The sequence below is a fragment of the Acetobacterium paludosum genome (assembly GCF_008086595.1).
GTDB lineage: Bacteria > Bacillota > Clostridia > Eubacteriales > Eubacteriaceae > Acetobacterium > Acetobacterium paludosum.
On sequence record NZ_RXYA01000009.1, the window covers coordinates 1 to 115,343 of the forward strand.

94 protein-coding genes, 1 pseudogene and 2 riboswitches (1 of these 97 running past the window's edge) are annotated in these 115,343 nt (G+C 44.5%); of the genes and pseudogenes, 22 read left to right on the forward strand and 73 right to left on the reverse strand.

Annotation, left to right across the window (positions count from 1 at the left end; all coding sequences use genetic code 11):
- Positions 1 to 80: 80 nt before the first annotated feature.
- The 5 genes from FZC41_RS10160 to FZC41_RS10180 form a co-directional block, all read right to left on the reverse strand.
- A complete protein-coding gene (locus tag FZC41_RS10160; RefSeq protein ID WP_148567301.1) occupies positions 81 to 1,178 on the reverse strand; it encodes an ABC transporter ATP-binding protein in 1,098 nt (365 codons plus the stop codon).
- Positions 1,163 to 2,833 (reverse strand): ABC transporter permease, encoded by a 1,671-nt coding sequence (locus FZC41_RS10165; RefSeq protein ID WP_148567302.1) that lies wholly within the window; start codon positions 2,831 to 2,833, stop codon positions 1,163 to 1,165. The genes FZC41_RS10160 and FZC41_RS10165 overlap by 16 nt, the downstream gene beginning before the upstream one ends.
- A 97-nt stretch (positions 2,834 to 2,930) precedes the next feature.
- Entirely contained in the window at positions 2,931 to 4,019 is a 1,089-nt protein-coding gene (locus tag FZC41_RS10170; protein ID WP_148567303.1) for an ABC transporter substrate-binding protein, read from the reverse strand.
- A gap of 39 nt (positions 4,020 to 4,058) precedes the next feature.
- Positions 4,059 to 4,679 carry a PHP-associated domain-containing protein gene (locus FZC41_RS10175; protein WP_148567304.1) on the reverse strand — a complete coding sequence of 207 codons (621 nt, stop codon included), beginning with the start codon at positions 4,677 to 4,679 and terminating at the stop codon, positions 4,059 to 4,061.
- Positions 4,680 to 4,899: 220 nt separating this feature from the next.
- Positions 4,900 to 5,178 (reverse strand): hypothetical protein, encoded by a 279-nt coding sequence (locus tag FZC41_RS10180; RefSeq protein ID WP_148567305.1) that lies wholly within the window; start codon positions 5,176 to 5,178, stop codon positions 4,900 to 4,902.
- A gap of 143 nt (positions 5,179 to 5,321) precedes the next feature.
- On the opposite strand from FZC41_RS10180, the gene FZC41_RS10185 reads away from it, so the two are divergent.
- Both FZC41_RS10185 and FZC41_RS17640 read left to right on the forward strand, forming a co-directional pair.
- On the forward strand, positions 5,322 to 5,915 hold the full coding sequence (locus tag FZC41_RS10185) for a type IV toxin-antitoxin system AbiEi family antitoxin domain-containing protein (RefSeq protein WP_148567306.1): 594 nt from the start codon (positions 5,322 to 5,324) through the stop codon (positions 5,913 to 5,915).
- A 132-nt stretch (positions 5,916 to 6,047) separates the two neighbouring features.
- A complete protein-coding gene (locus FZC41_RS17640; RefSeq protein ID WP_243136693.1) occupies positions 6,048 to 6,224 on the forward strand; it encodes a nucleotidyl transferase AbiEii/AbiGii toxin family protein in 177 nt (58 codons plus the stop codon).
- 207 nt (positions 6,225 to 6,431) lie between these two features.
- Here the strand turns inward: FZC41_RS17640 and FZC41_RS10195 are convergent, their stop codons facing one another.
- Positions 6,432 to 6,614, reverse strand: coding sequence for a hypothetical protein (locus FZC41_RS10195; RefSeq protein ID WP_148567307.1), 183 nt, complete (start codon positions 6,612 to 6,614; stop codon positions 6,432 to 6,434).
- Between the two features lie 509 nt (positions 6,615 to 7,123).
- Here FZC41_RS10195 and FZC41_RS10200 point away from each other — a divergent pair.
- Positions 7,124 to 7,576: a very short patch repair endonuclease gene (locus tag FZC41_RS10200; protein WP_148567308.1), complete on the forward strand. Its 453-nt coding sequence runs from the start codon at positions 7,124 to 7,126 to the stop codon at positions 7,574 to 7,576.
- A gap of 24 nt (positions 7,577 to 7,600) precedes the next feature.
- Here FZC41_RS10200 and FZC41_RS10205 read toward each other — a convergent pair whose 3' ends face one another.
- From FZC41_RS10205 to FZC41_RS10265, 13 genes are all read right to left on the reverse strand, one after another.
- Positions 7,601 to 9,658 carry an ATP-binding protein gene (locus tag FZC41_RS10205; protein ID WP_148567309.1) on the reverse strand — a complete coding sequence of 686 codons (2,058 nt, stop codon included), beginning with the start codon at positions 9,656 to 9,658 and terminating at the stop codon, positions 7,601 to 7,603.
- Between the two features lie 119 nt (positions 9,659 to 9,777).
- The gene (locus tag FZC41_RS10210; protein ID WP_205737070.1) at positions 9,778 to 11,043 is read right to left on the reverse strand and encodes a DNA cytosine methyltransferase; all 1,266 of its coding nucleotides are present in this window, start codon (positions 11,041 to 11,043) and stop codon (positions 9,778 to 9,780) included.
- Between the two features lie 71 nt (positions 11,044 to 11,114).
- Positions 11,115 to 13,193 (reverse strand): AIPR family protein, encoded by a 2,079-nt coding sequence (locus tag FZC41_RS10215; protein WP_148567311.1) that lies wholly within the window; start codon positions 13,191 to 13,193, stop codon positions 11,115 to 11,117.
- Positions 13,171 to 14,133 (reverse strand): PD-(D/E)XK motif protein, encoded by a 963-nt coding sequence (locus tag FZC41_RS10220; protein ID WP_170253944.1) that lies wholly within the window; start codon positions 14,131 to 14,133, stop codon positions 13,171 to 13,173. The genes FZC41_RS10215 and FZC41_RS10220 overlap by 23 nt, the downstream gene beginning before the upstream one ends.
- Positions 14,126 to 16,939 carry a Z1 domain-containing protein gene (locus tag FZC41_RS10225; RefSeq protein WP_148567313.1) on the reverse strand — a complete coding sequence of 938 codons (2,814 nt, stop codon included), beginning with the start codon at positions 16,937 to 16,939 and terminating at the stop codon, positions 14,126 to 14,128. Before FZC41_RS10225 ends, FZC41_RS10220 begins: the two co-directional genes overlap by 8 nt.
- A complete protein-coding gene (locus FZC41_RS10230; protein ID WP_148567314.1) occupies positions 16,932 to 18,398 on the reverse strand; it encodes an ATP-binding protein in 1,467 nt (488 codons plus the stop codon). Before FZC41_RS10230 ends, FZC41_RS10225 begins: the two co-directional genes overlap by 8 nt.
- Positions 18,399 to 18,456: 58 nt before the next feature.
- A complete protein-coding gene (locus FZC41_RS10235; RefSeq protein ID WP_148567315.1) occupies positions 18,457 to 18,801 on the reverse strand; it encodes a hypothetical protein in 345 nt (114 codons plus the stop codon).
- Positions 18,798 to 19,502 (reverse strand): class I SAM-dependent methyltransferase, encoded by a 705-nt coding sequence (locus FZC41_RS10240; protein WP_311135822.1) that lies wholly within the window; start codon positions 19,500 to 19,502, stop codon positions 18,798 to 18,800. Before FZC41_RS10240 ends, FZC41_RS10235 begins: the two co-directional genes overlap by 4 nt.
- Complete coding sequence (locus FZC41_RS10245) at positions 19,503 to 22,037, reverse strand: DEAD/DEAH box helicase family protein (RefSeq protein WP_148567316.1); 2,535 nt, start codon at positions 22,035 to 22,037, stop codon at positions 19,503 to 19,505.
- Positions 22,038 to 22,229: 192 nt separating this feature from the next.
- Positions 22,230 to 22,907: a RadC family protein gene (gene radC / locus FZC41_RS10250; protein ID WP_148567317.1), complete on the reverse strand. Its 678-nt coding sequence runs from the start codon at positions 22,905 to 22,907 to the stop codon at positions 22,230 to 22,232.
- Between the two features lie 266 nt (positions 22,908 to 23,173).
- Positions 23,174 to 24,244: an ABC transporter substrate-binding protein gene (locus tag FZC41_RS10255; protein ID WP_148567318.1), complete on the reverse strand. Its 1,071-nt coding sequence runs from the start codon at positions 24,242 to 24,244 to the stop codon at positions 23,174 to 23,176.
- A gap of 52 nt (positions 24,245 to 24,296) precedes the next feature.
- Positions 24,297 to 25,085, reverse strand: a complete 789-nt coding sequence (locus FZC41_RS10260; RefSeq protein WP_148567319.1) for an ABC transporter ATP-binding protein — start codon at positions 25,083 to 25,085, stop codon at positions 24,297 to 24,299.
- Positions 25,082 to 26,155, reverse strand: coding sequence for a FecCD family ABC transporter permease (locus tag FZC41_RS10265; RefSeq protein WP_243136694.1), 1,074 nt, complete (start codon positions 26,153 to 26,155; stop codon positions 25,082 to 25,084). The genes FZC41_RS10260 and FZC41_RS10265 overlap by 4 nt, the downstream gene beginning before the upstream one ends.
- Positions 26,156 to 26,815: 660 nt before the next feature.
- Here FZC41_RS10265 and FZC41_RS10270 point away from each other — a divergent pair.
- The gene (locus tag FZC41_RS10270; protein ID WP_148567320.1) at positions 26,816 to 27,031 is read left to right on the forward strand and encodes a hypothetical protein; all 216 of its coding nucleotides are present in this window, start codon (positions 26,816 to 26,818) and stop codon (positions 27,029 to 27,031) included.
- Positions 27,021 to 27,215 carry a helix-turn-helix transcriptional regulator gene (locus FZC41_RS10275; protein ID WP_148567321.1) on the forward strand — a complete coding sequence of 65 codons (195 nt, stop codon included), beginning with the start codon at positions 27,021 to 27,023 and terminating at the stop codon, positions 27,213 to 27,215. The genes FZC41_RS10270 and FZC41_RS10275 overlap by 11 nt, the downstream gene beginning before the upstream one ends.
- A 55-nt stretch (positions 27,216 to 27,270) precedes the next feature.
- On the opposite strand, the gene FZC41_RS10280 is transcribed toward FZC41_RS10275, so the two are convergent.
- The 18 genes from FZC41_RS10280 to FZC41_RS17295 all read right to left on the reverse strand — a co-directional run bounded on the left by FZC41_RS10280 (position 27,271) and on the right by FZC41_RS17295 (position 48,116).
- Positions 27,271 to 27,804, reverse strand: a complete 534-nt coding sequence (locus FZC41_RS10280; protein WP_148567322.1) for a nitroreductase family protein — start codon at positions 27,802 to 27,804, stop codon at positions 27,271 to 27,273.
- A 403-nt stretch (positions 27,805 to 28,207) separates the two neighbouring features.
- Positions 28,208 to 30,475: an HD domain-containing phosphohydrolase gene (locus FZC41_RS10285; RefSeq protein WP_148567323.1), complete on the reverse strand. Its 2,268-nt coding sequence runs from the start codon at positions 30,473 to 30,475 to the stop codon at positions 28,208 to 28,210.
- A 44-nt stretch (positions 30,476 to 30,519) separates the two neighbouring features.
- Positions 30,520 to 30,807 carry a hypothetical protein gene (locus FZC41_RS10290; RefSeq protein ID WP_148567324.1) on the reverse strand — a complete coding sequence of 96 codons (288 nt, stop codon included), beginning with the start codon at positions 30,805 to 30,807 and terminating at the stop codon, positions 30,520 to 30,522.
- A 148-nt stretch (positions 30,808 to 30,955) separates the two neighbouring features.
- Entirely contained in the window at positions 30,956 to 34,003 is a 3,048-nt protein-coding gene (locus FZC41_RS10295) for an EAL domain-containing protein (RefSeq protein ID WP_170253946.1), read from the reverse strand.
- Between the two features lie 352 nt (positions 34,004 to 34,355).
- Complete coding sequence (locus FZC41_RS10300; protein ID WP_148567326.1) at positions 34,356 to 34,886, reverse strand: hypothetical protein; 531 nt, start codon at positions 34,884 to 34,886, stop codon at positions 34,356 to 34,358.
- A gap of 77 nt (positions 34,887 to 34,963) precedes the next feature.
- The gene (locus tag FZC41_RS10305) at positions 34,964 to 35,797 is read right to left on the reverse strand and encodes a hypothetical protein (protein WP_148567327.1); all 834 of its coding nucleotides are present in this window, start codon (positions 35,795 to 35,797) and stop codon (positions 34,964 to 34,966) included.
- Positions 35,798 to 35,838: 41 nt separating this feature from the next.
- Positions 35,839 to 37,326 (reverse strand): hypothetical protein, encoded by a 1,488-nt coding sequence (locus FZC41_RS10310; protein WP_148567328.1) that lies wholly within the window; start codon positions 37,324 to 37,326, stop codon positions 35,839 to 35,841.
- Between the two features lie 37 nt (positions 37,327 to 37,363).
- Entirely contained in the window at positions 37,364 to 38,710 is a 1,347-nt protein-coding gene (locus tag FZC41_RS10315; protein ID WP_148567329.1) for an ice-binding family protein, read from the reverse strand.
- Positions 38,711 to 38,834: 124 nt separating this feature from the next.
- Positions 38,835 to 38,918, reverse strand: a riboswitch (cyclic di-GMP riboswitch).
- A gap of 159 nt (positions 38,919 to 39,077) precedes the next feature.
- A riboswitch (cyclic di-GMP riboswitch) is annotated at positions 39,078 to 39,162 on the reverse strand.
- A gap of 157 nt (positions 39,163 to 39,319) precedes the next feature.
- Entirely contained in the window at positions 39,320 to 40,318 is a 999-nt protein-coding gene (locus tag FZC41_RS10320; protein WP_148567330.1) for an ATP-binding cassette domain-containing protein, read from the reverse strand.
- The gene (locus FZC41_RS10325; RefSeq protein WP_148567331.1) at positions 40,311 to 41,000 is read right to left on the reverse strand and encodes a GTP-binding protein; all 690 of its coding nucleotides are present in this window, start codon (positions 40,998 to 41,000) and stop codon (positions 40,311 to 40,313) included. The genes FZC41_RS10320 and FZC41_RS10325 overlap by 8 nt, the downstream gene beginning before the upstream one ends.
- 1 nt (position 41,001) lies before the next feature.
- Positions 41,002 to 41,970, reverse strand: coding sequence for an ABC transporter substrate-binding protein (locus FZC41_RS10330; RefSeq protein WP_148567332.1), 969 nt, complete (start codon positions 41,968 to 41,970; stop codon positions 41,002 to 41,004).
- Positions 41,967 to 43,364, reverse strand: coding sequence for a leucine-rich repeat domain-containing protein (locus tag FZC41_RS10335; RefSeq protein WP_148567333.1), 1,398 nt, complete (start codon positions 43,362 to 43,364; stop codon positions 41,967 to 41,969). The genes FZC41_RS10330 and FZC41_RS10335 overlap by 4 nt, the downstream gene beginning before the upstream one ends.
- Positions 43,365 to 43,386: 22 nt before the next feature.
- Positions 43,387 to 44,130 (reverse strand): hypothetical protein, encoded by a 744-nt coding sequence (locus FZC41_RS10340; RefSeq protein WP_148567334.1) that lies wholly within the window; start codon positions 44,128 to 44,130, stop codon positions 43,387 to 43,389.
- A 19-nt stretch (positions 44,131 to 44,149) separates the two neighbouring features.
- A complete protein-coding gene (locus FZC41_RS10345) occupies positions 44,150 to 45,265 on the reverse strand; it encodes an ABC transporter substrate-binding protein (RefSeq protein ID WP_148567335.1) in 1,116 nt (371 codons plus the stop codon).
- Positions 45,250 to 46,020, reverse strand: coding sequence for an ABC transporter ATP-binding protein (locus FZC41_RS10350; protein WP_148567336.1), 771 nt, complete (start codon positions 46,018 to 46,020; stop codon positions 45,250 to 45,252). Before FZC41_RS10350 ends, FZC41_RS10345 begins: the two co-directional genes overlap by 16 nt.
- Positions 46,021 to 47,079 (reverse strand): FecCD family ABC transporter permease, encoded by a 1,059-nt coding sequence (locus tag FZC41_RS10355; RefSeq protein WP_148567337.1) that lies wholly within the window; start codon positions 47,077 to 47,079, stop codon positions 46,021 to 46,023. It lies immediately after the preceding gene.
- 359 nt (positions 47,080 to 47,438) lie between these two features.
- A complete protein-coding gene (locus tag FZC41_RS10360; protein ID WP_148567338.1) occupies positions 47,439 to 47,801 on the reverse strand; it encodes a DUF6483 family protein in 363 nt (120 codons plus the stop codon).
- 144 nt (positions 47,802 to 47,945) lie between these two features.
- The gene (locus FZC41_RS17295; protein ID WP_170253948.1) at positions 47,946 to 48,116 is read right to left on the reverse strand and encodes a hypothetical protein; all 171 of its coding nucleotides are present in this window, start codon (positions 48,114 to 48,116) and stop codon (positions 47,946 to 47,948) included.
- 111 nt (positions 48,117 to 48,227) lie between these two features.
- Here FZC41_RS17295 and FZC41_RS10365 point away from each other — a divergent pair, with 111 nt between their 5' ends.
- The 3 genes from FZC41_RS10365 (at position 48,228) to FZC41_RS10370 (ending at position 50,132) form a co-directional block, all read left to right on the forward strand.
- Positions 48,228 to 48,464 (forward strand): type II toxin-antitoxin system Phd/YefM family antitoxin, encoded by a 237-nt coding sequence (locus tag FZC41_RS10365; RefSeq protein ID WP_148567339.1) that lies wholly within the window; start codon positions 48,228 to 48,230, stop codon positions 48,462 to 48,464.
- Positions 48,445 to 49,089, forward strand: a complete 645-nt coding sequence (locus FZC41_RS17300; RefSeq protein WP_170253949.1) for a hypothetical protein — start codon at positions 48,445 to 48,447, stop codon at positions 49,087 to 49,089. Before FZC41_RS10365 ends, FZC41_RS17300 begins: the two co-directional genes overlap by 20 nt.
- A 68-nt stretch (positions 49,090 to 49,157) precedes the next feature.
- Positions 49,158 to 50,132 (forward strand): DUF5050 domain-containing protein, encoded by a 975-nt coding sequence (locus tag FZC41_RS10370; RefSeq protein WP_170253950.1) that lies wholly within the window; start codon positions 49,158 to 49,160, stop codon positions 50,130 to 50,132.
- 55 nt (positions 50,133 to 50,187) lie between these two features.
- On the opposite strand, the gene FZC41_RS10375 is transcribed toward FZC41_RS10370, so the two are convergent.
- Positions 50,188 to 51,762, reverse strand: a complete 1,575-nt coding sequence (locus FZC41_RS10375) for a ClC family H(+)/Cl(-) exchange transporter (RefSeq protein WP_338000851.1) — start codon at positions 51,760 to 51,762, stop codon at positions 50,188 to 50,190.
- A gap of 199 nt (positions 51,763 to 51,961) precedes the next feature.
- Here FZC41_RS10375 and FZC41_RS10380 point away from each other — a divergent pair, with 199 nt between their 5' ends.
- Together FZC41_RS10380 and FZC41_RS10385 are read left to right on the forward strand one after the other, a co-directional pair.
- Positions 51,962 to 52,555, forward strand: a complete 594-nt coding sequence (locus FZC41_RS10380; RefSeq protein ID WP_148567341.1) for a CD3073 family putative ECF transporter S component — start codon at positions 51,962 to 51,964, stop codon at positions 52,553 to 52,555.
- The gene (locus FZC41_RS10385) at positions 52,531 to 53,037 is read left to right on the forward strand and encodes a CD3072 family TudS-related putative desulfidase (RefSeq protein WP_148567342.1); all 507 of its coding nucleotides are present in this window, start codon (positions 52,531 to 52,533) and stop codon (positions 53,035 to 53,037) included. Before FZC41_RS10380 ends, FZC41_RS10385 begins: the two co-directional genes overlap by 25 nt.
- On the opposite strand, the gene FZC41_RS10390 is transcribed toward FZC41_RS10385, so the two are convergent.
- The 4 genes from FZC41_RS10390 to FZC41_RS10405 form a co-directional block, all read right to left on the reverse strand.
- The gene (locus FZC41_RS10390) at positions 53,005 to 53,208 is read right to left on the reverse strand and encodes a hypothetical protein (RefSeq protein WP_148567343.1); all 204 of its coding nucleotides are present in this window, start codon (positions 53,206 to 53,208) and stop codon (positions 53,005 to 53,007) included. The two genes, FZC41_RS10385 and FZC41_RS10390, sit on opposite strands and share 33 nt — an antisense overlap.
- Positions 53,209 to 53,407: 199 nt before the next feature.
- Complete coding sequence (locus FZC41_RS10395) at positions 53,408 to 53,719, reverse strand: RloB domain-containing protein (RefSeq protein ID WP_170253951.1); 312 nt, start codon at positions 53,717 to 53,719, stop codon at positions 53,408 to 53,410.
- Positions 53,712 to 54,986, reverse strand: a complete 1,275-nt coding sequence (locus tag FZC41_RS10400; RefSeq protein ID WP_148567345.1) for an AAA family ATPase — start codon at positions 54,984 to 54,986, stop codon at positions 53,712 to 53,714. Before FZC41_RS10400 ends, FZC41_RS10395 begins: the two co-directional genes overlap by 8 nt.
- Positions 54,987 to 55,329: 343 nt before the next feature.
- The gene (locus FZC41_RS10405) at positions 55,330 to 55,821 is read right to left on the reverse strand and encodes a nitroreductase family protein (RefSeq protein ID WP_148567346.1); all 492 of its coding nucleotides are present in this window, start codon (positions 55,819 to 55,821) and stop codon (positions 55,330 to 55,332) included.
- 244 nt (positions 55,822 to 56,065) lie between these two features.
- Between FZC41_RS10405 and FZC41_RS10410 the strand changes: the two genes are divergently transcribed.
- Positions 56,066 to 56,410 (forward strand): winged helix-turn-helix transcriptional regulator, encoded by a 345-nt coding sequence (locus FZC41_RS10410; RefSeq protein WP_148567347.1) that lies wholly within the window; start codon positions 56,066 to 56,068, stop codon positions 56,408 to 56,410.
- On the opposite strand, the gene FZC41_RS10415 is transcribed toward FZC41_RS10410, so the two are convergent.
- From FZC41_RS10415 to FZC41_RS10450, 9 genes are all read right to left on the reverse strand, one after another.
- The gene (locus tag FZC41_RS10415) at positions 56,368 to 56,859 is read right to left on the reverse strand and encodes a hypothetical protein (RefSeq protein ID WP_148567348.1); all 492 of its coding nucleotides are present in this window, start codon (positions 56,857 to 56,859) and stop codon (positions 56,368 to 56,370) included. The two genes, FZC41_RS10410 and FZC41_RS10415, sit on opposite strands and share 43 nt — an antisense overlap.
- On the reverse strand, positions 56,859 to 57,236 hold the full coding sequence (locus FZC41_RS10420) for a 3'-5' exonuclease family protein (RefSeq protein ID WP_148567349.1): 378 nt from the start codon (positions 57,234 to 57,236) through the stop codon (positions 56,859 to 56,861). The genes FZC41_RS10415 and FZC41_RS10420 overlap by 1 nt, the downstream gene beginning before the upstream one ends.
- Before the next feature lie 206 nt (positions 57,237 to 57,442).
- On the reverse strand, positions 57,443 to 57,601 hold the full coding sequence (locus tag FZC41_RS17305) for a hypothetical protein (protein WP_170253952.1): 159 nt from the start codon (positions 57,599 to 57,601) through the stop codon (positions 57,443 to 57,445).
- 333 nt (positions 57,602 to 57,934) lie between these two features.
- A complete protein-coding gene (locus FZC41_RS10425; RefSeq protein ID WP_148567350.1) occupies positions 57,935 to 58,171 on the reverse strand; it encodes a hypothetical protein in 237 nt (78 codons plus the stop codon).
- Positions 58,171 to 58,398 carry a hypothetical protein gene (locus FZC41_RS10430; protein ID WP_148567351.1) on the reverse strand — a complete coding sequence of 76 codons (228 nt, stop codon included), beginning with the start codon at positions 58,396 to 58,398 and terminating at the stop codon, positions 58,171 to 58,173. Before FZC41_RS10430 ends, FZC41_RS10425 begins: the two co-directional genes overlap by 1 nt.
- A gap of 634 nt (positions 58,399 to 59,032) precedes the next feature.
- Positions 59,033 to 60,268 carry a metal-dependent hydrolase family protein gene (locus tag FZC41_RS10435; protein WP_148567352.1) on the reverse strand — a complete coding sequence of 412 codons (1,236 nt, stop codon included), beginning with the start codon at positions 60,266 to 60,268 and terminating at the stop codon, positions 59,033 to 59,035.
- 26 nt (positions 60,269 to 60,294) lie between these two features.
- On the reverse strand, positions 60,295 to 64,677 hold the full coding sequence (locus tag FZC41_RS10440; protein ID WP_170253954.1) for a leucine-rich repeat protein: 4,383 nt from the start codon (positions 64,675 to 64,677) through the stop codon (positions 60,295 to 60,297).
- Between the two features lie 226 nt (positions 64,678 to 64,903).
- Positions 64,904 to 66,013, reverse strand: coding sequence for a GGDEF domain-containing protein (locus tag FZC41_RS10445; protein ID WP_148567354.1), 1,110 nt, complete (start codon positions 66,011 to 66,013; stop codon positions 64,904 to 64,906).
- A gap of 209 nt (positions 66,014 to 66,222) precedes the next feature.
- The gene (locus tag FZC41_RS10450; RefSeq protein WP_148567355.1) at positions 66,223 to 67,425 is read right to left on the reverse strand and encodes an ATP-binding protein; all 1,203 of its coding nucleotides are present in this window, start codon (positions 67,423 to 67,425) and stop codon (positions 66,223 to 66,225) included.
- Positions 67,426 to 67,787: 362 nt separating this feature from the next.
- On the opposite strand from FZC41_RS10450, the gene FZC41_RS10455 reads away from it, so the two are divergent.
- Positions 67,788 to 69,017 (forward strand): DUF3298 domain-containing protein, encoded by a 1,230-nt coding sequence (locus FZC41_RS10455; protein WP_148567356.1) that lies wholly within the window; start codon positions 67,788 to 67,790, stop codon positions 69,015 to 69,017.
- A 348-nt stretch (positions 69,018 to 69,365) separates the two neighbouring features.
- On the opposite strand, the gene FZC41_RS10460 is transcribed toward FZC41_RS10455, so the two are convergent.
- From FZC41_RS10460 to FZC41_RS10470, 3 genes are all read right to left on the reverse strand, one after another.
- The gene (locus FZC41_RS10460) at positions 69,366 to 69,680 is read right to left on the reverse strand and encodes a type II toxin-antitoxin system RelE/ParE family toxin (RefSeq protein WP_148567417.1); all 315 of its coding nucleotides are present in this window, start codon (positions 69,678 to 69,680) and stop codon (positions 69,366 to 69,368) included.
- Entirely contained in the window at positions 69,673 to 69,960 is a 288-nt protein-coding gene (locus FZC41_RS10465) for a type II toxin-antitoxin system Phd/YefM family antitoxin (protein WP_148567357.1), read from the reverse strand. The genes FZC41_RS10460 and FZC41_RS10465 overlap by 8 nt, the downstream gene beginning before the upstream one ends.
- 169 nt (positions 69,961 to 70,129) lie before the next feature.
- On the reverse strand, positions 70,130 to 73,690 hold the full coding sequence (locus FZC41_RS10470) for a leucine-rich repeat protein (RefSeq protein ID WP_148567358.1): 3,561 nt from the start codon (positions 73,688 to 73,690) through the stop codon (positions 70,130 to 70,132).
- Between the two features lie 523 nt (positions 73,691 to 74,213).
- Here FZC41_RS10470 and FZC41_RS10475 point away from each other — a divergent pair.
- Positions 74,214 to 75,347, forward strand: a complete 1,134-nt coding sequence (locus FZC41_RS10475) for a hypothetical protein (RefSeq protein WP_148567359.1) — start codon at positions 74,214 to 74,216, stop codon at positions 75,345 to 75,347.
- A gap of 77 nt (positions 75,348 to 75,424) precedes the next feature.
- On the opposite strand, the gene FZC41_RS10480 is transcribed toward FZC41_RS10475, so the two are convergent.
- Complete coding sequence (locus tag FZC41_RS10480) at positions 75,425 to 78,112, reverse strand: leucine-rich repeat protein (protein ID WP_243136695.1); 2,688 nt, start codon at positions 78,110 to 78,112, stop codon at positions 75,425 to 75,427.
- 352 nt (positions 78,113 to 78,464) lie between these two features.
- On the opposite strand from FZC41_RS10480, the gene FZC41_RS17645 reads away from it, so the two are divergent.
- The gene (locus tag FZC41_RS17645; RefSeq protein WP_243136696.1) at positions 78,465 to 78,608 is read left to right on the forward strand and encodes a hypothetical protein; all 144 of its coding nucleotides are present in this window, start codon (positions 78,465 to 78,467) and stop codon (positions 78,606 to 78,608) included.
- Between the two features lie 215 nt (positions 78,609 to 78,823).
- Here FZC41_RS17645 and FZC41_RS17900 read toward each other — a convergent pair.
- From FZC41_RS17900 to FZC41_RS10520, 9 genes and pseudogenes are all read right to left on the reverse strand, one after another.
- Positions 78,824 to 79,195 (reverse strand): annotated as a pseudogene (locus tag FZC41_RS17900) (hypothetical protein); the annotation flags it as partial.
- Between the two features lie 124 nt (positions 79,196 to 79,319).
- Positions 79,320 to 79,871 carry an Rpn family recombination-promoting nuclease/putative transposase gene (locus FZC41_RS10485; protein WP_243136697.1) on the reverse strand — a complete coding sequence of 184 codons (552 nt, stop codon included), beginning with the start codon at positions 79,869 to 79,871 and terminating at the stop codon, positions 79,320 to 79,322.
- Positions 79,872 to 79,913: 42 nt separating this feature from the next.
- On the reverse strand, positions 79,914 to 85,241 hold the full coding sequence (locus FZC41_RS10490; RefSeq protein ID WP_148567361.1) for a leucine-rich repeat protein: 5,328 nt from the start codon (positions 85,239 to 85,241) through the stop codon (positions 79,914 to 79,916).
- Positions 85,242 to 85,383: 142 nt separating this feature from the next.
- Positions 85,384 to 87,861, reverse strand: coding sequence for a LuxR C-terminal-related transcriptional regulator (locus tag FZC41_RS10495; RefSeq protein ID WP_205737071.1), 2,478 nt, complete (start codon positions 87,859 to 87,861; stop codon positions 85,384 to 85,386).
- Positions 87,862 to 88,246: 385 nt separating this feature from the next.
- Positions 88,247 to 88,588: a hydrogenase maturation nickel metallochaperone HypA/HybF gene (locus tag FZC41_RS10500; protein ID WP_148567418.1), complete on the reverse strand. Its 342-nt coding sequence runs from the start codon at positions 88,586 to 88,588 to the stop codon at positions 88,247 to 88,249.
- A 271-nt stretch (positions 88,589 to 88,859) separates the two neighbouring features.
- Positions 88,860 to 91,544: an FAD-dependent oxidoreductase gene (locus FZC41_RS10505; protein ID WP_148567363.1), complete on the reverse strand. Its 2,685-nt coding sequence runs from the start codon at positions 91,542 to 91,544 to the stop codon at positions 88,860 to 88,862.
- Between the two features lie 219 nt (positions 91,545 to 91,763).
- Entirely contained in the window at positions 91,764 to 92,435 is a 672-nt protein-coding gene (gene hypB / locus FZC41_RS10510) for a hydrogenase nickel incorporation protein HypB (RefSeq protein ID WP_148567364.1), read from the reverse strand.
- A 203-nt stretch (positions 92,436 to 92,638) separates the two neighbouring features.
- Complete coding sequence (locus tag FZC41_RS10515; RefSeq protein WP_148567365.1) at positions 92,639 to 93,619, reverse strand: DUF5692 family protein; 981 nt, start codon at positions 93,617 to 93,619, stop codon at positions 92,639 to 92,641.
- A 341-nt stretch (positions 93,620 to 93,960) separates the two neighbouring features.
- Entirely contained in the window at positions 93,961 to 94,554 is a 594-nt protein-coding gene (locus FZC41_RS10520; RefSeq protein ID WP_243136698.1) for a TetR/AcrR family transcriptional regulator, read from the reverse strand.
- Positions 94,555 to 94,992: 438 nt separating this feature from the next.
- On the opposite strand from FZC41_RS10520, the gene FZC41_RS10525 reads away from it, so the two are divergent.
- The 3 genes from FZC41_RS10525 to FZC41_RS10535 all read left to right on the forward strand — a co-directional run bounded on the left by FZC41_RS10525 (position 94,993) and on the right by FZC41_RS10535 (position 97,048).
- Complete coding sequence (locus FZC41_RS10525; protein WP_279235178.1) at positions 94,993 to 96,018, forward strand: recombinase family protein; 1,026 nt, start codon at positions 94,993 to 94,995, stop codon at positions 96,016 to 96,018.
- Entirely contained in the window at positions 96,018 to 96,449 is a 432-nt protein-coding gene (locus FZC41_RS10530; protein ID WP_148567367.1) for a hypothetical protein, read from the forward strand. The genes FZC41_RS10525 and FZC41_RS10530 overlap by 1 nt, the downstream gene beginning before the upstream one ends.
- Before the next feature lie 287 nt (positions 96,450 to 96,736).
- Positions 96,737 to 97,048, forward strand: coding sequence for a GTP-binding protein (locus FZC41_RS10535; protein ID WP_279235179.1), 312 nt, complete (start codon positions 96,737 to 96,739; stop codon positions 97,046 to 97,048).
- Between the two features lie 17 nt (positions 97,049 to 97,065).
- Here the strand turns inward: FZC41_RS10535 and FZC41_RS10540 are convergent, their stop codons facing one another.
- From FZC41_RS10540 to FZC41_RS10575, 8 genes are all read right to left on the reverse strand, one after another.
- On the reverse strand, positions 97,066 to 97,836 hold the full coding sequence (locus FZC41_RS10540) for an ABC transporter ATP-binding protein (protein WP_148567368.1): 771 nt from the start codon (positions 97,834 to 97,836) through the stop codon (positions 97,066 to 97,068).
- Between the two features lies 1 nt (position 97,837).
- Entirely contained in the window at positions 97,838 to 98,929 is a 1,092-nt protein-coding gene (locus FZC41_RS10545) for a FecCD family ABC transporter permease (RefSeq protein WP_148567369.1), read from the reverse strand.
- A gap of 22 nt (positions 98,930 to 98,951) precedes the next feature.
- Complete coding sequence (locus tag FZC41_RS10550) at positions 98,952 to 100,028, reverse strand: ABC transporter substrate-binding protein (RefSeq protein ID WP_170253956.1); 1,077 nt, start codon at positions 100,026 to 100,028, stop codon at positions 98,952 to 98,954.
- A gap of 16 nt (positions 100,029 to 100,044) precedes the next feature.
- Positions 100,045 to 103,881, reverse strand: coding sequence for a cobaltochelatase subunit CobN (cobN, locus tag FZC41_RS10555; protein WP_148567371.1), 3,837 nt, complete (start codon positions 103,879 to 103,881; stop codon positions 100,045 to 100,047).
- Positions 103,878 to 104,945: a magnesium chelatase ATPase subunit I gene (locus tag FZC41_RS10560; RefSeq protein ID WP_148567372.1), complete on the reverse strand. Its 1,068-nt coding sequence runs from the start codon at positions 104,943 to 104,945 to the stop codon at positions 103,878 to 103,880. Before FZC41_RS10560 ends, cobN begins: the two co-directional genes overlap by 4 nt.
- Positions 104,946 to 104,953: 8 nt before the next feature.
- Positions 104,954 to 106,843, reverse strand: coding sequence for a VWA domain-containing protein (locus FZC41_RS10565; RefSeq protein ID WP_148567373.1), 1,890 nt, complete (start codon positions 106,841 to 106,843; stop codon positions 104,954 to 104,956).
- Positions 106,844 to 107,035: 192 nt separating this feature from the next.
- Complete coding sequence (locus tag FZC41_RS10570; RefSeq protein WP_148567374.1) at positions 107,036 to 107,773, reverse strand: ABC transporter permease; 738 nt, start codon at positions 107,771 to 107,773, stop codon at positions 107,036 to 107,038.
- Positions 107,774 to 107,775: 2 nt separating this feature from the next.
- Positions 107,776 to 108,612, reverse strand: coding sequence for an ABC transporter ATP-binding protein (locus FZC41_RS10575; RefSeq protein WP_148567375.1), 837 nt, complete (start codon positions 108,610 to 108,612; stop codon positions 107,776 to 107,778).
- A gap of 550 nt (positions 108,613 to 109,162) precedes the next feature.
- Here FZC41_RS10575 and FZC41_RS10580 point away from each other — a divergent pair.
- The 5 genes from FZC41_RS10580 (at position 109,163) to FZC41_RS10600 (ending at position 114,270) form a co-directional block, all read left to right on the forward strand.
- Complete coding sequence (locus FZC41_RS10580) at positions 109,163 to 110,101, forward strand: ABC transporter ATP-binding protein (protein WP_148567376.1); 939 nt, start codon at positions 109,163 to 109,165, stop codon at positions 110,099 to 110,101.
- Positions 110,088 to 110,786 (forward strand): ABC transporter ATP-binding protein, encoded by a 699-nt coding sequence (locus tag FZC41_RS10585; RefSeq protein WP_148567377.1) that lies wholly within the window; start codon positions 110,088 to 110,090, stop codon positions 110,784 to 110,786. The genes FZC41_RS10580 and FZC41_RS10585 overlap by 14 nt, the downstream gene beginning before the upstream one ends.
- A gap of 6 nt (positions 110,787 to 110,792) precedes the next feature.
- Positions 110,793 to 112,373, forward strand: coding sequence for an ABC transporter substrate-binding protein (locus FZC41_RS10590; RefSeq protein ID WP_148567378.1), 1,581 nt, complete (start codon positions 110,793 to 110,795; stop codon positions 112,371 to 112,373).
- Positions 112,374 to 112,445: 72 nt separating this feature from the next.
- Positions 112,446 to 113,429 (forward strand): ABC transporter permease, encoded by a 984-nt coding sequence (locus FZC41_RS10595; protein WP_148567379.1) that lies wholly within the window; start codon positions 112,446 to 112,448, stop codon positions 113,427 to 113,429.
- Complete coding sequence (locus FZC41_RS10600) at positions 113,416 to 114,270, forward strand: ABC transporter permease (protein ID WP_148567380.1); 855 nt, start codon at positions 113,416 to 113,418, stop codon at positions 114,268 to 114,270. Before FZC41_RS10595 ends, FZC41_RS10600 begins: the two co-directional genes overlap by 14 nt.
- A 49-nt stretch (positions 114,271 to 114,319) precedes the next feature.
- Here FZC41_RS10600 and FZC41_RS10605 read toward each other — a convergent pair whose 3' ends face one another.
- Positions 114,320 to 115,343, reverse strand: partial view of a radical SAM/SPASM domain-containing protein gene (locus tag FZC41_RS10605; RefSeq protein WP_148567381.1) — the 3' portion only. The gene runs 20 nt beyond the window's last position; only the last 1,024 of its 1,044 coding nucleotides appear in the window; the start codon falls outside the window, past its right edge; it ends in the stop codon at positions 114,320 to 114,322.

Genomic DNA, 115,343 nt, shown 5'->3' on the forward strand with positions numbered 1-115,343 from the left:
TTTTAATCAAAAACACACTGGATGTTTCAATTTCATCCTATAAATATTACACCATTTCTAATTCGTGATTTCCAATTTTTTCAACGATCTGTACAAACTAATATTTTCGACTTTTTCACTGGTCCCGAATCGTCCCTCCGTTTCACGTCTTTTTCAAAAAGTACGATTTTATCTTCCTGAAAGGATATTTTTACAGAATCTCCAATTTGAATATCTTTATGAAGCTGACTTCCCATTTCATCTAAGAAGATATAGCGTTCTTCAATTTTGATTTTATAGCGTGTAATCGCACCAAGGTCTTCCTTCAAGGTGACAATCCCTTGCGTGCCATGATCCGAAATTTTAAAATACTCCGGTCGGATCATGGCCACAGGATTATGGAGTGTATTCGGTTCTAAGGCTATTTTCCTATTCAAAACTTGAATTGTTCTATCTTTATTCAATAAATCTGTTTCAACAATGAAAAAATTTGCCTTTCCAATAAAGTCGGCGGTGAAAAGATTTTTGGGGGTTTCATAAATATTGCGGGGGGTATCACATTGCTGTATTTCACCTTCATTCATGATGGTTATCCGATCCGCAATTGACATGGCTTCTTCTTGATCATGCGTTACATAGATACTCGTAATACCAAAGTTTCTTTGTATTTCTTTGATGTTGGTTCTCATGGTAACCCGCAGGTTTTCATCGAGATTTGACAGGGGCTCATCAAACAGCAGGATATCGGGTTTTATAACCAATGCTCTGGCCAAAGCAACGCGTTGTCGTTGACCTCCTGATAAATCTTGGATCCTCCGATTTTCATAATCTTCCATTTCCACAGCTTTCAAAATATTGCGCACAGAATCTGCTATTTCTTTTTTTGAATATTTCCTGATTTTAAGTCCAAATGCTACATTTTCATGCACCGTCAGATGCGGAAATAAAGCATAATTTTGAAAGACCATTGCCGTATTTCTTTTTTTGGCATGTAAAAGGCTGACATCTTTATCATCGAAGAATATTTTCCCATTTGTCATCGGAATCAAACCTGAAATCATCCGAAGAAGCGTTGTTTTTCCACAGCCAGAAGGGCCTAAAAGTGCCATAATCTCACCGTCATGAACCGAGAGAGAGACATTTTTCACAGCAAAGACATGATCATATTTTTTATCGATGTTCTCTAGTTGGATTTGCATGGTAACCTTCTTTCTATTTCTTCAAGAACACTTCTCCAGTTAATGAGGAGATAGAATACTAACAGCAATGTTAAATTCAAAAGGGAGAGCATCATTGATAATGCTGCTGTAGTGCCGAGGGATTCACTTGTTATGGTTTGAAAAATAATCTGTATAGCAACTTTATTTTTTGGAAGCAGCAGAAAAATGATGGCTCCAAGTGTTGTCATGGTACTCGAAAATATTTTCAAAAACGAATTGAAAAACGAATCTTTCAGCATCGGTATGACTACATGAATAAAAGTATATATTTTCCCGGCTCCTAAATTATAAGCGGCATTCTCAAGATCACTATCCAAATGCTCCAGTGTTGAGTAACCTGTCTTGAGGGGCATATTAATTGATCTTGCAATACAGATACAATAGATTATAACGCCTGTTCCCAATAAAACAACAGAGGGTGCATCCTTAAAGATATATTTTCCAATTCCGAAAAGAGGATATTTAAAAGTGACCAAATAGCCAACTCCAAATAGAACTCCTGGAATTGCCGCGGGGAATACACAGATAAAGTCCACAAATTTTGAACCGATTATTTTTTGTCGGTGTATCAAAAATGCTAATACGGAACCTAAAAGTGAGGCCACAGTCGCGGTAATAAAGGCCAATTGCACACTGTTATAATAAGGCCGTAAATCTTTTGAAAAGGCGATCTGTAAATACTGCAAGGTAAAGGTATAATCATAACCCCAATTTTTAGTAAAGATACCGATGATGATAAAACTAAATTCGATCACAAAAAAGCTGACGGTACCTATCGTACAAATAATCATTAATATTTTAACAAACTTAGACACATATTGATACTCCATGTCCATGGGATTCGATGTTTCAGAGGTGTATTTTCGTTTATTACGAATACGCCTTTCCATGAAAAAGGCAATCAAGCAGGGGATGACCAAAGCGATACCTGAAATCGCAGCTGTCTGCATATTATAAACACCTGTGATTTGAGTGTATATATCCGATGCCAGTGTCCTGAAGCTTCCCCCAATGATTAAAGGGGTTGAAAAATCTGCCATGGATGCCAGGAAAACAAGGAGTGCGGCCGCCGTGATTTCAGGAAGCATCATGGGCAGCGTGACTTTAAAGAGAATGGTCAATTCTGAAGCGCCTAAGTTCCTAGCGGCATTTTCTAACGTGAAATCCACTTTTTCGATAGATGCCGAGATCAAAAGGTAGGCCAGTGTCGTTAATGTGAGAACCTGCAAAATTACGATGCCCTGCCATCCATAGGGACTGATACTCAAATGGAGGAGCCGATAGGTGATAAGGCCTCGCTTCCCAAACAACATAATAAATGCAATACTGCCCACAAAAGTCGGATTCACAAGGGGAAGCAACATCAGGACTTTCAGGATGCCTTTCCCCCAAAATCGAAAGCGCTTTAACGTGAATGTCACAATAAGGCCGAGAATTACTGAAATACAGGTCACGGTAATGGAGACAAATAAACTGTTTTCAAGCAGTTCCCAGACCCGGGTAATCAGATTTTGGTCTATCACCGAAAAATCTGTCAATCCATAAATGAGAACCATGATGATTGGTAAAATACAAAAATAAAACAATACCATAATAAGCGCTGCCTGTGCAAGATATAATAATTTTCTTTTCAATTATTTTGCCTTCCTACTCATATAAAAAAAGAGAAGCTGTGCAGTGTAGTTCCAAAGGAACCACACTGCACAGCTAATAATATGGATCAACGATCAACTATTTTTGTGATACTTTTTCATTCCATTTTGCCAAAATATCGACACGTTGAGTTGCATTGGCTTTGAAATCGGTGGGGAAAAGCTTAATATCTGCTAAAGCCAATAAACCATCTGGTACGGTTACATCGTCACGAACAACTAAAGCTTTTTGTGCTTTTGCAACTTCTTCCAGTCCTCGTTTAGAGAGCAGCCAATCTTCAAAGACTTTCGCTTCGTCAGGGTGTTTGCATCCTGCTAATATTGCAACCGGTTGTGGCCACCAGCCAGTTCCGTCGGTTGGATAAACAATGCTTACTTGAGGATTGTTTACTTCTAAAGATTTATCACCAGTACCGGCGTTGATTCCAATCGCCGCTTCACCAGCGATAACATTGTTGGCTGGATCGCTGCCTCGTGCAGTAAAGTAAGGAACTTGTTGGATAAGTTTATCAAGATAAGCCCAGCCAGTTGCATCCCCTCTGGTTTGTAAAATTGCACTGACTGTATTGTATGCCGTACCTGAGGAAGCAGGATCAGGCATGGATACGAGGCCTGCTAATTGCGGTTGTAACAGATCATCCCATTTTGTCGGCATTTGAATTCCTAATTCAGCAATCATATCTTTATTAACCACCCAGTTTACAATGGTAAGCGATGTGCCATACCAGTATCCATTTGCATCTTTCATTTCACTGGGGATATTTGCATCTTCAACAGAGGTATATTTTTCTAAATAACCACTTTCTGAGGCATTGATAAATGTGTCTGCACCACCGGTAAACCATACATCGGCTACGACGGTACCAGAATCTTTTTCATTTTTGATTCTTTGCAAAATCTCACCATTCTGTAAAGTTAAATTTGCAACTTTTATCCCGGTGTCAGCAGTAAAAGCATCTAATACAGGAATAATTGCATCGGTAACACCATAAAGATTGATGGTTGTGCCTTTCATAGACTCTTTATAGTTCTTTGTCCAAGCCGTATTGGATGTTGTAGATGCATCCGTGGTTTTATTGTTTCCATTGCTGCATGCTGTTACCGTAAACAATAAAAACAATGAAAGCAGTAGCGCTGTTAATTTTGCGAATCTCTTTTTCGTTGTCATCTTTTTCTCCTAATAATTTTTTTATGTGAATCACATCCATTAAATAATTTCTATGATTTCATAACCTTTTAAAACAGCTGGTTTAGGGGTGTGATTTTTGAAGAGCGCAATAAATTCTTTCAAGCTTTTGGCGTGTGTCGGAAGCCAAGTAGCATATCGACCGACTTGAACCACGTGGTGTGCATCGCTGCCGCCAACAGGATGAAGATTTAACTCTTTGCACCATTCCAGCGCTTTTCGATTTTCCGCTATGGTACTGTTTCCATTTAGCACTTCGATTCCGGTTAAACCAGTCACCTTCCCAAGATGTTCTTCCAGTCCTCGCTTGTTATTACGAAATGGATGGGCGGCAAAGCAGATGCCATTTTGATGGGTCACATAATCGATGAAATGCTGGGCGCTCAAATTTGCCACGGGAAGGCTGTCGATACCAAATGCAAGGATATCTCCCTGTAGCGTCAAGTATTCTGTGCCTACAAAAATAGGGAAATCAACTTCTTTTGCATAACGTTCAGCATAGTTTTTTAATCCCATGCTATCATGATCTGTAATACAGATACCGTCTAATCCTGACTGACGAGCTTCAAGTACCATGTCCTCTAATGAAATCTTACTATCGAGTGAATATGTACATTCATGTAAATGCATATCAACAAACATGTCATGATCTCCTCAAAATTGTATTTTGAAATTTTAATACTTGAACTTAAATATTTTGTTGAATGTAATCGTCTTATATTCAATGACATCAATAATATCATAAGTAAATAACAGTTTACAAATAACAAAGTGGAATAACGGAAATATTAATATTACAAAATGGAATACTCCTGATTGAGGATATGGATCGCGGCTTCATTTGTTAAACAGTTACTGCATTTTATTGGTTATAACCTTTCAAAATCGTTATTAAAATGCTTACAGCACCGCCAGTTTGTCCGCAAAGTCCTTGACAAAATAAGGCTTCGCCTTTTGGATCACGGTATGCCCTTCCATTTCCCGCCGGAATTTTTTTCATGATAGCATCATACGCCAGCGGTGGGGCGATGAGCATCTTCGGTCCACCAAAGCGCGCCACTGCTTTGACATCCGTTACCTCAATAATTTTAGGTTGATCCTTGCTGTCGTTTAGTTTTTCATTAAATGATTTCTTAGCCATATCGCTACTGCTCCTTTTATTCTTTATTTTGTTCTTGTGGTGGTCATATGGATTTCAATTTTTTCTTTCGTTTTATTTGTACATTCACACATCATTATGATACAATATAATGTGTGAATGTACAAACATAGGAGGTGTTTCATATGATCTGCAATGAAACCATTCAAGAACTATTAAACAAAAACAATGGATTTATTACCGCCAGTCAAGTTACAGTTGCTAATATTCCACGGCGTTGTCTCACCGAACTGGTTAATGAAAATGACTTGTATAAAATAGGCCGGGGTATCTACGCACGTCCGGATGTTTGGGAAGACGAGATGTACATTCTTCAATACCGCTATAACAAGGGGATTTTCTCACATGAAACAGCCCTATATCTTCATGGGATGAGTGATCGCACCCCCATAAAATTTCAGATGACCTTTCCCCAAGGTTATCATTCGGCCTCGATCAAAAACGAAAATATCATCATAAAAAGAGTAATCCCTGATATTTATAATCTGGGAATCACCGAATTGAAATCTCCCTGGGGCAATATTCTGCGGGTTTATGACATCGAACGCACCTTGTGCGATATCGTCAAAGGTAATAACACAAGTGACATTCAAATTGTGAATCAGGCGATGAAGGCCTATGCCGGTTCCAAAAATAAAAACATCAACAAACTCATGGACGATGCGGAAAAACTCCGAGTAAAACCTAAGATATTAAACTATATGGAGGTACTGTTATGATTACCAATAATCCCATGCAATTAAAAACGTTAATTAAAAATAAAGCAGTTAAAAAAAATATATCCGCACAACTGGTTATGCAGAATTATCTACTGAAACGCATCTCATTATCGCATTTTCATGGGATATAATTTGGAAACCATCCTGGCTGAAAAGCTGGAAACCATATTATCTCGGGGTGTTGCCAACACCCGACCAAGAGATTTTTATGATATCTTTATTCTGTATACCCTGCCAAGGTCTGAAATAAATCTCAATATCCTAAAAAGAGGCTCTGGGAAAAACGGCAACCAAACGAGGCAGTATTGAACTTCTCCCGAGTTATCAGAATATTATTGCCAATGTTCTTGCCAGTCATCAAATGCAGAATTTCTGGAAGAAATACCAGAAAGATTTTGACTATGCCAAAGAGCTAACTTATGAAGCAGCTTGAAGCACCATCACTTCAATAATGGATAAACTTGTATAATCATGTAATTGCTTATACAGCGTCATAAGTGTATGAAGGGAAGGTTCTTACGTGTTCAAATGGAAACTGCACAAAAGAACCGACCCTCTGATCATCGGCCGAATCATCTTGACCTTCTTATTGATGGCATGAAGACTGTTTTTGGACGCAATTAACCCCAATAATTGCTGCGCTGCATCATCAACCAAAAACCCTGCCTCATCCGGATCATTGACCATAATCGATGCCATGAACTTGTTAACCAAAGCAATTTGGCTTTTAAGGCCATGCTCTTTGACCTGATCAAGCTTTTTTCAACGGTCTCGGTCAGGTACTTGATTAATATTTTAGCAGTCTCGGCCTCATCGATGGGACCGATTTCGCTGTGCAATTCCGTATTGGCAGCGAGTTCTTTTTAGATGGTTTGGATGATGACGGTTTCGTATAGGCCTGCTTTTAGCATCGGTTTAGCATGGGTTTCTCCTTGTTGGTTTAGGCTGATTGCAGTTAAATTAAGCAGGGTCTGGAAAACCACTTAACACATAATCTGAAATATTTGAAATAAATCTTCCTTATTTTTTAACTTAAAGAGACGCTAACCTGAATCTTTCAGCAAATTTTATTATAATTTATGTTATTATAGATAAATCCAACGAATTCAAAATTTGATATAAAAGTATTTTGGGTCGAATGCAATGTATAATCCAATGCTTATTAAACGTTTTCATTTAATCTAATTTCAAGGCGGTACCTAAAACAAATGGATAAAATAACAAAAATCCAGCGAAGTGCAAATATGTCAAAAATCAGGTCAAAAGGAACATCACCTGAGATGTTTATTCGTAGAGAACTTCACAAACGCAGTCTGCGATATCGAGTTAATTATTCAAAAATTAAAGGGACTCCTGATCTTTATTTTACGAAAACACACACTGCCGTATTCATCAATGGATGTTTCTGGCATCGGCATGAAAATTGCAATTATACCACTACACCAAACAGCAATGCTGAATTCTGGGAGAATAAATTCTCTAATAACATCCAACGTGATGAACTTATAAAAGTTTCTCTGAAAACATCAAAAATTCGTATCCTGATCATCTGGGAATGCACAATAAAAAAGATGATGAAAAACACAGACTTCTGTGATGAAATGCTGAATGACATCATTCAATTTATAAAAAATACCGATTTTAATTATCTGGAAATATAATCAACGTTATTTCTATCACTCAACTTATATAAGCGTACTAAGCTTATTCTTACACCCCACATTAATACATTCATAAAACACTTTTTCATTTTCAATCATCAACTTCATAGTATTTTTGCATTTATTACATTGTACCTGTGGAGTGTACTTTCGGGTTGGATAAAATATTTCTGGATTATCAATTGCTTTACTGTTGTATTGTGGCAACGTTAACGTTTTCTTAATACTTAGTTCTAATTTGTCTTTATCAACAATAATTCCTAAACCTTTACTAATCATTACATCAAAAAAATCAATTAATCTAAAAATTTGATCTGTATCTTGCAAATTTTTAAATTTAATTCCACTAAGAGCATTATCACTGGGTTTTTCAACATCTCCAAAATCTATATCAATGATAACATTTAAACAATTTTGATTCGTTGCCCATGCGGCACCAACTTCACCTAAACATACATTTGAATCATAAAATGATTTGCTAAAAATAAAGACAACCATTAAGTCTTTTCGAAAACATTCCTTTAAATAATTGAAAATATCTTTCCCCTGTGGTACACCAAATCGAGGATCAGAACTAAATATTACTGATTCTTCAGCATTCACCCCATAGTCTTCCAAAACTGATATGATAAACCGTCCATATAATTGATGGCTCACCTTATGACTGATAAATATCTTCTTTGTAGACCTACTTAACTGAGTTGCTCGAACAAATTGCAAGTTTTCTGATTGTATAATCTCTCTGTCTTGTTCATTCAATTTTTCTTTTAAAATCCTTCCTGTTTCAGTTTCATTGATAAATTTCTCTTCAATTTTTTTTGCCTCTGCCTGCTCATCATCTTGTTTTTTTAACTTCAGGACTTCTGCCTTTTTTGATATAATATAACCTAATAGTTTTTTGGCAATTTTAATTGTTTCTGTATAGCGTGTATCACTTTCTTCATAACCTCTACGATTACTTATGGCCATATCTTTCAATTTTTCATCTTCAAAAACATCTACAAACAACTCACCAATAACATAAGCCTCATAATTCGAATTCGACTTAATCTTGGACAGAATATCATATTCACCAAGTTTTCCTCTTGAATATAAAGAAATCCTGTTATCGTTTATCGTAATTATGTCTTCATCCAAACCATCTACCCCGACAAATTTTTCTTCTAATTTACGCAAACTTGGTAAAGTATCTACAGTACCCATCCAACCATTAAGCGTAAAAGATGTTGTAATATTTTCGCCATTAATATCTTCAACGGTAATGTTATATGGCATTGGCTCAAGTTTTGATCTCGGACGTTCCATAAGGAAATCATTGAAATTTTTAAGAACTTTATATTTCTTTAAAATTGAATTATTATTAATTTTTTCAAGTTTTTCCTTGTGTTCTTCTCCGATAATTATGATTGTATCCATAATAGAAAAATAATCCAACTCTGATCTGGTAAGCGCTTTGTATATTTCATCGTTTTTTCTGATATGAATTTTGAAATCATTATCATTAACATCAAACATTCTAATCAATTTACTCACAATAAATCTATAGCTATATCCGATTTTTTTGCTAATATTATATAATTCTATGCGTGTCCCACTGCCATTTATCGATGTTCTATTTTTAATAAATTTTATTACATTGCTGCTTATTTCCGTTGGTTCTGATGTATCTGTTCCCTTCGACGATTCTTGTGTAATTTTTTTAAAATCTATCGCACATCCACATTTTTTATTATTCTTCACTGACAATACTTTGATATTATTTGTTAGTGAAAAAACAGCTAGTTTTCCAATACCTTTTCTTCCCATTATGAGTCTACCCATATTTGTTTTAACTTGGCCTTCTCTTTTGTTATACCCAATATTCAAGAAAGAATTATTAATATCCTCTACTGTCATACCAATGCCATCATCCTCAACAATAATTGAGTTTTTTTCAGTATCTAACGAAATCCAAACATTTCCAGCATCTGCATCATACGAATTTGCAACTAATTCAGCAATAACACTTGGCGTATCACCGTACAATTGCGATCCCAAAAGTTTGAGAACTTTCCTGTCTAACTTAATCTTATAATCTGCCACTTAGCCCTCCTTGTTCATATGTTTCAAAATTTATATTTTTTTGTTTGCATGTTAGCTTACTAATTTATACTAATCACTATCAGCAAACAAATTCTCATAATTCAAAACAGCAATTGCATTTAATATTTATTTGATTTATTACTATTTAGTTTAATGGCTTTTTTTATAACCATCGCTATTTTTTCACCCATCAGTGGAGGCACTGCATTGCCAATTTGAACGAATGCGGCTGTTCGAGAATCTTCAAAATAATAATCATCCGGAAAAGACTGAATTCTGGCCGCTTCTCGCAGTGAAATAGATCTGTTTTGTTTGATATCCGGATGTATATAATAATGCCCGTCTTTAGAGATATGTGCAACAACGGTATGTGATATTCCATTACCTGGTACGACATTGAATCGATCCAGGAAACTCTTTGTGTTTTTTTGGGTAATTAACTTTTCAGGCAATTCATTATACTTCAGTTTTTTTTGAGAATCATTCCAGTAATTCACACACATTCTATAAATTTCAAGATCAATCTCTCGATTGGGTCTTATTTCCTGTTGCAGTAGATAATTAAAGTCATCATCCTTAATATGCAAATCCTTTAAGCAATCATTGACCAAACCGGATTGTTCGGAAAAACTAACCTTGTCACCTGCCTGCATAATAGGAATATCTTCAAACAGATCCTTAATTGTATATTCAGAATTACAATCTGGAAATTTAGGATACTTAAAATCAATATGCTCCTGCCAACCAATAATTATCACTCGTTTTCTGGATTGCAGAACTCCAAAATCTTTTGCATTCAAAACTTTATGGTCTATTTTATAGCCCAGATCTATCATATCTTTTTTTATCTGTTCAAAAATAGTTCCGTCTTTTGCAGTTTTAATGCCCATCACATTTTCAAAAACAAAGTAGTTTGGTTTATAGTATTTAATAAAGCGTAAATACTGCAAATACAAATAATTTCTCGGATCATTTTCCATACGCTCCGGATCACGGCTCCGACCTGCAATTGAATAGGCTTGACAGGGTGGCCCTCCGATAATTATTTCTATTTTATTATTTTTTTTATTCTTTAATTTTTGATCAATATCATTGAAAATGTTTTTATAGGTTTCATCAGAAATTTCCTCATGAATAACTTTGTTCAGAATTTTTTCCGGTACCATTTCATATAACTCATCTCTCGTAATTTTATTCGAAATATAATTTATATAGTCATTCAGCCTATCTTCTTTTTTTAAATAATAATAAGCTTCTCTGGTCTTTAAAGTCAACGATGCTGCTCTGTCTTTCTCCACATGTGCAACAATATTAAAACCACATCGACGAAAACCTTCAGAAAGACCACCTGCACCTGCAAATAGATCGAGACAATTCAAAAACATCACTTCCTTTCAAATATAACATTATTTAATTATACCAGGTTGACGTCTTTGTGACAAGTTTATTGACTCATTTAGCTATATGTAAAACCTTCGTTTTCACTTTTTCCTTTAATTTCCAACACACTGGCACATTGTTTTTCTGTCGGCAGTTTTATTTCCATCTCGATAGCTGTCTTTAATAGGCTCATTTCTTTGGGCGAAAATAAATTTTTGTCTAAACCCCATGTTGCAATCTTCTTCCAGTAATTAACCCCTAAACCGACCACCTGCTTCTGTGCTTCAATACCATTGACCATTTTTTGAACTTTACGCTCTATTTTCGCAATATCCTTAGCATCACCGATACTAATCAAATAACCTTTAACTGCCTCTTTATCAATTTCAAAGCTTTTCTCTTTTAAACATGTCCAACAGTTTTCTTTTTTGCACCATTCCGTAACATTCAAAACCTCTCTAGCATCGTCGGTAATATAACTGCTGACATATTCAGAAATTTGGAGCAACTGCAATTTTAAAGCATCTGTCAATTCCTGTGTCTTCCAGACTTTCTGCAAATCAAATGTCTTTTGTGGATACTGCTTTTCTACGAGATGTTTAAACCAGGACATCGCATAAGTGACAATGTTGGCTTTATATCCTTTTTCATACCAGACTTGTTTTGCAATATTTTTGTCCAGATAATTAAAAATAATACGTAAAGCTATTGTGTCTTTATAATACAGTTCATTGAAATTATCCTTGTTTTTCATCCATTCAATATCAATATATTCTGCAAAACGCATGCAATTTTTTTGTGCACCCCAAGACACAATATTTGGTAATTCTCTCCAAATATCTCGGAGTTTCGCCATATCCGTTTTATTCAGTCTCTGATCCTTGGGATGTTGTAAGATATATTGTCTTTTCTTTGCTGGTGTCATTTTTCTCTGTTCCTGTTCAAATTGGCCTCTAACGCGCTCAAAAAACCAGATTGTTTCATATTGTGCGCCATCTTTTGCCGGAGCAAATAACCTACGTGAAAGTTTTTCCATTTGAATGTTGAACTCATGATTTGAAAAGAAATCTGCTGAACTGACTTTATTCTGACTATTAGAATATCTGGAAATATTTGGTATTATTTTTTCTGCTGTTTTTTTGTCCGGTATAACTGTCAGTTTCATCTGCACATAGATATTTTCTAATGATGTTTTATCTTTAAAACGTGCGTTTGACAGACTGGCGGTTGTCTGACCGCCATTGACAACTTGCAGATTATTAATCTTTTTTATCAGTATTCCAGTTTCAGTTTTATCGATATCCACTTCGTTGGCTGTTGCCGCAATCCCGTTATTATATGAAAAGAACATATTTTTTTCGTCACTGAGTATTGTTTTTCGAATATCCCGATTGACTGCAACTTTTGTAGATAAAAACGATCTTACATTCCCTTCCAATAATCTGCTGCCGAATTTATCGTAAATATCTGCCAGTAAATCTCCGGATAGCACACACAAATAAAATTTCAACCCATCAACGTTAACATCGCAAGCTTCCAATGTCGGCAGTCCTTTCCCGTACAATTCCAAAAAATCAACTTCAATCGGTTCTCCCTCTTCTCCTTCTGTAAATAACCTTTCAAGTCTCTGAATATCCCAGATATGATATTCAAGAGGTATACCTTTGAATTTAGAATTCGGGAAAATTCCGATTGATTTACTCATGATTTTATCGGTTATGACAAACAGTTTAATTTTATTAAGCTCTTCCTTCTTCCATAAAAACTGAATCTGTTTTGACAGGTCAAAAGCCGGGGTACTGATTTCAATATCCAGTTGTTCATTGATACATTCTTCGAAAAAAGCCAGCGACCATTTGAAAAGCTGGTTTGCTTCTGTTTTTGTCAGTGTTTCTATTTCTTCTTTCTGTGAGTAATTACTGGCAATCAGTACCAAGGTTTTATCAAATTCATTATATGACCAAGCGTCTACTCGGCATTTTTTTCGCCCAGACGCACCTTCAAAATAAGATTGTTCATATTCCTCAAAAACCTGATTTTCCACAAAATTCTCACAAGTTAACTTTGTAAATGAGGGCACATTGCCATCACCCTCAGAGGCAGCAGTAGATTTCACATCTTCATAATATAACTTATGATATTCCTGTAACTCCATAATTATCCTCAACTTTCCATTGTTCAATTGCGGTTAATGAAAGTGTATAGTTTGCTCTGACAATTTCAGATCTTATATTTTCTGGTATTAGTTTTGGAAAAGTTGCATCAACTTTATAATAATTGATCCCATTAAATATAAAATGCATATTGTCATAACTTTCTCTGTAACGGTATCCCAACAGCATCAATTTATCATTAAATAAAAAGAGCATCTTCGGTACTGATTGAAGTTTTAAAATTAAAGTGTTTATTATTTCATTAAAGCTGAAACCAGCAGCATCAGTTTCTGATGTTTTATCCAGATTGATAACAGCCAAGTAACCAATTTTTTCGACATTCAATTGATCCAAAGACGAGATTTCGATCGAATCTTTACCTGTACCAATTGTTTTCACCTCAACCCAAGTCTCACAGAAAACGAAATCTCTGTCATAGCCTTCGGGACCCAACCAAGATTCAATCGCAGTTTCTTTGTCTGTTCTTTTTAAAAGAATTTTGTCAATAAAAAGCAATTCCCCTATAAGGCCTTTTATTTTTGATGCTGACATTTCTTCAAGGCCGGTTTCCATCATTTTCTGCCACTTCAGGAAACGGGTTACAAAGATCTCCATCCCATTCAACTCATTTATACATACTCGACAGGCTTCAATTAAATCCACGCACAGGTGAACAAAAACATCTTCAAATTCATCGTTTTTCAGTTTTATCTTAACTGCCCATCTATCGTCAGTGCTTCGTTTGTTTTTTATAACTGACAGGAATTTGCTGGAAGAAACGTTTGTAGGCTCAAAATTGGTGATTAATGCAAATACCCTTTTACCTTCATCATCTTTACCAATAAAAAAATCCAATGGATGTTCTGCATCAACTCTTTTTAGAACATCTTCTTCGGCATGAGAATTGTCCCATTTTTTCAAAAGTTCCTCAATATCAATCAAATTCGTCACCTTCCTCTTCTGTTAAAGCAGTTTCATAATCCAGCAGAGTGTTCATGGCAACCTTGTTAATCACATATTTGATTTTTTCTGAATTCGTACCCGGTAAACTTTTAGGGAAACCCAAGCTTAAACCTACAAGCGGCGTGTCTCCTATTATTGGTTTCATATCACTTAAAACTTTTGTATTCGGAGCCACAAAGTAAATTAGTAAAATCGGCTTACGTTCCATAATAAGATATGTCTTGTCATCAATCTGTTTTGGTTTACCCTTTTGAGTTTTTAAATTCTGGGAATAGAATTTTTCTTCTGCTTCTCTTTTATCATCTGCACTTAAACCGAGTTTTGTCGCGCCCCTAGTTCCTAACCGTGCACTTTTACCAGATATATTGAGATAACCACCATTTCTGGTGATATTTCGTTCTGACAGTTTGATATTCATGTTTTTTACTTCCTGTGACAGATATCTTACACACTCTTTTTCATTCAACGTGACACCTGATCCACCTATTATTCCAATATCCCAGAAATCCTGTTCTTTGTTATTAAAAATATGCTGACTTAAATCCTTGGGTGAAAAGGGAATATGTACCGGATGTGCTGCAAACTCTTTAATGTACTGTCCAATGATTTCTTTTGGTATATTTTCAAACAATATTCTATTTCCCAACTCTTCATCGGATTGATATGGTAACAATCCTTTGATTAATTGATCTGTTCTAATTAAGTTATCCTTTAACTGTTTCTGATTTGCAATAAGTTTTGGAGTTTCGATCAATTCTCCTGCAATGATAATCCATCGTTCAATATTATCTGAGTTTCTCATTTTATTTCTGGCTGTTACAAATAATGAAGGTATATCTTGTCTTACTTTGAGGCCAAAGTCTCTCGGTGTCATATCCAATCGTCGCATCTCATCAATTTCTTCCCGCAGTTCCTTTGTTGCTAATGTGATGTATTTATACCATCCAATAGTTTCCTCCATCATCCATATTCTAAACAAATGGTCATAACCATCTCTGTAACCAAACCATCTGCCCATCTGCATAAGAGTGTCATACATCTGAGAATTTCGATAAAAATAACTTACACAAAGGCCTTCCAGTGTCAGCCCTCGTGATAAACTGTTCCCGCCGATTGCAATAACTCTTAAACCGGTATCTGAATACAGTCCATAATCCAGTTTCTGTTTACTTTTCTGATTGATAACTTGAATTTCAATGGGTGCCATTGAATCATATAATTTATTCTGAATTTCACTCCAGGCATAACCAGTTTTTTCTGAAAGTTCATATTCTTCCCACAATGAATTAAAAAGGCTCATTGTAGTATTTTTTTTCGCTTTTTCCCACGATTCACTGGCATAAAATAAAATATCCTTTCGGATTTTATCAAAATACAACTTTAATAAATCGAAAACACCTTTCTGAACATTTACATACTGACTCACATTGATCAGCATTGATCTGTGCGTTCTTTCATAATTATCAAGATCTCTGACTGTATTAACCAAACAGAAGTATACAACTGCTTTTTTTAGGCTGAATGGTAATTCCGGTACATCATGATATGATTTATTCTTTGATTTGAAATGATTTTCATCCGGATCAGGACTATCCTGAATAATGTCCGTTATTCCCTCAACAAAATCTCCAAATTCGGCTTCCGCACCAAATATTTTGACGCTGCCGATGTAATTTGTAGGTGGAGAAAGTGCATATATGAAATCACTGGGAAATAAATCAAGCTGTTCAATTTTTTCCTCCTCATCCGGATCGATGAAAATATTTGCAAAAGGTGTCGCGGTAACTCCCAGATAATTCTTACGAGAAAACAGATCCAGAATATTTCGAATCCCATGATTAATTGCTGTAGGATCCTCTTCGGGTTTACGTGTATTAACAGATGCGTTGTCTGCTTCATCATCAATCAGCAACAACGGCAAATCTATTTTTTCGCCTTCGTTGTCTATATTAAAATGAGTAAGCCATGATATAAGATTATCCAGAATTTTTTTGTTCTTTTTTAAAACAAAAATAACTGGCTCGTTGACAGTATTTAATGTGAAGTTTAATGAGTTCAATTTTTTAGCGTTAAAATCTCCGGTATCACTTGTAAAAGGTACCGGTATTCTAGACCTGTTATATAGACCGACACCAATATATTTTTCTGATTTTTTCTGACTTAAAATATCCTTGCTGCTGCGTCCCACAAAACCTTCATCTACACGTTGTTGTGTCTGTCTACGAAGAGTTTCAATTGTTCCCGTCAGAAGAATAATTACCTTGTATCCTGCATCTGCAGCCTTATTGCATAATGCCAGATAGTTGGACGTTTTGCCTGACTGTATATCTCCCAGAAGCAAGCCTTTTCTACTCCATGTGCCGATCCAGGAATCCTGTTTGATAGGATTACCCAATAGTTCGAGAATCTCATCACTTACCTCACCCAATCGATCAACAATATCGTGATTCCAACCCTTTTCATCTTCAAGATATTTTCTGTAACGCGGCCAGTAATAGGAATCTTTTTCAATTTCCGCTTTTCTGGCTGGTAGCCATGGTTTATATGTATCTTGATTAACAAGACGGGTACCCATATCCATCTTGATATTCAAATTGGAAAAAAAAGAATCCTGTACCATTTTTTTATCTGCATCATCAAATTTTACAGAGGGATTTATAATTGATAACATTAGGATAGCCTTATCAATGGCATCCCGAAGATCTATTTCTGATGGTTGACTTAACTTGTTGCTTGTTTTTAATACCGTATATATTAAGTTCTCAATTTCTTTTATCTTATTCACTTTTTATCTCCTCGTAAATTTTTTTCAATTCATTTGGATAGTCTTTAAAATCATCCATTGTCTTAAATTTTTGATATGCTTTTTCAAGGGTTCCAAATTCTTTTGCCTGTTTTAAAAGGTCTCTTGCCAACTCACATGTCCTAGTTTTTCGAATTGCATCCTCATTCGTCAATATCTTTTTATCATTTTTGATATCCCCAAAAAGACTGTATAATGGCAGATTATCCTGAATCATCTCGGTGAATAATTTTAATGTTTTTTTTGTATGTTTGTCCATCTTACCATTGATATATGTCAGCATTGGGTATTCATTATTAATAATATAACGTACCCCTTCTTCACTCACCATTCTGCTCCAGACATGAATACCATCTTCCATTTCTTTTTTTTCTCGAACCTTATATACGCGTTTACTACCTTCAAGAACTTTATCTAAAATCTGTTTTAAAATTACCTTTACAGCTTCAGGGGGTTGTGCAGCAGACTTTTTAATATCTAGTGACCATTGTTCATCAAAAGTATTGGGTATATCCACCTGTACTCTTGCCAATCGTGTAAAATCGTCCTTTGATGCCATATTAAACCAGGTACCCCAAACCAAGAGCCGTTGATTTCTATAAATATAAACACCCTGCATTTTTCTGAAACCGTCTTTACCACCACAAATTTTCTGATCTTTTTTACTCATTTTAGATATGTGTGGTAATATGTATGCCTGAATTATTATTTCACCTTTTTTACCTGGTAATGTTAAGCGCTCGTCATCCATTAATTTTGTACTTTTACTTTTATAAAACGGATCATAAAATTCGATTTCTTTTTTGTTGATCGACATTTTTGTTTTTCTTACACCATCACCGCTTAAATAGCGATGAAATACCAGTGCCAAATGTTCACGAACGACCGATGATTTTTCAATCATTATTTTCTCAATATTTTTTTCACCAGTATCAATTTTATCCAATTTGGTCCATATTAAAAGAGTCCCATTTTTCAAAAGTTCCAGTTCTTTTATTTCCGGCAACGTTAATATTTCCTTTTCTTCTAAGAAAATAAGCGACCAGTTATCAACTTTATTAATATAATCCAAATCCCATCTACAAGCATTTAATTCTTCATTACATTTTGAAATGACTGTCAAACAACGGCATTGAGAAAGTGATGCTGTTTTCATACCGAGACCATATCGCCCCATATCCTCTTTTTTTCGATCCTTAAGAGGATTGGTACTCCCGTATCTCATTGCCTCAGTCAGCGTTTCACGATCCATCCCGGTACCATCATCTATAACACAAATATACGGTTCACCAAAACCATTACATATTATTTCTATATTTTTTGCTTTTGCTGTGATGCTGTTATCAATAACGTCAGCCAATGCTGATTCAATTGTATAACCAATTGCTCGAGTTGATTCCATTAAAATCGATGCTGAGGGTGGTAGATCCTGGTATTTCATTACTTATCTCTCCTGTTTAACTTTCATTTTTATGTTTCACAGAGTTATTTTAAAACAATTAGATTTGCTTATTATCATTGCTTTTTTGTAATATACTTTTCAATGTATCTATTATTTCAGAATAATAGATACCATCTTTTTCAGAAAGTAAATCAATTGTTTTTTCTAGTTCAATGTCGCTGAATAAACCTTTGAACTCTTTTGTAACGCCTAAATAATGTAGAATCCCCATTGCTTGATAACCATGACTCTCTGCAGAATCAAGGCCAAGTACGACCTGATCCAATTTTCTGTGTGAAACAGCATCAAAAAGATAACAATATACCACTTCATCAATTTGATTCTGATTATACAAATTATATTCTCTTTTTCTATTTGAATGTTTTAACATGGGTATATTCATAATTGATCACATCCATTTCTACTTATATTATCAGTTTTTTTTCCAATCACATTCAACCAAATCTCCCCATCTCTCCCATCTCTTACATCCCTAGTAATAAAGGTCTCAACTACCGTCAGCCCCACCACCGGTTCCAGTAAGGCCTTCAACCGTTCTTCATCCAGATCCGTGAAGTACCGGCCGTTGCGGTCGCCCTCAAAATCCCCGTATTTAAAGGAAGCATATAAAATACCGCCGGGCTTCAGGGCTTTGACAAGCTTCAAAAAGATCGCCGTCAGTTCCCCGTAGGGCACATGGAGCAGCGAGGCGCAGGCCCAGATTCCGTCAAAGGCCTGGTCAAAATCCAGCGCATCAAAGGTCAGGCACAGCACCGGCTGGCCGATATAAGCACCGGCCAGCCGGCAGCATTCCGGTGAGCCGTCGATGGCGGTGACGGTATAGCCCAGATCCAGAAAGGCCTTGGCATCCCGGCCGGAACCGCAGCCCAGATCCAGAATGTGGCCGTGTTCCGGCAGCTGGCTGAGAAAGCGCTGGTGCAGTGCGGAAAAATCGGCATCGATGGTGCCCCGGATAAATTCCCGGGCGGTTTGGTTGTAGTAGTCGAGTGTTTTATTCATCAGGGTCTCCTGTTTCTTTAATGCTGGCGGATCATCGTCACCGCTGGGGTTGCCATTATTACGCCCGGCCTTGACTGACGTCATTTACTGGTTCAATTTTTCCAGCCGTTCTTTATAGAAGCGCTTGGTGCGGTAATCGATGATGTCCTTGAAATGAGCAATAAAAGCCGGATTGGCGATAAAAGCCTGCAGGGCCGGGGCCAGACAGAAGCGGTCGTCCGCTTTCACAAAATACTCCCCGGCGGTCTGGGCCAGAAAATGAACGGGATTGCGATTGGCCAGGGCGACGTATTCTTTTTTACCCCAATTCAGGGCATCGGCGGTACTTTTGTCCCGGAGCAGATCGATGCGGTTTGAGGCATTGGCATAGAAGGCCATAAAACTAGCACCGATGTCGTCCGCGCTGATGGCCATCTTGATCCGGCCGCCGTTGTAGAAGGCCAGGAGAACCGGCATTTTATAGGTTTTGGCCATGGCGGTGTTTTCAATGTTCTTCAGGAACTCATGTCCGACGGTTCCCAGCAGCCTTTTTTCATCGTCTGTGGCCTGGCCGATGTCATTTAAAAAGGACAGATAATCCCGGAAAAGGTTGAGTTCTTTTTTGCTTCGGATTGTCTGGTAAATGTCCGCGTCCAGATGCACAAACAGGTCCAGCCGCAGGGGCCGTCTGCCGAGTTCTTCCTGAATGTCGAAAAACGCCGCGATCACCCGGTCTTTGATTTTCTTCTGATCCTGAGCCATTTTTTTGAACAGATCCACCAATCTGAAATCGAAATCCACAAAACAGTCCTCGGGATAGTCGTCCGCACCGGGGAGCCGGTCCGGCTTTTTGTCCGGACGGCTCCCCGGCGGTTCGCTGGTGAGGAAAAAGGGAATCAGATTGGCTTTTTTATAGTTTCCGATAAAATCCAGCACGTTGACATAATTTTTCCCCCGGGACTTGCGCAGGCCACGCCCCAACTGCTGCAAAAAGACGGTGGGCGACTGGGTCGGTCGGAGAAACAGCACCATATCCAGTTCGGGGATGTCCAGACCTTCATTGAACATGTCCACCGAGAAAACGACCTGGAGCTCACCGGTCTTCAAAGCTTTGATCGCCTGTTCCCGGGGCCGAACCAGCTGCTGCTGGTGCGCCTCGGCTGATCCGCTGATGACGGCACAGCAAGCAATGCCCTGCTCCTGGAAATACCGGGTCATGTACAGGGCATGATTCCGGCTGATGCAGAAACCCAGGGCCTTTTTGCTGTCGTATTTAAGATAGTTCTGCAAAATCAGGTTGCCGCGCTGATTGATGCTGGCCAGTTTCTCAAGCTCGTCCTCATCGTAACGGCCGTTTCGAAAAGAGACTGCGTCATAATCCAGATCATCATAAATGCCGTAATACCGGAAGGGCACGAGCCAGCCTTTGTTGATGGCTTCTTTCAGGCGGACTTCGTAGACCACGTTGTAGTCGCAGAGGGCAAAAACGTCCTGATTGTCCAGCCGTTCCGGGGTGGCGGTCAGGCCCAGCAGAAATTTCGGTTTGAAATAGTCGATGATGTTCTGGTAGTGATCGGACACGGCGTGATGGAATTCATCGATGATGATGTAGTCGAAGGCATCCGGGGGAAAAGTGGCCTCCGTCAGGTAGGCTTTGTTCCCCAGCGTCTGGACCGAGGCAAAAATAATGTCCTCGGCGGTATCTTTTTGGGTGCCGTTGAAACGGCCGGTGCTCAGCTCATAGCGGACACACTTGAAGGTGTGTTCGGCCTGGCTCAGTATTTCGTCCCGATGGGCGACAAAGAGGATGCGGGTATAGGCTTTTGAATCGAAGGCCGCCAGAAAGGTTTTGCCAATCCCGGTGGCGGCGACAATCAGGCCTTTGTCCAACTTTTCCCGGCGGAAATTTTTCAGTTCATACAGGGCTTCAATCTGGGCATCTTTGGGCTGGGGAAAGGCAATCAGCGGCGGCGGGTTCGGCTCCTCCGTATCCACGATGAAGGCCGACTGCTCCTGGGCAACCCGGATTTTTTCGATAGTGCCTTCATCAGCGGTTTCCAATGCTTCAATCTGCTGATAGAGCCGAGGACGTTTCCACTGCTTGGCGTATCTTTTCAGCTCGGCATCGTCAATGGGGATGGAATGATCCGCCAGCAGTTCTTCAAAAATCCGTCGGAAATAATCGCAGTCCGCCTGGTTTTCCCGGGAATTGATCCGATAATTCCACTCGATGCCGGAGGTCAGGGCCGACTTTGAGATATTGGACGACCCCACAAACACTTCGTCATAATCGGTGTATTTAAAAAAATAGGCCTTCGCATGAAAGGACTGATTGGGGACATTATAGAACCGCAGATCGAGCTGATCCCCCAGGGCATCTTTGAGCAGATAGAGGGCTTCAGGCTGAGTGATGTTTAAATAATCGCCGCACAAAATCCTGATTTGCACCGCACGGCCAGCCGCCGCCTTCAGATCGTCAAGAATCAGGCGAATTCCTGACGCCATCAGAAAAGACACATTGATATCGATTTCAGCGGCGGTGGCAATCGACACCTTCAGGTAGTCATATAAATGATCCTGCTCTCCGGTGATGCAGTTTTCATTATAGGCGTTGGCGCCGGTTATCCGATATGTTCCCATGTCTCTCCTCTTTCTGTCTTGGTTGATTGAGCTATTGCCAAATGAACAATGATTGCGTTGCGAGCTGTTTCCACAACCCATTTTGTAACGTGTAGGCGAACCGGCGATAGCCTGTCCGCCGGGCAGTGTAAAAATTGGTTCGTGTGAAACGGCTCGCAACGCCCACGGCTCTTGATTAATCGGCCGACCCGGTTACAGCAGCCGGTTCTCCGCAAAACTGTAATAACCGTCCCCGGCGACGATGATGTGATCGGCCACCGGGATGGCAATGGCTTCCGTGGCCAGGCTGATTTTCTTGGTCACGTCCACATCCGCCCGGGAGGGCTGCCGGCTGCCGCCGGGATGGTTGTGGGCCAGGATGATGCTGGCCGCCTGATGCCGCAGGGCCGTTTCGACAATCAGCCGGGGGTAGACCGGGGCTTCGTTGATGGTGCCTTCATGGAGCAGACAGGCATGATTCACCCGGTTCTGACTGTCCAGGCAGATCACATAAAACACTTCATAGAGCCGACCAGTGAAGAGCGCAACGGCATACTCCCCGGCCCGGGAGGTGCTGTCCAGGACGGCTTTTTCCTTAAACTTACCCTGATTGTAGCGCCGCGCCAGGGCCGGCATCAGGGACAAAAGCACCCCGGTGTTTTCCGTGACTCCCGCCATTTTGCATAAATCGACGGGATCCGCATCAAAGACGCCGGACAGGGAACCGTATGCTTTAATCAGCTGATGGGCCAGTTCGTTGGTATCCTTCATCGGGATGCAGTAAAAAAGCAGCAGCTCCAGAATCTGATGATCCTCAAAACTGTCGATGCCTTCCAGTAAGGCTCGGTTTTTAACCCGTTGGCGATGTCCCTGGTGCGGATTTTTGTCCATGCTTATCCCCGATCCCCTCGACTAAACGATGGCGTTATTTTGTCATGCGGTAATATTGCAATACTTTCCCATATTTATTTCATTTGTTGCTTTTATTTTAACCGTTGCTTTTGTATGCGTCAATGAATAGTCTGAGTAAATATTCGTTTTTTACGAACTGCGCAATAAAAAAAGGTGATCACATCCTAACTTAATAGTATTTTGTGACCACCATTCTTGCTTTATTTTTTTATTATTCTCTAACGATCCTATCAATCATTGCTCTTTTATTTTTCACTTCCGGCAAGAACTTTCACAATTTCATCGGCAGAAATTTTATAAGAGTAATAGTTACTGAAGAAATCCGAAATATTTTTACTCATATCAACGTTAGCGAATAAATCCGGATACATCACGGTACCAAGCCATAATGGAAGCATCGCTCCCTCACCGCTTCTGACCGACCAGTTGTAAACACCTTGCGGGCAAACATAAACTTTACCGGTTTTTACCGCCTGCACATCAGCAAGGGTTGGATCGTTGAGAATCGCTTCTTTTGCGGGTTGATTGAACGCCATAATAACCTGTGGATTCCATGCCACAACCTGTTCAGCATTAACGGTAAGACCCGTTCCTGACCCGGTGCCATTATAGTCTTTGGCTACATTGATACCGCCGGCTGCTTCAAAATATTCATTGCAAATATCGGTGCCATTGATGGTTGAGTAAGCACCTCCGGAATAGCGAAGATCCAAAATGGTTACCTTATTTTCAGCCGCAATCGTTGCTGTCATCTTTTTTGCTGTTTCAATATTTCCCTGATAGTAATTAACAAAATTCTGGGCGCGGGTCTTACCTGCTGCTCCAAAAATATCTCCGATAATTAAAAATGAGTCGCACATATCATCAACTGTTTTCATATTATTGATGGCTACAAAAGAAATGCCCGCTTGTTCCAGCTGGGTTTTCTGTTCGTCTGAGTAACTGCTGTCAGGGCCGTAAACAACCTGTGCTCCGGAAGCGATCACCCCTTCAACAGAACTGGCGTCATAATTGTTGGGATTGCTTACAGCATAATCCGGAAATACTTTTTTGAAATAATCGGTAACGTTGGCTGTTGCCGCGGCGACAATTTTGCCGGGACCAGCGACAATTTCCGTCATTTGGGCAAATGCGCCAATGACCGGCACTGCTTTCGTAATTTCTGAAGGAATCTCAACTTCTACCCCTTCGCTGTTTTTAACCATCCGCGTCGTTGAACTGCTAGTGGTGTTGGCACCTGAACTGCACCCCACTAGGCTAAAACAGATTAAACACATACCAACAAGCGCAAAACTTAATAAACTTTTTCTTTTCATGATGGTGTCCTTTCAAGAGCAGAGTGCCGGCAACATTGCCAGGTACTCAAAATTATATTTTGGTATCAAAAATGGGCTGACAGAAATTATAGGAATTTTGGTCGTAAGTATCTTGTAAAATAGCGATGTGAACGCCATAGGTTTCGGTTAAGGTTTTTTCATTTAGTATTTGGCTGGAATGCCCATAGAAATATTTTTTATCCTGAGTCATCAGCACGACATTTGCATCGCACTGAAACACATGGTCCGGGGAATGGGTGGTCATAATAATGCCCAATCCCCCCTTAGAGAGTTCTTTAATATTCTGGATGACCTTTACCTGATTTCCAAAATCGAGGTTTGATGTCGGTTCATCCATCATTAAAAAAGCTGGCTCCTGGGCTAAAGCCCTGGCAATTAAGACCATTTGCCGCTCGCCGCCGCTTAATTCCGTATAGCTGCGATTTTTGAGAAAGGAAATGCCCAAACGTTCCAACAAATCCGATACATAAGTAAAGTCCTTTTTACCGGGAGAACCAAACGCATCCAAATGTGCGGTTCTTCCCATCAGCACCACATCCATGACTGAAAAAGAGAAGGGCGGAATATGTGACTGGGGAACATAACCGATTAATTTTGCAAATTCTCTTCTGGAAATAGTCGTTACATCTTTTCCGTCAATCATAACGGAGCCTTTATTCATCGGCAGAAATCGGAGAATCGTTTTAAACAGGGTTGTCTTTCCGATGCCGTTTGGTCCCAGCAGGCAAAGAATTTCACCGGACTCGGTACTGACGGAAAAGTCTTCAATGATAATTTTTTCACCATAACCGCACTGAAGGTTCTTAATTTCAAGCTTCATGCTAAGTTCCTATTCCCTTTAAAAAGCATATAAATAAAGAGCGGCGCACCAATAAGGGATGTTAATATGCCAATCGGCAGTTCCCCGGGAACAAGCAACCGGGCAACATTATCGACAATTAGCATAAAGAGACCGCCGCTTAATAATGTGATCGGCAGCAAGGCCTTGTAATTGGGGCCGACAATCATACGGGTAATATGAGGCATGATTAAACCGACCCATCCAATCGTTCCGCAAAGACAAACAGAGGAAGCGGTTAATAGCGAGGCACAACAGATAATACCAGCTCTTGTTTTTTTGACATCAATTCCGATCGACAGGGCTTCTTCATCCCCGAATGTCAATACATTCAGTTGCCATCGATACAGCATCAGCGGAATGCCACCGATTAACAAGACGAATCCCATCACCAGGATATTATTGTAACTGCCCGATCTGGCAAAACTGCCCATCAGCCAGAAAGTTATTTCAGGGAGTTTGGCGTTCGCATCGGCCAGATATTTAATCAATGAAATCAAGGCCGAAAATATTGAAGAAATAACTACCCCGGACAGCACCATAATCAATATGGTATTCTGACCTCTCCCAACTAATTTTGAAAGGGTCATTACGAGGAGCACCGCCCCGATGCCAAACAAAAAGGACAGCACATGAACGCCAATGGTTGGCAAACCAATTAATAAGGCAATCGCTGCACCCAATCCCGCGCCGCCGGCGACGCCCAAAATATCCGGTGAAACCATCGGGTTTTTGAAAACTCCCTGAAAAGCAGCACCTGATGCTGCCAGAGCGGCCCCAACTAACAGCGCCAGAATTATTCTGGGAATACGGATGAGAAATAATACCGTCGCTGCTTTTTGCTCCGTTGCATCTAACGGTGTCGAGGTTATCTTTGCAATGAATAAATCTTTTATCTGGCTTAAAGGGATACTATATTCACCCAGCGTTAAAGACACGAGGGCAACTAAAATAATGAGGAACAGTATCGTTGAAAAAATGACTGTATTCTTTTGATTCTCCCAGAGATTGCTGAAATTAATTCTTTTTTCCTGAACAACGGCTTCTTTCACATGGCACCTCCCTGATGTTCTTTTTTATGTTAATCAAGGCTTTTCGGTGTCCACCATAATACAAAGCTCCTGGTCTCCTTACAAAAGGTGACACTGCCATCTTCATTTTCAGTCAATAATGGTTTCATTTAAAAACATCCTTTCAATATACAGAGTCTGGCTTCATAGATCGATGCTTCAACAGCTTTTATCGACTAATTAAAAATAACCCTATCATTCGGTTAATCAGGCATGCTGCAAAAACGAACCGAAACGGGAAACACTTAAAATTGAAGCTATTACATCAGCTCACTATAAACGTACCTTATGTTTTGTCTTCTTTTCTGTATTTTTGTCTTTTTTAGTATTCTTTTATCTGTTTTATTTATTATATATACTTACTATAATTAAGTCAACACAATAATCGAAGAGACGTTTCCAGGAACTGAAAGGGTGTGCATAATGACGATCAGCGCGGAAATCAACAGGACCCCGCCTATTTTCCGCCATAATTTACCGCAGTAAATGTAAAAAGAATTTGACATTCTGATCCGCGTAATGTTAGACTATAAATGTAAAATGTATTTGACATTCATCTCGTGTTTTTTGCCGCCATCGATGGTATTTTATTTTGGCAGACCATAATTTTACCAATTACAATTTAAATAAGGAGTGATTTTAATGAGAAAAATGGACGAAATGGAAATGAGCATTAGTTTGAAGGCAATAAAGGGGGCCTGGGCATACACCGTTTTATTTTTAGCGGTTTGGGGTGTCATCGATTATATCCAGACCGGAAGATTTGGTTTTCCCTTTTTTCTGCTGATCACCCAAAATCTTGTTTTTATGGCCATTCAAACTTTTCTAAAATGGAAACTCGGAAAAGATGAAAAATAATATCAAGGCCCTACGAAAACAAATGGGCATGAGACAGGAAGATATTGCCACGACGCTTGACGTCACCAGGCAAACCATCAATGCGATTGAAAATGAAAAGTACAACCCGACCCTGGAATTAGCCATGAAACTTGCTAAACTGCTAAACACCACGGTTGAAGCATTATTTATCCTTGACCGTTAAAAAAAGCACCGCATCATTTCTGATGCGGCACTTTTTTTGCGATTGATGGATTTAATTAATTAATCCGTTCCATCGCCAGTTTTCCGGTGGTGAGTTCCTTTTCTGTCAGTTCTTCGGTGGCATAGCCCAAGGCGATGGCGGAACAGGGAACAAAACCTTGCGGTACTTTGAGTTCGGCGCACAGCGCCATATCGATGCTGATGGCGGCGATAATCCCCATCAGATAACAGCTTCCCAGCCCCAGATCGGCAGCGGCGACGGCCATATTTTCGATAATAACGGCGGCATTGCAATAAGGCACCCCGCTCATTGGACCTTTCAGCTCCGCACCGGATACCAGAATCACCGTCGGTGCGCCATAGGTCGGATGCGTGCCGGTTTTTGCAAACAGCGCCGCTACGGCTTCATCAATTTTTTCCAGTAACGCTTTATTTTGAATGACCGTCAGCTTAACGCTTTCGAATTGCCCCATCCCGACCGGCGCCGCATTGGCCGCCTGCAAAATAGTCGTCAACTCGGTCTCGGTAATCTGCTGCGCTTTGAAAACCCGGGATGACTTTCTTTTGGCGATTGCCTTCATTGTTTCCATTTGTCTTCCTCCTTGATTTTTATTCTAATTCTATTATACTAGCCTCCGAACAGAATACAAGGCAACATTATCTATCGATTCGTGTCATTTTTCTTACTGGAAGAGCTCCATGCCTGACACCAATTTATAAACTTGTTATTTTCAATGGGCAAAAGTATTTTTCCGAAAAAAAGCTCTGAACTCCCTATGTACAGGTAGTTCAGAGCTTTTTTATTTTTTATTTGGTAGCGGCGGACCGGACCGGTTCAAGGTAACAATTTGCATTAGGGATTATCAACATTATTAATCTTAGTTAATCATTCATATATGTATATATGGCGTTCCTCGATCTCTGTCTTATGATTGATGCCTATGGTGCCAGAATTAGTGTCACCATTCCGACAAAAAATGCAACTCGAAATATTTACCATACTTTCCCCAAAACTTTTTCAACAAATATTTTTGCTATTTCAGGATCAAATTGTGTACCTGAACATTTTTTTATTTCATTGATGGCGTCTTCTACACTTAATTTATTACCATAAGTTCGATAACTCGTCATCGCATCATAAGCATCGGCAATCCCGATAATACGGGCCTGAATTGAAATATTTTCACCCTTAATTCCCAACGGATAGCCTTGTCCATCCCATTTTTCCTGATGCTGCAGAACATATGTTGCCAATTCAAAAAATTCATCAGACATATTTAATATGCGATATCCTATTTCAGGATGCCTTTGGATTTCTTTGAATTCAGCACCATTTAATTTTCCATGTTTATTGAGTATCTTCTCATCGATCCCGATTTTTCCAATATCATGGACAAGTCCCGCCAGCTTGATTCGATTGACCATTTCTGATTCAAAGCCCATATGAATGGCAATTGCTTCACAAAGTTTACTTACTCTTTTTGAATGCAGCATTTCTCGATTGTTTTTTTCATATAATGTTCTCATTATAAGATCAACGGACTTAGTCATTGCCCCGGAATTTTGATAAAGTTTTTGTTTATACATATTATTCTCTGCCTGTTTGAAAATATCCTGAATACTTATTTTTTCAGTATTTTTTGTTTCATATCCAAATGAAAATGAAACACTATAGGCTCCAACTTTTTCTTCGGGTTCATGATCTTTAATTCGTTTAATAATTTGTTCTGCTCTTAATGCATCAGTTTTAGGTAGAATTACAATAAATTCATCCCCTCCTAGTCTCGCTATAACATCATCTGCTCGACAACCTGCTATGATTTTATTTGCCACTTTCTTAATCACTTCATCGCCCATTTTATATCCTAATGTATCATTGATTAATTTTAATCCATTTATATCTATTATAAGAAGGGTTAGTGGAAGTTCTTTTTTTGTATCAAGTCGTTTTAACGCTTCTTCATAGTATCTGCGATTAAAAAGTCCGGTTAAAAAATCATGATAACTAACATAAATAATTTCTTCTTCTCTTCTCTTTTTATCGGAAACATCTCTAAATACAACGACTACTCCATTAATTTTCCCACTTTCTTCTAAAATTGGGGCAGCACAATTTTCTATCGGACGCTGACTTCCATCTTTTGAAATCAGAATAATATGATTTGCTAATTCAATGATTCTTCTCATATTTAGGACTTTATTCACGACATTATCGGCTTTATCTCCAGTATACCCGTTAATGACATTAAAAATATTTTCAATAGGTTTACCCATTGCTTCTTCCTGGGTCCAGCCGGTCAGATACTCACCAATCTTATTTAAAAGAACGATACATCCTTTATTGTCGGTGGATATGACACCATCCCCCACTGATCTTAACGTCGTTGCCAGAGAATTCTTTTCATTCAAAAGTGCCCGTTCCAACCTTTTATGTTCGGTGATGTCATGGAATGTCCAGATTCTTCCATAATATTTTCTATTCTCGTCCAGAACAGGTGCAGAATATCTTTCAACAACCTTTTCATTCGTAAATTCTATTTCATCATAACTTATCCCTGTTTGGTGAGTATATCGATTTTGTTCTTTTTTTAGAAACCGATCTGGGTCTTTGGTTATGCTTTTAACATGATTAAGCAGTGAATCACAGTCCTTATCGTTGACAATATATTGTGGTACATCGAATAGCTCATAAATGCGTTGATTGGTAAGAATTTTCTTGTTATTATCATCAACTATCAGTATCCCGTCAAGTGATTCATTTACCTGTGCTTCAAGAAACATGGTCTTTGATTGCAAGTCATTCATCATCTGCAAATGTTCACTGATATCCTGAATACTTTCAATGGCACCAATTGTGTTTCCAAATTTATCATAGATTGGTACTACCATGGCATGAACCCATGCCCCACTATTACCATAAAGAGCCGGACAATATACTTCTGCTTTCAGCACATCACCTTCACGCGTGAGCTTTGAATACCTGGATGTAATCTTATCGTCATCAAAAAAAACTAAATCCATCAACTGCGGTTGTGCCTTCCCATAAAACGGTACACTATAAGCATGACCGTCCTTGCCAAGCATCTCTGTGGCAGGAATACCCGTCATTTTTTCAATGGCATTATTCCAAATGATCACTCGCTTTTCATCATCAATAGCCAAGATAGCATCTGGCAGAAATTCGATGATGCCCGATAATTTTCTCTCGTACGTTTGCAAATCTACTTTTGCCTGCTTGTCTTTGCAAAAATCATTACTCATTTATCATATCCCTCCTTTTTTTTATCAATCAAAGGACATTCTTTTCAACTTAAAAATCTGGGAGTATACCTTGCCGTCACTATTTCACCGGAAGGGAACAGATATTTTATCACTTCCATTGCCGCTCGCCCGGTCAGCATGATTTCCAAAAGGTTGAACTGCTCCATCGTACATTTTTCATCCAGCTGAGCCATTGCTACCTCAATCCCGTTAACAACTATTTCCTTGGCACTAATCCCAGTGTCACATAAATTCTTAGCCAGATCGATGGACTGGGTGCAGTCTCCAATAACAATCGCTTCTACCAGAGGTTCCATCATTTCTGCTGTCATTCCAAACCATCTTCCTTCTATAATAATTAATAAAAAACAGAATTCTTTGTCGGTTGATGTTGCTTTGAACAGTATTATTAATACCCATATTTTTCTGTCAAAACCAATCTTTCAAAGTCATCAACGTGGATTACTACTTCAAATCAGTCTAGATCAGGGGGACATTATAATTTGATAACAGTGAATTAAAATAGATTGTCGGGGAATCGTTGGTAAAGTGTTCATCTTCAAAATAAGTATTCTTTTTCTTGTTAATTTGAATTTCATAAAGAATTTTCATTAGCTCTTCTCTTTCCTCTTCATCAATTAAAAATTTAACCCCATATTGATAAAAATCATCGTTAATCTCTTCCATCCACACCGGACATCCATTAGTTTTAACGGTGTTATTCAATAAGGTGGTTTCAAATTGCAAGGTGAAATCTCGTTCAAGTGGAAATTTTATATTGGAAATAAAACTTAACCCCCCGGGCCCAATATTTTTAATCAATATTTTTGTATTTCCTACATTCATCTTTTTATCTTTTATTTTTACAATTTTCAGTTCAGCTTTCAACAATTGATAAAACTTCAATCTGAAATATTCCCTACGTTCTATCTGGGGCATGATGGGACTGATATTCACAAGAATCGGTTTGCATTTTCCTTTTTCTAATATTTTTTCAAATTTTTCCATCGGTAATGGTTTGGAATAAAGATAACCCTGACCAGCATAACAGTTATTCTGCAGTAAAAATGATAATTGCTCCCCGTTTTCGATTCCAACCGCAATTAATTTTATTTTGAGTTCTCTAGTCAAATTAATAACGGTTTTAGCAATAATAGCGGTAGTTTCATCAAACATTATATTCTTTATAAAGACGCCATCCATTTTTATAGCGTCAATATTAAAATCATTCAAATGTGTCAATGAAGAAAATCCAGTTTCTACCCCATCAAGAGAAACTTTTATCCCAAAGACTTCTAATCTTTTTATATCGCAAATAGCTTTTTCCCGATCTTCTATTAATATATTTTCTGCGATTTCCATAATTAAAAATTTTGGATTAAGTTCAAATTCATCTAAAATACTTTTAATATTTTCAACAAAATTCTTTTCATAAAACTGAATACTGGAAACATTAAAAGTAATCTTGATTTCTGATAACCCATTCTTCAGCCATTCTTTATAATTGCTACATATTTCATTAAGCACCCATCTGCCCAATTCGATAATCACACCGGTTTCCTCTGCCAAACGAATAAATTCATCTGGCTTTACCAATCCCCAAATTGGATGATTCCAACGGATCAAGGCTTCAGCAGCAAGAATTTCGGAAGTTTTTAATTTCACTATTGGCTGATAAAATAGTTCAAATTGTTTTTTTTCGACAGCTCTACGCAGATCGTTTCGAAGTTCAAATTGCTTATAATTTTCAATGCTAAAGTCAGGTGCGTAAAACTTAAAATGATTCTTCCCTTCTTTTTTTGCCCAGAGCAAAGCAATGTTAGCCTGCTTTATTAGAAGATCTCTTTCTATTTCTTCGGCATCTATTTTCTCGAGTTCTTGATATTCCTGCGCATAGATGGTAATTCCTAAATTCATAGCCACATCAAATTCGTACAGATCTACCTTAAACGGACGCAAAAACAAGCCAACAATACCTTGAGCCATTTCTTCATAAGCTTCTGAGCTAATTAATCCCTTTACAATTATGCCAAACTTGTCTTCTGAGTATCGGCTAATGAAATATTCTTCTTTAAAAAAGCTTTTTAAACGGATCATCATTTGAATAATTATTTGATCACCGGACTTAAATCCGAGAGATTCATTAATGAATTTATATTCTTCAAAATCTAACATCATCACTGCTAGAAATGAACCTTTTTCTTTTGCTACCTGATATAGTTCGTTCAGTTCGTTCTTAAAACATATACGATTAGGTAGACCTGATAATTCATCATGAGTAGCAATATAATTCATGCGTTTTTCAAATTCTACACGTTTTGTAACATCTCTGAAATTTAACACCAGACCTTCAATTATCAAATTATTCAGTAAATTTTGCATTACAACTTCTAAAAAGACGTTTTTTCCTGACTTGGTTTTAAAAATCAGTATTTGCTGGTCTTTAATTTGAGGGTTTTCTAAAACATTATTAACCATTCTCATTAATTTTTTCAGTTCTGTTCCTTCATAAAACTTATATATTTTTTTACCGATTAATTTCTCCGGCCTATACTTAATGACTTTTGTGGATGTGTCACTAATATATTTGATAGTGCCATCCGGTTCAATAATCTCATAAACATCGCCAGATTCTTGTACCAACACTCTATACCGTTCTTCAATACTATCTAGTTCTCGCTGTTTATTATCAATGATTTCCTGCATCTCTTTTTTTTCTGTAATATCTTGAATGGTTCCATAAATACGGGTTGGATTCCCATTTTTATCCAGTTTTGTTTCACCCAATTGAGACAAGTTCCTGATGCTGCCGTCTTTTTTTATAATTCGATACTCCAGGGAAAAAGGTTTTCCTTTGGGAGGGTCATTTATTAGCTTGACCAGCAATTTTCGATCATCAGCATGGATAAAGCTCAGGAATTTTTCCAGGGTACCATTATAATCTATGACCGTAATTCCAAAGATCCGTAAGGCTTCCTCAGACAAAAAGTTAATATTCTGTGCCAGATTAATTTCCCAACTTCCCAGATTGGATAATCGTTGGGCACTATCTAATGTTTTTTTCATATAGATGATTTCTTTTTCCATAAGTTTTATTTCGGTAATATCTTGAATGGTTCCAATGATTTTTATTGGAAGCTCATTTTCGTCGTATAATATTTTTGTTTTCTCTCTAACAAACCGTAATTCTCCCTCACCTGTTAAAATACGATACTCTAAATCATATTCTTTACCATCAAAAGCACCTTGGATTGCTGCCCTTACTGCATTCAAATCATCAGGGTGGACAATATGGTAATAGTTTTCCTCACTGCCATCAAAATCTTGAGGATTAACCCCTAAGATATGATAAACCTCATCAGAAAAATAAACTATTCTCTGGTTTAAATCATAGGTCCAACTTCCTATTTTAGAAAGTTTCTGAGTGAAATACTGATTTTCTTTCCATAATTGAGCATTTATTTCCAGTTTTCCTTTTATTACATCTATTTCATTCTTTTTTAACCGGTTCTCTTCAAGTAAAGCCATATTTGACCTCCTTATCATTATTTGTTTAATTGATATGGTAAATTTAACCTTATTATACATCAAGAGTTCTATTATAAAATAACGATTTATATATTGATTTATTCTTTGCAACTAAGTTGTTCCGCCCCAGTTCATTAGATTAAAAGGCAACGCGATGAAACGTGATGAAAAAGAGTTTAAACAAGAAGTTGAAGAGACATAAAACGGAGAATTAATTTAAAAATTGCGCCATTTTGTAATGTGTAAAAAAACGAAAATTTGGAATATAAGATTAAAAAATTTAATGATTCAGATTAGTGGCGTTTCTATTGAATATTTGTATTGTACTCGTTCATGGATTGATAGAAAACTGTTATTGTTTAAGCAACATTGTATTCATGTCAACAGTTCCTCTGCTGGCATATGTATCTGGAGCATAGCCAATTACAACTATTTTTACATTTGTTTCTTCTGCCTTCACATTCTTAAGCAGAGCAATTGATTGAACATATTCTCCTGGTTTAATAATACCGCTTTTGCCAAGTACCTTGCCATTTTTATCCTGCAATTCGGTCATCATCCATACATCATTTGATGCCGGATTGGTTAGATTGATATCGACGCTATTATTTTTGACAAATAGCCTCCCGCAAAGCTTAATCTCAAACCCTTGTTCCACATTCACGGTGGTGTAACCTAAATCGATATCCGGTGTAGGCTCTCCGACTTGTGCTGATGGATCAAACCCGGGTGGAACAAATTGGAGGGGCGTGTTCAATCGCTGAAAGAGTATAATCCCAGTCAGTATCAAGGCTATGAGGATGACGCCAATGAGTGCCAGGTACAAAACCACGGTTTTTCTGGACGCTTTTGAATGTTGAGGAATCTCTCTGTTGGTATTCATCAGTTATTCCTTTCAGCATTTATATTTTATATAAAAAGGGCAGATTGCCTGCCCTTTTCTGAAGCTATCTTACTTTTTTATACTATATTAACAACAACTGCGATGGTTCTGTCAGCTGCATCAGTCTTTGTGTTGGATGGGGTATTATCGTTGGTGACTGTAAATTTACCAACCCACGTTCCAGTTGTTGCATCAATCGGTGTGTAAGCACCACTTGCCATGGTAACTGTATAACCTGATGTAACAGCAGCCTGTGCTAGTGCAGTCATAGCTGTTTCTACCGGTACTTCTGTATTTGCTGATGCCGATACTGTAGATACTGTCGTATCTAAAATCTTGGCAAGCTCAGTTGTTGAACTGTATGGTGAAGTCGTAAGTGACACTGTAACTGCGCCCACTTTACCTGCAGTAGTATTTGCTGCCGGTGCACCTTGTAGATTAAGGTAAGTTTCCTCTGCTGGTCCAGTAGTCGCATCTGTTGCGCAAAGATCCAACGCCATAACACCTGTAAGCTCTCCAGTCTCGTTCAAATTACCATCTACTTTTGTAAATGTCCCGGTCGTTGCTCCACCTTTAGCTGAATCTTTGGTATAAGCAAAAGCAGCATCGATTGGCTGACTTGAGTCATTGGTAATTTTTACCTGATCTTTTGCTCCATCGAAATCTGCTGCACTCCATCCAGCTCCGTTCCAAGTGTGATCAGTCGGATTCCATGTCCCAAAGGCATAATTAAATGCCATAGAACCCCATGCAACGGTAGCACTGTAAACATCCGTTTGTGTGGTTGTTCCGTTTACATCCTTACTCGTTGCACCTGTAATTGCTCCCGGATCTAAGTTTGCCGCAAAAGCGGGCGTTACCATCATGGCCATTATTGCCATGGTTCCGATCACTGTACTAAGCTTTTTCATTTTGTTTCTCCTTTCATTTGTTTATGTTTCTGTCCTCTCCTCTACTCTGATATAATCAACGTTACCGGCATCTGGGTATTCAGCATGGCCTGTTCGTTGGTTGTTATATCATAAAATACAAGATAAATAATGGCATTATATTCACCTCTCTTTAGTGCCGTTCCATCCTGTAATAATTGCAGTTTTATTTCGTCCAGTGCATATCCCGGTGGGATTGCTCCGGATCGCCCAATCACCTGACGGGTTGTATCTGGTGAATATCCGGGCTGTGCTTCAATTCTTGCCTGTTCCAATGGGGTTCGGCAAGTTGAACCTAATGTGTTTATCATTTCTGTATCGGTTAACTGGAGCTCAATGACAATATTTTTAGTTGAATCCCCAGGATTCTTAAATGCAAAGACGCCTCCGGATTGTGCATTTTGAAAGATAATCTCTTTTGCAAATTCAAAAGAGACCGAGTTTCCCTCACTGGGCTGAATTTTTTCATCAGGAATAACCGTCACACTCTCGTCAATGGGAATTGCCGGATAGGTAGGCGTCTTGCCCATGTAAAGCCAGGCTAAAACACCGAGCATCGATGCGGCTAATGCCCCCGCCCCTAAAAGCCATGGCAGCAATGCTTTGCCACCATTTTTTATTTTTCCAAAAACAACGCAATGCCGAATTTCACCATTGTTTTTCCCTGCCAGACCACCCGGAAATTGGCTGCTGGTTATTTCACAGTTAGCAAAACAGCAGTTAATGCAGCTGCCTTCATTAACACCGACTAAGCCGCCTGAATATTTACCTTTTTTTACAACCCCTTCGATACCTAAATTAACTATGACAGCATCTCTGATTACTCCAAAGAATCCCGCATATTCCAATTCTTTGTCATTGACCAAAAGATTCTTTATACAGTAACCGCCGCCATCAAAGGTACCACTAAACGGACTGTTTTCATCGATGCCGATCGGTATCCATTTCTTGTTTTTAAGATCGATGTCATTAACGAGCAGATACCGTACCTTGGCGAAAATTTTATCGCCTTCATTAATTTTTACAGCAATTTTAAAGAGCTGTTCTGCGGTTGACAGTTCGATAACTTCTTTTTCAGACGGTAATTCGTAGTAAAATTTATTGCTTATAAATGTGGGCAAAAAAGGTTCGTGCTGATTTTCCATCGTACTATCTGCCGTTTCCCAGATATTTTCGAAATCCCAATTCAACTGATTATAGAAATTTTCAAAAGTCAGGTCTTTTTCCAGCTTACCCAAACCAATGTCCACCAGCTTACCCGAACTGGCTTTACTACTATTAAAAAAGCAATTAACAACAGATCCTGAATTTTTAGCTCTAAACCCGCCAGTGACTTTTGTCTTTTTGACACGCCCGGTGCTGTAAGAATTTTTTATTTCTCCTTTGTTATTGCCGCAAAAGCCTGCTGCGGTTCCTTTTCCCAAAACCGTCATATTCGAATAACAGTCGACGATCATGCCATTGTTCAAAGCGACAAATCCGCCACAAACTGCATTTTTATTAGCCATCATTATACCTTCTTTCTAAACATTTGTTTCCGGTTAGAATCTAGGGTAATACTGAGTTTAACAGAATAGTAATCGATCCGATTTTAGTTGGGGTAGAACCAATTTGAGCGGGTTGCCCCTGGAGTTTAAGATAGGTATTAGCTGTTGGTGCAGGTCCCCCGACTGGGCATAGCGGCAATTCCATAATACCCGTTTGATTCCCATTATTATCTTCAAACGTACCTGTTGTTGAACCACCATTAGTTTCATCACAGATATAAGTAAACGCAGCAGTCACAGGTTGAGTCGATTCGTTCATTATGTTTATTTGATTATTGCTGCCATTAAAGCCAGCTGCATTCCAACCTCCGCCAACCCAGGAGTGAGCACTCGGATTCCAAGTTCCCAAATCATAGTTAAAAGTCATTGATCCCCAGTCGATGGTCACTTTATAAGTGTCGCCTGATCCATCAAGAGTTATCGAATCACCTGCAGTGGTTGCTACAGGAACTGGGCTTGTATTTGCTGGTACTATTGGCACATCGATTGCCGGCACAGTACTGGCACTATCAGGTGAATTGTCAGCTTGAGGAATATCGACATCCGGTTCAACTATCTTCGGTGTTTCTTCAACAATTTTGGGGATATCGCCGGGCTTTGGAAGCTCAGAATTATCGTTATCCGTTAACGGTACTATTTCAGTCATAGCTACTTGGGTATTAGTTAAAGTGACTCCACCTGTGATCGCCAATAAGCGCCCTTGCACAGAAACATCGGTTTCCGAAAAAATGGACGCATTTGCAAGAATATTCCCTTTGAAGATAGTCTTTTCTCCCAACGTTACATTGTTTGCAACCTGCCAAAAGACGCGACTGAATTGTGCTCCGTTAATAAGTTCGATCCTGCTGTTTTTTTCGGTGATCAGAGTTGAATTCACCTGAAAAATAAAGACCGCGTTGATATCACCCTGAGCATCAAGCTTAAGCGTTCCTGTTACCGTTGCCGGTAAGTTTAATGAATAAACTCCTGGGGAAAGTGTTTGTCCGCCCAGATTAGTGGTAATAGCTTTAGCATTATCTCGATCCTTTATATTATTATAAGCCGTGATTAAATCATTCTGGACGAGATTGGCGTTATCGTCATTTGCAGGTGTCGTTTCAACGGTCAATTGATCGGTCGTTAACCCGGTGATGAGCGTTACTGGAGAAGTCCCAATATCACCTGTTATTTTTGTGGCTGTTCCAGTATTGATAATTTCCGTACCAGCAAAAACAGCATAATTGAGGCCCGCACCCAGATCCACTATCGTTTCTGGTTCTGCCGCTCTGGCAGATGCTGTTAACATCGTTGACAGGAATAACACAAGAATGAACGTAATCGTTTGCAGTCTAAAAGATGATTTCAGCATATTAATCACTCATTTCTATATCATCTTAACTTTTCATGTAACATCAGAAGTTTAGAGTAAAATAGTGATATATTTTGCTGTAGATAGAATCACTATAGTTACTTTGCATCAATTTTTACAAATAATCTGCAACTGGCTGTCATGTAAAAACTACTTAGACCCTATAGCTTTGCGTCCTCATCTTTGGATAAGTTTGCCCAATATTTAATTTTACGATATAAATCTATTCTGAAGTGTTTTCCAAACGCCTTTGTATGGTTTTAAATTAAGCCATAAATTTTTTTAGCTAAAGTTCATTAAATATATTCTAAAAAAAAGCAACGTTATTTAACGTTGCATAATGCATAAATAAATTAAAGAAATATTAATCTGCAACTGGCTGTCTGCAAAAAGATTACTCAGACCCTATAGCTTTGCGTCCTTACCTCCCGGTAAGTTTGCCCTTTATTAATTATCAAGCTATCACATGTGCGTATATTTGTCAAGCTAATTCATTAATTATTTTTTTTAAATTTAACACCACATTGATTCTTCAAGGAACAGCATTCACAGAAGCTTCTCCGAGTGCAGTCATCGATCATTTTCTCATTGATTAGCAACAACTTCTCCTCAGAAACTTCCTCCCGTTCTTAGGATTTCCCGATAGTTCATCAGCTTCTGATTTAACGCTTCAAGTTCATGCAGATGTTCTTTTTCATTCCTGGAGGTTTCAATTATCTTTTCAATACCGCCATTCTTGATGACCATTCGCCTTTCGGCACTGAGGGCCAGAACCGGATCATGGGTTGCGATCAAAACAATTTTTTCATTCGTAACCAATAAAGATATCGCTATTTTCCGATCAATGCCGGCATTTTCGATTTCATCAATCAGGACAATCGGCGATGAGCTCAAAAAAGCGGTATCGGCGATCATCAGCGCTCGGGACTGCCCGCCGGAAAGCGCGGTTACCGGTGTATCAAGGGATATTTCTTCACCGGCCAGTTCGTTGGCCTTCTCCAGAATCAACCGGGTCTTTTCTTCGATATCGCTAATCATACGGCTTTCGCCATGCATTTTTATAAATTCTTCCACTGACAGATCCATGACGAAATTCATGTTTTGCGATAGCTGGGCGACCAGTTTGTGCTCAATCGAAAACCGCCAAGACTGCGGCGGGATTGTGCCATTGATCAAGATCTTTCGTTTGGTTGGAGTATCACCCTGGGCAAGCCACTCAATATCCCCCAGCAAGCGACTTTTCCCGGAACCGGTTGGACCAACTATTGACACCACATCTCCTGGTTTGAGACAGATGCTGACATTTTCCCGTTCGCCATATTTATTCTGTCCCCCGATAATCGTCAGTGACTCGATATTCCACTGGACGCTTTTTTGACGTTCTTCCATATTCTCCAAAAAGGATACGAATAGGCTGACGAGATTTTCCTGTTCAATTCCCTTTAGTTTGAGTTCATAACTATCGAGACTATCAAAATATTCTTTCACGGTCAATTGATATTTATTTTTTGGCGGATAATCAACCACCATGGCCTCAAAAAAATCGCGACAATAAGGATAGCTCTTAATAATTTTATCAATCTTTTCGTTTGGTATTGCGTTAATCATGAAATTCGACCTTTCGCGTATTGCCTAACTGATACTCTTCCCCGATTTTTTTTTCGCCTAAACAATAGGAACAGACAGCGGCAGGCATGGCAAACCGCAGCTTTTCCCCGGTCATTGCATCATGTTCCTGAGCTTCTGATAAAATCGTGGCAAATTCAGTGCAGCCTTGACCGGTTATCCCGTTCACATTGAGAATCAGACATTTCGAGTTGGCCTGTCTTACCTTAAACGCAAAGACTTCTCTTTCAGCCTGCGAGACGATATCCCCTTTGGTAATGATCACGATATCCGCCATTTTAAGCATCGGTCCAATTTTTTTAGGCGTATTGATACCCATCAGATTATCAATCACACAGACCGCCATCACCCCGGAAATATGTGGCGAACAGCGATTGCAAAGACCAGCGCTTTCAGTAATCAGATAGTCGACGCCTTTTTTCATGCCCCACTCAAAACACTGTTCTATATTGGTGATAAAGAAGTGGTCCGGACAAAGATTTCCAGAAAGCCCGACGCCAACCGGGATGTTTTCTTTCTGATAGAGTTCCTTGTCATCAGAGGTAAGGCAATCCATTTTGACAACCGCAACATCCGCACCATTATTTTTTAGGGCCCTGATGGTATTGATAATAACAGCGGTTTTTCCCGATGACGGCGGACCTGAAAAAGTTATGAGTCGCATCCTATTCCTCCTTTTCCAGGGAATGCGTGTTAACCACCTGATTCAGTTCATCGTGAAGTTTTTTTACATCCGTGTGAAGGAGAAAATCCCAGCCGACCCACTTGTATTTTCCCGAGCGTGGCATTCTTCCCTCAAGCTCCGGTCGGAGGGAGCAAAAACCAACCTCGCTGAATAAATCGCCAACTTCTTCACTGATAAAATATTTTGAAACGGCCTTTGCGTCTGCGCTGCAGTTCTTTTTCGTCAGCATCACAACCGGATTCATGACCGCACCGTCTTCCGGCCAGATCACCTGAACCGTGTCGCTTTCCTTCACAAGATTCGCAAAGGATAACGGAATCACACTGATAAAGGGCGCTTGCTCTTTTTTACTTCCGGCAAGGGCGACCATCTGTGCTGGATGCAGCCTGGATTTTATATTTCGTGCCAACTTTTTTATCCCTTCGATGCCATGGTTGCGATAAATCTCAAATAATACGCCCTCACACAATTCCTTGTCGGTATGGCCTCTAAAGGCAATTTTCTGCTCATACTGCGAAGATAGGAGATCCGCCCATTTTTTTGGCGGCTCAAGATCAGGATAATTCGTTTGATCGACTAAAAAAACAAGTGGATTGACAGCAACGATATCGTAGTACGCATTGGGGTCGATAACGCCCGATTCCTGATAGGCCGCTGACACCACAAAGTCAAGCGATGATTGAAAGGCCCCCTTCTTTGTAAATCGTTCAATAAATGTGGGAAAGAAAAAACGGCTGAATCCCGGAGCAACCATGATATCCGGAAGCTTATCAAGGTCTTCAATTGTTTTAATATCTTCGAAAAAACCAGCCTGAACAACGGCATTGGATAATATCTCATATTTTAGGGAAAGATCATTATTTTTAATGAAACTGGCTATCTTTGCTTCCATTGGCACTTTAATCGCACAAGGCATCAGCGCCAACACATTGTTTTCAAAATAATTCATAGACTACTCCTTTTAGAATGAACTTTAATCGTCACTACTGCTATAATAATCATCAAAATAATAATAATTAGGGATCCGTTTTTGATAAATTCGCCATCCTCTTTCTTCTTTTCAGATACTGATCCAGACGCCCCAACTAACGAATTATCTGGTTCATATTCCAGTTCTTCTAATGCGGTAAGCCCTGATGTGTCAATTTCCTTTTCGATTTTATTGCCACTAAGCTTTAGGTATCGGAGTGACTCATTTTTTATTTCCGCACCCCATGAAGTAATTTTGTTATTGCTTAAATCTAATGACGTTAATTTTGTAAAAACAGTTAAGTCCCCTACCTTCGTAATCAGATTATCAGATAAGATCATGTTTTTCAAGGTGGGCATCTGAGCTAATCCGGTAATATCATCAATTTTATTGCGGGACAAATCCAGGTAAGTTATTTGTGGTGCTTTCAAAAGCGGAACCTTTTTCAGGTTATTTCCCGAAGCCGTTAATTGCTCCAACCCGCCAAAATTATATTTACTCAGTTCATCCAGGCTGTCTAATTGCAGATCAGCCAAATACAGTTTTTTAATACTGTTTAAATCCCCCGCAGTAACCGTATCTTCAATCGTTTTGCCAAAATAACCGGCAATCGTTGCCGCTATTTTACCGCTAAAAAGTTCTCCAATTTTACCGAGGACAACGTCATCTGAATGAATCGTTGCGTCGTCTATACTTTCCGGTTTTAAATAATAATTGCCGCCATGCCGGACATAAAATTCCACATAGCCATCCGTTACGGTCAGCCCTGAAGCAACCGCTTCGGCTCCCGAACAGGTATAGATTTCTCCCGGTAAAATCAGCGGACTGTCGCCATGATCAGCCGCTCCATCATAGCCGCCATAGTAATTCAAAGCCAAAATGGTTCCATCAGCAAAACGGTCTGAAACGTTAAGTTTAATTTTAACTTGTCCGGGAAAATCCCGTTTTAGTGCAAAAGAAAAATAGAGCGATGCATCACTGCTGCCACCTGGTAAATTATCCGAGTCGCTTATTGTATATTTGTTAATCCCCAGGAAATAGGGCCCACTAATGGAAGGATTTTTACAAATTTCAGGTGAAAAATACCAACTATACTGCATCACCCCGTTTTCAACAACTTGATAGTTTTCATGAATCTGCTCATTGCCAATTGTTAGCAGATGTTTCCATGATACTTTCGAAGTAGCATCAACGTTATAGAGATAAGGATCTGCCACCGTTCCCGTTCCTGAATCATGAATTGAATCATCCGCAATGGTCGCAGCAAAAACCTGGTATGCAGCCGTAAAATTGACGATCTGTAAGATAATTATTGTAAATAATACGCTCAACAGCCATGAAATTATTTTTGCTTTTCTTTCACTGCCTACCATGATTATTTTCCCCTTCACTCATTTAGTTATCATGCTTGCCTTTTCTTTTCAGGAAAACAATAATTCCACCAAAAGCCACCAGCACCAAGACGATGATCAGAATCACCAATCCAATATTCATCGACTTGGGTGACTCGGCTGCGGCGATCTCGTTAGTTGCTGTGTTTGCTGAGGCCGCCTCAAGATCGGCTTTGGCGACATAAGTGCCGCCTTTTTTGACATCAAAACTAATATAACCATCCGCAACACTTACTTCTTTACTATACGCATCCGGACCGGTGATATCAAGTTTTGTTCCATCAGCAAAAAAGTCAGATACCTTTAGTTTTAACGTTGCCTCGCCGCTCAGGCTGTTATCCGTGCCGTCGGTATGCGAAGTATAGAGGTCAAACGTAATCCCAAGACCTTTTTCAGGATCATTCGCTGTTTTGACTGTCAAACTTATTGGTCCTTTCGTTGCCGTGGTATAGGGTGTGGTAAAAGCACTTCCATCAAATGTCCAGGCATAGTTTAATTCGCCATCAGCTGTTCCGCCGACTCTAAATTCATAGATACCCGTTGTCGGCGATCCGATTAGTTCGGTTCCCATATCATTGTAACCCAATAAAGCATCAAACGCTTTCCATGATAAGCTTTCAGTCGTTGAAGCTGAATCATACACGGTTGTCGTCACTTTATCCGTTGCAAAAACCGGTATGCTCATTGATATCATCGTGAACACCATTAGTAGCAAACCAAGTACTACCTTTTTCTTTTCTTTTTTCATAACCTTATCCTCCTCTTTGTTATTTTTTTACGGCCTCATTAAGCAATTTGCTGATCTGTTCATCTGATAAGTCAATCCGGTAAAACAGCTTGTAGAAATCTTTTGCTGACTGGACGATATCAAAATGATAATAGTCCGGATATAAAAGCTCGGCCAGCCAGGTTACCCCCACAATTCTGTTGGCCGACGGTGGCATGTCCAGCCAATTATACGGCAGGTAGGGTGTTTCAAATATTTCCCCTTTTTTCACGGCCGCTAACAGGGGCCATTCCGGATTTGCATTAGTTATGATATCAAAAACATTGGTATTCCCCATGTTGGTTCCGCCATGGTCATCACTGTATGAAGCGATGATGACATCGGGGTTCCATTTAAATAATTGTTCCATATTAATGGTCAGACGACCACTTTCAATCGCATCCAGATTGCAGACATTAATTCCGCCGACCAGTTCAATCACCTGCGAGTGCTCTGATCCCTGTGGCGCGGTCTGAAGCCCTGTCGAGCCCTGAGCATAATAGACCTTCACTTTATCGTTGTCCGGAATTGTTTTTGAAACGTCTGTAACCGTATTAATAACTTTTGCACAATACGATGCCAGCTCTTCGGCCCGGTCTTCTGCTCCTAATAATTTGCCCAGGAATCGGTAACTCTCATCCATGTTCGTCAATTCATCGTCAACGACGACAACCGGAATTTGAAACGTTTCCTGCATTTCGTCTGCCGCAGCTTTGGTATCTTCTGAATTGATATCCGTCATCAAAAGAATAATATCCGGATTTCTGGCAATAATCTCCTCGGTATTGGCATTGGAATTTGTTCCCTGACTCAGGCCCAGTACAGGCAGGTTCAGATATTTTGCATTAATAAATTCTGCTTCCGCATCAGACGGTTCAATACACCATCCCATGAGTTTATCCGGGCATAAGGTATAGAGCGCGACAACACCTGGCTGCCCGGCTGAATAAACATGATCAATTTTGGCTGGCACTTCCACCGTTCTGCCCGCCATATCGGTAATCGTTTTGTGCTCATCGTTATTATTTGAACCAGCAGCGGCCGAGCAACCGCCCGATATGATTACCAAACATATTATGATAATTGCTATAACCGGTCTTTTTATTTTGGCAAACATACTATTCGTTCCTTTCCCTCCACATTTACCTTTTGAACAACAACTTTTACGCCATATATTTCTTCAATCAATTCCGCTGTTAGTATTTCGTCCGGTAATCCGGTTGAAATCACTTTGTTTTCCGTCATTGCGACAACCAGGTCGGCACACTCAAAGGCCTGTTCCGGATGATGTGTTGTCATGATTACTGATATTTTTTCTTTGGATAACGCTTTAATGGTATTAATAATTTTAATCTGATTTCCATAATCCAGACTTGCCGTTGGCTCATCCATAATTAAGATTCTCGGATTTTGGATCAATGCTCTGGCAATAATGACAAGCTGCCGTTCACCGCCGCTGATCTGGGTGTATATTTTTTCCTTTAAATAGCCAATCCCAATTTTTTCCAGGATTTCATCGGCCTGGGAGTAATCAGCATCTCCCGGTACCGAAAATATCGATAAATGCGGCGTTCTCCCCATAACAACAACATCTCTGACTGAATAGGGAAAAGGCGGGACATGAGACTGTGGGACATAGCCGATCTGCTGTGCTCTTTCTTTATTGCTGTAACTGAAAATGTCTTTGTCGTTAAGCATAATTGAACCATTTAGGATATTAAGGCTTCCTAAAATTGTTTTGAGCAACGTTGTTTTCCCGATCCCATTTCTGCCCATGATACAGACAATACTCCCCGGATGAACCTTGAAATTAATCCCTTCATAGATCGGCATTTTGTTATATCCACAAGAAATGTTGTTGAGTTCCAGCACTTAAATCCACCCTTTCTTTCCTCTTAAAATCAGATACACAAAGAACGGTGCCCCAATGATAGAAGTTAGGATCCCGAGCGGAATTTCAACCTGCATAACTGTTCTGGCGATATTGTCCACCAGTAACAGAAAGATAGCGCCCAGAATGGCGGTTGCCGGAATTAAATACCGGTAATCGGGTCCTACGATCATCCTGGCCAGATGTGGTATAACGAGTCCAATCCAGCCAATTTGTCCGGCAACACTTACCACCGTTGCTGTCAGCATCGTTGCACAAATAATAATGACCAGCCGTAAATGCCCGGCATTAACCCCTAAAGCACTGGCCTCTTCATCACCAAAACTGAGCACATTAATTTTCCATCGGACCAGAAAGATAATAATCAGACAAATTACAACCGGCACAATCATAAAAATCAAATCACTGTTTTTAACGTCTGAAATACTTCCCATCAGCCAAAATGTGATCTCCGGCAATTTACCATAGGGGTCTGCCATGTATTTAATAATGGAGATAAACGCACTGAATAATGACGATACCACCATACCAGCCAGCACCAGAACAAGTGTTACATTTTCACGCCGTCCGACAATGCCGGCAATCATACAGCTCAACGCCACCGAGATAATCCCAAAGCCAAACGCCAATAATTGAATCATTATGGTTGGTAAAGACAATATAATTCCCAGCGATGCTCCAAAGCCAGCTCCCGCTGAAGCGCCTAAAATATCCGGTGAGACCATGGGGTTTTTAAAGATCCCCTGATAAGCTGCCCCTGAAACGGAAAGTGCCAGGCCCGTCAAAATGGCGGCAATTATTCTGGGGAATCTTACACTGGAAATAATATGTTCTTTAATCGGATCAATCTCCAGATTCATCCCAAGTGTTTTTCCCATATAAAGAAACAAGTCTTTGATTTCAACATTATATCTTCCCAAAGTAAAGGAGGCGAATAACAGAACGACCAATAGGATAAACATACCTAATATTATTAGCTGATTTCTGCGGCCTCGTTTTTTTTCGCTTTTTTGACCTTTTTCGCTCTTGCCGATGTCCATAAAACTCCTTTAGTTATAAAAAAACGGAGATATACCCATAATTTCTGCGTATACCTCCTTGTATATCTTTTCATATCTATTTATTTGTTTTTGTTATCTTTCGTTCTATTTCGTTTATTATAACTAAGGCAATATTTTTTGTCAATATAAAGTTTACCAGGCAATTGCAACCGCAAATAAATTATTTATCCAAAGAGGCACGCTCGTCTATCATTTAAAAAAAATTAAAAACATTGATGAGCAAAGACGCTGTTTTAAATAAAAAAAAAGCAACGATGCCCGGATCGTTGCTTTCTTTGGTTTCTGCTGTCTGAGCCTCATGGCGATCATTCATCCCAGCGATGCCAGGCCGCCGCTGGCTACGTCGCGGTGTAGATCTTTTTAAGATCGCTTAAGCCTTCCCCGATCTCTACCCTTGAAAAGCGGCAGTCATTTAGGGTGTTGTCACTTAGCGTGTCCAGAATTGAATAAAAATCAATCCCCGCTTTTAAATACTCAGCAGTTGGATTGAGTTGCACTTTTTCAAACAGCAGATTTTCGGCTTCATTAATTTGTCCTTCACCAACCATGGTTAATAGCTGATAATGCAGAAATTTACTTTCCGAAAAATTTCCCTGATCGTCTTCAAGCTGGATTGGCGATACCTCTTTATTAAAAATGACATTGGCTAAAAATCCCGATAATTCGTCAATTAATCGCATAATATAATCGTCGTTGTACATTATTTTTCTTCTTTCGTTCATCGATTTTCGACACGTTGTATCCATTACATTTTAGCAAATCAACCGGGTAATCGCAATGTTTATCAGCTTTACTAAAGAAAGCTGAAAGGATTCTCAGCCCAACGTTGGTGTTCAAGCCCGACGCTAATTTCCACCCCGACGTTGATGTTCAAGCTCGACGCCAATTTCCACCCCGACGTTGGCGGGCCGGCATGGCCAGCCCCTACGGGATGATGCCGAACGTCTGGCTTCTATCCCACGTTTATTCCCAACCGTAGGGGCGATCCAGGATCGCCCGCACACGTTAATATTCAAGACCCACACCAGTTCCCGGACCGCCAAATGCTAAAATCTTTTTCGCCCGGGCCGTTGCATTTCCGCTGACGTGGGTATAATAACAACAATAATAAAAGGGAGGTTCTCATCATGCCAAATATAAAGCCACTTACTGATTTGAAAAACTATGCCGCTGTTTTGCAGGAAATTACTGAGGGCGAACCGGTCTTTTTAACGGAGGACGGTCGCGGTAAATATGCAATTATCGACATCAATGAGTATGAAACCTTACGAGCGGCCTACCAGCTGATGGCTTCCATTGCTAAGGGGAAACTGTCCGGCCCGGAAAAGAAAAGTGCGGCTAGCGATGATGCCGAAAAAGAGTAGTCATAAAATAACTTCAAGCGGCCTCGTTCGGGCCGATCACAAAACCGACCCGCTGTTTACCCTGCTGATGGGCTTCGTTGCCTATCTGGCCGGGGGAACGCTGGTCGGCCTGCTGGCTGCGTTTTTCAAATTTGATGTTTCCGGTTCTTTTTATGACAGCGCCTATCCCTCCGATGATTTTATAATCCTGTTTGTCGGCGCGGCCATCGGCGGAATCCTGTTGCTGCTGCTATTTAAAATCTTCACGATCACGACGCTGATCAAAACCATCGTTTTAAGCACCCTCGGAATCGGCTGTCTCTTCGTCATCTACTTTATTGAAATTTTGTGGCTGTTTGCCAGCGGTTTTTTCATTTTTCACCTGGCATTTCTTATTTGTTTTGTCCTCGCCAATGCTGTTTACGGCGCTTTCATCGGGCCGATATTTATTGGCGCCCGGTCAATCGGGTTCTCTGCCTTGGTATGCGGCCTCACGGCCATTCCCTTCGGACTGCTGTCGTGGCAAACAAGCGGCCTCGTTTTGGCTGGCATCAACCTGGCGGCCATGGTATTGGTTGCTTCGCTGGGGGCAACGACGGGTCTCAGCATTGGGCTCTATCGTTTGTTAAAAACAAAAGAAGAATAAGGGGTTGTAGTGCATCCGTTCAGCATTTTGAAAGGAGGATGGACGCCATGAAAAAAATCATCTGGGCCTTGCTCTGCTGCGCCGTTTCGGTAATCGTTTTTTCCGGCTGCAGTACGGCCAGCAATCGCGATTCAGGCAGGACAAACAGTGAGACCGCGGTCAACACCATTGGCAATACCGGCGGCAACATCGCCAACTGGGGCTATGCGGCACTCCAGGGCGACTGGATTTATTATTCCGATCAGAACGACAACGGGAAACTGGACAAGATCAAAACCGACGGGTCGGGAAAAATCAAGCTGTCTGCTGAGCGGACCGCGTATCTCAATGTGGTGGGTGACTGGATCTATTTTACCGATTTTAGCGATCAGAACCGGTTAGCCAAAATCCGCACGGACGGGTCTGAAAAAACCGTTTTAACGGATGAGGGCGCTTTCTATCTCAATGTGATCGGCGACTGGATTTACTATAGTGGCAGCGGTCTAACTAAAATTAAAACCGACGGCAGCGAGAAAACCATCCTGAGTGATGACAGGGTGTCGATCATCAATGTCGTGGCTGACTGGATTTACTATTGCCGCCCATCGCCTGAGGGCGAAAAATTCGGCGGCGCCATCTACAAGATCAAAACCGACGGGTCTGAAAAAACCAAACTGTGTGATGATGCCGCGTCGATCATCAATGCGACGGATGACTGGATTTATTATTGCTACACCCCGGCAACCGTTGAAAAAGGTACTACCAGGGGGTTTGGCGATTTTGGCGAGCTCTACAAAATCCGCACGGACGGCACCGAAAAAACGAAGCTAAGCAGCGATCGGGCGGCGTATATCAATGTCGTCGGGGACTGGATCTACTATGCTGACGATGGGGACAATGACAAACTTTACAAGATAAAAACCGACGGCACCGAAAAAAACAGGCTGTTTGATGATGTGGCGACCCGGATCAATGTCGTGGGCGACTGGATCTATTACGATCATGGTTATTTTGGGATGTACCAAATCAAAACCGACGGCAGCGGCAGACATCGGGTTCAATAAAAAAGCTGGCGCACCTAAAAAACGAGCCAACAGAATCGATTCTGTTGGCTCTTCATCATTTCGGTTCTTCGCACATTTCCATTAGCACCTCATTGATCATAATGGTGTTCGTCTCATCGGTCAGGGCCACCAGCGTATCCAGTGCACAAATGACGGTATCCCCTTTGGGAATGATTTCCCTGCCGCCGCGGAGAATCGAAACCAGCAGGCACGGTTCCGGCCATTTGATATCGGCAATCAACTGATTGCAGACCATCGCATTGTCCCGAACCTTCATCGAGATAAGAATTTTTTCGGTACTGTCAACAAACGGTTTCTCGCCGCGTTTTTCCAGAATACGGTCCAGCAGTGCATCGTAAATGGGTCTGCCGTGCAGCAGTCCGGCCGTCAGTTCGGCGGTGATAACAACCACCGACAATGCCAAAAGATGATCAAACGAACCCGTCATTTCGGTTATCAGCACAATTCCGGTAATGGGCGCCCGGACAATCGCGGCGAAATAGCCGGCCATCGCAATGATCACAAAATTGTTGATCAGGATCGGATCAATCCCAAAGTACGCCGCCGCAACTGTTCCGAAGATGCCGCCGATGTATGCGCCCAGAACCAACAAGGGAAAGAAAATCCCGCCGGGTGCTCCGGAACCAAAGCTGAGCATCGAAAAAATAAATTTTACCGCCAGCAACGCCAGCATCCCGGTCATCACGAGTTTGCCACTGCCCAACAGCTGGATCATCGTATTGCCGCCGCCTAATACCTGGGGCATTGTCAAGCCCAATAAACCGGCCAATATGAACGGAATCATCGGCCGATATTCGGCTTTCAGCCCTTTAATTTTGCCGTAAAGCGCCTGGGTTTTCAAAAGCACCGCGTTGTAAAGAACGCCGGCAAAGCCCAGCAGCACCCCCAGGATAACCACCAGCCAATAGTCTTCCAGGGGAATAAAGCCATTGATGGTAAAATGAAAAACCGGACTTAAACCAAAAACATATTTTGACACGAAATCCGCGGTGATGGAAGCCGTCATGGCGGAAAACAGAATCGTCGCTGAAAAATTCTTGTGAATTTCTTCCAGAGCGAAGATGGTTCCGGCCAGCGGGGCATTAAACGCCGCCGCCAGACCGGCACTGGCGCCACAGGTGATCAGATAGCGTTCTTCTATATTGATCCGTTTAAATATTTTTGAGAAGCCCTTGCCGCCCATGGCGCCTAATTGCACGGACGGCCCTTCCCGGCCTAGGGACAGTCCGCCAAACATACAAATGATGCCGCCAATCACTTTCCCGACAATGACCCGCAGCCAGTTAACTTTGAAATAACCTTGTAGTTCCCCTTCAACTTGAGGAATGCCGCTGCCGGCAATCATCGGCTCCCATTTCACCAGCAATCCAACGACCAGGCCCATTAACGCCAATGCCCCGAACCAGACCGCAATGGCCCAGGTATGGGTACTTTCATAAGCCGATATGAATGTTAAGGTGCTTTCGGAGTAGGTCATCGCCAGACGATAGATAATGGCCAGAGTTCCGGCGATAATCCCGATAATAATTCCTTCAAAAGCCAGAATATATTTCATATTCCGGGTATGCTTGATTAAATTCGCCGTACTGTTTTTTTCTTTTTGATGCACTTATCCAGCCACCTTCTTTTAATATACCGGTATTGTATCATAGTCTCGCTATTGTGTTAATCGCCCAAAGCTGAAACAAGTTTCTTCTCATTCCAAAAAGTTATATGAAAATTGTGAATATTCCATTAAGTTATATCCTTCATATCTTTTGCTGCTAGTATGTTAAAATTTATACAATTGAAAGAGAAGGAGACTTGTTATGGAAAATTTTAGTTCGAAAATTGTTGTATTTGCAGCAATCGGTGTGGCCATCAATATTGTTTTTGGAATGGTGGTCCAGTTGTTAAATATCCCGCTGCTATTTCTTGATACCATCGGTACCATCATGGTTGCCGTTTTATTTGGCCCAATTTGGGGGGCTCTGGTTGGTTTAGTGACAAACTTTATGTTAGGTATTTTGGTCGATCCGACCAACTTTCCCTTTGCCCTGGTAAATATTGTCATCGGTATTATTGTTGGTTTAATCTTCAAAAAATTTAAATTTAATTTAGTGACCGCGATCGTTACGGGGTTAATACTCTCTGTTGTTTCGCCGCTAATTGGGACGCCAATCGCTGTATTTTTGTATGGCGGAATTGCCGGGGGCTTTTCAGATGTGATGTTTGCCTGGTTATTGGCAAGTGGACAGCAAGTTTTTGCAGCGGCATTTATTCCCCGCGTGTTAAGCAATGTTGTCGATAAAACCTTAAGTTGTGTGCTTGTTTATTTGGTTATCAAGCGAATACCCGCAACTTTTATGCAGCAGTTCAAACTGGGAATTAATCCAAAATGTATCGAAATAAAAGAATTATAATATTAGCCCACTGTATCTTAAATCAGAATGCGGTTGTCAGAGATTGGGAACGAGCCGCAGGCGGCTTTAATGAAATAATCCGGATAATATTAGCGCAGCATATTTCTATCTTGCAATTGCCCTGCCCGGAGTTCACATTTTCTGGCGAAGCTCGAGAACCCCGAAGTAAAGCGGAATATGATACCGTTGCTTTTCGAAAACATGCCGGGACATTATCTTTGAGTATCGTTGAACAGCTTGCAGAATATCACAAAAACGGTTATCAACTATTGGGAATTGTAGGTATTTCGGAAAGTCCATCCTGTGACACGTTATTCGAAAAAGGGGTGTTTATGGAAGAATTCTTTGCCCAGTTGCAGGCGCGCGAAATTGCGCTTGAACCCTTTGATATTGCGGCCGACTACGGCCAGGATAAGTGCGAAAATACTGAAGATCGATTCAAAACATGGTTAGCCGCTAGAATTGACTGTGAGCAATTCTAAAAAAGCACCTTTTTGCTTGTTTTCAATCACACGATAAGCTGTTATCATCACCCTATATTTGGGGAACGCCATAAAAAGAAGTTGGGCCGTCGAAGCCTGCATCTTTTTATGGCATTTTTTTCTGATGCTTTCTTTAGGAGGGATGAACAGCATCGATTTACGCATCATCACGGCCCCACCCGATATTTATTCCGGTTGCCGTATTTTTTTATTCGTATTTCTACAATCTATTTTGATACCGCTATCAAAAATTGTTCAATCAATTTATACACATTAGTATAGGGATTCATTTCTTTTATATTGGTAAAAACGGACTTTCCTTCTTCACGATAGCCATCGCCAAGCGCTTTCGCATGGTCAATCGCTCTCTCTAAGTCACCATTTTGAATGATGCTGCGGATGCATCACAATCGAACACCAGATATTTTGCATAGTTGGTAAATTTTCGATTGTTTTTTTCATTCGCTAAGAATGCATTGGCAAAATTCAAGACGGTCCGGGCATTTCCCCCAACCGTTTCGACTTCAACTTGAATATCTGTGAATTTGTTCTTTTCAATAATCTCTGAAAAATAATCGAAATAGATTTTTTCTGTCGGGCCTTCACAAAATATGATCGTCTGTCCAATATTCATTTCTTTTGTCTGTGATAACCGTTTAGTCGATAATACGGTTCTAGCCATCAAGGCCACCATTTACCAGGTCATCGTAATTAAAAATAGGAATGGCGCCATACTTGCCCTGTAAATAATCTTTAGTGAAGCTGGCATCCTCGCGGACTTTTAAATCAGACAAGGCATATAAAGTCGATTCTCCCTGAGGATTTTTATCGACAAAAACAATTTCATCACGCCGGAACTGGGCATTATTCATAAGGGAGATGTCGTGGGTCGTAAAGATCAGCTGGGCCTTCTGATTAGTGCTTGACTGAAACAGATCAACAATTAATTTTGTCAGCAACGGATGGAGTCGGGCCGACATTTCATCAACTATAAATACCCCTCCTTTATCAATCATTTCAATGATATTCTGGATATAGGCTAGGAAGCGAAGGGTGCCGGTGGACTCCTGTTTTAAATCAAAGTACTTTTCGCCGACAGCATCACCAGATTTATTATATACAGCATGTACTGTCCGCACCATTTGTTCCTCTGTTTTTTCGCCGGTGCTGCGATTCGTCAGTACTTCCGTCTGGACATCCAAACGGCTGATTCCGACATCGATGGATTGCAAATAACGCTCAACTCTACCGCGATACGTCTCATCATCAAGCAATTTTTTCGTAATCTTAATCGAACCTGCCAGTTTTTTTACCGTCGATTCAAACAGTATTTCTGAAAACACATCATACTCATTGATGAAGAATGACAAAAAATCATTGAGCACTAGCTTTCTTGTCTCATCATCAAGGAAATACTCAAGAACGGCTATATAAAGCCTTTCTGCTGGAATTTTCTGATAAGCACTTAATTGCTTCTGATAGGACCTGCCAAATGTCACAACGGTTTTTTTTCGCTCAAAGACTTTTTTGTCATCGATATAAAACCATTCATTCAAAACTTCTTTGGATGTGCATTCAAAACCATATTGAAACTGCTTCCCATTATGAAGAAAGATGATGTCAAATTCAGACGCATCATTATCCTCATCTGAAAGCATAAAAGGTTCTAATTTTACCCGCATCTGATTTTCTGCTGCATCAAAATCATCAGTTTCTTTTTTATTGATAAACTGCGAAAAAATATACTGTTCAAAGAAAAACATCGCCGCAATGAAGTTTGATTTACCTGAGGCATTGGCTCCAAACAAAGCACTTGTTTTGACGAGACTCAACTTTTCATCGACATGGATCACATGTGATGGATGCTGAATATAGGCGGTGGCTCTCATATCCAGGATCGATTCATTCTTAAACGAGGTATAATTTTTTACTTTAAACATGATAAGCATTGTGATTTCTCCTAAATGATCTTTTTTAATATTATACCCATAAATTCTGAAGCTATCAACTGATATTACGTCTATTTCGATATTTGTTTTATTTTAATTGCTTTATTTTGTTATTTTTATTGATTTTATTGAATTTTTCGTTTTATTTCGATGATTAGCTCTCTCTAGCAGACGGTCTCTGCCGCCATCGCCCCGCTGCTGCCGCCATTACCCCTAGCGCCCCGGTAATTATTCCTGTAAACAAACCAAAAAAGCCTTCCTGATGACAGTGTCACCGGAAGGCTGGTTGCTGATGCGGTTGTTTGTGATTTCGGTTAACGACGCCGAAGGGGGTCTAAATTATTTATTCGAAATGAACCCGAGTGGCATCATAACGGTCGCTCTGAGGAGCCGGTTCGATGGGATAACCGATGGGAATGATGGCAAAGGGTTCCAGCTGATCCGGAATCTGCAGGACTTTTCGGACATTTTCCATCCGGTCTGCCAGCGGCGCGATGCCAATCCAAACGGCGCCGAGGCCCAGTTCGGTGACTTCCAGCAAAATATTCTGGGTGGCGTTGCTCAAATCGATCACGGCAAAATCGGGCATCATGATTTCCTTGCGGTAGGCCGGGACAATGGCAACGGCGGCATCTTTGATACATCCGCCGTAGGGACTGCAGTCAGCCAGGGCGGCCAGGGTCGCCTTGTTTTTAATCACAAAGAATTCCCACGGTTGCTGATTGCCGGCAGAGGGTGCCGCCATCGCCGCCTTTAATAACTGCTCAATCTTAGCCGCTTCCACTTCCTTGTTCTGATACTTTCTAATACTGCTTCGATTAAAAATTGTGTTCATTTTTTCCTCCAAATTTTATTTATTTTTGGCCCATGACCTTCGTAAAGGCGACGCCAATTAACATCATTGATTCATTTTCCATTACATGGTATTATTTTATCAGTTAATTTCATTAAATCAAGAATGCACTTTATTGTTACTTACTACCCTAAATGATACTAAGTATTCATTTTTTCAGAACATTGCAAAAGTTTAGTTCGGTTTGCAATTGCTGGACCTTCATTAAATGATCAAGAGGAGAAATATGAACGAAAAAAAACACTTCTGCTGTCCCATTGACGCCACCATCAGCCTGATCGGCGGCAAATACAAAACAAAAATTCTGTGGAATCTGGTTGACCGCACTCTGCGGTTTAACGAACTCCAGAAAATCGTCCAACAGGCTACCCCGAAGATGCTCACCCAGCAATTGCGGGAGCTGGAGCGGGACGGCCTGATCAACCGGGCGGTTTATGCGGTTGTTCCGCCCAAAACCGAGTATTCCCTCACCGATTTCGGCAGCAGCCTCTACCCGATTCTGGCCGCCATGTGTGAATGGGGAAAAGACTATATGGCCGATGACCCGTCCGCCGCCAGCAGTCCCCGCTGATGTAGCCGGTACACCCAGCGCAGGTCGTAGGCCATCGCCGCGGCAATGTCCGCAAAGGGCTGGTTCTTGAGGTACCGTCGGGCCATGATTTCCTGGACCCGGGGCTCGATCAGTCCGTCGATGACGGCCATTAGAGCCTGGGTCTGGTTGACCAGAACGGCGGCGTCTTCTTCCAGCCAGGCTTTTGCGAGCGCAATCCGCTCCCGGGTGCACTGCCGGGTGGCCGGCGTGGCCGCATAAAGAATGGCTTCCTGGTCTTCCAGCAGGGTCAGGTATTGAGTGTGCAGCCAGATGCGCTGCCGGGTGGCCAGACGTTGCGGGCGATTGGGAATCGCCCCTACGGGATCCGGCCGGATGTGGTCGCCGGTATTTGGCTGGATGTGGTTGTTTTCCGCTCGCTCCGCTCCTGTAGGGGCGATCCATGATCGCCCGCTGTCATCCGGCGCCATCAGCCAGTAGCCGTGGAGGGATTTTCATCCTTGAGAACCAGCTGGGCCGCCGCCATGGTGTCGTAAACCGGGTGCACCAGGACAATCCCCAGCGCCAGCAGAAACTTCGCTTCAAAGCACAGGTTGTGTACGATTTTCAGAACTGTTGAATGCTCAAACACCCGGTTTCTTAAATAGTCCAGCACCCTTTTTCGGTCGGTATTCGCACAGCCATCATGGGCCAGCGGCAGATAGATCCCGGTTTCCGCCGTCACCGCCAGGGAAATCCCGACGATGTGCGGCTTGTGCGGGTCCAGCGCCGCATCCAGGTCCGTCGCCCCCTGCAAATAATCTGCCAGTACCGATAAATCCCTTGTCATCTTATAATTCAATTCCATTATTCACATTTCGACCATTTTGGGGTAGCCCAGGCGTTGGTGTCACCGCAACGTTTCGGGCCGGCAATGCCAGCCCCTACGGTATGGATGCGTGACGTTCGGGGTATGGCATCAATTATCCAGCCAGTACCGCTAAAGGTTACATCCAGTTGTCGGCATCAGAACGGACACAGCCACATCGTGTCCGAGCTGCAGCCGCCAACGGATTAACCTTTGGCGACACGGTATCGGCAGCGGATATCCTGCCCGCGCCCCATAAAAAATACCGCATGCACACAAACGTCTGGGTCACCCCAAAAATTGTGAACATCCGGTATCTTAGTCGCTCCGCTTATGCAGGCGCATCTTAACTCAGTATGTTTCATCTTAGTCTTCCTTTATTTAATTATTTTTGCTTCTGTTTTTGGTCGCTCCCGGTCTTTCAGGAGACTTATTCCTCCATTTTTATGCTATTTTGTTTCATATCCGATAATTTCGCTCCACATCGTATCTCATATTATTGTTTTTATGAATCTTTTATGGGCTTATCCCACGTAAAATCTCCACTTTTTATTTTCATAACTCGATATGATTTCGGCGCCAAAATCGTTTATCTCTATCGCTGTTTTTTATCTTAATCCCGCCATTTGCCGGGCTTTATCTATTGGTGACCAATGAAACATTCCTGCTTTATCTGCTACCAGGGTCTGATCGTCTGATTACACCGGATACAATCCCTGATGGCAGTCATTGCTACATTTCAGATCCAGGATCGCTTCTCCGTGAACCTGATACAGATCCAGCACCCGACTCTCACAATTGTGACATCGGATCGGCTTAAGCAGGGGATATAAGGCCTCATACTCCGGTGAATTCGCCCGTATATGGCGACTCTCACTGCCGTTGATTTCCATCAGAATCTTTTTGCCTTCGAGCTTGCATTTAATGCAGATCATTAAGCAGGAATCGCTCTGGCTGACCTTGTACAGTTTGCCGTAACAGCGGATGCGCGCCTGCCGGGACTGCGCTTTTCCAAATCGGCAGCCCGTAAATGCGGGCATTCCACACTGGTAAACACGGCTGCCGCCGGTGCGGTTTCCGACTTTTCGATGCCGACGGGATGGCTCTCCTGTTTGGTTTTCTGACGATCGGCAGGCACTTTTTTTTTCTTGAACTGTTTCATATTATCCTCACGTTTCATCTAAGCCATGGAGGAAAAATTCGATTAGTTTTATTTTTCATCCACGGATATGGCCAAGAATACTGCCAGTTTCACCTCCAATATTTTTAAACTTGTTCAACACCCATTGCAATGAACGTCATCATTATATCAAAGATGTCAATCGTTTACACTCTTTTTTTAATGATACATTTTCACCACCAACCCATTTTTTATTAATCGGCTTATCTTAAAAAGCAGCATGAAATCGTGATATTTGTGTTTTCTTCACCATTCGTCCGTATATTTTGATTATATCAATGTTATTTCTCCCACTTCGTATATATGTTTGCTTGTATTTCATGTACTATTTGGGGAGCTGTTTTAGCTGCTTACGGACTTACGCGTTGCCAAACATAAAAAAACCTTCCCGCCGGCGTTGGTGAGGGTGATGGTCTTTAACCCGGAGTTGAAAAAAGCTGTTGTACCAATAAAAATCACTTTATTCGGAATCGTAATTGTTATTAAATTCCTTGCCATCACTAAAAGCGCTGGCAGCAATCGAGATGACGGTGTCTATTTTTTTAATAACAGTAATTTTAGCAGAACAATCAAAAAAGTAGCGACCCAATGGTCGCTACTTTTTTGACATGACGTTCTAGATTTCTTTATATACCTTACCGGCCTTCATGACAAAGGCGACGGTTTCCATGGCGGTAATATCGGCAAAAGGATCTCCGGCAACGGCGATGATATCAGCTGTTTTGCCCGGGGCCAGCACCCCGAGATCGTCCCGCCTCAGCATTTCGGCCGCCACACTGGTGGCCGCGCGCAGGGCTCGCACCGGGGCAATGCCATTGATGACCATTTCCCCAAACTCCTTAGCGCCGGTGACGCCGTAGTCGTGGAGTCCCAGATCGGTGCCAAACACCAGTTTGACCTTGCTGTTGGCAAAATTGGCGGCGGTTTCCAGCAAGGCATCCTTATATTTGCGCACCTTTCGTTTCGCCGCCGGGGTCGCGCCGGAGGTGACCCAGTACTGATCATCATCGGCAAACCGAGCCCCGCGAACCACCGCATAGTGGGTGAGAATCACAAAAACGCCTTTTTCGGTAATCAGATCAATCGTCGCCTGGGATGCCAGGCTGCCATGCTCAACCGAGCGCACCCCGGCCGTCACGGCCATTTTCACGGCTTCATCCCCCATCACATGGGCGGCCACTGGGCGGTCCTGCTGGGACGCCGTTTCCACCAGCACATTCATTTCTTCCTGGGTATAGGCCACATAAACCGGGTCATCCGAGGGGCTGGAAAATCCGCCGGAAGCGGCAAACTTAATCCAGTCAGCCTCCCACTTGATTTCATTTCGCACGGTGCTGCGGATCTCGTCCGGCCCGTCCGCCAGGCAGTTCTGGGTGGCATTGCAAACGGGATTGAGCAGCGTGGTCAGATCCATATGGCCGCCCCGAGGGGAAATCATATGGCCCGACGTAATCAGCCGGGCGCCTTCAATCAGGCCGGAATCGACCGCATGTTTGATATCCTGAATGGTGTAGCCGGTCACATCCATATCGCCACAGTCCCGGACGGTGGTAAAACCGTTGTTCAGGTGAATTTTGAGGGCCTCGGCACCGTAAAGCGCCTTGGCCGCCGAGGAATAGCTCCAGAACCCGCCGGGCAGTTCGGACCGGGAGGTAATGTGCACATGGGCGTCAATCAACCCGGGCATCACCAGTTTGTCGCCCAGATCGATGCGCTCGGTCCCGGCGGGTGCCGCCACGGTGCTGCCGATTTCCTGAATCACGCCGTCTTTAACCAGAATTTCCCGGGGCCCGACTGGCGCATCGGTCAGCCCGTCCCAAAAATTGCCTACTGAAATTACTGAAATTGTCATAAATGTTTTCTCCTTTATTGTTATGGTTATTTTGACCAGATGGACGTGTTGGGATTATAGGTGTAGGTGCCAGCACCGCCGGCTGTATAGGCAGTTATTAACCCTCCATCATTTTTCCCCATGGTATTGGCAGTGGAATCGATTGTGACTCCGGCCGGGATGGTAATTTTTGAAATGGGATTGTTTTTCTCCTCCGATGATGGATTAAATGCACCCTCCATAATTACGAGGTTGCCATCACCTTGAATAAGCAGCTCAGTCAGATTGTTGATGCTAAAAGCATCAGCACCGATGGACGTCACTGAGTTAGGGATGGTGAGGGTGCCAGTCAGCGCGTTATTATGAAAAGCATTTGTGCCAATGGTCGTTACCTTCGCCGGGATCTGGATGGTCGTTAGGCTGCAGTTAAAAAAAGCGCTTTTGCCAATGGTTAATAAATTTGAATTCTCCGCAAACGTTACGTTGGTAAGTGTACTACAACCATCAAAAGCATTGATTCCTATGGTTTCTAATTTCTCCGGGATATGGATAGTCGTCATCTTACAGCCTTGAAATGCGCCTTCACCAATGGTTGACAACTGTGAATCCGCAGCAAACGTCACAGTACTAAAGGCAGAGCAAACATTAAAAGCGCCGTCGCCAATGGTTGTGACACTGGCCGGAATCTCAAATGGCGTGAGTGTCCAACAGCTGTTAAATGCATTGGCTCCAATGGTTTGCAGAGCTGAAGTCCCTGTAAATGTCACGGTGGTAAGGTTTTTGCAATTTTTAAACGCACTCGCGCCAATGGCAGTGACACTGGCAGGGATGGTCACCGCCGTAATACTTGTAACATTGACGTCCCACAATTCAATGTCTGTCTTTGCAAAAACGCCATCCCCAATCGCGGTCACGGGTGTCCCCTGATTATCCGGCGGGATAACCACAACGGGACCGTTGGCTGCAGCATAACCGCTGACGGTATTAGCTGATGAAAAACTCAGCTTTGAATAAACCGTCACCGGCAGAATCGGACTCGCGGACCCTCCATTAATCGCAACGGTCAATGTATGAGCCCCGATTTGACTGAGGCTAAGGGGTACCGTTGCCGTGCCGTTGGCAAAAGTCACCTTTGTACCGCAGTTCAAATCACTTTGATTGCTGGTAAGCGTGATGGCAATATCCTTTACCCCGCTTAAAAGATTGCCATAGCTGTCCTTGGCATTGGTAATGCTCAGGTTGAATGCATCGTTTTGCATTTTAGAGTAGTTTTTTTCCAAAGCGAGGGTAAAATTGTTGGCCCCGTCCAGATAACCAGCCACCAGATTCTGTATAGCGGTCTGGTCCAGATCCACCCCAGACGCCGCTGTTCGTGCCGCTGCAACCGCATGATTAATACCGCTCAGATTGCCGGCCACTACGCCGGTAATGCCGGCTTTGGCATAATCATCGACTGTCCCAGTGCCGCTGTTGACTTTAGCCAGGTTGGCAGATGATCTGACTACAATCACCACATTGTTTAGACTGATATTATTATAAGTACTCTCACCGAGAATCACGCTGGCGGTTGCAAACGTCAGCGTGACGGTGCCGTCCTTTAAGATCGGGATCTTCCCATCCCCTGTGTAACCCGAGGCAATCATGCTCGTATTATTACTGGCAAACACGACATTAGATAATACGCCGCTGGTGCCGGGTTTAATGCCAAATATACCACTGGTATTTAAATCCAGAGAGGTGGTAGTAGCGGTAAAGGTTGTATTTTGCGTCGTCACCTTGGGTATGACAACACCGCTGCTGGGTGTCACCTTGATGGTATAGGTTTTTGCCGTTTTGCCCTGTTCCTGATTAACAATCGTAATGGTTGTTTCGGTCTTATAGCTGACCGGGATCGTGAGTGACGCTCCGCTGGCCACCGTCGTGTCGGCCACCTTGATGACGCCACTGCCGCTGGGGGTAACCGTGATCCCTTCCACATCATTGGCCACGGTGACGTTGGGGTAATTATAAGTGGTGGCTGAAAAAACAAAGTTTTCCGCTGGAACGTTGAGGCCGATGCCCGTTAGGTCGGCGGATGCCGGCAGGGTGTAGGTCGCACTGGTCACGCCACTGTTTAAATAACCGGCCCGGGTGGCAATAGCCTTGACGGTCATCGCCTGATCAATGGTAATCGTTGCCGTTGTGCCGGTCTTTACGATAGTATTTGTTGCCCCGGCCACTGTCGACGGGTCTGATCCATCGGTGGTGTAGTAGATGGCTTCCGCCTCGATTGACGACAGCGCCACAGTAGCTGGAAACGTCATCGCTCCGTCAGTCGGACTAAAGGTGACGGGATTCTGGGAGGGGGTAAAACTGCCTACACCGGGCGTGACCTTGATGGTATAGGTTTTTGGTGCTTTTCCTTGTTCCTTGGTGACAACTTCGATGATTTTTTCAACTTTAAAACTGACCACAATCGGCTCGGATGGCATTCCATTTGCCGTAGTTTTTCCATCCACGGTGATACTGCCACTACCACTGGGGGTAATGTTGATGCTTTGGGTATCATATGGCACGGTGACGCTGGGGTAGTTATAGGTTGCCGGTGTAAACGTAAAATTGTCTGTTGTTGTGCTGAGGGCAATACCCGTCAGGTCGGCGGATGCCGCCTGGGTGAAAGTCGCACTGGCAATCGCACTGTCGTAATACCCGGACCGAGTGGCAACGACCTTTAGTGTGATATTGCTGGTAACTGAGATTTCTGCCGATCCCCCAACTACTTTTGTGGTATTTTGGGCACCAGCCGTCGTCGGGTTCGATCCATCGGTGGTATAGTAGATGGCGTCCGCCCCTTGTGAGGAAATGGTCACCGTGGTTGGAAAGGCAACTGCCCCGGATGGGCTGATGACCGGTTGTGATTGGGTGGGTGTATAACCGCCACCGCCGCCGTCACCACCAGAATTAGGCGGTGCTGGCATGCTCGGCTGCGCCGTAACTCCCGGCGCCACTGTAAAAGCACCCGGACGGGTTGCAAAGATGGCGCCATTGGCCCGAATATCAGCGTGTTGGATCGCTCCCGGACCCGAGAAAATAGCTCCTGGTGCTTGCACCACCGCGCTTTGGATCACGGCCGTCGGTGGCGTTAAAATGCCGCAATTCAATGCCCCCGATTGAAGCGAGAGCAGTTGCACTTGGCAGCCCGGTGCTAAGGAGAGTTGCGTGCCTGGTGTCTGTAAGCTAAGGCTGCCAATGGCGCCGCCAATACTAACGCCACCGGGAGAGCCGCCACTGCTGCCGGCCGTGATTTGCATCGGTGCACCCGTTCCTGTTCCCCCACCCGGAGTGGTTGCCGTGAACTGGGTGCCGCCTGGTAAGGAAAATGAGAACGCTTGTGACGGACTTCCTGAAATACCGACCCCCGTCCCCGCTGACAGTCTAGTAAAATACTCGATATAAAGATTTTCGAGTTCAGTCGTTATGGAACCTGTTGTTTCTTGTGTAATTTGGTCAGCATTAATCGTGTCAGCGGCGCTTTCTTCAGTCTTTTCAGCGACCTGATCTGCGCCTATGGTCAGATCACCATTGATGTGAAGATTCCGCAGCGTTATCCCATCGGCTTTAACGATCACATCACCATCGATCACCTCGGTGCCGGTTTCCGGGCCGTAGGTGCCAGCGGTATCATAAACCACCGCTGCCGCTTTTTTCGCCAGCCCGTCAACAGCTTTCTGGATGGCAGTCGTGGCTTTATTTACTTCAAGCTGGCTATTGTCGGCTGTTACCGCGTTGTCGGTCAGGGCTTTTTGCAAAGTTCCCCAGGACGCAGCCGTATAGTCCGTTTCTGCGGACTTTCCGATGGCTGTCAGCAGCGCCTGATAAGCGGTTAAATCGGTTTGATTTTTGGTGACTTTCACCAGCAGGGCTTCCAGCCGCAGCGAGCTCCCCACCGTGCCCAGCTGATCGCCGTCTTTGATCCACTGGCTTTCATCGGCGGGCAGATCCCCAACATTCTGAACATGGCCCCGGTACTGGACACTGTAGCCGGGAACCGGTTTTCCATCACTATCCGTCAGGACAATTTTAACGGCTTCAATCCGTAGGCTTTCGCCTCTCGTGCCGGCGTAATCGCCATCTTTGGGCCAGTTGGCAGAATCGTTTTCATCATAAAGCCAGCCCTTATTCTGAACGTGGACGTTATAGCGCATTTCCATCCCGGCGGGAATTTCACCGGTCAGTTTGATTTCAAACCCTTCAATCCGTTTGGACTGACCCTCAGTACCGATGATTGCCGGGCTGTCGACCCAACTGCCATCAGCAGGGTAATCCCCGACGTCCTGGATATGTCCGCGATAGGCTACCCCCACTGGGTTGTCGGCGGCCAATGTCGTCACCGGCAGGCATAGAAAAACCAGTGTGATAAATGCACACCAGTAAATAAACTTGCTGTTCATGATTTTTCTCCAATCAGTTTGAATCATAGGTAATTTTAAACCTAACCGGCAGTAAAACGACTATTTTTTTATAATGAAAACAAATAAACAATTAGCTGAATCTTACCATGGAAATAACATCCTGTCCAACGTTAAAAGACGTAGATTTGGGTCAAAAAAGCAGCGGCTCGAGGCTCACTGCTTTTTTTCTAACCAGACGTTGATACGTTTGTCTCTTCTTAATCATTCAAACATCGGTTTGTCCCTTGATGGCTAGCTCAGCCAACACTTCTTCATCCAGTTCCTCATAGCTGACGACCTTGTTGCGGCCGCCATGCTTGGCCACATACAGAGCCTGATCAGCTTTTTTGATGGTCTCAAAACAGTCGCCGCCGGGATAGATGGCTACTCCCAGCGAAATGGTAATTCTGCAGACCCCATTAACGGAGTTTTCCACCGAATGGCGAATCCGCTCCGCCACCAGGCTGGCCTGCTCCGGGGAACAGTCAAATAATAGCGCGACAAACTCCTCGCCGCCCCATCGGATCACCAGATCCGGCCCCCGCAGACTGTATCGGATGCAATCTGCCACAAACATCAGAATACGATCACCCTCATCATGCCCATATGTATCATTGACCTGTTTAAAATGATCCACATCCATAATCAGGATGGCAATGTTATCACTCAGAAAAGACAGATCATGGCCCTCACCCATAATCTTGTGCAGCTGGCGGCGGTTGAAAACCTGGGTCAGCGGGTCGTGAAAAAGGGCAAACTCCAGTTTTTTCTGGGTCACATAATGATCATAGTAAAACCGGGTGACAATCATATCCACCAGGCATAACAAAACGATCACCTGAATATTGATGGCCAGCATCACATCCAGATTGCTAAAATGGTAGAGATTGTCAGCCAGCAGAATATCCCCAATCAAACCCAGTTGGGCAATCATCGCAAAGAATGGCGGTGCACTGAAGGAAGCCAGCAGCAGAATAAAGCTCATGATCAGGAAGCCTTCATTCATATAAATTTGATCCGACATGTAAGAGACCACCCAGATATTTCCCCAGATCATGGCATGCACCATGATCAGCGAAATGGCAGACATGATTTTATAATTGCTGGTTTTACGGTAGGCTACCACCACCACCGCCAATGGAATCACTACTAGACTTCTTAACAGCAGTGACAGCCAGGAAACCTGTTTGTAAATCTGCCAGTCCGGGACAAACAGAATAAAAAACAGCAGCGATGAGGCAAACAGGATGCCCAGATTAAAGCGCTTGTAGTAATCGTATTTGGACTGATAGAAATCGTCCTTGGCTTTGCCTTGCAGTTCTAAAAATGGGTTCATTGTTTTGACCTCCGTTTCTCATGATGACCATGACATAAATTGATACTCTTATATTACCCTATTATAATCTATTTATTAATGGTTAACAATAAAAACCCCCGGACTTCATCAACGGTTGCCTTTTTTATGGCAACAACCGGATATCCGGGGGATAAATCGCGCCGCATTAGATTGGCAATAAAATTTTGACGCACTTGCTAGTCTTTATCCTAGTCTGCTAAGAGAAATTTTATAATGTTTAAATGTTGAATACCATTGCGGCTGCGGTCGAAATCATCCATCGTGAGGACGAATTTAGGATAATTATCGGAGATTGCTTCTAACGGCGAAAATTCTCTTTCGACCGTTGCTGCTTCTGCTAAAATATAAGCAACCTGGTAATAAATCCGTTCACTTCCCCGGTCGGCCACAAAGTCGACTTCGGTGGTTGACACCTTTCCCACTTTGACGGCATACCCGCGTCTTAATAGTTCCATATAAACAATATTTTCCAAAACCTGCTGGATATCCCGTTCGTTATTTCCGTAAAGTACTTCTCTGAAACCATGGTCCGTTAAATAGATTTTCTCCTGAAACTTTAGCACCTGCTTACCAACAATATCTTCTCTTTCAACCAGGTGTGCAAAACAAGCTGCTTCGCAATAATTGAGATAATTATAAACCGTTTCCTGCGAGAGACTTCTTTTTTCGTTCTTTAAAAATTTAATCATCGCCGGTGCCGAAAATGGATTGCCAATATTGACCATCAAAAACAACAGAATACGCTGGAGCAAATCAATATTTCTGACCTTGTTTCGCTCAACAATGTCTTTTAACACCACCGAATCATAGATGTCGGAAAGATATTTTTTTTGGGAATTCTCATCAATGTTGGCGTCATAAATAAACGGCATGCCACCCATTCTCAGATAGTTGTGAAACAGCTGGGGCAGCTCGGCAGCGCCGCCGTCAAGCCTGTTTATCTCGTAAACTTCCTTAAAGGAGAAGGGGTAGATATTAAATTCCACATACCGTCCCCCCAGATAGGTGGCAAGTTCTCCAGAAAGCAGTTTGGCATTTGAACCGGTAATGTAAATATCAAGATCAAAATCAATCAGAAAGGCATTGATGGCCTTTTCCCAGCCATTAATTTCCTGAATTTCATCGAGGAACAGATACATCTTTTTCGCTGGCAGCACCTGTTCTTTGACATGATCGTAAAGCTGATCGACCCGATTTTTCAGCAACCATTCGCCGGATTCCAAATTGATTGAAATAATCTGGCGGTTGTCAACCCCGCGGTCGATTAATTCATCTTTGATCAGATCCAGCATCACCGATTTGCCGCAGCGTCGAATCCCCGTCAATACCTTAATGACATTCTGATTAATAAAAGGCCTGATTTGTTGCAGATAGCTTTCTCTTTTTATCATAAAACCATCACTCCCTCTCTATTGCTTTTATTATATCGAACGAGCAATGCAATAGCAACAAAATATTTCGATACATCGAAAACTTTTGTTGCTATTGCATATATATTTCATTATAACGAAATCTTTAACCATTAAAGAAAACCACCCCGCTGGCTGGGTTCCGCTATACGCAGTACTCCAGCTTCCGCTGCTTAATTTTTTAATCGATCCATCGCTGGCACTGGCATAAACATGCTGCCGTTTTCTCTGATTGCCGGTCCCGGGATGATTAAACGAAGTATCTGGTGGTAATAAGAAAGTAAAGAACGTGGTTTTTTACGGAAGGATTCCCATTATTTAAACAAGAAAGTGAGGTTTGCAAAATGAACAACAAATTTACCAGAATGACGGGTTTGTTGCTGACTATCCTGATGTTGCTGGTGCTGGCCCTGCCCCAGAGCATCATGGCCGAACCGGTCCAGCTCAACTGGCCTTCCTGCAACTATCGTACCCATGTCCAGAATATCGGCTGGCAGGATTGGAAAACTGCCGGCCAGACCAGCGGTACCTTTGGCCAGTCGCTGCGGCTGGAGGCCATCGAAATTACCGTCAACGATGAGGGCAACGATCTGGGAGTGGAATACCAGACCCACGTCCAGAACATCGGCTGGCAGGAGCTGAAATACGATGGCGAAACCAGCGGTACCTATGGCCAGTCCCTGCGGCTGGAAGCGATCCGGATCCAGTTAACCGGCAGCTCTGCCAATCTCTTTGATGTCTACTATCGGGTCCACGCTCAGAATCTGGGCTGGCTGGGCTGGGCTAAAAACGGTGACAGCGCCGGGTCTGCCGGTCTTAGCTATCGGCTGGAAGCGATCGAAATCGTCGTGGTTGGCAAAGGCCATGCCGCCCCGGGCTCCACCCTCCGACCGTTTGTCAGTGTTTACAGTATGGGCATCGCCCAAACCCAGGAAGAAAACTATTATGACGTCAATACCGCTAAGTGGGTTTACGCTTCCCGCTACGAACGGCCGGTGTTTTATGACAACAGTCTGGTGCAGCTGAATTTAAGCGTCTTTTATGAAGCCCTAGAAAACAGCTGGGTGCAGGCCAACAATGCCGAGCTGACGACCTTTATCAATGCCTACACCACTAATCCCGCCTTCCGCCAGAACCTGATCGGGAAATACGAGAACATTGTCAATGCCGCAATAAGCTACAACAATAACAATATTATCTCGGTGACTCAGGATCAGTACACCTATACCGGCGGCGCCCATGGCAATAGCGAGCTGACGGCCCACAGCTTTTGCACCAAAACCGGGGATGAACTGACCCTGGGGGATATCATGGCGATTCCTGATAACCAGATCAGTCCCAAGCTGACGACGGAATTTCAAAACCTCAAAAATACTGATCCCCGCTACGCTGACATTGATCTCACCGCCATCGCCAGTAAGCTCAATGCCAACTCCCACTACTATCTCACCGATGCCGGGGTCTGCGTCTACTTCAACCCCTATGAAGTCGCCTACGGCGCTGTCGGTCGGGTTGAGTTGATTATCCCCTACACCCGCACCGATCTGCTGGCGGATATTGAGACACTGATTTAAAACCGCAAAATCCCGCCCACTAAAAAAGCAGCGACTCAAAGTTCGCTGCTTTTTTCTGGTTATCCGTGCTCAGACCGCTTTATCAATCGTCCCGGAAACGGCTATTTACAGATGTAGCAATTTAAATTACCACCGGTGTAATTAAAACCGCAGATGTGATAACCGGCGGGGATGGTGAATTAAGTGTTTCGAAACGGCGGCGTGTTGAGAACGACAAAACCCACAGCCTAGCAGACTGTGGGTTTTGTAACTTAACAGGATAACTTCGTAGCGGCCTCCGGCCATTTACTCGTCCTTGACCAGCTTAATCCGAATCGATTCCAGCCGTTTGGCTGTGTTGTTAGCTTTTCAAAATTTGAAGGTATTTGAAAAATTCATTTTGGCGTAAAGAATGCGCTGAATTTCAACGACCTTTTCCGCTTCTTTAACCAGATAAAAGACGGCATAGCTCTTCACTGGCAGCAGCCGATACTCCCCATCCAGGGCTTTGACCAGCGGATAGATTGGATGGGCATAGGGAAACTGATCCAGCAAGGCAATGGCTTTTTCTAATGCTTCCATTAAATCCAGGGCCGCCTGGGGCGATTTTAGTTGATCAGCGATGTATAAAAGGATTTCCTGTAGATCCTTTTGGGCAATTGGCAGATAAGTGATCTTATACATCACTGTTTTTAGCTTTGGCTTTCAGCGTTTTCTTTAAATCAGCAAATACTTCTTTATGCGAAAAACGTTGGCTGGTTTGTTCGGCTTCCAATTCCGCCTCTTTTAATTTAAAATAGACTTCGCTGTCAAATTGAAATTTTTGATACGCTTCATAACTCATCACAACCATATCACCATAACCATTTTTGGTCAGGAAAACCGGTTCCCCTGTTTCATGAACCTCTTTTGAAATGGTGGCAAAGTGGTTACGCAGATCTGAAACGGGTCTGATTTTTACCATGCCAACACCTCCTTTTTTGTTTAGTTTATCATAATTACGCTAAGTTGTAAAGTACTGAAAGAAGGTCGGTTAGTTGTTATTTATGGAATCTCCACCGCAACCGATACGATGTCGGTTGACTCTTCAAATTCAGCATCGACCAGCGTCTGCTGTCAGGCTACTCGCTTACTTATGGCGCAGTAGATTTCTTGACAGTTATCGATGTCGACGGCAGGGAGCTGCCAAAGCTATCGGTAGCGGTGACGGTAAAGTAGTATGTCTGCTCGGGTATCAGGTCGTTGAGTTTATAATTTGTGTTGGTTGTGTTTCCCTTTAGCGTTGTGATGTTATCCGTAGCGGTTCCATAATAGACATCATAATGGACCTCATAGCCGGTTTCACCTTCAACCGGGCTCCAATTCAGCGTGTTGGTATCTTGCGACGCAACCTGAACGGTTGGTGCCGCCAGAATCGGCGACATGGTGTAGCCCGACCATTTGGCGGCTTCAAAACCGGTTTTGTCCGAGTAATAGCGAATGGTGGTGGTGGTTGCTGGTGTTGCTGTTGCATCCGATACCGGTATCGCATCATTGGCGATGGCCGTCGGCGCATTGCCCCTAAACGTGAAGGCCCGGGCGGTTGGCAGAGTCCCCGTGTCAATCTTGAAAGCGGCAGCCCCAATACTTTCGACCCCGGCCGGAATGGTGACGGTGGTTAAAGCGGTGCAGTTGTAAAACGCTGCTTTCCCAATCGACGTCACGGTGGCGGGCAGGGTGATGCCCGTCAGGGTATCATTGCCTTCAAAAACATAGGACCCAATGCCGGTAACGGGCGTGACCTGATCGGGGATGGTCACATTGCCGCCCGGGCCGGAGTAGGCCGTGATCACGCCGGTTGCCGCATCGATGTTAAACTGTTCCAATACGGGAAAGGCGGCGGTGATCGTCACCGTGCCATCGGGGTTGATGGTCGCAGGCGAGGTCGCTGACGCTCCTTCAACCGTAAAGCTGACCCCGGTGGCCGTATAGCCGTTGGCGGGTTTTAAAGTAATGGCGGCGGTATAGTCTTTGGTGCCGTCAAATTGATCTTTAAACTCCGCAGCATCGTTTAATTTATGCCAGATGACGGTTCCGGTATACTGGGGATCGGCGGTAATCACGTCCACCGGTTGTACGCCATTAAAGGGAATGGTGACGCCTTTGATAGTAAGACTGGTAATGGTTCTGACGTCAAGCATCTTAAGCTTATCCTCTCCGGCCTTATTCCAGGGTGACACGTCAAACCCGGTGCAGCCGGCATAATACTGAAACGTTGTTCCGGTGGCAAAAAAGCTCCCTGTACCAGTACCAGCAAACAGCGTAGGCGCATTGCCCTCAAAGGTCATCACCAGCGTACTGTTGATACCTTGTGTATCATCGACCGTGCCGGCACCAGAAAATGCCTCCTGGCCAATTTTTGCCAGACTAGCCGGCAGGGTGAGCGTTTTCAGCGCCTTGCATGTTTTGAATCCATTCGTGTCAATGGTAGTCAAATGGGACGGCAGGGTCACGCTGGCTAGCGCCCAGCAACTATCAAAGGTTCCTTCCGGAATAGCCGTCACCCCCTCGGGAATCACAATCCCGGTCAGCTTCTGGCAGTTGTAAAAGGCATTGGCGCCGATGCTTTTCACGGACGCCGGCAGGGTGATGGTGGTCAGGCTGGTGCAGTTCTTAAACATCTTCTCGCTGAGGCTGGCGAGCCCGGTCGGTAAACCAATCGTGGTCAAATATTTACAGTTGGCAAAGGCCGATTGGCCAATCGATGTCACCGTGTTCGGTACCGTCAGGTCGGTCAGTCCGGTTTCATCAAAGGCATTGTCGCCGATGGCGGTGATGGGAACCCCATCAATGACGGCCGGAATCTCAATGCTTGACGCATAGCCGTTCATCCCGGTGATGGTGCCGTTGCCGTCGGTACCTATATTTACATTAAAGCTATAGGTCACGGTCACCTCACATTGATCAGTGAACTTCCCATCATCAGTGGTGCCGGTAATGGTCGCGGTGCCTTCTTTTACCCCGGTGACTTTGCCGCTGGCATCAACGGTCGCAACTTCAGCATCTGAGGTCGACCAGGTCAGGTTTTTATTGGTGGCGTTGGCTGGTGCCACCGTGGCGGTGAGGGTAGTGGTTTTGTTAAGTCCCACACTAGCATCGGCATCCAGACTGACTCCGATCACCGGAATAGTAGTCACGGTGATCGTACTGGCTGCGGTTTTGCTGCCATCATTGGTGGTCACCGTAATGACCGCAGTCCCCGCCGCCACAGCCTTGACATTGCCCGCGCTGTCCACAGTGGCCACAGCAGTTTTATCCGATGACCAGGTTACCGCTTGATTGGCGGCGTTAGCTGGCGCTACAGTCGCTGTCAGTTTTCCCGAATCGCCGACGATCAGAGCCAGGGTGGTCTGATCCAAACTCACCCCAGTCACTGAAATCGCTGCCGGCGGGGTATAACCGCCACCACCACCGGGTGTCGGCGGGGTAACTGGCGACACAGCCGGTGTAACCACCGGTGGCACGGTGACCTCAGGCGCAATGGTCTGCTGCGTCGGCGCTTGTTCAAAGGTCACGCCATCCGCTTTAACCTCGGCTTTCGCCACGGCGCCCTGGCCTTTGACCGCGGTCTTGGCATCCAGCACCAGATCTGTCACGGTTGTTCCGGCATTCAGGGTAATCGCACTCCCCGCTGCCTCGGTACCGACCGTCATTTTACCGATCGTCGTGGTATCGCCCTGGGTGGTTACCGTCATATTGGGAGCGTTGACAGTAACGCTGTCAAAGGCACCTTCCAAAATAATCGTCTCGCCAGCGGCCGCTTCCGAGACAAAAAATGGCAGTCCTTTGACGTCGATCGCCACAATCCGCACTGCCCCGCTGGCAGTTTTTTGCATGACAATGCGGCTGTACTCGCCACCGTTGATCTTGATGCTGTTAACCCCGCCGCCGCGGACAAAGGTATCGCCCTTAACCGTGACGTTGTTCAGGGTGACCGTGCCACTGCCGACCGCTTCGCTGATCGTCAGGTTGCCGTCGATCACCAGATTCTGAAGAATCACGCCATCAGCCGCGATGGTGGCATCACCGGTCACGGTTTCAGTCCCGCTGGCTGGACCGTAATTACCGGCTGTATCATAGCTTTTTCCCTGCACTGCATCTTTGGTGATTTCCAGCGTCAAGGCTTCCAGCCGCAATGAACTGCCAACCGTTCCCAACTGGTTGCCGTCCTGAATCCATTGCGACGAATCCGCCGGGGTATCGCCGACATTCTGAACATGGCCCCGGTATTTTATATGATAACCGCTGATTTCTTTGCCGGCGGCGTCGGTCAGGACGATCTTAATGGCTTCAATCCGCAGACCTTTTCCCCGGGTTCCGGCATAGTCGCCGTCTTTTGCCCAGGTCGTAAAATCATTTTCGTCATAAAGCCAGCCAATATTCTGGACATGGACGTTGTAGCGAATCTGGATCCCCTCGGGGAGCGTATCGCCGGGTTTGATCTCAAAACCTTCAATCCGTTTACTCTCGCCGACGGTACCAATTCGATTCGGGCTTGACACCCAGGATCCGTCCGTCGGAAAATCCCCGACATCCTGAATGTGTCCCCGGGACAGCACCGTAAAACTGGTCGGGTCCTGAGTGTCCGCGGCAAAAACGGATTGAAACGGGAATAGACATCCCAACATGAATAAACAAAAAACAATTCTTTTCATTATTATAGCTCCTTAATGGCTGTAGTGGTAAATTAGGTGTTTCGTAACGGCGGCGTGCTGCGTTTGCCGCTGAATCGATAAATATAGCTGCTATTTACCTGTTGCATTATATCAACAATGGTTCTGGTTAAGAAGTACCATTCACGAAATAAACGGACGTTTCACGACATGCCGGCCCGCTGTCGGCATTGACCTCAGCTTTAGCCACCGGGTTGTCGGCTGCCAGTGCCGTTAACGGCAGACACAGAAAAACAAGCGTGATAAAAACACACCAGCACGTAAATAAAACTGCTCAACAGGGCGCCGATTTTTAATATTATTGAATAAAGCCTTAATAAAAAGGTATATCGTTAGTATCAAACCGGTTTTTATCCACCAGTGATGCATCGTTCCCAACCATCCCTGTTCGTTCAGACGTTACCATTATCCCCTCAATTTTATGAAAACAACCTGTCGCCATCGCATACCAGGCGCTGCTTACCAAATTTTAAAAAACCATACTCTAATAATTCAGGAGGCCGCTATGCCAAACCCAAATGAACAAAAACTGAACAAATATAACGTTATTCCAAGTATTGTTGCTACTTCTGGCTCCGACGATCCGCTGATTGGCAATTGTCCGGCCTGCGGTTTTCCCCGCAAGCGCGAGCCAAAAACTAATCGATCGAATCACCCAAATATCGGGAATTGTCCGGTATGTCACAATGAACTTGTAGCTTCTAATCACGGTTATTTTGTCGTCTACAAAGATAAAGATGATCTTTTTGACATTGCCTTTCAATGGATACCAGCCAAAAGTACTGATAACAGTGATGATCAGACCCCAGCAGAAAGCCCGGTGCCGATTCCCACTGCAAAACAAGCGTTATTTGAAAAAATCGTGACTGCCAATACCATTATTAAATCATTATATTTCAATGAAGACACCGATATTCACGTGGCCGATCATAAGGTTAATGATGCGATTAAAAAAAAGTATTTTAAAAAACTGCTTTCTTTAGCCCAAGCTGGATTGGCGGGCGAGATGGCCCAGCCGGCTTTGGCCACCTCGGCCCTGGAGCGACTTAAAGACGAAATAACGATCGTCGAAGGTCAGCGTATCAAAAATACCTATATGAAAGAATTAGGCCTGCGCGCTTTTCTATCCAGCCTGATTGCGCTGTTGCTATTCTTAATTACCTCCACCGCAATATTTTCCGGACAGGCTACCTTCGCCGATGTTTTTTTTAAAAGACCAGACACATTCGTCTTTTTTGAAAGCGGCTTTTTATCTGTTATCAGTATGTGCAGTGTTATCTGGATCGGCGCCATGCTGGGCACCTGGGTTTCATTCGCCGCACGAAACCCGACCTTTAATTTTGAACGACTCAGCATTCTTGAAACCGATCGCATGGAGCCAACAATTCGTCTCATTTATATTGGGATCTGTGCCATCATTTTTTCACTTTTCCTGTCAAGTGGTATCGTTGCCCTGGAAATCGCTGGTTTCTCCACCGCTAACATCAATGAAAGCATCAGCACGCAAATTGTGATCGGCTTATTGTGTGGTTTAACGGAAAGCAAAATCGGCAGTTTTATCCATTCAAAAACCGAAGCAGTTATTTTGAAAAATAATAACACTGACGGTCAAACTGAAGAAAGTCAACCGCCCAAATAGACGAATGTCAGCGACTCCCGGTCGGGATAATCTACTGTCTCGCTGTGATTGTTCAAAAGAAAGCCGTTGTTTTAGTATTAATTGGTTTTGCTCCAATTGCCGATTTCCGTATTGTAGACAAAGATGCCGCCATCAGAGTTGTTACCACCAGCTTCAGTGCTGTTGTAGAAGTTTTTAAAGCCCACCCCGTACAGGCCCATTGTTGCATAGCCGGTTATTGTGCTATCCGGTATTGATACATTGGTTGGCAGGGTAATTTCGGTAATCGGATTCTGACTCGGACCCTCATGATTGCCCATAAATGCATCACTGCCAATGGTCAAAGTTGTTCCAACCGGATTATTAAGCGTCAGTTTTGTCAGCTTGTTGACGCCAAAGGCCCCCTCGCCGATGGCCGTTACCGTCGCCGGCAGGTTGAGCTCGGTCAGAGCACAGCCGCCAAAAGCATTGTCACCAATGGTTGACAATAAGCTGCCGCTTTCAAAACTGAGCGTGGCTAAAACAGGGCTTCTGGCAAATGCCTCGTTGCCAATCGCCATTACCGATTTTGGCAGCTCCAGAGCCGTCAAGGTGGAGCATTCGCAAAAAGCTTTCTCGCTAATGGTCGAAAGCTGCGATCCACTTTCAAAATTGAGCGTGGTCAAATGAACACATTGATTAAAGGCCTCCTTACCAAGCGATGTCAGCGACTTGGGCAGGCTCAGGGTCGTCAGACCAGTGCCAGCAAAAGCATCCTTACCAATGGTTTTAAGTTGCGAATTGGCAGTAAAGGTGACCGTTGTCAGTTGATTGCAACCGCGAAAAGCGTAATTTCCAATTGATATGACCGTCACAGAGAGTGCTATTGTCTTGAGCTTCGTAAAATTAAATGCGTTCACGCCAATTGTCTGGACACTGGCTTCAGTGGGAATGGTCACCGTTTCAAGGTTGTAGCAGCTATTAAAACAGTCTAATGGAATCGACGTTAAGGCCTTGGGGATATTGATTGTCTGCAGTTTTGTACAGCTCATGAAACAATTCTCGGAGAAATTTTTTATCGTATCCGGCAACGTCACCTTAGTCAGGCTATCATTAGAAGAGAAAGCTTCTGATTTGATGCCGATGACGGTTGTCCCGTCAATTGTTCCGGGCACAACCAGCTCGCCGCCCGGCCCGGAATAGGCCGTAATGACACCATCAACGTCAATCTTATAACGATTTTTAACCGCAAAATTGGCCGTCACTGTCGCCGTCAGGCCGTAGTCGCCGATGGCGGTAGCCACCGAATCGGCACCGGCAACGCTAAAGGTCGTTCCAGCCGCAAACTGATAGCCCGGATCCGCGGTTAAGGTCATTGTCGCGGTGTAAGCCTTGCTGCCGTCAAAGGTCGTAACCGGCATGGTCGTGCCGGTTTCGGTCCAGGCGACTGCGCCGCTGTATTCGCGCGTTGCATTATTTGGCAGCATCACAGCAAAGCTGGCCGCTGGCGTCCGGCCGGCAAAGGGTTCGGCAACGGCAGTAATTGCTTCGGCTCGGATTGGCGTTGGCACCGTAACATTAACCTCGCAGGTATCAAGAGGCACTCCGGCTTGTGCCGTACCCACCCCAATGGATGCATTCCCTGCACCGATGGCGGTAAATTTTCCGCTGCCGTCAGAACGCAGCACGGCTGGATTACTGCTAATCCAGCTCACCGTCTGATCGGTCGCATTAGCCGGGGCCACCGTCGCCGTCAGGGTCACCGTTTCACCAAACTTCAGCTGAAGCGGATCCGTTTGGCTAAGAGTAACAGCAGTCACCGGAACCCGTGTCGTCAGATGGACGACGTTGGAGGCTCCGGGGGTCGTCCCATCCACCACCAGCAACCGGAAATCGTAGCTTTCGCCGGAAGTCAGGCCGGTGACCGTGGCCGCTGTTGCCTGGGCATTAAGTGGCGCAACAAGCTGTGCCGGCGCCCAGGCGTTATCACCCGCGCTGGCCAGTTTCTGTTGCATCGTCACCGCACTGGCTCCGCTCTGGGCCGTAAAACTGAAGTTGGCCGTGGTCGCCTCAACCCCAGTGGATACCAAGCTGGCGGTTGGCTCAGGAATTTCCATCGTCAGCATGTTGCTGTCCGTTCCGCAGGCAAGATTGGTTGCCCGCAGGGTCAGGGTCCCGGGTTTGGCGACGCCGGTAAGGGCAATTGTGCACCCGTTCGTGGCGTTTTCAGTCGCTGTCCCCAGGGACAATCCGGTTGTGCCGGCATCGAATATATATTGCGTATTGCTATCAAGATTATCGCCGACAAGCTTCAGGTAGAGATAATTATCGTTTGTTCCAGCCAGTCGCTGGCGGGCTAGTAATATTAACAACGGCCGCACCGTTACCTGGCTTTTGTCCGTCCAGCCGCCATCGACGGTCGTTACGGTAATGACCGCGGTGCCAATACTATTTGCAGTCACTGCCCCCGCCGCAGTCACTTCAACCACAGTCGAATTGTCGCTGCTATAAGTGACTGCCTTATTGGTCGCATTGCTGGGTGTCACGGTCGCTGTTAACGTAGCATTTACTCCAACTGTTGTCTCCTGCATTGCCGGAAGGCTGACCCCCGTCACCGCCACCGTCGGTGGTGGACTTGGCGGGATGTAACCGCCGCCACCGCCATCCGACGGAAAGACCGGCGGCACAACAACCTCCGGCTCGACACTATAAGAACCGGGTTTTTTTTCAAAGACGACGCCATCAGCCTTGACCTCAGCTTTCGCCACATTGCCCTGGCCTTTCACCGCCGCCTTACCCGCCAACACCAGATCGGTCACAGAAGTGCCCGTGGCCAGATTAAGAGTGGTTCCCCCGGCTCCGGTGCCCACCGTCAGCTTGCCGATGGTGGTGGTATTGCCCTCGGTGGTCACATTCATATTGGGGGCGTCGACGGTGACGCTTGCAAAGGCGCCTTCTAAAATAATCGTCTCGCCGGCCGCCGCTTCTGAGATAATTACCGGCAGCTCATCGACTCCGATCGCCACAATCCGCACTGCTCCGCTGGCGGTTTTCTCCAGCACAATCCGGCTGTACTTACCACCGTTAATCTTGATGCTGTTAACCCCACCGCCGCGGACAAAGGTATCGCCCTTAACGGTGACGTTGTTGAGCGTCACCGTGCCGCTACCGACGGCCTCACTGATGGTCAAATTCTCCGCAATGGTCAGATTCTGCAGCACCACCCCATCAGCGGCAATGGTGGCATCACCGGTAATGGTTTCATTACCGGTTGCCGGGCCGAACGTACCGGCTTTATCATAGACCACTGAAACCGGTGCTGGCGGTTCCACGGCCATTTTGACCACCTGCACCAGTAGCGCTTCCAGCCGTTGGGAGCTACCGACGGTACCCAACTGCTTGCCATCGGCCAGCCACTGGGTTTTATCAGCCGGCAGATCGACGACATTCTGAACATGGCCACGATATTGAACCGAGTAGCCGGGTACCGCTTTCCCATCGCGATCAGTCAACACAATCTTGACCGCTTCAATCCGCAGGCTTTCGCCTCTGGTCCCGGCGTAGGCGCCGTCCTTCGGCCAGTTAGTAGAATCGTTCTCGTCATAGAGCCAGCCCTTATTTTGAACATGGACGTTATAGCGCAATTCCATCCCAGCCGGAACCGTTCCTGTCAGCTTGATCTCAAAGCCCTCAATCCGTTTGGACTGACCGACGGTGCCGATGATCTCGGGACTGTCCACCCAACTGCCATCACGCGGGTAATCCCCAATATCCTGTATATGCCCCCGGTACTCCACCCCCACCGGGTTGTCTGCGGCCCAGGCCGTTATTGGTAAACACAGAAAAATAAGTGTGATCAAACCACACCCGTAAATCCATTTGTTTTTCATGTCACGTTCTCCATTTCCTTTGAACCATTTATCTGATCACATCCATTGTCATCAGCAATTGCAATTTATTTCATCATATCATTGCAAAGTCTTGTAGTCCATTTTGGTCATGGAGTAGATTTGGCTAAAAAAGGAGTATTTTATCTGGCCCACCAAAAAAACAGCAAGAGTCTCTCTGTTTTTTTGGTGGGGCTTCACTCCCTTCTTTATAGGTTGATTCCAACTGTTTAATAACGGTATTCAATTGATCCTTTGAAAGCTGTGGCCCTGATGTTAAAATATAGCGCATACAGGTTTCAAAATATTGGATGCCCGTTTCCTTTTCTTCGAGTTCGTTTATCGCTTTGGCGGCCTTGAGAATGGTTTCAAGGAATTCCTGACTGCTTTTCTTAAAAACATCCCGAAATATCGACAAGGCAATGGTAAGCCCTGCATTTCCCTTGATGTCAACATCTGAAAACTGGGATAAATCATACATCTGATAGTGAAAATCCGGGGTCATCTGTCTGACGATTTCCGGCAATTCAGCAAAATCCGCAATGAAATCACCCAGCGTCAGGCCAATTTTCCATTGTGTCTTGCCATGGTAGATGACCATCGGAATAATGACCGGGATATGACTGCTGTTTTCATAGTTGGCTTTCTGATTTTTTACAAAGCCCAATTCATCAAACATCTGTAAAACTTCGAAAAGCCGTAGTACCTGGTTTTTGATTGTTTATTGTTTACTCCAGCTACTATTCGTTGTGTTATACGTATAGATACCGGCAGCGCCGGCAGTTACCGTTTTGTAGCTATTGTAAAAGCCGCTGCCGTTGTTGCCCATGGTCACGGCATCCGCGTCAAAACCCACATTGGTGGGGATGGTGATACTGGTCAGCGCGTGATTCTTAAAAGCGCTGTTCCCGATACTCAGAGGAGCAGTTGAATTGATAACCAGGGTTGATAAGGACGTTCCCCCTGCTCCATCGTCACGTTCAAAAGCATTGCATCCAATCGACGTCACGTTTGCCGGAATGGTCAGCGTCACCGTTAACAGGTTATTATAGAAAGTATAATCACCAATCGTCTCCAGTCCAGTTGGCAGATTAATGGCTGACAACTTACAGGTTGAAAACGCATCTGTTTCAAGGGTTTTTAATTGTGATGCGCCTCTGAAAGTCACCGACGACAGATTTCTGCAATAATGGAACGCCGATACCTTAATTATTGTGACCGTTTCCGGAATCGAGATTTCAGTCAGCGATTGATTACTTTTAAATACCTCGGCCCCAATGCCCGTCACCGTAACGCCATTGACCTGATCCGGAATAGACACCACACCACCCGTGCCGGAGTAAGCGGTAATCATACCCGTTGCAGCATCAATCCTAAAGGGACCAGTGGCCGGGAATTCGGCCGTGATCGAAACCGAACCTGCTCCATTAATAGCCGTGGCGCCGGCCACCTTAAAGAAATCGGCCGAAATATTCGCAGCGGAATAGGCATCTTTCAGACTCAGATTAATGGTGGCCACATAGGTTGTTGAGCCGCCAAAGCTGGCCCCTGTTGCAAGATCGGCTCCGTCCTTTACTTTCCAGACAATCGATCCCGTGTATTGGTCGGTCTCGGTAATGGTCGTTGCGGGGGTTCCCCCATAATAAGGAACGCCTACCCCGGCAATGTCCGGCAATAGCGCTTTAACCGTTACTGCACAAGTGGCCTCGATTCCTCCATCGGTGGTTATCGCCTTAATGGTAGCCAACCCTTCGGAAACGGCTGTCACCGTACCATCCGTCCCGACCGTGGCCACGGCGGTGTTGCTGGACGACCAGGTCACCGCCTTATTGGCAGCATTGGCTGGTTCCAGTACCGCCGTTAACGTGGTGGTGGCACCACAGTTAACGGCAACCGCAGCGGGATTAACTGACACGCTGGTGACCGGAATATTCAAGTCCGCCTTCATCTCATCGGACAACAGCGATTCTCCGTAAGCATCCCGGGCTTTGATGACAAAATAGTAGCTTTTGCTGCTGTCCAAACCGGTGATGTCTACCGTATTAACATTACCGGCCACTGTCTGATACGCACCGCCATAGGTACCCGCTGTATTGCTGACAAAAACATCATAAGCGGTGGCATTGTCGACCGGATTCCAGCTAACCGTAACCTGTGGGTTGCCGTCATTGACGATCGTCAGCGTATGCAGTACCGGCTTTGCCAAAATAACTTCTTTAGGATAACTGGCCCAATCCGCTGTTGCAAAACCGGTATACTTCACATAATACTTGATCTTCGTCACGGCCTCGATGGCATCCGCACCCAATGACGGTGCCGCTCCCTGGAAACTAATGGCCGTCAATTTTTGGCAACCTTGAAAGGCCACTTCGCCAATCTTGGTGACACTGGCGGGAATACTGATCGCCTCCAGCGCCTGGCAATTCAGAAAAGTCTGATCTTCAATGGCTGTCAGATGGCCCAGGATGGTGATTTTTTGCAGTGCTGTACAAAAACTGAACGCCGCCACTCCCAGGCTGGTGACCTTTGCGGGGATGGTTATCTCCGTTAGCGCCCAACAATTATTAAAGGCATTAGCGCCAATACTTTCCAGTGCCGAATTAGCGGTAAAGGTGACGCTGTTCAATTTCTCACACCTCAAAAATGCCGTCCCCCCAATTGCGGTCACCTGATCGGGAATTGCGATGCTTTGCAGCAGTTTACAGTTATGAAAAGCCATATCATCAATGGTTTTCAGGTCAGCCGCAGCGGCAAAAGTGACGGCGCTTAAACTGGTACAACCCTCGAACGCTGAAGTCTTAATGGCTGTGACACTTTGGGGAATCGCAATGCCGGCCAGTGCGGTACAACCCGAAAAGGCTTCTTCTCCAATGGATTTAAGTACTGTCGGAGCGGTAAAGATCACGGCTGTCAGACCGGTACAGCCCGAAAAGGCAGCAGTCTCAATCGACGTAACCGTCGCCGGCAGGGTGATCTCGGTGATGGCGGTCTGATTTTTAAAAACTTCATTTCCAACCCTGGTGACGGCCGTATGATTGACCATCGCCGGAACCGATATTATCCCGCCGGGGCCGGAATAGCCCGTAATCATCCCGTCATTGGTTATTTTATATTGATGAGTCGGTACAAACACAGCGGTAATCATCCGTGTATTGGCGTCATTGGTGGCGGTTGCGCCGGCCACCTTAAAGAAATTTTTCGAGATATCCGCTGCCGTATAAGGCTTTTTTATGGTCAGCGTGATGGTGGCCTGATAGGTGTTGGTGCCATCAAATGTTTCACCCTCCGGCAGCGCTGTCAGACCGCTGCCGACTTTTTTCTGCCAGCTAACCGTGCCGCTATATTGGCTGGTCGTCGCGATGGTCTTAACCGGTGTCTCCCCGGCAAAGGGAACCGTGACGCCACCAATGTCCTTTTTCAGATCTTTGACCGTGACCTCACAAGTGGCGGTTTTGTTGCCGTCCTGAGTGCTCACGGTAATCGTGGCAAGGCCTTCTTTAAGCCCGTTCACCGTACCATCCGTTCCGACCGTGGCAATGCTGTCATCAGTGCTTGTCCAGGACACATCAGGGTTGGTAGCATCAGCTGGCGCAATCGTTGCGTTCAGCTGGGCATTTTCGGACACGCCCAGCGACAGGCTAGTTTTGTCCAGAGTCACACTGCCGACCGGATTCGGATAAGGCACCGCCACCAATTTGACGTCCGACAGCAGCGACTCGCCATACTTATCGTGAGCTTTGACGGCAAAATAATAGCTTTTCCCGGCCGTTAACCCGGTATTGATGATCGCTTTCGCTTCGCTCACAGTGACGCTGGTCGCGGCGGAAAGATCACTGTTTTCACTGACATCGACCTGATAACCGGTTGCCCCGGGAATACTGGTCCAGCTTAGTTCAACCATCGGGGTTCCGGTATTGGTGACCGTCGGCGTATTCGGAACCGGTTTTGTCAAAATAATCGCATGGGGAAAGCCGACCCAGGCCCCCGTTGTAAAATCGCTATAATTTTCATAATACTTAATCGTCGTGCCAGGGGACATCAACAGGCCGGCGGGTTTTAAAAGAACGGGGGCGTTGCCTTCAAAAGTCAGCACCAAAGTGCTTTGCCAAGTATGTTCATCGAGAACGCCGGCGACACCAAAGACCTCTTCACCAAGGGTTTTCAAAGAGGCCGGCAGTGTTAAGCTGGTTAATTTACTGCACCAGTAAAATGCTCTTTCAGAAATGGTCGTCACCCCTTGGGGGATTGAAAAAGTGTCCAGCTCAAAGCAATTAATGAAGGCATAGGAGCCAATCGTCTCAAGGGTTGAGTCCGGTGCAAAGCTCACCGTTTTTAAGTTTTCACATCCTTTAAAAGCATTATCACCAATTACTTTTACCATCTTGGGAATCGTCACCTTTTCAATCACGGAACCTTCAAAAGCATTGTCGCCAATGGCCGTAATGGTTAATCCGCCAATGGTTTCCGGGATCGCAATGTCCGTGCTGCTGCCGTTCCTCCCGGTGATAATGCCAGTACCGTCGGCGGCGATTTTCAGTTTAAAGCTGGTCACGGTGACGGTGCAGCTGGCCGACTTCACCCCATCAACCGTCGTGACGGTAATCGTGGCCGACCCTTCTTTAACGTTCCCGGTGACCTTGCCGGTGGCATCCACCGTGGCAATGGTGTCATCGCTGGATGTCCAGGTGACGGCCTGATTACTAGCATTTGCCGGGGCGACCGTGGCCACCAGCGTTTCGCTGGTATTGAAAGACAAGGTCAAAGCCGTTTTATTCAAGCTGACCCCGGACACCGAAATCGTGGTAGAGCCACTGCCCCCGCTATCCGTCGGAAAGACCGGCGGAATCACCACACCCGGTTCCACCGAATAGGTACCGGGTTTCTTGTCAAAGACCACGCCGTCCGCCTTAACCTCGGCTTTGGCCACATTGCCCTGGCCTTTGACCGCCGCTTTGCTATCCAGCACCAGATCACTGACCGTGGTTCCGGCGGCAACCGTCACTGTACTACCGGCGGCGCCGGCGCTCACCGTCATCGTCCCGATGGTGGTTGCCCCCTGGGTGGTAACGGTCATATTGGGGGCGTTAACGGTGACGCTCTCAAATGCGCCTTCTAGAATAATCGTTTCCCCGGCTGCGGCTTCTGAGACAACAAACGGTATCCCGTCCACATTGAGCGCCACAATCCGGACGGCGCCACTGGCGGTTTTCTCCAGCACAATCCGACTGTACTTACCGCCGTTGATCTTAATGCTGTTAACTCCGCCGCCGCGGACAAAGGTATCGCCCTTAACGGTAACGTTGTTCAGGGTGACATTGCCGTCGCCGACGGTCTCGCTGATCGTCAGATTGCCGGCAATGGTAAGATTCTGGAGAATCACGCCATCGGCAGCGATGGTGACATCGTCGGCAATGGTTTCATTATCCTGGTCTGGGCCATAAGTACCGGCCCGGTCATAGACCTGTGGCGCAGTCGGTTCCACCGGATCGGTGCCGGTTTTAACCACCTGCACCAGCAGCGCTTCCAACCGCAGCGAGCTCCCGACGGTGCCCAGCTGCGCGCCATCGGCCAGCCACTGGGTTTTATCAGCCGGCAAATCGCCAACATTCTGGACATGACCACGATACTGTACCGAGTAGCCGGGGACGGCTTTCCCATCGCGATCAGTCAACACGATTTTGACTGCTTCAATTCGCAGGCTGTCCCCCCGGGTGCCGGCGTAGGCGCCATCTTTAGGCCAGTTAGCGGGATCGTCTTCGTTATACAACCAGCCCATATTCTGAACATGGACGTTATAGCGCAATTCCATCCCCTCGGGAACAGTTCCCGAGAGTTTGATCTCAAAACCCTCAATCCGCTTGGACTGACCGACCGTGCCGATAATCTCGGGACTGTCGACCCAACTGCCGTCACGCGGGTAATCCCCTAAATCCTGAATGTGCCCGCGATAGCTAACCCCCACCGGGTTGTCTGCGGCCCAGGCCGTTATTGGTAAACACAGAAAAATAAGTGTGATCAAACCACACCAGTAAAGCCATTTGTTTTTCATGACACGTTCTCCATTTCCTTTGAACCCTTTATCTGATCACAGCCATTGTCATCAGCAATTGCAATTTATTTCATCATATCATTGCAAAGTCTTGAAGTCTATTTTGGTCATGGAGTAGATTTGGCTAAAAAAGGAGTATATTTTATTCCCGATCCAACAATCCATTTTGCAAAGCCGTATTGATGGCCGCATTCTTACCTTTGACATCCAATTTTTTATAAATATTCTGAAGATGGGTTTTGACGGTGACGCTCGAAATAAACAGCTGTTCGGCAATGGCATCCCGCTTCAAACCCTCGGCCATCAGCATCAGCACCTCCTTTTCCCGCTGGGTCAAAACGATACTCGGCAGTTTTTCTTTCTTTTGATTCGTCATGAAGGTGTTGCTTTCGCCAAGAATTCGGCCGGCAAAGACATCATCCGGTGTCTGTCGCAGCACTTCTTCCAGCATCGGTAATAGCACCTCCGCGTTTTCAATAAAGGGGAGGATAATCCCATCCGGTCGGGCACTGTCGAGGGCAATTTTCAGCGCCATCACGCCCGCCTCAAGACCGCCCAGCTGATACCGGGCAATGGCTTTAAAAAGATCATTATGAATATAACCCAACTGATTGTGAAAAAGCGAGAAAAATTCCACAAAGGTCTCAGTCAGCACCTCCAGCCGGACAAAATCCCGGGCGGCTGCCACTGCCTTGCCGTAAACCACATAATTAAAAGCCACCCCCTGATTAAACAGCTCGGACACCTTCATATCACCCACCTGCAGCCAGAAGGGGATTTTTTCGGGCTGACCCAAAACCGCAAAGAGATAACCCCGGCACAAGGCTAGGGTGGTATTATAGCGGGGATTATTCAGGGCTTTGATCGTTTCTTCCAGCTGATAAAAGCCTGCCAGGGCTTCATTGTTTCGACCGTCTTTAAGCTTCAGACGCAGCAGCACAAAATGGGCGCAGATAATAATGCCGTGCTGGTCTTTGGTGGCGGCCTTGTAAATGGCTTTTTCCGCATTGCTGGCGGCATCTTCCCAGGCGCCGGTTTCCAGACTGTATTCGGCCCTGACCAGATAGTCCGTACCCGTGCCGCAGCCATCGGTATACTGGGCATAGACCGGAAATTTTTCAATCATCAGCTTGGCGGTTTCCCGAAACCTCCCCGGATCGCGAAAATACATATACAGCAGATTCGGCGAGCCAAAGGTATATTCATTCTCCCGGTGGATGATATAGGACTGCCGGCCGTCAAGCAACGCCAGAATCCGATCATTCAGTTCGGCGGCTTGATCCGCGTGATTAAAGACCGTGAACTTGCGCAGGATCATGATTTCCGCCCGAATCCGGGTACACCGTCCCGCTGCCAGCTCGGGACGGTTCTGATAATGGGCCTCCATCTGGTTAAGGCGGCGCAATGCCAAGGCACTGAACTCATCATCGCCATGGAGCAGACCGACTAAAATAAACTGCAGGCCGGTGACCGGATAAGCAAAAAGCATCGCCGCCGCGGTTTCTTTGAATAACGGCCAAAACCCCTCAAACTTGCCCATCAGGGGCGTGATATGTTCCGGCTGATTCATGTGCTCAAAAATTAACAGGGGCTCCCCGGCCAGATAAAAAAGACGATAAGCCTCCTGAAAATCCCCTGCTGCTAAAAACCACTCACCCAACCGACGATAGCGGATTTTTAGCTGTTCCCCTGAAAAGTGCTGCCGTTTTCTTAAAAAATCCAGCAACACCGCGTGAATCGTATAACACTGCTCGCGTTCATCATAACGGATAAAGGCGTTTTCCTGCCGCAACTGGCGCAGCATTGCCCCGGTATCCACAAATTCGGTTACAAAAGCGGCCTGTTTTTCGCTGAAAGCGGTCATGAGCGACAATTCAATTAAGAATTCCTGAATTGTTTTCTCGTAATTCTGAAAAAAGGCCTGCTCGATCAGCGCCTCAAGGCTTAGATTCAGACCCACCGGAATCCCCCGCTCCAAACCTAAAAGAAGCATATAGGTCAATGAAATCCAGCCGTCCCCGTAAACACAGATTTTTTTCAGATCCGCTGGGGCAATGCCCTTAAAGCTCAACTCACAATAATCCCGCACCTCGTCCTCGGAAAATTTGAGCACCTGCTGATCAATCGTCCGGCACAACCCTTTGGCGACCAGCATGGCCGCATTAAAGCCAATCGTGTTGCGGGTGATCAGAATCAGCTGCAGGTTTTCAAGCTGCTCAATCACCAGATCCTCAATCAGCTGGTTTAAACGACTGCTGTTCACCAGATGAAAGTCATCAAGGACGATGACCCGCTGTTTTTCACTGGCAAACCGGCTTAACACCGCCAACACCTGCTCAGTCTGGGGAACATCAGCCGGAAAGCCCAAAGATAACAGCGCCGCCCCGGCCTGCTGATCCTGCTTTTTTATTTCCAGGGACAACTTTTCCCAGTCGCCGGAAAAGCTGGCTTGCGAATGAAAGCTCAGCCACACCGGTTTGATGCCGCTTTTTTCAAAATACTGGCGAACCGCCGTCGTTTTGCCATAGCCCATCGGCGCTTCGATAATGGTTAAGGGATAGCTTGTCAATTGATCAAGCCGCGCATTGATACGCTTTCGTTTTAAAATATTTAATTGCATGGTCGCATCTCTCATTATTAAAATTTTTCTGATCAGTCCATCGGCCACAATCACCCTGAGCCAGACATCACAATGCTGATTGTCGCGACTGTGTGATTGCAGGATTTGCAATCTATTATTTATTATAGCAAAAATTTCACTTTATCGGAGTTTTTTTTAATTAGTTACCACTGTACATGCGCTGGAGTCACCTGCATTCGCAGCGGAAAAAGAATAGTAAAAAAATCCGCCACCCAAAAAAGAAACCCCACAAGGGGGGCTCTAAGACTGCATAAAAGATTGATTACTTCACATGACATTTCAATTGTTCGTAAAAGTTTTAGGCGTACCCGCCATGATAATAACAACCGCGCATTCAGCCTGGTCATTCATCATTCCCACTCGCTCAGCAGGCGACGATTTCTTTGATCATGAACTCTTTGCCGCATAATATTTCCCAGTCGCCGCTGCCGCAGCTGAGGCAGGCGTCATGATTCGCAATCAGATTGAAGACCTTGCCGCAGCTCTGGCAGATCGCATTGCCGGGCAGAATCTCGATTTTTAATTCCGTCTCCTGCAGCAGCGTTCCGGCCACGGCGGCGGGATAACAGTCTTCGATGTATTTCGGAATCATCGCCGAGAGCTCGCCAATCTGCAGCACCAGCGTCTGAATGTCAGTCACGCCATTTTTTTTCGCAAACTTCTCCACCGTCTCGATGGCCCCCATTAATATTCCCAATTCATGCATGGGCATTCACCTCTCCTTGTTAAATGATAATAGCCAAACGGACGTCGGCTTCGCTGCCAGTTTCACGAAACACCAGAAGAAATCGCTACGCGAATTTTTTACACTGTACGGCGGACAGTCTGGCGACTGTTCGCCTACACGTTATAAAATTGTTTATGAAACTGACCGTTCAGCAACTCTTGTTCGATTCTTCTGCGATCCGGTCACATGCGTGTCACGGCTAATAGCCGCAACGGACAATCACCTCGCCGTTATGCGAAAACTCCGATTCTTATTCTTTTGAGAAAACCGCGTGCAGGGATTTTTTCGTGTTCTTGACGGCAATTCGGCCCTGACGCTTGATTGCATGCTTGATCACCGCCGGTTTCATGGCCTTCAGCTCCAGTCCCGGCTGGTCGTATTTGCGGACCAGGGAAATGGCGTCAAACTTGCATTTGGTGGTGCAGACGCCGCAACCAACACACTGATACTGATCGACAAAAGTGGCGCCGCAACCAAGACAGCGTTCGGTTTCCTGCTGAATCTGGGCGGCGGTAAAGGTGACGCGGAGATCGTCAAAGGTCTCCTTCGAGCGGCTGCCGTCGACATGCAGGGCCCGCTGCCGGGGCAGCCGGTCATAGCCCGCCATGTTCAGGTTGGCTGTATCCAGAGCGTGGTATTCCCGCTCCCGGGCGATTGCCAGGTTGTCGCCGTGCACGTAGCGGTGAATCGAAACCGCCCCCTGTTTGCCCAGGGCGATGGCGTCAATGGCAAATTTGGGACCGGTCAGGGCATCCCCGCCGACAAACACATCGGCTTCGCCGGTCTGGTAGGTCAGCGGATCGGCTTTGGCGGTCCGGTTGGGATTCAGTTCAATCGTGGTGCCATCCAGCAATCCGCCCCAGTCCAGTCCCTGTCCGACTGAAATCAGGACCTGTTCCGCTTCCACAATCCGGGTCTCCTGTTCATCAAACTGCGGATTGAAGCGGCCGCTATCATCGCTAACGGACAAACATTTTTTGAATTCCACCCCGACGACCCGGCCGTTTTCCTGGAGGATTCGTTTGGGCCCCCAGGAATTGCTGATCGCGATGCCTTCGGACAAGGCTTCGGCGATTTCTTCATCCAGCGCCGGCATGCAGGCCCGGCTTTCCAGACTGAACAGCTCGATGGTGGTGGCGCCGCTGCGCTCGGCCGTCCTGGCCACGTCGATGGCCACATTGCCGCCGCCGATGACGATGGTCCGGCCGGTAAGTTTCAGCTCCTCACCGAGGCTGACTTGGCGCAGAAAATCAACGCCGGTCATCACGCCCCTGGCCTCTTCACCCGCCAGACCCAGATTTCTGCCGGTCTGGGCGCCGATAGCCAGATAAAAGGCTTGATAGCCTTTTTCCCGAAGCTCCGCCAGGGTGATATCCCGGCCGACCTCAACGCCGGTTTCAAATTTTACGCCCAGTTCTTTCAGGACGTCGATTTCGGCATCGACGATCTCCTTGCCCAAGCGAAAGGCGGGAATGCCGAGCATCAGCATGCCGCCAAGCTTCGGCTGCTTTTCAAAGACGGTGACCGGGTAGCCGTCAACCGCCAGATAATAGGCACAGGACAGTCCGGCGGGACCGGCGCCGATAACGGCAATTTTTTCGGACCGCGGGGCGCGCTGTTCCGGCACAAAGCGGTGCGCGGCCTGCAGATCCTGTTCGGCGATGAATTTCTTGACCTCATCGACGGCCAGGGCTTCGTCGAGACTGCCCCGGGTACAGGCGGATTCGCACTTGCGCGGACAGATACGGCCGCAGACAGCCGGGAAAGGATTTTCCTGCTTGATCAGCTCCAGCGCTTCCCGATACCGTCCCTGGGCAGCCATCTTGATGTAGCCCTGGACGGCGATGTGGGCCGGGCATTCGGATTTGCAGGGGCTGGTTCCGCTGTCCTCAACAAAGATGCGATGGCGGTAGTCGTAATTCCATTTGTCCATGCCCCACTGGGTATCATAGGGGGTATCCTTTTCTTCGGGAAGCGGCAGTGGGTTGAGCGTGCATAAATTCTGTCCCAATGTCGCCGCACCGGCCTGACAGTTTTCCACGCATTCGCCACAGGCGACGCATTTGTCCTTGTCCACCTGGGCCACGTAGTTCGACCGTGACCAGTCAGGATTTCGGTAGAAGGTGGTGTTGCGCAACCCGAAGCAGGAACAGCCGCAGCAGTTGCAGATGGCCAGGGCCTGGCCCGGTCCCGACAGGTTGGGGATGGAATGCACCAGCCCTTCCTTTTCGGCCTGATCGCAGATCGCAAAGGCCTGTTCTCTTGTGATTTTTCGGCCTTTGCCGGTGCGGATATAGTATTCCGCCGCCGGCCCGACCTGAATGCACATGTCTTCGATGGTATGGCCGCAGCCTTCCCCGATCGAGCGCATCGAGGTTCGACAGGCGCAATCCGCGGAAGAAAAAACATCGTGATTGTTCAGAATGTGAGAAATTTCCTCATAGCTGGCGCGTTTCGTGTCCCCGTCGATGGCGCTTTCGATCGGGATCACCCGCATGACGCCGGACCCCACCGGAATGTTTCCGGCCATCAGCGCCCCGAGTTTCCTTGTGTATTCTTCAAAGCAGGCGGCGATGTCCGGATATTTCGCGACGTTTTCCTTGTTGACCACCATGTATTCCATGATCCCCGGCACAAACAGTTCCAGGCAGTATTGATCGACGCCGTCTATTTTTTCGACCTTGACGGATCCGTCCACGGCCATTTTGTACAGTATTTTCTCGACGTCAGCGACGGGCTGGCCGCACAGCCTGGCGACTTCCCCAACGGTTTTGTATTGGCGGATTTCCAACTTCAGCGCAACTTCCGCCTCTTCGTCCGAGGTGACGGGCTCCAGAATCCGATATTCCGGATCAGTTGGTTTCACTTTGACGATGCCGCCGGTAATTCCGGCGGCTATTTTATTGGCCAGTTCAAGCACCTTTTTCTTAACCATTTCATTTCCTCCTATTTTATTAAATCAAGTGATTTCTAAATTCAAAAGAATCGAACAAAGGTTGCTTTGATGTCAGTTTCACAAACGCTTTTGTAACGTGCAGGCGAACAGTTCGGAGAACTGTCCGCCGTGCAGTGTAAAAAGTGTTTCGTGTAAACTGGCAGCGAAGCTCATGGCCGTCTCGCAACGAGCCCCTTTACTGTCAATCCCATAATGCGGCTAATTCCCATTCCAGTTTCTGACTTCGGTTCGCAGCCAGTCTGCCCATTCGCCGATGCCGGCCCCTGTTTTGGCGGAGATCGGAATCACTGTGATCCCCGGGTTGAGTTTGGTCACCCGTTCCTTCACCGCTTCAAAATCAAAGTCGAAATAAGCCCCGACGTCAATCTTGTTGATCAGCAGCACGTCGACAATCGAAAACATCAGCGGGTATTTGAGGGGCTTGTCGTCCCCTTCCGGTACGCTTAAAATCATCGCGTTTTTCACGGCGCCGGTGTCAAACTCCGCCGGACAGACCAGATTGCCGACATTTTCCAGAATGGCTAAATCTATGCCGGCGGTCCCGAGCCCCAGCAGTCCCTGGCGGGTCATCTCGGCATCGAGATGACACATCCCCCCGGTGTGCAGCTGGATGACTTTGGTACCGGTCCCGGAAACGGTCCGGGCATCCACATCGGAGTCGATATCCGCCTCGAGAATGCCGATTATCATTTCATCTTTTAACGCCTCGATGGTTCTTAACACCGTGGTGGTTTTCCCCGACCCCGGGGACGACATCAGATTCAGTAAAAACGTCTGCTCTTTCTTGAGTTCATTTCGGAGCAGCTCCGCCTGGCGATCATTGTCGTCAAAAACACTCTGCTTGATCTCAAGCACTTTATATACGTTCATTATTTATTTCTCCTCTGATTATATTTAATTTATGCGTCAGCCAAGCTCGCTTTTCGCTTCTTTTGAATCTTTTTTTTGTCTCGGTCTTTCATAACTTACTTTACACTATCTTATATTTAGTCAACTTCCGACCGCTCCATCCGGGCCTTGCTGTTCCTGCCGCCTTGACTAAGCGCCGCTGCCAATCATGGCAACCCGGCGGCTTATTCAGCCAGCGCCTTGACTTCCTGGTATGGTTTCAAATCGGTATATAATTCGCCCAGATAAGGATTTCTTCTGGTTTTAACAATTTTAAAGATCATGTAGCCAAAGACGCCGATATTGGCGGCTAACGACATCAAACTAAAAGCCATGAGCGGCAGCGTATTGTAGCTGGATGCCACGGCAAACGTCCCCTGATCGATGAACGCCGGAAAAGTCTGGGCGAACATGCACCAGATCGCCAGCGTCTGAGCCCGATGCTGAAGCCAGGCGCCTTTTCCCACCGTGAAAGCACACAGCGTCGGGGCCAGCAGCAGCGCCAAACCGCAGTACCAGGCATGGCCCGGCAGACAGTTGTAGGTGTAGGCAAAATTCCACAGATCATAGGCGATGATCCAGAACCACAGCATATCCGGCCACAGCATATCCCGGCTGCCGTCTTTAGCCGTCCGCTTTTTAATGCAGATCCCCAGGAAGCCGGTAATCGTGATGATGTTCAGGATCCCCGCAATGCCATTCATGAAATTCCAGGCCCCGCCCAGGACAAACATCGCTTCGTCGGCCAGCATTCCGCCGCCGGCATACTGCGTTCCGATCTGAAAATCCCGGGACACGGCCTCTAGAATGTTGATGGCCAGAATCAGGGCCGGAAAACCGAGCACCCATTTGATATCCGCCAGGCGCCGTTCTTTTCCGGTGGCTTTGTTCTGCCATTTGACATGGCGGATGCACCAGAAGCCGATACAGCCGGCCGTCGCAGAATAGACCTTGGCCAGATGAAACCAGTCGGTATAGGTGGTGTCCCGCAAGACCGTAAACCATAACGTCGACAGGAAAATAGGTAGAATGACAAAGCAGAAAAAGCCCACCCATTTCCACCTTCGGGCGATTTCATTGAAAGCAAAGAGGGCAATGAAGACGATTACCCAAACGCCCCAGACGCTGAATGCGGATGCCCCCGCAGCATAGTTGAAAACAAACATAATGTATCCTCCTTGAATGATTTGATTGCCTGCATTATATAACCATTGTTAAAGTTTCTTCAATAGACACATAAAAGGAAGTGTCGACTTAAACACTTCCTTTTATGTGATAACTATTAACCGTGCTGTGCTTGTCCGCTGCTGCTAATTATCCTGTGATGCGCGTTGAGGCGAACACTCGTTAGAGTGTCCGATCTCATGCGTGTCACGGATAATAGCAGCAGCGGACAAGCACGCCGATTTTTTTTGCGATCGCCTCTGAACTATTTGTATAAATTGTATAAACTGGCATCAAATCGGCCCTTGCTTAATGCTTTGAATTTTGGATTATTAAAAAGCTGCTATTTGATATCCGCGTCGACAAAGGCTTCCACCGAGCGGGGAATGCTGCCACGGATCATGATCAGCAACTTTTTGAGGATGATTTCGGGCTCTTCGGTCATACCGTCGTCGACCCAGTCGATCAGCAGCCCGTTAAAGACATGGCGATAGAAATTGACAATGAATTTCTGATCCACTTCCTTTAACTCCACATCCAGTTCTTTGACACATTCCGCCACCACACAATCCAGCAAGCGGTTGGACAGATGCGTCAAATAGGTGTTGGCTTCCGGCCAGTAGGAGGAATGATAGATGTGCAGGATCATTTTCGCATGCCGCTTGGTATAATTCATGGTTGCCAGAAACCCACCGCCCCAGGTTTCAAAGGTGCGGTTCTGGTCAATTTCCCGGGCTAATTCTTCGTGAAAAATATATTTGAAAACGGCCATCAGATCGGAAAAGTGATTATAAAAAGTCTGTCTGTTGACGCCGCAGTGGTCACAGATTTCCTTCACCGTCACCCGGTCGATGGATTTCTGGCTGGCCAGTTCTTTGAACGATGCAATGATCGCCTCTTTTGCATATTTTTTCATCCGCTGCTCCTTTGCTGCCAACGCTGGGCGTCGCTGTTGAAAATTATTGCTGCTATCATACCATGATCGGCACGGTGTTGTCCATCTGCAAAACCAGCGTGATTGGCATTCATTTCCAAACTTTTTTATTATAAAAAATTAGTTCTTTATTATTTCAGGGTATGAAAACATCTAGAAACCAACCTATCTGTTTATACCGTTACTTCTTGTTTTAATTTATTTGCGGCCTTGTTCATGGGTGCAAGGCCACCCACGGGCTTTATATAACCATCTTGTCAGGAAGGAGGTGAGAATATACAGAAAAAAATACAAATTAAAAATACAAAATGGAATAAGTCTGCCAAAGCGGAACACCGATGCGAAGAAGAAAAAAAGCGCATACGTGCTGCATTTTCTAGCCCATCAGAAGTTGAAATAATTCCAGCAAAACCAAACATCAATAAAGAAGCTGGGCAAAAAATCAGAGTTGCAGCTTACTGCCGTGTCAGTACTTATGAAGATTCACAAGCAGGCAGCTTTGAATTGCAGGTTCAACACTTTCAGGAGCTGATTACCAATGCGCTTGACTATGAATTCGTTGAAATCTATTCTGACGAAGGCATTTCAGGCACGTCAATGAGACGGCGTATTGGCTTTCAGCAGATGATCGAGGACTGCCGTGCAGGTAAAATCGATCTGATTTTAACTAAAAGTGTCAGCCGTTTTGCAAGAAACACCCGCGATTGTCTGGAGATTGTACGAACACTGAAGGCCTTGAATCCACCTGTTGGTGTCTATTTTGAAGCTGAAAATTTGAATACGATTGAGAGTAAAAATGAGTTTACACTTGGCGTTATGAGCCTTGTCGCACAGGGAGAATCAGAACAAAAAAGTGCTGCAATGATCTGGTCAATAATCGAACGCTTCAAGAAAGGTATTCCCATCATTTCTACTCATAATCTGCTTGGCTATGATAAAGATATTTTTGGAGAAATGATCATCGCCGAAGATGAAGCAGTTGTCATCCAGTACATTTATTCATGTTATCTAGATGGTTTATCGGTCCGAGAAATCGCTGAATTACTTACAGAACAACACATTCCCACTGCAAAGGGGGGTGAAGTCTGGAACAGCAGTACTGTCCGCAATATTTTAAAAAACGAAAAATATTGCGGCGACGTTCTGATGCAAAAAACCTATACTGTGGACTGTTTTTCTCATAAAACTGTGAAAAACACCGGACAAAAGCCACAGTATCGCTTACGGAATCACCATCCCGCCATTATTTCACGAAACGAGTGGGATAAAGTTCAGAATCTGTTACAGCACCCCAGATCAAGATCACAAAAAAAGAAAAACCCGATTGAACAAAAATTTCGGGTTGCTTATATCAAAAGCGGCAGACTAAAAGGTTTTGCGATTATTGATCCACGCTGGAATAGATCTTCTGTTGACAAATTTTTTGATGCGATCCAAATCAAACTCACAAACGAAAGGAACAAATAATGATGTTTAACGATTTTTCTAAATTCAACTTTGAAGTCATTGATGTTACTATAACTGGTGCACCCGAAATGGTAATCAACATGAACGGTATCACTTTTTCGGCAAAGCTGTTAGAAATTCTGGGTAATCCAGACTATGTACGCCCACTGGTAGATGCACCTAAGAAAGCATTCGCCATTCAGGTTTGCAAAGAAACTGATGGCAAATCAATGAGACTCAGAAAAAATAATCATTCGGGATCATACAGCTCCTCCTGTTCTGCCGTTCGTCATACGTTACGCCATCTTATGAAAGGCATCTGGAAAGATACGATGCGTTATCGCATATCAGGAACTTCATTTCCCGAAGATAAAGCTGTCGTTTTTGACTTGTCAAAAGCAGATGAACTACCACCATTTCATTCTGGAAAGAAGAAAATATCTAAACTTTAGACAATTGTATTTAAGCTCGACTACCAGCCAACTGGTACTATTTCAAAATAAAGCACAACTTAAAACGGGGATTTTACTGAGAAGCTTTGCATTCTGCTCTCAGAGTTATCAGGGAATTCCTCCCTGACATTGTTTGGAGCACGGCAGGTCTAAATGCAATTTCAAACAAATTTTATCAGTAATTTTACAACCCTAAATCGGCCCGGAATCTCACTTCTCCGGGCCGATTCCTGATAACTCAAAATTTCTGATAACCATTTAGCGAAATTTCCATTATAACTGATGCTATCGAGGATCTTAAAAATAATCAAGGCGTTGAAATTATTATTGCCGAACCTGTTGGTAGTTGTACGGATCTTTCAGCGACCATCAACCAACCATTAAAGGAAAAGTTTAATGAACAATTAATTATTGCGCCGTTAACCGTATTGGTAGATCCGATGAAGTTGATGGATATACTAAATGAAACACCTACAGAACTCCACAAAAGTTCGGAGTATATCTTGAAAAAGCAACTTGAAGAAGCTGATATTATTGTGATTAACAAATTAGATCTTTTAGTAACAGAAACTTTGGAAAGCGACAGCTATTATACTTGAGCTGATTTCAATTAATTCTACACAACGGCTGATGCATAAATCGGGGCGATAAACGACTCTTCCAGAATCCGGATATCGACGCCGTAAACGGTGCGGATGTGCTCATGATTCAGGACTGTTTTTGGCAACCCCGCAGCCTCGACTGCTCCTGAGCTTAAAAGGATGACCTGGTCGGAATAGCGCATCGCCATGTTCAAATCGTGGACCACCATAATCACAGCCTTGTTTTGTTTCACCACCATATTTCGGGCCAGCTCCATAATATCCATCTGGTTTTTGATGTCCAGAAAGCTGATGGGTTCATCAAAAAGATAAAGATCCGGATTTTGCACCAGTGCCCGGGCAATCAGAATCTTCTGTTTCTGTCCCCCGGACAATTCCTCGAATTGTTCATGAACCAACGGTTCAAGATCCAGCTCCTGGAGCACCTTCAAGACAATTTCGACATCTTCATTGGTAACCCGCCACTTAATATACGGCCGTCTTCCCATCATGACGACATCCATCACCGACCCGCTGATGTAACTATTGGTGAACTGCGGCACGTAGGCGATGCTTTTGGCCATTTCGATGGGCGGCATTTTTTGAACATTTTTTCCGTTCAGCATGACGGAGCCGCTTTGCGGCGTCAAGATTTTATTGATACACTTGACGATGGTGGTTTTCCCCGAGCCATTGGGACCGATCAGCGAAATCAGCTGTCCTGATCGAGCTGAAAAACTGATTCCCTTAACGACCAGGGCTTTTTTGGTATAGCCAAACTTCAAATCATTCACATGCAGTTCCAATTTATTTCCCTCGCTTTCTTACAATCAGATACAGAAAGAACGGAACACCAATCATCGACGTGACGATGCCCACCGGCAAGATGGTCGGCGAAATGATATTCCTTCCAATTGTATCGGCGATCAGCAACAGCAGTGCGCCAACCAGTGAAGCGGCCGGCACAGAATACCGGTAATCATTTCCGATCAGCATTTTGGTGATATGCGGTGCCACCAGACCGACAAACCCGATGACGCCGGTAAACGAGACGGCGACAGCGGTCAGCAGGGTGGAAATGCCAAACGACATCATCTTGACTTTTTTGTAGTTTACCCCCAGACTGACGGCGGTTTCTTCGCCTGCCGACATGATATTGAGATCCCACGCAAACCACATCATCAGAATAATGCTGACGGTGATCGAAACGGTCATAATCACAATCCCGACCGTGGGAACTCCGGAAAGGCTTCCCATCATCCAGAAAACCAGTTCGGGCAGATCTTTCATGTCACTGACATATTTGATCAGTGACACCAGCGCCGAGAACAAATAACCGATAGCCACCCCCGCCAGAATAAGAGTGCTTGAGGAGTTGCTGGCGACTTTGGCAATACCGTAAACCATCATCATGGTCAGAACCGCAAAGGCAAAGGCAAAAATCGGTAGTAAGAACTCTCCGAAATTCAAAAACGCAAAAGCAGAACTGAAAACAATCGCCAGGGATGCTCCAAAAGAGGCACCGTTTGAAACTCCCAGAGTATAGGGACTAACCAGGGGATTTTGAAAAATCCCCTGCATCAGTAACCCGGCATTTGACAAAGCCATTCCCACCAGAATCGCCGTGATGATTCTTGGCAGCCGAATACTAAAAACAATATCCCGCTGAATATCGGTAATGGCATCGTTATGAACAAATAAGTCTCCGATCACCTGAATGACTGTTTTTAAATCCACGGAAGCTGCCCCCAGGGTTATCGAAACAATGGCCGTCATCACCAGGGCCAAGGCCAGCAGCAGTATGAATAGAATCTTTCGGGACCGTTTGTTCATGTAATCGAGTTTTGCTTGTTCGATATTCTTTGCCATTGTTGTCTTTTCTATTTTTGTCATTTTCATTTGACGGCACCAACCCCTTTTGTTATTTTGCCGGATAGGCAAAAATTCCGACTAAGTCCGTTCCATATAAAGTTTTTTGCAGTTCTTTCTGAACATCGCCGACATTGATGTCTTTAAACTGATCCGGATACAGTGTTTTAGCAATGTAGAGTTCTCCGATGATGCTGCCCAGAGCGGTTGTACTTATTTCGCTGCTTAAAATAATCACTTTGCCATCTTTTACCGCCTGAAGATTTGCCCAGCTGGGTCGGCCAGTTAATTGCGTGTATGAATCCTTGACGGCGGTGTCATCGGTAATGCCGGTCCCCAGAATTTTTTTAGTGCTGCTGACCAGTTTGATGATGGCATCCGGATTTTTTCCCAGTACCCATTCATCGCTGATTTCAGGATATTGGGCCGTTTCATCGGCAGCGATGTTGATGCCACCGGCGGCATCAATCAAAGCCTGTCCCCCAGCCGTTTTGTTGACGCTTTTATAATCGGTATAACCTTCATAATAAACAGTGGCTTTGTCTTCTGTTTTGATGTTCTTTAATTTTTTCTCAATGATGGCTGCATATTTATCATGGAAATCCACAAAAGCCTTGGCTTTGTCTTCTTTCCCGAACAGTTTTCCCAGCGCGGTAACTTCGTCAGTGGCTTTAGAAACATCGACTAATTCCAGATAGATGCATTTTATTCCAGCCGCTTCCAACAATTTTTCATTATCCGCGGTCATATTGGCGGCATAAGTGAAAACCGCATCCGGCTTCAAGGCCATGATCGCTTCAATATTTGGCTCATTCCATTTTCCCACCGTCGGGACATCGACGTTGGGGGTTGGATTGGGGACCGAATCCCCACGGCCAATGACGGTTGCTTCAGAACCGAATGACTTCAGTACATCACATACACTGGAATTGTAGGTGACGATTCTTTCCAGCGGTTTATCAACGGTTATTTCTCGGCCCGCGGTATCGGTAACCGTAATCGCCCCGGTTGAATCCTTACTGCCGGTATCACTCTTTGCTGAACTGCAGGCGGCCAGCGACAGCACCATGGCCCCCAGCACAATCAGACACATGAGTCTCTTTAACAGTTTCATTCCTTTTTTTTCCATTATTTTCTCCTCTTTTTTAGTTTTTCTTTTTTGCGCCGTGAAGCTGAGACATTGTTTTTCGATATTCTTCAAACTCATCGGCTTTGATTATTTCAATGGCTGAGCCCTGAAAATCTCCGGCATCGGATCCCATATCCTCTTCCAGAAATCCTTCCAGTTCCAGATAGGAGTCCTGAATTTCTTCAATCATCCCCGCCTCGGGCTGCCACAGACCGCGCTGATATGCTTCCATCAGCCGCCTCGACATTTCCTCCAGCGCCCAGGGATTGTTGTCCCGGAAAAAAGCCCGGTTATCGGCATCAATGATAAAGGTTTTGGTAATGTCATCAAAGATCCAGTCATCCACTTCTTCCGTGGTGGCCTCCCAGCCATAGACCCGGCCGACCCGCTTGCTGATATCGCCGGCACCTTTGTAACCGTGGCGTTTCTGGCCCGCGATCCATTTGGGATTGAGGAGCTTGCCCCGCACCACCCGGTTGATTTCTTCGGCCAGCGTCCGGACCTCCACATTGGTCACTTCCCGAGTATCGCCGTAATAGGTCTTGACCGCTTTACCGGACAATTCCCGGGCGGCGGCAGTCATCCCGCCATAGTTTCCGAAATAGCAGCAGCAGCCGAGCAGATCGTGTTCATCAGACATGACTTTGTCATAGGTGATCTCCACCGTTTTCAGGCTGTTTTGTAGCTGGGCATAAGCCGGTTTCCCATAGCTTTCCCGGCCATAGGCATAGCCGTTGTAATAGGTGAAAAGATCTGTAATATCCGTCTGATCTTCCCAGGCCGAGGCGTAAACCATCAGGTTGACACCAGACGTGAAAGTTCCCGGCTGAACTCCGAATATTCGCGCGGTGGCGTCTTCCCAGGTTGTTTCCGGATTTTCCCGGATTATTTCGAGGGCATGTTTGCGAACGAAATTCTGATCGTCCTTTTCATCCAGTTTTGCCACGGCTTTAATGGCGTCATCCAGCAGGCCGACACAGTTCTGAAAATTATCCCGGAGGATGCCGGATATTTTAGCGGTCACATCAATTCGCGGCCGTCCCAGTTCCTTCATGGGGATCACTTCAATCCCCTTCACTTTTCCGTTGGGAAGCCATTTCGGTTTGACGCCCAGCAGATAGAAAAGCTGGGCCAGGCCTTCTCCGTCACCCCACATCACGTCAGCTGCCATCCAGTAAATGGCCATGGTTTCGGGATAATGTCCCTCTTCGTCGATAAACTTCTGAATGACCGAATCGGCCAGGCGCCGGCCGATTTCCCAGGCGGCTTTGGTGGGCACGGTTTCCGGATCCAGGGTGTAGAAATTCCTCCCGGTGGGCAGAATATCATCCCGGCCCCGGGTAATAATCCCGGCCGGCCCCGGTGAAACGTATTCCCCGTTCATCGCGCGAACGAGGGCCTCAATCTCTTTTGATTCGTCAATGCGCCGGTTGATGTCAATGATTCGTTCTCGAAACCCATTAATTTCAGCCAATACGGCTGGATGCTTGATCCGATAGGGTTCCGGCAGTAAAAAATCGGCGTTAATTTCACGGCCGTCCAAAAAATCCGCAATGATGTTTTTTCCGATTACGTCGATGTCAAAAACAACCTCCCCGTTATTCTTGCCGACGGCTTCAGAAAAAGACTCTGTCCCGCTCAGCAGCGTCTTCAGATCCACCCCGATCAACTGGCAAACGGCACTCCGCAGGGAAGCCTGGTCAACTCCCTCAAAACGCACAATGGCATTGAGCATTTCAATTCGGTCATCCCCGATGGGCAGTTCTCCAAAGATGTGCATGCCGTCCTGAATCTGAGTATTTTTAACGGTGGACAAAACCTTGTGGGCATCCGCTATCACCTGATCGAAGTTATGGTGGTAATCGTCGAGATTGATTTCTTTTTCCAGATTGTTTTTCTGAATCTCTTCAATCACCAGATGTTCCAGCTGATGAAGCTGGGTTTGGTCCGAAAGCCGGACCTTGTCAACCTGTTTTAAGAGGTTGTCCAATTCTTCCAGATCATCGTACAGGCCACCCTGAGCCATGACGGTCTGCATGTGATCGATAATGACGGCCAGTGCCCGGCGTTTGGCAATAGTGCCCTCGGGGGGATTATCGGCATTGTAAATATACAGATTCGGCATGTTGCCGATGCAGATATCCGGAAAGCAGCTGTCTGACAGGCCGGCGCCCTTGCCGGGCAGAAACTCCAGATTGCCGTGGGTTCCGACATGAATGATCACATCGGCCTGGTAGATCCGCTCAAAGTAGCGGTAGCTGGCCAGATATTGATGAGTCGGCGCAATATGGGGATCATGCAGGATTTTACAGACCTTGCCGTCGCACTGGGAACCGCTGCAGCCTCTTTTGGGCTGAACGCAGACCAGCGCATTTTTAAAGCTGACCCCGGTCACCAGCATTTTGTCCTCATAGACCATGGCCGGGGGCAGGCCCTCTTCGGTTTCTCCGAATGGTTCCCCCCATGCCTTTATCATATTGTCACGGGCTTCCCCGGTCAGTTCGGTAAACCATTCTTGATACTGCTCTCTTGACACAAAATCAATGACACCGCCTTTTTTGACCATTTCTCTGACTGTTGTCCAGCGAAATTCGGATATGGCTTTGCGCTGCATAATGGTTTTGATCAGGCTATCTCCAGTTTCCGGAATGTCCTCCAGATCGTAGCCCTGTTGTTTCATGGTCTTCAGAATCCGAGCTACGCTTTCCAGGGTATCCAGATTGGCACCGCCTCCAACCGAGGCTTCAGTAGAGGTGCAGGGATTGTTGTTTAGGATGAAGACAACTTTTTTATCCTGATTCTTTTTCTTTTTGAGCTCAATCCATTTGATCATCCGGCTGACCAGTTTCTCGCAGCGCTGTCCCACCGGCTTTCTGAGTTCAACCGGACGGCTGCGGTCTTCAGCGCCGATAAAAATCGGTTCGATCACCCCTTCCAGCTCGGGCAGCGCGATGCTCCAGGGCAGGTCGGCCACGGTGCCGTCCTTGCTTTCCTGCCATTCTTCAATGGACATCGAGGCAGAGCAGATGGGTTTGGCAATGGGACAGTTCAGCCGATTCATGATGGAGCTGGGTTTGCTCTGTTTGCCATCGTCGGCCGACTGTAAAAAGAATCCGCTCATGCGGATCATGGCATCGATCACCGGTTTGCCCTCATCATCGAAGCAGAATTTCTCCACCGCGTATTCCACGCCCTTCGCCCCGAGCTCGGCATCCGGCCAGGAATAGGTGTAAATCGGCAAGGCCGTATAGCCCCGGGCTTCGATGATCCGGATCAGCTCTTTCTCGACTGCAATGTCTTCATTCAGCCAGGTTGTTCGGGACGCGATAACGGCAATGACCCCCTTGGGGGATTTGTTGCGAAAGCCAAAATAATCCCGGGCAGTTTCAAATACAGCCGCCGTATCGAGATGAAAAATCCCTTCCCAGGGAATAAACGTCGGCTCTTGATAGGTGTGGCTTTCCCCCAGCACTTCCGTCAGCAGATAAGCGATCATATTGACCAGATTTTCCTTGCCGCTGTAGGTATAATACTGATTGCAAATGGCGGAGTGTTTCATGGTTTCACGGTTTTTAATCCGACTGGCCGCCTCTCCTCCCACATAAACGACGGGGGTTGTTTTTCCCGCTGCATAATCTTCGACTTCATCCCAGACTGAATCCGCGGCGGTGACGTTAAAAAAAAACAAATCCGCAGTATCCATTTCTTTGTAAAGCTGATTGATATCTTCCCGTCCGTCGCTTAATTCCGCCGCCGAATAGATTTTCAAATTCACCCGCTCTTCAATAAAAGGGCTGATCATTTTTAACCGGTTGGCTGATTTATGCCATAAAATGGCGATAACAGTTTTCATTTTTCTGCCTTCTTTTTATCCTGAACGGTCGCACCATTGTCATCAATAATAGTATTGACCATCGCCATATTGAATTTTCTCGTTGTTTCAAACGGCAGCGACTTCAGCCGGTGCAGAAACACCATTTCCGTCACTTCTCGAATATCCTCTTTATCAACCGCTTGATGGTCCTTATAGGCGGCCATCGCTCGGGCCGCTTTCATCAGAGTCAGATCACCGCGGTGGCCGTCAACTTCAAGGGCAATAGCAATTTTGGCATTGGTAAGCAGCAGGTCGTCGTCAATCGTCACCTCAGGCAAGCGTTCTCGGGCTTTAACGATCTGATCACTAAGTTGAGTTTCGGCATCCTGATATTCGTGCATAAACTCATGAGGATCCGCTTCAAACGCGCCTCTTCTTTTGACGATATCGATCCGCTGCCGCGGATCTTTAATCCCTTTAATGTCCACACTGAACCCGAAGCGGTCCAGCAACTGAGGCCGAAGTTCCCCTTCTTCGGGATTCATGGTTCCCACCAGAATGAACTGAGCGGGATGAGAAAAAGAAATGCCTTCCCGTTCTACGGTATTAACCCCCATGGCCGCGGAATCAAGGAGCAGATCGACAATGTGGTCATCCAGCAGATTAATTTCATCCACATACAAAATCCCCCGGTTGGCCTGCGCCAGCACCCCCAGATCAAATTTTTTCTTGCCATGCTGGATGGCCTCTTCAATATCCAGGGATCCCACCACCCGATCTTCCGTCGCTGAAACCGGCAGATCGACCACCCGCATTTTATCTTTGACAATTGCCAACGTTTCACCGTTTTTCACTTTTTCCCGACAGTTTTCACACAACGAGCCAGGATCGTTCGGATCACAGCGGAAAGGACAGTCCTTGACCACATCGATTTCCGGCAGCAGATTGGCAATCGCCCGAACGGCAGTTGATTTTCCGGTGCCCTTTTCGCCAAAAACCAGAACTCCGCCAATTTTAGGGTCGATAACGTTTAGGATCAGCCCCATTTTCATTGATTCCTGTCCGATGATGGCGGTAAACGGATAGGTCCTATTTTTTTTCATAAAATGTGTCATGCTGTCACCCTCATGCTTTCTACGATATTTAGTAATTTATCACTTTGTAATTCATCCATGGCCCGATACTCGGAATTCATCATCACCGCCAAATCTTTGGCAATGCCAAAACGCATCATTCCCTGTTTTTCGATATCAATCACCATCGTGCTGACTTGCTTGAAGTCCCGGATTTTCGCTCCGATTTCAAGCAGTTCGGCTTTCGGTTTCTGGTCGTCCGCTAAGCTCACGTTGCCCTTTCCATCAGTAATCACGATCATCATCGGCATCAGCTCTGGGGCCTTCTTCAGTTCGCTTTTAATCACCTGAATGCCTTTGGAAAGACCGGCATTGAGTGGTGTCCTGCCGCCGATTTCCATATTCTCCAGCAGTTTGTAGCCTCGCTCTACGCTGCGGGTTGGCGGCAGCAGCACCTGGGCTTCTTCGCCCCGAAAGGCAACGAGACAGATCTTGTCCCGTTTCACATAGGCGTCTTTGAGCAGCGACATAATCGCCCCCTTCGTTTCAACCATCCGCTGGTTGGCCCCCATGGAGCCGCTGGCATCCACCACGAAGACCAACAGATTGGCGATCTTTTTCTGCCGAACCTTTTCACGGATATCCTGTTCATAAATCGTGATGGCCATGCCGCTTGGTTCCCGTTCTCGCTGGAACGGCGCTGCTGCCCGGATGGTGGCATCCAGAGCCAGATCGTTGTTTTTGCGCTGCATCGTGGAAAAAATATAGCGTCCCGATTTGGAGGCGCTGCGGATGTTGGTCCGCTTGCCCTGACCCCTTCTAAACCGGCGATCCGACTGATGCCCGAAATCCTTGAGTTTGAAATCCTGTCCGATTTTGAAATTCTCTGTTTGCGGCTGATTCGGTTGCTTCTGTTTCTTTTTATCGTCATTCTTGTCTGACGGTTCCGATTCCTCCTGATTCTGACCATCCCCGTCAGAAGGCGGTTCATCATCATCCGGGTCCGACTGGTTTTCATTCGGATCCGCTTCGTCTTCCGGTTCCGGAGATTCCGAATTTTCCTGATCCTGCTGCTGCGGTTCCTGATCCCTTTGGCGATGCGTCAAAGCAAAAAAAGCCGCTTCCTCAATATCCGCATCAGTGATCTCGAGCCGGCCGTTTAAAGCCGCGATAGCCTTAGCCGTTTGTTCCATCACCAGATCTGCCCGGTGTCCTATGACGTTGGCCTGAAGACAAAGTGAAATGATTTTCTCCAAATTCTCTTCGGTCACGACAACACCTTTCATCCGTTCCTTAGCGTCAATAATCACTGCTTTCAGCTTCGCATCCTGAGCCCCATAGGATTGGCAGAACGCCTGACGATTTTCTTCATACTGATACTGTCTTTTCAGTATTTCTACCCGGGAACGGGGCTCCTTTTCGCCCCTAATATTCACAGACAAGCCAAAGCGATCCAGAAAATGGGATCGCAGCTCGCCTTCCTCCCGATTCATTGTGCCGATCAAAATAAACTCGCTTGCGTGGCTGAATGAAACCCCCTCACGCTCGATGTGGTTCACTCCGTTAGCACTAATGTCCAGAAGAATATCAATGATGTAATCCTGGAGCAGATTGACCTCATCCACATATAGGATGTTTTTATCCGCCTTCTTCAACACTCCAGCCTCAAAATAAACGGAACCGCTTGCCAGGGTTTTTTCCATATCGATGGAACCGACCAGACGATCCTCGGAAATCGACAGCGGCAGCTCCACAATCTTTTTTTCGATCAGCGGTGCCAGCGCCCGTACCGCTGTAGACTTTGCTGTCCCTTTTTCACCATTGATCAGGACGCCGCCAATTTTAGGATTGACCACATTCAACAGCAACGCTTTCTTCATGGCTTCCTGACCGATAATGGCAGTAAACGGATAGTAATTTTTATTCATTAACACAGCCTCCTCATATAAGTTACTGTTGGCTTTGCTGCCGGTTTTCGCAAATCACCAGAAGAAATCGCTACGCGAATTTCTTCAAGGTCGCGGGCAGTCGCCAACTACAAGCGAGCTTGTGATTGGCTCGTTACCAAATTGATTGCGAAACCGGCAGCAAAGCAACATTAGTTTGTGCTTTGTGCGTTTTTATAAATTTTTACTGCGATTAATACGAAGCAGTGCGATCAGCATAAACACAACAGTGTAAGCAACCAGCACCGCCAGGCTGAGCCAGTCAACCCCTTCGCCGTATGAAAGCTGCCGCAGCAGACTGCTGGCATAGGTTAAAGGCAGCAACTGCACCAGCATCTTTAAAATCACCGGCAGACCGGTTAGCGAAAAAAAAGTATTACCAATGAAGGTCATCGGTAAAATGACGAAGGTTGAAAAACGGCTGATATCCGCATGGGTTTTGGAAATAATCGCCGCCATGACACCCAGAGCCGAAAATGCCATTCCGTTGATGAGCATCACCACAAAAAAAATGACATTTACATGAATAGCCGCTCCAAACAGAAATGAAATTCCCAGAATCAGGCATCCGGCATACAGTCCGCGCAAACTTCCCCCAATCATCTGTCCAATGATGTATTGTCCCAGGGGGGTGGGTGACGCCAGTACATTATCAAAAGATCTTTCGTACAGCCGCTGGACATTGAGGGACATGCCAATGGCATTAAAACTGGCATTCATGGTGGTTAATGCGATGATCCCCGGAATCAGAAATTCCAGATATGGATGACCGTCCACCATTTTATCCATTCCCATACCGATACCAAAGGTAATCAGATATAAAATGGGACTGATCATAGCAGTTACCGTAATTTTGAACCACTCATGTTTAAATTCAATCCATTTTTCCCATAAAACCGTGAGAATCGCCAATTTTAATCAATCCCCCTTCCCAAACGTTTGATGAACACATCCTCCAGATTTGTTTCCCGTAGGGTAAAAGGATCATTAAGATTGGCTGCATAGGCGATTGCCAGTTCTTTATTCTGAAAGAATTCCCGTTTTATTCCCGCGGCGGTAGCTACATCAACAGCAATAACGCCCAGCCGTTTGATCATCTCAAGCGGCGGCGCAATCTCCAACAGACAGCCTTCATCAATCAATGCAATGCGATTGCAGAGCAGCTGAGCCTCCTCCATATAGTGCGTAGTCAGAATGAAGGTCATCCCCTGACGGTTTAACCCGCTGATTAAGTCCCACATCTGCCGTCTGGAAAACGGATCCAGACCGACGGTTGGTTCATCCAACAGTACCAGCTCGGGCTTGGGCAGCAACGCCCGGCAAAGCATCAGCTTCCGCTTCATGCCGCCAGAAAGCTCTCGGACTCTCTTTTTTCGATGCGTCATCAAGCCACAGAATGTCAGGAGTTCTTTGGTCGCTTTTCGACGCTGATCCTTCGGTATTTTGTAAAGGCGTCCTTGATATTCCATGATTTCTGTAACCGTCATGTCGCCGCGAAGCGTATATTCCTGGGTAACCGTCGTAATCTTCTGTTTCAGTTCGACGCTGTTGCGGCTGATTTCCTGGCCATCCAGCCGAATTTTCCCTTTGGATGGCAGCAGCAGCGTTGAGATGAGCCGGATGATCGTGGTTTTGCCAGCGCCGTTGGAACCGAGCAAGCCGAAGAATTCGCCCTTTTCTACTTTGAAGTTAATATTATCCAACACCTTCTTGTTTTGAAAGGTCTTTCCCAGGTTGATGATTTCAAGCATCGCCTACACCTCCTGATTTGCACAAAATAAAAAAGCCACGAAAAAAAGCCTCGGTTTTCGAACCGAAAATTAGTCTTCATGACTTTGTACCTATGTATTTAATTGCTGATATCGATTTTTCATCTAAGTTTCAATATGTCTTGTACAAACAAAAAAAGCCACAAAAACAATTTTCAGTTTTCGAACTGAAATTTTGTCTTCATGACTTTGTATATACATGTATTGAATTGTTTAAATTTTAACATATTCCAGTACTCTTGTCAAATAAAAACATGTACTGTCCTTTAGCAATGACCTATCGAATTAATAGCCATGAAAATTGAGGCAGTTGCAATTTATTCTGATTTGTTATTGACTTTTTCTATTATTTAATTTATACTCTACTCAATGTGCATTTTGAAGGTGTACACAATCAACAAAAGAATGAAATTAATTGTTTGATGTAAAAGTCTGAAGACTTGCTTGCTCTCAGGAGTTAGGTAGGTCTTATTTTTTTTCTTTTTTTATAAAATAACTTACTTTGAAAATTACTCCAGAAAGGTTGTTGATCTTGAAAAAAATATTATCAATTACTGGTTTAACTATCGACTCACAATTAATGCATGGAAGCCATCGAATTGTAAACGATTTATCTTTTGAACTTGAACAGGGTGAGACGCTCGCAATTGTTGGTGAAAGTGGCTGTGGTAAAACGATGACCGCATTGTCAATTTTTGGGTTGCTTCCTGAAAATTGTACTGCATCCGGCACGGTGACTTTTGATGATTGTAATCTTTTATCCCTTCGCGAAAAAGAATTAAGCCGGATGCGTGGTATTGATTTTGTCTTAATCCCTCAAAGTGGTGCAGATTTTCTCAATCCGGGATTAAAAGTACGAACCCAAATTTATGAAACCTTAAAAAGGACCGGAATAAAAGATAAACGCATTCTGGAAAAAACAGCCTGTGATTTACTAAACAGCGTTTCTTTTCAAAATCCTGATTCTATTATGAACAAATATCCTTTTCAACTTTCCGGTGGCATGGCGCAACGTGTCGTTTTGGCCATGGGCTTGACTTTTTCTCCTAAATTGGTGATATCCGATGAACCCACCAGGGGGATTGATTCAAACACAAGCATGGCCTATTTAAAAGAACTTACTTCGGTGTTCAGTGATTCTGGAATCGTTATTATCACCCATGATATTTCTGTTGCCGACTATTGCAAAAATATTTTTATAATGTACGCCGGTGAATGTATGGAATATGGAGATTGTACAAGAATATTAAACAATCCTTCTCATCCCTATACTAAGAGCCTGATCGCTGCTCTTCCAATTAATGGTTTTTCCCTGAATTCACGCAAAGCTTCAATTCCTCAGGATTTTTTGAATACCGGCTGCACCTTTTATCCCCACTGTCCGCAATCAACAAAAAAGTGTCAAACCGATAAACCGGAAAAACAGATCATTGATCAGACAAAGGTTTGGTGTCATCATGTTAAAAGTTGAAAACATTTCCAAAGATTTTAAAGTTGGTTTTCGAAAAAAAACTGAAAAGATTCTTGATGACATCAGTTTTTATATTAAACCAAAAGAAGTTGTCAGCATTACCGGAAACAGCGGGTCAGGAAAATCAACCATTGCCCGCATTATCAGCGGCACGATCAAGCCCGACCAGGGAAATATTTTCTATCGGGGAAATCTTCTTATCAGCCCCAACCAGTCTTTTTCAACTGAATACCGAAAGGATATCCAATTGATCCCTCAACAGCCTTTTTTATCCCTTGATCCCAAGCAGAAGGTCGGGGATGCCATCGCCGAAACGATACTAGCCCATGGTCTTTCCCCTTCCAAAAAAGAAGCTGCCCAACAAGTTAATGCCTTATTAGAACAGGTCTGGTTACCATGCCAACTGGCAAATCGTTATCCGTCGCAAATTTCAGGAGGGCAAGCCCAACGGATCGTAATAGCGAAAGCTTTAGCACTTAATCCCAAATTACTTATAGCCGACGAATCAACCTCTATGCTAGATATTCTTGCTCAGGCTCAGATTATCCAAATATTGCTGAATCTCATGACAAAATATGGTTTATCAATTCTTTTTATCTCTCATGATAAACCACTTGTACAAGCTTTTTCTAATCGTATTTATCACCTCTCTGAGGGAAAACTAATTCTACAAAATAAGGAGTGAAAGAAAATGAAAAATTTAAAAATATCTCTATCCATCATCGTGGCAATCTGTCTTTTTGCAATTGGCTTTACCGGTTGTTCCACCCAAAAAACAATCGACTCCATGGTTATTGGAACCACCATGGATATTCAATCCATTTCACGTAGCGATTATTATTACAATGTTCTTTCTGGAACACTGACGCATCTGGCCTTAGTGCGTCTAGACGAAAATAATGAGATTCAGCCGATGATGGCCGAATATTCCACGGCTGATAACGGAAAAACCTGGACTTTTGTCCTTAAAGACGGTCTTAAATGGGATGATGGTGAAAAGGTTACCGCTGAAGATGTGAAATTCACCATTGAATATCTTGATAAGATGGAAAATGCTGGCAGAATGGATAAGCTTGAAGCCATCAATATTGTGAACGACCAAACCATCCAATTGGTTTATAAAACCGCCAATATTCGAGCTTTAAACGATTTAACGACGCTTCGCATTATTCCCAAACATATTTTTGAAAATGTCACTGATTATGCCGGTTTTAAAGATGATGCTGCCGCCATTGGCTGCGGGCCCTATAAATTTGTTCGCTTCGATGCCGATGCCGGAGTATTGGAATTTGAAGCCAATCCGGATTATATTGGCGGTAAACCCAATATAAAAACCATTAATGTCAAGCTCTTCAAAAATACCGATACCATGTACATGGCGTTAAAAGCCGAAGAAATTGGAATGGTCTATTTCTACGCAGGGGGTATTGACCCCAGTGCTGCTGCAGACTTGAAAAGCAGCGGTAATATTACCCTTACCGAAGTTCAGGACACCAGTAATCCGCTTGTATTGATATTTAACAACGAAAAAACACCGGTCAATTCATTACCGGTTCGTCAGGCCATTGCCAAGGGAATTGACTATGAAAAATGTCGTGAACTTTTTGGTTCTGAATACAGTATTCCTTCAAATTACGGCTTCATTCCAAAAAGCAATGAAGGTTATATCGACACAGCGGCATTAAAACTGGACATTGATGGCGCTAAAAAAATTCTCTCTGATGCTGGCGCTATCGACTCCAATGGCGACGGTATCCTGGAGATCAACGGAACTCCTCTGGATTTGGAAATTCTCGTTCGCACCGACAAACCTGTTTATGCGCGAGTTGGCGAACTTCTTCAGTCAAATCTTAAGGCGATTGGTATCAATGTTATTTTAAATAGTGTTGACGTTCCAACTTTCCGATCCATGACTGAAACGGAACACACCGACGTCAGTATGCTTTCACGTTTTACCTCTTTCGGCATGAACATGGGAGCCGGTATGAGTACTTCTTATCTGGATGGACGTCTTAAAAGCAATGCCCAGGGACAGATAATGGATCCGGCTTTTGCCTCGATTGTCGACAAACTCAAAGCTGCAACAACGATGGCAGAATATGATCAAGCCGCCAAAGAATGTCAGGAATATTATGCCGGAAGTGTTCCCGCAATTGCTCTTTACTGGGATGTCTATCTGCAAGCCTATAACAGTAAATATGATAACTTTACAATCGATGGTACCTTTGGAATTGTCAACCAGCAAACCTGGTATTCGATTTCCCAAAAATAAGCACTGTTTTTTCAGTAGAAAGAGCTGTTTTTCAGCTCTTTCTAACTTTTTAATAAAATCACGGAGGTTAAAATGAGTGATATAACCAAAAAAATCATATCCAGTATTCTCTGCCTGGCAGCCATTATTATCATAAACTTCTTTCTTCCGCGATTAATGCCTGGTGATCCAGTTTTAATGCTCACCGGTCAGAATGAAGAATCTATTTCTGCTGCCCAATATCAAAGCTTTGAAGAGAAATTGGGAATTAATTATCCCGTCAGCATCCAATTCAAAAACTATCTTGTCAATCTTTTCAGCGGTGATTTGGGTTACTCGTATCATTATAATGATACGGTCGCCAATCTGATGAAAAATCGTATTCCCAACACGCTTCAGCTCGCGATCCCCAGCATTCTTCTGGCTTCAATTCTCGGGATGTTTCTTGGCTGCACCATGGGATATACAAAAAAACAACGTTTGGACAAAAGTGTGACAACTGCTTTTATTATTATTAATGCTATTCCTTCTTTTTTACTGGCCATGGTCATTGTAACTTTTTTTGCCTTTAAACTTCGACTCTTTCCTTTAGGAGGATTAAATTCAATTGTGGTACCACATCATGCAATTCTGGCCTTTGGCGATCGCATTAAACATCTGATTCTTCCAATTTCAACCATTGTTCTTTTAAGTCTTCCACCTAAATATATGATGGTTCGCAACACCGTTAAAAGCGCTACAAAAGAAAAATATGTTCTATATGCAAAAGCAAGAGGCATCAGCAGCTTTCGCATAAAATTTGTCCATATTTTCAAAAATGTTTGTCCACCCTTTATTACCCTCGTCGGTCTAAATCTCGCCTTTGTGATTTCCGGATCCATGATTACCGAAATTATTTTTTCAATCAACGGAATGGGTGAACTTCTTTACGAAGCAGCAATCTATCGAGATTTTCCAACCCTTCAGGGGTGCTTTTTCATTATCTCAATTATCGTCATTTTAGCTAACATCCTCACGGACATTACCTGTGTAATGGTCGATCCTAAGCAAAGGTTTGGTTTTTATGAAAGCAATTAAACGAACTTCTTTTAAAAAAGAATTTTATTCCCTATATTTTGGCATCATTATCATGATTGTTTTCCTATTATGGTCAATACTACCGGGCATTTTTTCTCCCTACAATCCAAAGGAGATGTTTTCTCCCTGGCTAGCCATGTCCTTATCCCATCTTCTCGGCACAAATGATATGGGCTATGATATTTTTTCAGAATTAATTTATGCTGCGTCCCGAACACTCTTCACAGGATTCTGCGCCGCTTTTGTTTCCCTGATTATCGGAACTACTTTAGGTACTTTATCTGGCTATTTAGAAGGCTGGGCTGGAGAAGGATTAGATTTTATCATTAATATATTTCTTCTCATTCCAACACTTCCAATGATGGTGGTTGTTGCTGCCTTTGTAGGGCCTGGAACTTTTAATATTATTTTGATTATTTCCCTTCTTGGCTGGTGTTCAACCGCCAGGGCTGTTCGTGCGAGAACAAAACAAATCAAACACTCACCCTTTGTAGAGGCTTTAACAATCTCAGGAATTTCTGAAAAACAAATTGTCTTGAAACACATTATCCCCAATCTTTCAGACGTTATTTTCGCAAAATATATTATGTCCGTCGCCAGCTGTATGCTCATGGAAGCAACCGTTAGCTTTATGGGCCTGGGCGATCCTACTCATGTTACCTGGGGAAGCATGATCAATTTTGCTTTTTCCCGTGGCGGCTTTTCCCGTGGCGTATTAAATTGGTACTTACCTCCAGGAATATGCATTACCCTCTGTGTGCTTTCTTTCTATTATATTAACAGTCATTTTGAAGAAAAATCAAAAATAGTTGTTAATGAAGAACAAAGCTATATGGATTAATTTTGAATGACGCTACCAATTTGTAATAATGAGTGGATATTTAGCATTATCAATTCCCCTGTTTTTGCCTGACCATATCAAAAGCCGTTTTCTTTAAAACGCAGTCCAGAGATTGCTCTTCTGTTATGATATTATTTACAATCAACCGCGAGGGGCATCCTCCGGGACAGATGGAATAATAGGAGCAATCACGACAATTGTCAGACATGATCTTTGCCAATGTAATGACCTTCATTTTCCCATATTTTATATTTCCCATAAAATATTCATACTTATCGATTAGCGAGCCGCAAGGATAAACATCTCCGTCCGGTAGGATAACAAATGAACGCCCGCAGGCGGCATAGCAATAATCTTTAGCGCAGGATGAGCACTTCAGCCGATTCTTTGCTGCTTCGATTTCACGTAGTTTAACCCACCTGCCGGAGAGCCTAAAGAGTTCCTCAGATTTTCTCTGCATCCCTTTTAATGCCGTTGTCAGTTGTAAAGGTGACGCTTTTTCGACCAGACCGCTTTTGGCATTTCCCGCTTCCCGGATGAGATCCAGACCGATTCCCGGAACATTGCCCAGATAGAATGCAAAGGTTACCAGGTTCGGCAATTCAGAAACATTCTGCTTCGTGACAACAGCATTGATATTTGCCCGGATGCCTGCTTGCCCCAACAGCTTGATACCATTGACCGCTGCGTTTGTCTTGCCCCGCAGCTTCTCGTTTATCGCCGGGGGGCCGTCCAGGCTCACACCAACAGCAATTTTCATCTTTTTAATGCCGGTGGCAATCTCTGGAGTAATCAATGTGCCGTTTGTCTGCATTTGAAAAGCGACATCGTAGTCGTTCGATTTGGCATATTCAACCACTCGGCAAATCAAATCAACATTCAGCAGTGGCTCCCCTCCGGCAAACTGGACTTTCATCGAACAATCGGCGAAATAATCCAACGCCGCTTTGGCGGTTTCAAAATCCATATCCGCCCTTTTTTCCCAGGCAGCGGCGTAACAGTATTTACAGTTGAGATTGCACCGGCTGGTCGTCCATAAGACGATCAGCACTTTTTCTTTCAAAATAGCTTTT

Bases quoted from the DNA above. Each gene is read 5' to 3' on its own strand.
- FZC41_RS10360 (WP_148567338.1), bottom strand. From the start codon at position 47,801: ATGTACAACGACGATTATATTATGCGATTAATTGACGAATTATCGGGA.
- FZC41_RS10355 (WP_148567337.1), bottom strand. From the start codon at position 47,079: ATGGACATCGGCAAGAGCGAAAAAGGTCAAAAAAGCGAAAAAAAACGA.
- FZC41_RS10300 (WP_148567326.1), bottom strand. From the start codon at position 34,886: ATGAATACCAACAGAGAGATTCCTCAACATTCAAAAGCGTCCAGAAAA.
- FZC41_RS10595 (WP_148567379.1), top strand. From the start codon at position 112,446: ATGAGTGATATAACCAAAAAAATCATATCCAGTATTCTCTGCCTGGCA.
- FZC41_RS10585 (WP_148567377.1), top strand. From the start codon at position 110,088: ATGTTAAAAGTTGAAAACATTTCCAAAGATTTTAAAGTTGGTTTTCGA.
- FZC41_RS10315 (WP_148567329.1), bottom strand. From the start codon at position 38,710: ATGCTGAAATCATCTTTTAGACTGCAAACGATTACGTTCATTCTTGTG.
- FZC41_RS10560 (WP_148567372.1), bottom strand. From the start codon at position 104,945: ATGAAAAAAAATAGGACCTATCCGTTTACCGCCATCATCGGACAGGAA.
- hypB (WP_148567364.1), bottom strand. From the start codon at position 92,435: ATGAACGTATATAAAGTGCTTGAGATCAAGCAGAGTGTTTTTGACGAC.
- FZC41_RS10310 (WP_148567328.1), bottom strand. From the start codon at position 37,326: ATGATGGCTAATAAAAATGCAGTTTGTGGCGGATTTGTCGCTTTGAAC.
- FZC41_RS10395 (WP_170253951.1), bottom strand. From the start codon at position 53,719: ATGGCTAGAACCGTATTATCGACTAAACGGTTATCACAGACAAAAGAA.
- FZC41_RS10255 (WP_148567318.1), bottom strand. From the start codon at position 24,244: ATGAAAAGAAAAAGTTTATTAAGTTTTGCGCTTGTTGGTATGTGTTTA.
- FZC41_RS10175 (WP_148567304.1), bottom strand. From the start codon at position 4,679: ATGTTTGTTGATATGCATTTACATGAATGTACATATTCACTCGATAGT.
- FZC41_RS10400 (WP_148567345.1), bottom strand. From the start codon at position 54,986: ATGCTTATCATGTTTAAAGTAAAAAATTATACCTCGTTTAAGAATGAA.
- FZC41_RS10285 (WP_148567323.1), bottom strand. From the start codon at position 30,475: ATGAGTAATGATTTTTGCAAAGACAAGCAGGCAAAAGTAGATTTGCAA.
- FZC41_RS10180 (WP_148567305.1), bottom strand. From the start codon at position 5,178: ATGGCTAAGAAATCATTTAATGAAAAACTAAACGACAGCAAGGATCAA.
- FZC41_RS10345 (WP_148567335.1), bottom strand. From the start codon at position 45,265: ATGTTTGCCAAAATAAAAAGACCGGTTATAGCAATTATCATAATATGT.
- FZC41_RS10260 (WP_148567319.1), bottom strand. From the start codon at position 25,085: ATGAAGCTTGAAATTAAGAACCTTCAGTGCGGTTATGGTGAAAAAATT.
- FZC41_RS10230 (WP_148567314.1), bottom strand. From the start codon at position 18,398: ATGAAATACCAGGATCTACCACCCTCAGCATCGATTTTAATGGAATCA.
- FZC41_RS10425 (WP_148567350.1), bottom strand. From the start codon at position 58,171: ATGATCTGCATTAAATGCAAGCTCGAAGGCAAAAAGATTCTGATGGAA.
- FZC41_RS17300 (WP_170253949.1), top strand. From the start codon at position 48,445: ATGATGCCGAAAAAGAGTAGTCATAAAATAACTTCAAGCGGCCTCGTT.
- FZC41_RS10170 (WP_148567303.1), bottom strand. From the start codon at position 4,019: ATGACAACGAAAAAGAGATTCGCAAAATTAACAGCGCTACTGCTTTCA.
- FZC41_RS10275 (WP_148567321.1), top strand. From the start codon at position 27,021: ATGAAAAATAATATCAAGGCCCTACGAAAACAAATGGGCATGAGACAG.
- FZC41_RS10270 (WP_148567320.1), top strand. From the start codon at position 26,816: ATGAGAAAAATGGACGAAATGGAAATGAGCATTAGTTTGAAGGCAATA.
- FZC41_RS10185 (WP_148567306.1), top strand. From the start codon at position 5,322: ATGATCTGCAATGAAACCATTCAAGAACTATTAAACAAAAACAATGGA.
- FZC41_RS10465 (WP_148567357.1), bottom strand. From the start codon at position 69,960: ATGGTAAAAATCAGACCCGTTTCAGATCTGCGTAACCACTTTGCCACC.
- FZC41_RS10565 (WP_148567373.1), bottom strand. From the start codon at position 106,843: ATGAATAAAAATTACTATCCGTTTACTGCCATTATCGGTCAGGAAGCC.
- FZC41_RS10450 (WP_148567355.1), bottom strand. From the start codon at position 67,425: ATGATAAAAAGAGAAAGCTATCTGCAACAAATCAGGCCTTTTATTAAT.
- FZC41_RS10195 (WP_148567307.1), bottom strand. From the start codon at position 6,614: ATGGCATCGATTATGGTCAATGATCCGGATGAGGCAGGGTTTTTGGTT.
- FZC41_RS10550 (WP_170253956.1), bottom strand. From the start codon at position 100,028: ATGGAAAAAAAAGGAATGAAACTGTTAAAGAGACTCATGTGTCTGATT.
- FZC41_RS10410 (WP_148567347.1), top strand. From the start codon at position 56,066: ATGAACGAAAAAAAACACTTCTGCTGTCCCATTGACGCCACCATCAGC.
- FZC41_RS10325 (WP_148567331.1), bottom strand. From the start codon at position 41,000: ATGCGACTCATAACTTTTTCAGGTCCGCCGTCATCGGGAAAAACCGCT.
- FZC41_RS10515 (WP_148567365.1), bottom strand. From the start codon at position 93,619: ATGTTTGTTTTCAACTATGCTGCGGGGGCATCCGCATTCAGCGTCTGG.
- FZC41_RS10505 (WP_148567363.1), bottom strand. From the start codon at position 91,544: ATGGTTAAGAAAAAGGTGCTTGAACTGGCCAATAAAATAGCCGCCGGA.
- FZC41_RS10430 (WP_148567351.1), bottom strand. From the start codon at position 58,398: ATGAAACAGTTCAAGAAAAAAAAAGTGCCTGCCGATCGTCAGAAAACC.
- FZC41_RS10380 (WP_148567341.1), top strand. From the start codon at position 51,962: ATGGAAAATTTTAGTTCGAAAATTGTTGTATTTGCAGCAATCGGTGTG.
- FZC41_RS10490 (WP_148567361.1), bottom strand. From the start codon at position 85,241: ATGAAAAACAAATGGCTTTACTGGTGTGGTTTGATCACACTTATTTTT.
- FZC41_RS10445 (WP_148567354.1), bottom strand. From the start codon at position 66,013: ATGAACCCATTTTTAGAACTGCAAGGCAAAGCCAAGGACGATTTCTAT.
- FZC41_RS10295 (WP_170253946.1), bottom strand. From the start codon at position 34,003: ATGGCTTTACTTGAAGAGAACCGGTTAAAAAAGAATGAAATAGATGTA.
- FZC41_RS10215 (WP_148567311.1), bottom strand. From the start codon at position 13,193: ATGGAGTTACAGGAATATCATAAGTTATATTATGAAGATGTGAAATCT.
- FZC41_RS10420 (WP_148567349.1), bottom strand. From the start codon at position 57,236: ATGGAATTGAATTATAAGATGACAAGGGATTTATCGGTACTGGCAGAT.
- FZC41_RS10475 (WP_148567359.1), top strand. From the start codon at position 74,214: ATGCCAAACCCAAATGAACAAAAACTGAACAAATATAACGTTATTCCA.
- FZC41_RS10545 (WP_148567369.1), bottom strand. From the start codon at position 98,929: ATGAAAATGACAAAAATAGAAAAGACAACAATGGCAAAGAATATCGAA.
- FZC41_RS10405 (WP_148567346.1), bottom strand. From the start codon at position 55,821: ATGAACACAATTTTTAATCGAAGCAGTATTAGAAAGTATCAGAACAAG.
- FZC41_RS10210 (WP_205737070.1), bottom strand. From the start codon at position 11,043: ATGTTTTTGAATTGTCTCGATCTATTTGCAGGTGCAGGTGGTCTTTCT.
- FZC41_RS10235 (WP_148567315.1), bottom strand. From the start codon at position 18,801: ATGAATATACCCATGTTAAAACATTCAAATAGAAAAAGAGAATATAAT.
- FZC41_RS10470 (WP_148567358.1), bottom strand. From the start codon at position 73,690: ATGAAAAGAATTGTTTTTTGTTTATTCATGTTGGGATGTCTATTCCCG.
- FZC41_RS10320 (WP_148567330.1), bottom strand. From the start codon at position 40,318: ATGATTAACGCAATACCAAACGAAAAGATTGATAAAATTATTAAGAGC.
- FZC41_RS17305 (WP_170253952.1), bottom strand. From the start codon at position 57,601: ATGAAACATACTGAGTTAAGATGCGCCTGCATAAGCGGAGCGACTAAG.
- FZC41_RS10305 (WP_148567327.1), bottom strand. From the start codon at position 35,797: ATGAAAAAGCTTAGTACAGTGATCGGAACCATGGCAATAATGGCCATG.
- FZC41_RS10340 (WP_148567334.1), bottom strand. From the start codon at position 44,130: ATGAAAAAAGAAAAGAAAAAGGTAGTACTTGGTTTGCTACTAATGGTG.
- FZC41_RS10440 (WP_170253954.1), bottom strand. From the start codon at position 64,677: ATGAACAGCAAGTTTATTTACTGGTGTGCATTTATCACACTGGTTTTT.
- FZC41_RS10575 (WP_148567375.1), bottom strand. From the start codon at position 108,612: ATGCTTGAAATCATCAACCTGGGAAAGACCTTTCAAAACAAGAAGGTG.
- FZC41_RS10240 (WP_311135822.1), bottom strand. From the start codon at position 19,502: ATGACGTCAGTCAAGGCCGGGCGTAATAATGGCAACCCCAGCGGTGAC.
- FZC41_RS10485 (WP_243136697.1), bottom strand. From the start codon at position 79,871: ATGTTTGATGAATTGGGCTTTGTAAAAAATCAGAAAGCCAACTATGAA.
- FZC41_RS10455 (WP_148567356.1), top strand. From the start codon at position 67,788: ATGAACAACAAATTTACCAGAATGACGGGTTTGTTGCTGACTATCCTG.
- FZC41_RS10330 (WP_148567332.1), bottom strand. From the start codon at position 41,970: ATGAATTATTTTGAAAACAATGTGTTGGCGCTGATGCCTTGTGCGATT.
- cobN (WP_148567371.1), bottom strand. From the start codon at position 103,881: ATGAAAACTGTTATCGCCATTTTATGGCATAAATCAGCCAACCGGTTA.
- FZC41_RS10200 (WP_148567308.1), top strand. From the start codon at position 7,124: ATGGATAAAATAACAAAAATCCAGCGAAGTGCAAATATGTCAAAAATC.
- FZC41_RS10365 (WP_148567339.1), top strand. From the start codon at position 48,228: ATGCCAAATATAAAGCCACTTACTGATTTGAAAAACTATGCCGCTGTT.
- FZC41_RS10495 (WP_205737071.1), bottom strand. From the start codon at position 87,861: ATGCAATTAAATATTTTAAAACGAAAGCGTATCAATGCGCGGCTTGAT.
- FZC41_RS10245 (WP_148567316.1), bottom strand. From the start codon at position 22,037: ATGGGAACATATCGGATAACCGGCGCCAACGCCTATAATGAAAACTGC.
- FZC41_RS10460 (WP_148567417.1), bottom strand. From the start codon at position 69,680: ATGTATAAGATCACTTATCTGCCAATTGCCCAAAAGGATCTACAGGAA.
- FZC41_RS10435 (WP_148567352.1), bottom strand. From the start codon at position 60,268: ATGACAATTTCAGTAATTTCAGTAGGCAATTTTTGGGACGGGCTGACC.
- FZC41_RS10385 (WP_148567342.1), top strand. From the start codon at position 52,531: ATGTATCGAAATAAAAGAATTATAATATTAGCCCACTGTATCTTAAAT.
- FZC41_RS10500 (WP_148567418.1), bottom strand. From the start codon at position 88,588: ATGCATGAATTGGGAATATTAATGGGGGCCATCGAGACGGTGGAGAAG.
- FZC41_RS10600 (WP_148567380.1), top strand. From the start codon at position 113,416: ATGAAAGCAATTAAACGAACTTCTTTTAAAAAAGAATTTTATTCCCTA.
- radC (WP_148567317.1), bottom strand. From the start codon at position 22,907: ATGGACAAAAATCCGCACCAGGGACATCGCCAACGGGTTAAAAACCGA.
- FZC41_RS10590 (WP_148567378.1), top strand. From the start codon at position 110,793: ATGAAAAATTTAAAAATATCTCTATCCATCATCGTGGCAATCTGTCTT.
- FZC41_RS10290 (WP_148567324.1), bottom strand. From the start codon at position 30,807: ATGACAGCAGAAATGATGGAACCTCTGGTAGAAGCGATTGTTATTGGA.
- FZC41_RS10280 (WP_148567322.1), bottom strand. From the start codon at position 27,804: ATGGAAACAATGAAGGCAATCGCCAAAAGAAAGTCATCCCGGGTTTTC.
- FZC41_RS10415 (WP_148567348.1), bottom strand. From the start codon at position 56,859: ATGGCGCCGGATGACAGCGGGCGATCATGGATCGCCCCTACAGGAGCG.
- FZC41_RS10335 (WP_148567333.1), bottom strand. From the start codon at position 43,364: ATGGTAGGCAGTGAAAGAAAAGCAAAAATAATTTCATGGCTGTTGAGC.
- FZC41_RS10530 (WP_148567367.1), top strand. From the start codon at position 96,018: ATGATGTTTAACGATTTTTCTAAATTCAACTTTGAAGTCATTGATGTT.
- FZC41_RS10160 (WP_148567301.1), bottom strand. From the start codon at position 1,178: ATGCAAATCCAACTAGAGAACATCGATAAAAAATATGATCATGTCTTT.